Raw genomic sequence first — 115,343 nt, forward strand, 5'->3', positions numbered from 1 at the left:
TCGGCGCCGCCCGAGACTTCGAGGATCGCGCCGAGCATGGTGCCCAGGCCGATGGTGATCGCGACGTGGCCGAGTATGCCGCCCATCCCGCCCTCGACCAGGGAGGTGACATCGGACTTCTGGACCGTACCGAAGAGTTCGGTGACGGAGAGCCCGGCGGCGAGGCCGACGGTGAGGGAGGCGGCGAGCAGCGCGACGAAGGGCTGGAGCCGGAGCTTGATGATCAGGAAGAGGAGGAGGGCGATCCCCAGCGCGGCGACGGTCAGCAGGCCGGGGGTGCCGGGTATGAGGGCGAGCAGGCCACCCCGGTGGGGCGGCTGTGGTGCTGCGGCGAGGAAGACAAAAGACATGCGGTGACTCCGGTGTCAGGCATGGTGCTTCCGAGTGGGGAGGGCCAGTGAGGGGGCCAGTGGGGAGAACCAGTGGGGAGAGCCGCAGCACAGCGGCCGTGACGGCCGTCGCGGTCAGCCGAGGACGGCCAGCGCGTCGATCTCGATGAGCAGGCCCTTGGGCAGGCCGACGTAGACGGTCGTACGGGCCGCCGGGGCCTCCTTGAGGCCCTGCTCCTCGAAGTAGGCGTTGTAGATCTCGTTCATCTCGGCGAAGTGGCCGGTGTCGGTGAGGTAGACGCGCAGCATCAGCACGTCCTCCCAGCTCGCCCCGCCCGCCTCCAGGACGGCCCGGACGTTGGCGAGGGTCTGGAGGGTCTGCTCGCGCAGGGTCGGTCCGGCGGGGGTGGGGGCCCGGCCCTCGACCGCCGGGAGGAAGCCGACCTGGCCCGCGACCTGGAGGATGTTGCCCTTCTTCACGCCGTGCGAGAACTTCGCGGGCGGGGTGGTGTGGGTGGCCGGGGTGATGGCGGTCTTCCGGAGCTCGTCGCTCATGAACTCGTCTCCTTGATCGGGGGGCTTTTGACCGGGGGGTTCTTGATCGGGGGGTTCTTGATCGGGGGATTTCCGGAGTACTCCCGGCTGATGGCGTCGGCGGTGCGGCGTACCAGTGGGAGGAGTCTGAGGAGTTCGTCGGCGCTGACGACGACGTTCGGCGCGGAGACCGACATGGCGGCGATGACGCGGCCGTCCGTACCGCGGATGGGAGCCGCGACGCAGTTGATGGACTCCTCGTGGCCACCGAGGTCGCTGGCCCAGCCCTGTTCGCGCACCGTGGCCAGCTCCTTGAGGAAGGCGTCGGGGCCCGGTGTCGAACGGGGGGTGTACAGGGGGTAGTCGAGCCGCTCGGCGACGGCGCGTCGCTCGGGCTCGGGCAGGTCGGCGAGGAGGAGCTTGGCGACGGCGGCGACCGTGAGGGCTACGGGTTTGCCGACGCGCGAGTACATCCGGACCGGGTAGCGGGACTCGACCTTGTCGAGGTAGAGGACCTCGTTCTCCTCATGGACCGCCAGGTGGACGGTGTGTCCGCACCGCTCGTTGAGTTCGACGAGGTGGGGGTGGGCGATCTCGCGTACGTCGAGATTCTCGACGGCCTGCTGGGCGAGGGCGAAGAGCCGGGCGCCGAGGCGGTAGCGCTGGTCGGGCTGGCGGTGGACGATGCCGTGCTCATGGAGCGTGCGCAGCAGCCGCAGGGCGGTGGACTTGTGGACGCCGAGGCGACGGGCGACCTGTCCGAGGTCGGCGGGCCCCTCGGCGAGCAGCGGCAGGATGCTCAGCGCGCGGTCGACGGTCTGGCTCATGCCCTGGGTACCTCCTGGTTCATGGCCTGATGTATCTCCCGGTCCATGGCCTGATGTACCTCCTGGTCCAAGGCCTGATGTACGTGCTGGTCCAAGGCCTGATGTACCTCCCGGTCCGTGGCCTGCTGCTCTGCGGGCGTCGTGGTCTGTTCCGGCGGGCCGGGGCCGCCGGGGCCGGAGCCGAGATCCGGCCCGCCGGAGCCGAGGTCCGGCCCGCCGGGGCCGAGGTGCAGCCCCCGCCAGGCGATGTCGTCGAGGGCCGCCAGCCGGTCGGCGAGGGCACGGGAGGGCGGGGTGGCGAGGTCGCCGGGGACGGTGAGGGCGGCGGCCGCCCAGAGGTGGCCGTAGCGGATGCGGGTGTGCAGGGGCAGGCCGCGGAGGGTGGCGGAGAGGAAGCCGGCGGCGAACGCGTCACCGGCGCCGACGGCCGCGACGACCTCGGCGCGTGGCGCGGGCTGCGCATGCCTACCGCCACTGTCGTCGTACGCCACCGCGCCCGCCGCCCCACGCTTGACGACCAGCATGCCGGGTTCGGGCAGCGCGGCACGGATCGCGTCGGGACCGCCGCTGACGCCCCAGGCCTCCGCCGCTTCGTCCTCGCCGACGAAGACGAGGTCGGCGCCGCGGGCGAGGTCGAGCAGCACGCGGGCGTCGTCTTGGGGGTCGCGCCACAGCCCGGGACGGTAGTTGACGTCGTACGAGACGAGGGGCCGTCGGAGGCGGTCGGGGTGATGACGGCAATCGAAGTGACGGTGGCAATCGACGTGACGCTTCGTCAGCTCCCGCATCAGGGTGCGGCAGTCCTCGGACAGCGCAGCGGTGATCCCCGACAGATGCAGCACCTTGCCCGACCGGATCGCCGCCAGGTCCATAGTGGTGACGGACATGGCGGAAGCGGCGGATCCGGCGCGGTAGTAGGCGACTTCGTGGGCCTCGGTGCCGCGGTCGCCGGCGGTGCGGAAGTAGACGCCGGTGGGGCGGTGCGGGTCGCGCCGGACGTGGGAGACGTCGACTCCGCTCGTGGCGATGGCGGCGACGAGGTGGTCGCCGAAGCCGTCGGTGCCGACGCGGGAGATCCAGCGGGCGGTGTGGCCGGCGCGGGCGAGAGCGCAGGCGACGTTGGACTCGGCGCCGCCGATGGCGCGGTGGAACGACGGCACGTCGGCGAGGCGCCCGGGGCGGCTCGGCAGGAAGGTGACCATGGATTCGCCGAGGCAGACGACGTCGATGTCAGGCGCATGCGGGTCACCGGCACTGTCAGGCGCATGCGAATCACCGGCGCTGTCAGGGGCATGCGGGTCACCGGCGTTCGAAGGCCTGGTCACCGGCGTTCGACCTCCTTCTCGACCCCGCTTCTCGACCTCGCCCTTGACCCCGTCTTGCGGCCGTCTTGACCCCGCCTTGGGCAACGGTTCTCATCATTGACCGAGCAATGGCTCGGATGTTAGACAGCTGTCAGCGATATGCGCAATGGGCGTTGCAGAGCATGCAACACGGTCTGTGAGGAGGCCAGATGGTCGGGGAGCGGCTCGCGCAGGGGCTCAGGGAACTCGCGGACGAAACGGTCGACCACCGCTTCAAGGGTCTCCCCCCGGACGCCGACGGGCTCACCCTCGGCGAGCTGGCCGCCGAGCGCCGCAACCTCTTCGACGGCGGCTTCACCACCCCCGTCCTGGCGCTCTCCGCCGAGTCGGTCGAGCACAACCTGGCCCTGATGGAGACCTACGCCACCCGGCACGGCCTCGCCTTCGCCCCGCACGGCAAGACCTGTATGGCCCCCCAGCTCTTCGCCCGCCAGCTGGAGCACGGTGCCTGGGGCATCACCGCCGCGGTCCCCCACCAGGTCCGCGTCTACCGCAGCTACGGCATCCAGCGGATCTTCCTGGCCAATCAGGTCGTGGACGCGGCCGCGCTGCGCTGGCTCGCCGCCGAGCTGGACGCCGACCCCGGCTTCCACCTCATCTGTTACGTCGACTCGCTGCGCGGTATCGAGCTGATGGACCGGGCACTGCGGGAGGCCGGCGCGACCCGCCCGGTAGATGTGGTCGTCGAGCTGGGCGCCGGCGAGGGCGCCCGTACCGGCGTCCGTACGGAGAGCGAGTGCCTGGAACTGGCCTCTGCCATCGCGGGGGTGGACACCCTGCGCCTGGTGGGCGTCGCGGGCTACGAGGGCGAGGTGCCCGAGCCCACCACGGAGCGGGTGACCGCCTGGGTGCGCCGACTGGTCGCGCTGGCCGTGGAGTTCGACCGGGCGGGCCGGTTCGCCGACCTCGACCAGATCATCGTCAGCGCGGGCGGCAGCGCCTGGTTCGATGCCGTCGCCGACGTATTCGCCGAGATCCCCGAACTGTCCGCCCCGGTCCTCAAGCTGCTGCGCTCGGGCGCCTATGTGTCGCACGACAGCGGCCACTACCGGCGCCTGACGCCGTTCAACCGCGTCCCGGACGAGGGCGCCCTGGAGCCCGCCTTCCGGCTGTGGGCGCAGGTGATCTCCCGCCCCACACCCGAGCAGGCGTTCCTCAACGCGGGCAAGCGCGACGCGGCCCACGACCTGGATCTGCCGCAGGCCCAGGTCATCCGGTCCGGCCGGGACGGCACCGAGCGGCCGGCGCACGGCGTCACCGTCACCAAACTGTCCGACCAGCACGCCTGGGTCAGCACGGAGCGCTCCGGCGATCTGGAGGTCGGCGACTGGGTGGCCCTGGGGCTGTCGCACCCCTGCACCTCGTTCGACAAGTGGCAGCTCATCCCGCTTGTCGAACGGGACGGCACGGTCACGGAGTTCATCCGCACGTTCTTCTAGACGGCTGGACGGTTGGAGAGCCGGACAGTCGGAGAGCCGGACGGTTGGAGAGCTGGACGGCCAGAGGGCCAGAGGGCCGGACGGCTGAAAGGCGGCCATCGAAAACATGGAAGACCTCGTCATCCGTGATGCGGACGTCGTGGACGGTACCGGCGCGCCGTCCTACCGCGCCGATGTGGTCGTCGACGGCGGCCGGATCGTCGCGATCGTCAAGGAGGCCGCGGCGGCCGGCTGCCAACGGCCGCGGGCGCGCCGGGAGCTGGACGCCGACGGCCTCGTCCTCTCCCCCGGCTTCATCGATATGCACGCGCACAGCGACCTCGCGCTGCTCCGCGACCCCGCGCACGAGGCCAAGGCCGCCCAGGGCGTGACCCTCGAAGTCATCGGCCAGGACGGCCTGTCGTACGCCCCGGTCGACGACCGCACGCTGGCCGAGGTCCGCGCCCAGATCACCGGCTGGAACGGCGGAGGCCCGGAGGACACCACCGTCGACTTCGGCTGGCGCACCGTCGGCGAGTACCTCGACCGCCTCGACCACGGCTTCGACGGCCAGGGCATCGCCGTCAACGCCGCCTACCTCGTCCCGCAGGGCACCGTCCGGATGCTCGCCGTCGGCTGGGACGACCGCGAAGCCGCCCCCGACGAGCTGGCCCGCATGAAACGCCTGGTGGCGGAGGGCCTGGAACAGGGCGCGGTCGGCCTCTCCTCCGGGCTGACCTACACCCCCGGCATGTACGCGTCCGACGCCGAACTGACCGAACTCTGCCGGGTGGTGGCGTCGTACGGCGGCTACTACTGCCCGCACCACCGCTCCTACGGGGCGGGCGCCCTCGCGGCGTACGAGGAGATGATCGCCCTCACCCGCGAGGCCGGCTGTGCGCTGCATCTCGCGCACGCCACCATGAACTTCGGCGTCAACAAGGGCCGCGCACCCGAGCTGCTGTCCCTCCTGGACGGTGCGCTGGACGCCGGCGCGGACCTCTCCTTCGACACCTACCCGTACACCCCCGGCTGTACGACGCTGGTCGCGCTGCTGCCGAGCTGGGCGGGCGAGGGCGGCCCCGAGGCGGTCCTGGCCCGTCTGCGGGACGACGCGACGGCCGAGCGCATCCGCCACGCCCTGGAGACCGAGGGCTCCGACGGCTGCCATGGCGTCCCCGTCGACTGGGACACCATCGAGATCTCCGGCGTCGCGGCCCCTGCCCCGGACCCTGACCCGGGCCCGGGCCTGGCCGGCCACGTGGGTCGGACGATCGCGCAGAGCGCCGCCGTACGCGGCGAGCGCCCCTGGGAGACCGCCCGCCGCCTGCTGATCGACGACCGCCTCGGTCCGACGATCCTGCACCACGTCGGCCATGAGGAGAACGTCCGCCGGATCATGCGCCATCGGGTGCACATGGGCGGCAGTGACGGCATCCTCCAGGGCGACAAACCGCACCCCCGCGCCTACGGGACCTTCCCCGAGTACCTCGGCAAGTACGTCCGCGAACTCGGCGTGCTCTCCCTGGAGGAGTGCGTCGCCCATCTCACCGGCCGTCCGGCCGCCCGGCTCCGCCTCCCCGACCGCGGCCTGGTGCGCGAGGGCTACCGCGCCGACCTGGTCCTCTTCGCCCCCCGGACGGTCGGCGCCGGCGCGACGTTCACCGCTCCCCGCACCCTCCCGTCCGGCATTCCGTACGTCCTGATCGACGGCCGCTTCGTCATCGATCACGGCCGCCGTACGGACGTCCTGGCAGGGCGGTCGGTACGGCGCACGGTGCGGGGCCCGGGCCAGGACCTGCGTCGGGCGTGAGGAAGCCCACGCCGTCCGTCGGCCGGCGAGACGTAAAACACCGGGCGGCCGCCGAAATGCGCCCGTAAGGTGGCGGATATGCAGGTGATCCAGTCAACGAAGCTCGCCAACGTCTGCTACGAGATCCGTGGCCCGGTGCTCGAGGAGGCGATGCGGCTGGAGGCTGCCGGTCACCGCATCCTCAAGCTCAACACCGGCAACCCGGCGGCGTTCGGCTTCGAGTGCCCGCCCGAGATCCTCGAGGACATCCTCCGCACCGTCGGGACGGCGCACGGCTACGGGGACGCCAAGGGCCTGCTCTCGGCCCGTCGCGCGGTGATGCAGCACTACCAGACCCAGGGCATCGAGCTCTCCGTCGAGGACATCTACCTGGGCAACGGTGTCTCCGAGCTGATCCAGATGTCGATGCAGGCGCTGCTGGACGACGGCGACGAGGTGCTGGTGCCGGCCCCGGACTACCCGCTGTGGACGGCGGCGGTCTCGCTGGCCGGCGGTACGGCCGTGCACTACCGCTGCGACGAGCAGGCGGACTGGATGCCGGACCTGGCCGACATCGAGCAGAAGATCACCGACCGCACCAAGGCCGTCGTCGTCATCAACCCCAACAACCCCACGGGCGCCGTCTACGACGACGAGCTGCTGCGCAACATCGCGGAGATCGCCCGCCGGCACAACCTGATCGTCTGCGCCGACGAGATCTACGACAAGATCCTCTACGACGGCGTCACCCACACCCCGTTCGCCTCGCTCGCCCCCGACCTGCTGACGCTGACCTTCAACGGACTGTCCAAGGCGTACCGGGTCGCCGGCTACCGCAGCGGCTGGCTGGCGGTCTGCGGCCCGAAGGCGCACGCCTCCTCGTACATCGAGGGGCTGACGATCCTCGCCAATATGCGGCTGTGCGCCAATATGCCCGCCCAGCACGCGGTCGCCGCGGCCCTCGGCGGCCGGCAGTCGATCAATGACCTGGTGCTGCCCGGCGGCCGGCTGCTGGAGCAGCGGGACACGGCGTACGAGCTGCTGACGCAGATCCCCGGCGTCAGCTGCGTCAAGCCCAAGGGCGCGCTGTACGCGTTCCCGCGGCTGGACCCCTCGGTCTACAAGATCAAGGACGACCGGCAGATGGTGCTGGACCTGCTGCGCGCCGAGAAGATCATGATCGTGCACGGCACCGGCTTCAACTGGCCGGAGCCGGACCACTTCCGGCTGGTCACCCTGCCCGGCAAGGACGACCTGGCGGAGGCGGTCACGCGCATCGGCACCTTCCTGGACGGATACGGGCAGTACTGAGCCTCGCCGGTTACGGCCGGTACTGAGCCCTCGGCGGTTACGGACAACTACGGACAACACTGCACCCTCGGCGGTTACGGGCAGTGCCGAGCCGTCACGAGTTCTCTACGGATCACAACTTTAGACATTGTCTAAGCTAGGATGGTCTCCTGGACGTCTTCAGGAGGTCAGGAGGCCATCCCATGTACGAACCGATCCGCACCAAGTCGGTCCACACCATGGCCGCCGCCCCGGGGATCCCGCACCGCTCCCGCGAGGAGGAGCTGGACATCCGGCTCGCCGGACAGCTGACCGCTCTGCTCACCGTCACCGACGAGCTGCACGCGCTCGCCACCCGCGCGGACGGCCCGGAGACCCGCGAGCTGGACGGCCCCGCCCTGGCCGGCGCCGCCGACCGGCTCGCCGAGCAGGTCGCACGGCTCAGCGGCGGCCACTACCCGCTGCGCGCCGAGCCCACCGACGGCGGCGCCCCGTCCCGCGTCCCGGCGCTCCAGCAGCGCGCCCGCACCCTCGCCGGGAACGCCCTGTCGGTCGCCACCTCCCGCGGCGACACCGCGGTGATGACCCTGACCGCGGAGCGGATGGCGGCGCACGCCGGGCCGGCCACCGGCCGCGCGTGGGGCCGGGACCTCGCCTCGACCTGAGCTTCACTCCACCGGCCCAATCCAGTCCGCGGGCCCCGCACCCGTCGTACCGGATGCGGGGCCCGCAGCGTGTGGGCGTGGGCGTGGGCGTCAGCCCAGGCGCTGCACCAGCGCGCGGTACTCGTCCCACAGCTCCTTGGGTGTGTGATCACCGAAGGTGTTGAGGTGCTCGGGGACGAGCGCGGCCTCCTCGCGCCAGACGTCCTTGTCGACCGTGAGCAGGAAGTCCAGGTCGGTGTCGGCCAGTTCGAGGCCCTCGGTGTCCAGGGCCTCCTTCGTCGGCAGCACGCCGATCGGGGTCTCGACGCCCTCGGCCCGGCCGTCGAGGCGGTCGACGATCCACTTCAGGACGCGGCTGTTCTCACCGAAGCCCGGCCACACGAACCGGCCCTTGTCGTCCTTCCGGAACCAGTTGACGTAGTAGATCTTCGGCAGCTTGGACTGGTCCTTGTCCTTGGCCACCTCGATCCAGTGGCCCATGTAGTCGCCCATGTTGTAGCCGCAGAACGGCAGCATGGCGAACGGGTCGCGGCGCAGCTCACCGACCTTGCCCTCGGCGGCGGCGGTCTTCTCGCTCGCCACGTTGGCGCCGAGGAAGACGCCGTGGTTCCAGCCGAAGGACTCGGTGACCAGCGGAACGGCGCTCGCCCGCCGCCCACCGAACAGGATCGCCGAGATCGGCACGCCCTTCGGGTCCTCCCATTCGGGCGCGATGATCGGGCACTGCGAAGCGGGCACGGTGAAGCGGGCGTTGGGGTGGGCGGCCGGGGTCTCGGAGCCGGGCGTCCAGTCGTTGCCCTTCCAGTCCGTCAGGTGGGCCGGGGTCTCCTCCGTCATGCCCTCCCACCAGATGTCGTTGTCATCGGTGAGGGCGACGTTCGTGAAGACCGAATTGCCCCACAGCGTCTTCATCGCGTTGGCGTTGGTGTGCTCGCCGGTGCCGGGCGCGACGCCGAAGAAGCCGGCCTCGGGGTTGATCGCGTACAGGCGGCCGTCCTCGCCGAAGCGCATCCAGGCGATGTCGTCGCCGATCGTCTCGACCGTCCAGCCGGAGACCGTGGGCTCCAGCATGGCGAGGTTGGTCTTGCCGCAGGCCGACGGGAAGGCGGCGGCGACGTACTTGGACTCACCGGTGGGCGGCGTGAGCTTGAGGATCAGCATGTGCTCGGCCAGCCAGCCCTCGTCACGCGCCATGACGGAGGCGATGCGCAGGGCGTAGCACTTCTTGCCGAGCAGGGCGTTGCCGCCGTAGCCCGAGCCGTACGACCAGATCTCACGGGTTTCGGGGAAGTGCGAGATGTACTTGGTCCGGCTGCAGGGCCAGGGGACGTCCGCCTGGCCGGGCTCCAGCGGGGCGCCGACGGAGTGGACGGCCTTCACGAAGAAGCCGTCCTCGCCCAGCTCGTCGAGGACCGCCTGGCCCATCCGCGTCATCGTCCGCATCGAGACCGCGACGTACGCGGAGTCGGTGATCTCCACGCCCAGCGCGGAGAGCTTGGAGCCCAGCGGCCCCATGCAGAACGGGACGACGTACATCGTCCGGCCGCGCATCGAGCCGCGGAACAGCCCCTTCTCGCCCTGGAAGACCTCCCGCATCTCCCCGGGGGCCATCCAGTGGTTCGTCGGCCCCGCGTCCTCCTCCTTCTCGGAGCAGATGAAGGTGCGGTCCTCGACGCGGGCCACATCGCTGGGGTCGGAGGCGGCGTAGTACGAGTTGGGGCGCTTGATCGGGTCGAGCTTCCGGAACGTTCCCTTCCCGACGAGCTCCTCGCACAGACGCTGGTACTCCGCCTCCGAGCCGTCACACCAGACGACCCGGTCGGGCTGGGTGATCGCTGCGATCTCGTCCACCCAGGTGATGAGTCCCTGGTGACGAGTCGGGATGGGGGCGCCCCCCGCACGGTGGGGGTCCCCCCGGTCGAGCGGAGCCGAGACTGGGGGACCGTCGGAGTGCTTGGGGGAGGGAGCCGCGTTGTCGCGCGCCACGATCGCTCCTAGATGAGGGTGTGGACGGACCCGTTCCCGTTTCACCGGGAAGATCCGCGTTTATGGAGTGTCTCTGCCCCTTGGGGGCTGCGACCCGGATGCTTCGTGACCGCTCATCCGGTGCCGACTGCACTCATTTGATCATCCGACCGCTGGAGGGTTCTGTCCAGAGGGCGTTTTCGTGACCGCCGCCACTTCTGGGGGAATCCGTAACCTACGGTTGCGTAGGTAGCATTGCGCCATGTCTTCCGCGCCCGACGCCGCCGAGAGCCGCTCCTCCTCCGTGCCGCCCGCGATGGCGGCGGTCGCCGCCGCTGCCGCGCCCCTCAAGCCGAAACTGCGGGGCTGGCTGCATGCCGGAATGTTCCCCGCCGTCCTGCTGTCCGGCGTCCTCCTCACGGCCCTCGCCGACAGCACCCGCGGCCGCCTGGCCTGCGCGATCTACACCCTGACCGCCTGCCTGCTCTTCGGCGTCAGCGCCCTCTACCACCGGGGCAATTGGAGTCCGCGGATGGACGGCGTCCTGCGCCGCCTCGACCACGCCAACATCTTCCTGATCATCGCCGGTACGTATACCCCGGTAACCGTGCTGCTGATCCCCGGATCACGCGGCCAGGTCCTGCTCTGGGCGATCTGGGCGGCCGCACTGGCCGGTATCGCCTTCCGCGTCTTCTGGGTCGGCGCACCGCGCTGGCTCTACACGCCCTGCTACATCGCCATGGGCTGGGCCGCCGTCTTCTTCCTCCCCGACTTCCTGCGCACCGGCGGCATCGCCGTTCTCGTCCTGGTCGTCGTCGGCGGCCTGCTCTACAGCGCCGGCGGCGTGATCTACGGCATCAAGCGCCCCAACCCGTCCCCCCGGTGGTTCGGCTTCCACGAGGTCTTCCACTCGCTCACGCTCGCCGCCTTCGTTGTCCACTACGTGGGCATCTCGCTGGTGGCTTATACGCACGCGTGAGGCCGTGACCCGGCCGAGGTTGTGGATGTGGACGTGGATGTGGCCGGTGGCTCCTCCGCGCACCTGAGGACACCGGGACACCGGGGGCGGGCGGGCGCCGGGTCACCTTCCGTGGCCGGACATGACCCAACGTACAGGCGGAGGGGGCTCACCTGCCGAGAGTGGGCCCGGACTCTGAGGGCAGCCCCCGGACGCGGAGAGCAGGCCCGGACACGGAGAGCAGGCCCGGACACGGAGAGCAGGCCCCGGAGGAGCTACTCCCTCACGCCCTGAGCTACTCCCTCACGCCCTGAGCCACTCCCTCACGCCCTGAGCCGCTCCGCCAGCTCCTCCGCGTCCGTCGTCGGCCGCTCGCAGGTGAAGCGGCGGCAGACGTACGCGGCCGGTGCGCCGTCGACCAGGGGGCGGTCCTTGAGAAGCGGCACCTCGGCGGCGTCGTCGGACCCGGGGGCGCCCAGCGCGACGACCGCTCCCGGAGCGGTCCCCAGCAGGGCGGCACGATGCAGCGCCCGGGTGGCCGGGTCGGTCTGCGGGCCGACGACCGCGATCTCCCGCGGCCCGTCCAGCGCCGCCTCGGCGACGGCGAGCCCCCAGCCGATGAAGCGCGGGGCCCGGCCGGCGAGCGCGGTGACGATGCCCAGGGCCCGCTCCGCGGCACCGCGGTGCAGATCACTGCCGGTCAGGGCGGCGTACGACAGGAGGGCGCCGGCCGCCGCGGTCCAGCCGGACGGCGTCGCGTTGTCGGTCGGGTCCTGGGGGCGGCGGATCAGCGTCTCGGCGTCGGCGGCGGTGTCGTAGAGCGCGCCGTCCTCGGCGGTGAACTGGAGCAGCACGGTGTCCAGGAAGAAGCCCGCGAACTCCACCCAGACGCCCTCGCCGGTCACCGAGGCGAGGGCCAGGAAGCCCTCGGCGACATTGGCGTAATCCTCCAGGACACCGGAGTTGGCGCCGGGCGCGCCGTCGCGAGAGGTGCGGTGGAGCCGGGCCTGCCAGTCCATGTGGACGCGGACCAGCAGGTCGGCGGCGTCGGTGGCGGCCTGGATCAGGTCCGGGCGGTCGAAGTACGCGCCGGTCTCGGCGAGCGCGGCGATGGCCAGTCCGTTCCAGGAGGCGACGATCTTGTCGTCCCGGCCGGGGCGCGGCCGCCGGCCACGCGCCGCCAGCAGCCGCTCCTTGACGGAGACCAGCCGCTCGGCGTCCACCAGCATGTCGGCGTCGGGAAGTTGGAGCACGGAGGACCCCCCGCCGCGGACGCCGTCGATGTCACCCTCGAAGGTGCCCTCCTCGGTGACGCCGAAGTACGTGGCGGCGAACTCGGCGTCCTTCTCCCCCAGTACGGCGCGCAGCTGCTCCGGCGTCCATACGTAGTAGGCGCCCTCGGCGTGCCTCCCGGTGCCGTCGTCACTGTCCGCATCCAGCGCGGAGGCGAAACCGCCCTGGTCGGTGCGGAGTTCGCGGACCATGAAGTCAGCCGTCTCGACGGCGATCCGGCGGGCGAGGTCCGAACCGGTGGCGCGCCACAGATGTGCATAGGTCCGGCACAGCAGGGCGTTGTCGTAGAGCATCTTCTCGAAGTGCGGCACGGTCCAGGTGGCGTCCACCGCGTAACGCGCGAACCCGCCGCCGAGCTGGTCGTAGATGCCGCCGCGGGCCATCGCCGCACAGGTCGCCTGGACCATTTCCAGGGCCCCGGCGGAGCCGGTGCGGGCGTGGTGGCGGAGCAGGAACTCCAGCGCCATGGACGGCGGGAATTTGGGCGCGCCGCCGAATCCGCCGTGCACCGCGTCGAATTCGCGGGTCAGGCCCATCAGGGCGGTGTGCAGTACGTCGGGGTCCGGCGGGCGCCGGTCGGCGGGCAGCGATGCGGTCAGCGAGCGCCCGGCCAGGTCGGCGACGATCCGGCCGGCGACCTCTCCGACCTCGTCGCGACGGTCGGCCCAGGCGCTCCGGACACCTTCCAGCACCTGCCCGAAGGACGGCATGCCGTGGCGGGGCTCGGGCGGGAAGTACGTACCGAAGTAGAAAGGCTCGGCGTCGGGCGTGAGAAAGACGGTCATGGGCCATCCGCCCTGGCCAGTGGCGGCCTGCACGGCCTCCATATACACGGCGTCGACGTCGGGCCGCTCCTCGCGGTCGACCTTGACCGCCACAAAGTGCTCGTTCAGCAGCTCGGCGGTGGCCGGATCCTCGAAACTCTCGCCGGCCATGACATGGCACCAATGGCACGCAGCGTAACCGACCGACAACAGCACAGGTACGTCACGCCGCTTCGCCTCCGCGAACGCCTCCTCTCCCCATGGCCACCAGTCCACAGGGTTGTCGGCGTGCTGGAGCAGATACGGCGACTGGGAGTCGGCCAGGTGATTCATACCGGCATCGTCGCACGATCCGGACCGCCCAGCCCAGCTTGTCGGGGTCGCGCCAGGGAGTAAGGCGCGGACGTTGTCCGGCAGCGTCGGCAGCTCCGCGCGTTCGTCGGCCTGTAGCCCACCACCGTCAGGTCGCTCTGGAGATGCTGAGGCCCGAACCTCCGGACAGCCCCAGCGCCTTCATGGCACGTACGCTACGAGGCCGCGCTCACATCACGCTGGTGGACGAGTCCCAGGTCGGCGAGCGTGTGGAGCGTGGTGCGAGCGTCGGGTTCGACCCCGCGTCCGCCTTCAGGACGGGCTCGAACTGCGGGGAGTCCCGGCACTGTCCGGCGGTGATGGCGATCGGCAGGGGCTTCTGGCTCTGTTCGACGGCAAGTGCCGTTTGGTGGTCAGGCCGCCGTGCGAGCGCCCGAGTCCGTTGTCGTCCGGCTCGGTGGCGATGCCGCCGGGCGGCTCCTTTTGCAGGTCCCCCATTTCCGCGCCCCGGCGGCATGCTGGTGGGCCTGTCAGACGGTGGAGTCGATGTTTCCGGCCGGTCGCCCGCCGCAAGGCCGCGGCGGCTGCCGTGCCTTCGCGCCGGGGGCCGCCTGGTGGAGAGCCGCTGTGAGGCAGCGCCGGCAGCGGTCGCCGGGCGCGTCGTACAGGGCGGCCTGGTTTGCGAAACGTGGGTACGCGGCGGTGGGAGTGATGACCACCCGCCGGGCGACGGCACGGAGCGTGACTGCCTCCGGGCCGCCGTCTCGGGCGGGTTCGATCCCTGCGCCGAGTAGTGCGTGGCGCAGATTGCCGTGGTGGTGGCCGGCTTTCGGGCGGCAGCCGTGGTGCTCACCGCCGCCGGTTTCAGCTCGCCCGCGGGTCGTTCGGCTGTCTCATCGGCCGGCTCCTGTGGGCAGCGGGGCTTGCTGCGGCTCGGGATGGGGCTCCTGTTCGGCGGGCGACCGCGGTGGGGCGGACTTGCGCGGCAGCAGTACGGCGACGACCAGGGCTCCCGCGCCCAGGATCACCGCACCGATCAGGCTCGTGTGGGACACCGCGTCGGAGAACGCGGAGCCGACCGCGTCGGCCATCTGGGTCGAGCCGTTGGCGAGTTCCGCCGCCTGCTCCTTGAGCTTGGCGGCTTCCATGGGTGAGGCGTGTGCGGCCTGCTCGGTCAGCTGCCGCGCCTTCTCCGCGAAGGATTGCGCCACTGCGTCGCCCGCGGCGACCGAGTCCTTCGCTGCTTCCAGCGCCTCGCGGGGCGCCATGCTTCCCTGGGGCGCGTTGGTGAGGTTTGCCGCGTACGAGGATGCGAGCGCCGAGCCGAGCACGGCGATGCCGAGCGACCCTCCGAGTTCGAGCGAGGTGTCGTTGACGGCGCCGCCGACGCCGAGTTCCGACTCCGGGAAAGCACCCATGATCGTGTCTGTGCAGGGCGAGACGGTGAGGCCCAGGGACAGGCCGAGCAGGGCGAGCGCGGGCACGAAGTCCGGGTACGTGGAACCTCCGTCGATCCTGATGAGCAGCGCCAGGGACGCTGTCCCGCCCACCATGCCCACCATGACCATGACGCGCGCCCCGAAGCGGGGCGTCAGTGCGCCAGTGGCCGCGGCGCCCAGGAAGACCCCGAGTGCGAGCGGCAGCATGCGGATGCCGGTCTCCAGCGGGTCGTAGTCCAGGACGAATTGGAAGTGCTGCGTGAGGTAGTAGAAGACGCCGAACACGGCGAGGAAGAAGACCGCGATCGCAAGGTTCGCGCCGGCGAATGCTCGCTGGGCGAACTTCCGCACGTCGAGGATCGGCCGCGGGTGGCGCAGCTCCCACCAGACGAACAGGAGCAGGCCGATCGCGGCGATGGCCGCGGCGGTGAACGCCGACTTGCCCCAGCCGAAGTGGGGACCGTCGATGATCATGTAGATCAGTGCGCCGGACCAGATCACCGAGAGCAGGCCGCCGAAGTAGTCGATCCGGCCCTGGTCGCCGGCCTTGGACGGCGGCACCAGGACGAACGCTGCCACGATCGTGACCGCGCACACCGGGACGTTGATCAGGAACGTGGACTCCCAGCCGTTGTCCTTCAGGAGTACACCGGCGATCAGCGGTCCGGCGGCGATGGCGAGGCCCGAGGTGGCGGCCCAGATGGTGATGGCCTTGGCCCGCTCCTCGCGCGGGAACGTCGCCGCGAGCAGCGAGAGCGTCGCGGGCATGATCATTGCGGCGCCGAAGCCCATGACTGCGCGGACGATGATGATGTGGACGGAGGTACTCGCGAAGGCGCCTGCGACGCCGCCCGCGGCCATGATGAACAGCCCGAGCACGAGAGAGCCCCGGCGGCTGTACTTGTCGCCGATCGCGCCGAGCAGCAGCATGAGCGCGGCGTACGGGACGGTGTAGGCGTCGATGACCCACTGGAGGTCGGAGCTGGACAGGTCGAGATCGCGAGTCATGTCCGGTGCGGCCACCGTCAAGGCGGTGTTCGCCATGACCGCGATCATCAGGCTCAGGCAGAGCACCAGCAGCGCCCACCAGCGGCGGGCATACGGTCGGCTCATCCGTTCGACCGGTTCATTGACGACTAACAACATGTGAGCCCCCCTTCGTTCGTCTTGGTTCCGGCTCTGCGACTGGCAGGTGGCAAGGGCAGAGACGACGCAGCAAGTTGCACGCAGGTGTGCAATGTAGCCGTACTTGCACACGCCTGTACAACCACGCAGGACAAGGCTGTGCAAAATGGGGGCCATGAACCCACACGCGTCGAGCCTCAGAGCCCGCGCCAACCGACGACACATCCTCGACGTCGCCCTCACCGAACTGCTCCGCACGCCGGACGCGTCGATGAATCAGATCGCCCGCGCGGCGGGCGTCGTACGGCGCACCGTCTACGGGCACTTCCCCAGCCGCGACGCGCTGATCGCCGCGATCGTTGACGAGGCCATCGAGGCGGTGGAGCAGGCCCACGCCGTGGGCCGCGAGGGGGTGGCGGACCCGGCCGAGGCACTCGCCCGCTCACTCCTCGCCGTCTCGGAGGTCGTCGACGGCTACCGCCTACTGCTCGCCCTCGCACAGCAGAGCGTCACGATGAAGGGGATCCGCGACCGCCTCGGCGCCGTCCACGAGGCCGGCACCCAGCTCATCCGACGCGCCCTGGAAGACGGGACGTTCACCTCGCCCCTGCCACCGGAGGGGCTGCGCTACGTCCTGGAGGGGGTGCTGTTCTCGGTGATGGAGGCCACCAACAACGGGCACGTGCGGCCCCAGGAGGCGGGCCGGGCCACCACGGTCACCTTCCTGACCGCGGCGGGCATGCCCCATGACCGCGCCACCGAGCTGGTGGACGAGATCCTGGCCCGGTGACGCCCCAGAGCCCGGCCCCCGTGCTGCCGCTCAGCCGGTACCGAAGAGAATCCGTACGAAGTACTGGGTGTCGAAGAACTCGCGCATGGCCTTGATACGCCCCCCTTCGACCGTGAACACCGAGACCACGTTCGCCTCATAGGGCGTACCGTCCTTGGCCGCCGAACGGGCCACACAGTCGAGCACCACCGTGTCGCCCTCCGATATCAGGTTGTTCACGTCAAGCGCGTACGGCACATCGGGCGAAAACAAGTCCATCAGGGGAAGCATGAACTTGTTGAAGATCTGGTCATGGCCCACCCAGTTGCCGGCGAGCTGGTGATTTCCAGGAATACGGAACTCGGCATCTTCCCAAATGGTGGCGGTTATGCCTTCCGCGTCCCGCGCGTCAATTGCCTTGAGGTATGCCTCAACGACACTCTTCGCGTCAGGGTGTGACATGGCTGCTCCCGGAGTGTGAGTGACAGTTAGTCGTTTTGCGCGTCTCGCAGAATACATGCGTAGGCACGTCCAGCGTCTGGGGGCGGCAGCCCTCATACGTGCGAAAGGAAGACCGGGTTGCAATGCAATGACCATGGAGAGGCCAGTTAGCAGGGATTACCGTGGCACACATCGCGCGCCCACTGTCTGTCCATCACAGGCTCATCGTGCGGTCACAGCTCGCCCATCGCGTGGTCTACGGGCGCCCCGCCCTGACCGGGTTCACCGCGGCCGCCACTTGGTGGCCCCACCCCCCGTGCAGAGTCCGGATAGTCGAGCAACTACGCGAACAACGCGACCACCTTGATTCAGCGTTGCGTGGAGGGTGACGCGTGATAGGCAGTCGATCAGCCTCTGATCTGCAAGGCTCCGGGACCCGCCGGCCCCGGTCGCCGATCGGTGGCCACTCCGGCTCGATTGCCGCTCTTGCGGAGTGTTGAATTCCGCACTATCCGGCAACCCATGCACGCACCTATTAAACTTGTTTCAGGGCCTCACTGCCGTTACGGTCATCCCGAAGGTCATCTACGACGCCCATCGACCGAGCACACGGGCTGTCGCCAGGAAAAATAGCTGCATTTTCCAACGATCTCAAACAAACGGGGAGTACTGATGTGGTTTCGCATGCTTGGTCCCTTGGAGGTTCTCGAAGCCGGACGCCCGATCGCCCTGGGTGGCACCAAGCAACGAGCCACTCTGGCCTACTTGCTTCTGAATGCCAATCGCGTGGTCCCCACCTCGGAACTCCTGAATGCATTATGGGTCGATGGAAACGCTCCGACATCGGCGCGTAAAATCCTGCAGAACTCCGTCTGGGGATTGCGCCGGGCATTCTCGGCCCAGCACGCCGATCGCTGGTCCGAAGTCCTGGTGACGAAAACACCTGGATACATGATCCGGGTCGACCTCGAACAGGTCGACCTCCATCTGTTCCACCAGCGGGTCAACGAGGGGCGCACCGCCCTGGAGACGGACTCCCCGGCAAAGGCGGCGAGGATCCTCAAGGGGGCGCTGGACCTGTGGCAGGGCCAAGCCCTCACCGACCTCGTGGAGGCCGGAATATCCTGGCCCCAGCTCACTGCCGCGGAGAACACACGGCTCGACACGATCGAGGACTACTTTGAGGCCGAACTCCAGTGCGGGCACCACCAGTCGATGCTCCGCGCACTGGAGTCGACGGTCGAGTCCGAACCCCTGCGCGAGCGCATGTGCGGCCAGCTCATGCTGGCACTCTACCGCTGCGGCCGCCAAGCGGATGCCCTGAAGGTATACAGCCGTCTGCGGGCCTCGCTCATCGACAACCTGGGCCTGGAGCCCCGGCGCGAGCTCCAGTCGCTGCAGCAGGCCATCCTGAACCACAGCACGGAACTGTCCCTGTCCGGACCCCCCATGTCCGCCGAACGCGTCGAGCGCGTCCGCGCCGACGGGTCGCCGGTCGCTGACCGGGAACCGGAGGAGCCGCGGGCGGACTACTCCGACCTGGTCGAGCAGGAGGCCGAGGCACCACTACCCCTTCACGCCGCGGGCCCTCCGCAGGGGGCGTCCCCGTCGGCCTCGCCGACCGGGCAGCGCCGTACCGTGAGCGTGCTCCTCTTCAAGTCGGACTTCGGGCTCGCACCGGGCGCCTTCCCGTTGAGCGGGACCGAAGACCTGCACGACGACATAGCCGACCGTGTCCGCGGCCTCATCACGGCGTTCGACGGCACGGTCATCAGCTCGATCGGCTCCACCCACCTGGCGGTGTTCGGCGCCCTGGACTCGGACGGCAACCACGCTCGGTCCGCGGTGCGCGCCGCCACGGCGATCCGGGACGAGCTCCATGCGAAGGACGCCGTGGTCCCGCTGTCGCGACCAGCCCAGGGATGGTACGCGCCGACTCTCCACGCCGCGGTGGCGACTGGGGAGGCGCGCCTGCGGTACCTCGGGACCGGGGAGACCATGGCGGTCTGGTCCGCCGACGGAGAACCGCTTGAGGAGAGCCGGTTCCTGCTGCGCAATGCCGGGCCCGGCGAGATCCTGGTATGCGGAACCACGCGTCAGCTGACGGCGTCCGCCGTGTCCTACGAAAGGGCGGGCGACACCGTGCATGCCTGGAAGGCCACGGAGGACCGCGCCCGCTTCCGCACGTCCAAGTCGGCCGGCCCCGTCAGCAGGGAGGTCGAACTCGACGTGCTGCGCGGCCTGTGGCATCGGGTGCGCTATCACGGCATGCCCCATGTCGTCACGATCCTCGGCGGCCCCAACACCGGCAAGAGCCAGCTGCTCAAGGACTTCGAGCGCCGCATCCTGGACGAGGCGATCCCGACGCGGTTCCTCTCGTACTCCGCGCCCTGCCAGTCACAGGGTCGGTTATGGGGCGCACGGAGGTCCTTGCGGACCCGGCCGGGTCCCCTGTTCACCCCGCAGGGGGCGGGGGCGGAAGCCCGCATGGCCGAGCTGTCGGGCCTGCTGGACCCGCAAGGCTCCTCCGGCGGCTCCGAGGATCCGCGTCCGGTCGTGGTAGCCATCGACGACCTGCACCTGAGCGACGGCACGTTCCTCGACTATGTAGGCAACCTATGCAGTCGCACGGCCAGCGGCCCGGTGCTCGTCGTCACGACGGCACGCCGGGAGCTCTTCCGCAGGCGGCCGGGCTGGGGCGGGGGGATGTCGCTCGTCACGTCCCTGTCCATCGACCCTCCAGCCCTGTGCCTCAGCAGCGACCTGAGGACTGTCCATTAGCGTCGTCACACACGGCTGTCCCTGTCCGGCACACCTTGGACGGCCGACTCCGGGGGCGCGGCCGCGCCCCCGGAGTCAGTGGTGGAGTCCGCGTTTGCCGGGCGTCCAGAACGGCTTGACCTTCACCTGCGTACGGGGCCAGGAGCGCTCGTTCACCAGATGATTGCGGACCGCCTGCCCGGTCCGCGCCTCACCTGCGACGTAGGCGACTCCGGGCTCGTCGGGAAGGTCCATCGCCGACAGGGCCTTCAGGAGGACGGATGAGGAGACCGCCGATGCACCGTGCCGGTGCACGCGTGTCATGGGGTGGTCCCCGGGGACCGGGACCACGTTGTCCGCCGTCTCACTCTCCAGTAGTCCGTACACCCGGGCGTCGGGCCCGAGCGCCCTGATCATGGGGCCGAAGGCAGCGGCGGCGGTCTCGTCGCCGACGAACAGGTGGTAGGGAGTGTCGGGCTGGAGGTCGAAGTCGCCCAAGGGACCCCAGAAGGAGATCTGTTCGCCCTCCTTCACGTCGCGGACCCACGTGAGACCGATGCCGTCTCCCTCGTAGAGGTGTGCCCGGATCTCGAACTCACCGCTCGCTTCCGAGTGGTCCCAGACCGAGTACGTGCGCAGCGTTTCGCTCGGACGCAGGATGCCGTAGAGCGACAGCGGGTCGTTGATCTGGATTCTGACGTGCCGTCCGGGCGGGATCGGCACCCCGGCCAGGGCATCGCAGGCGATCTTGACGCGCTTCATCGTGGGCGTCACCGATCCTGTCTCGGTGACCAGCCCTTCCCTTCTCTGCTTGGCGAATAAGTGCTCCAGAGGGTTGAGGGACGGGCGCCTGGCCGACTTGGCCGAACTCCCTGACATGTCGGGCTCCTTCCAGTGGTCGGATACCGCAAGGGGGATCCAGTGGGCGGTGAGGCGCGCAGCCGTACGGGGGAACGGACTGCGCGCCGGCTCTAGGGGTTTCGCCGTGAAACGGGGGTCCGGGTCAGCGCCGCCGCGCTTCCTGCAGGAGCCCCTCTCTCACGGCGTCACCGGCAACCGCCTTGTCCAGTACGCCGATCAGCCGGTCGATCTGCGCGTCCCTGGTGGAAAGCGCCCTGGAGACGCCCCAGACGCCTCCCGCGACAAGGACCGCGGCCGTCGCCGCAACCCGCCAGTCCTCAAAGCCCTTCAGCATCGCGATCCCCTGCGCCTTGACCATGGACAGCACGAGTCCCACTCAGTAATATTCTAGATCCTGACTTAACTTACTGGCTATAACAAACCATAGACTAGCTATCATGTCAATGGCTACGAATGGGAGGACGAACCAATGAGTCAGCAAACGTCGAGTCCCCGGGTGGAACGGCGCCGGCAGGCCACCTTGCTGGAGATCCGTACGACAGCCCGCCGACTCCTGCGCAAGCACGGCCCAACCGGTGTGACGGTCAACGCCGTTGCCCGCGAGATGGGCATGAGCGGCCCGGCCGTCTACCGCTACTACGCCAGCCACGACGCACTGGTCGAAGCAGTCATCGCGGACTTCTACCAGGAGCTGGCCACGACGATGCTGGCGGCGCGGGACGCCTGCTCACCCGAACACCCCGGCAGGCGGCTGCTGTCGACGTGTCGGGCGATGCGCACCTGGGCCATCGACCACCCCAGCGAGTTCAGCTGGATGTTCGCCAGCCCCGTGATGTCGACGGTCAGGCAGGACGAGGAATCGCCCCGGCAGAGGGCCGGGCAGCAGTTCGAGAAAGTCTTCCTCGACCAGCTCGTGGACGTCTGGGAGCGGTCCCCTTATCCGGTGCCGAGTTTCGACGACCTCTCACCCTCGATCCAGCGGCAGATGACCGACTACTCGGCCCGGACGAACAGCACGCTCCCGCCCGAGGCGCTGCACCTGTTCATGTCGAGCTGGATCAAACTCTACGGCCTGCTGTGCATGGAGGTCCTCCACCAGCTCGACTTCGCTTACAGCGACCTCGAGCCGGTCTTCGAGGAGAATCTGCACGAGCTGTGCACCATGCACAACCTGACCTACGAGCCGGCCCCCTCCAGGTGACGCCCGAGCCCCGCCCGGCCCCGCGGTCACACCCCCACCCGCCGGGCCGGTGACAGGTCAGTAGGAGAGCAGCGCCCTTCTCACCACCCTCGCGACCTGCTGGACCTGGTCCTGGAAGTAGAAGTGCCCCCCGGGGAACGTGTGTACCTCCGCAGGGGCCGAGGTCAGCCCCTGCCACAGGGCCGCCTCCTCCGGTGAGACGAGCGGGTCCGCCTCGCCGGTCAGCACTGTGACCGGGCAGTCCAGCGAGGCACCGGGAACCATGCTGTACGTCGCCAGCGCCCGGTAGTCGGACCGCACCGCCGGCATGATCATCGCGACCATCTCGGGGTCGTCCAGGATGTCCCCGCCGACGCCTCCCAGCCGGTGCAGTTCGGCCAACAGCTCCGCGTCTCCGGACAGTTGATCGCCGGGGCGCCGTCCCGCCGACGGAGCCGCACGGCCGGAGGCGAACAGCCGCGTGAGATCCTTCGGTGACTGCTCCTCGCGCAGCGCCAAGGCCGCTTCGAAGGCCACGAGTGCGCCCATGCTGTGACCGAAGAACGCGCACGGACGCCCGTCCCAGAAGGTCGCGCACACCTCCTCCTTGACTGCCTCGGCCATCCGGCGGATCTCCTCAACCGGCGCCTCCCTGCGGCGGTCCTGGCGCCCCGGGTACTGCACCCCCAGCACCTCCACGTCCGGCGCCAGCGCCCGTGCGAGCCCCGTGAAGAAACTGACGGCGCCGCCCGCATGCGGAAAGCACACCAGCCGGACGTCCCCCGACCCAGTCACCGCCATCCGCCGTATCCAGCGACTGCTGCTCATGCCCGATGCCCTCTTCCCTTGGTGCTGTACAGCCTTCATGACGTTCCATCACGAGTTGCTGCCCGCGTGCCGGGCGGGGGGAAGTAGCCCGCCCGCACGAAGAAATCGATGTACTTCCCGAACAGCTCCTCCGTCACCGACGGGCACGTCACGCCGCTGTCTGCCAGCGCGGCCTCCGTATCCGCCGTGTCGATCCCCGGGGAGGCGTCCGCACCGTCCAGCACCATCGTTTCGAACGCTTCGAACAGTGGCAGCATGGCGTTCTCCCGGTCGGCTCTGACGAGGCCGCTCCAGGTATCGCGGTCCAGCTCGTCGAGGGCGTAGCCGTGCCCGCGCAGGTACTCCACGCAGTCGGCGAAGGTGAGGCCGTGCTGGTTGTACAGGTGAAAGACGCATCCGCTCGCCTCCCGCTGGCCCGACAGGCTGACGATCGCGGCGCTGACGAAGTCGACGGGGACGAAGTGCACCTCCCCGCCCAGGCCCTCGGGGACCGCACCGGCTTGGAGCAAGCCCTTGAGACTCAGCCACACGAAGTCACTGGTCTGACAGGCGCCCCGCTCCTGGTCGCCGGAGATGACGTCCACCCGGTGGATCGTCGCGGGCAGCCCCCGGTCGACGGCCAGGCTCACGATGCGCTCCGCCACCCACTTGCTCTGCACGTAGCCGGTGGGCTGGAGCTCCGGCGCGGCCGTCGGCGAGCCCGGAGTGCGCGGCACGCCGTCCGCCGCGCCGCCCCCGAAGACGCCCGTCGTCGACACGTAGTGGACCGGCACCGTGCGGTGGCGGGCTGCCAGCCGCAGCACCTCGACGGTTCCCCCGACGTTGGGGGCCTTCAAGTCCGGGTACGGATAGAGCCAGTTCACGGCTGCTCCGGCGTGGTACACGACATCCACCCGCTGGGCCAGGTCGTCGAACTGCTCCTCGCCCAGACCCAGCAGCGGCTGGGCCAGGTCGCCGACGACCACGGACAGGCGTGCGGGATCGACCTCGTCCCAGACCTCGTACCACTCCAGGCTCGCCCTGAGCCGCTTGAGCGCCGCCTCCTCGTCCCCGGCGCGCACAAGGCAGTGCACCTGGGCCCGGCCCGTGCGCATCAGGTCGCGCAGCAGGAACGCGCCGAGGAATCCGGTGGCCCCGGTCAGGAGGACCTCGCCCGGGTCCTGCGCCGCGTGCACCACCTGAGCGGCGGGGCATATGTCCTCGGGCAGGACGACCTCCGCCGCGAAGTCCACCCCGTGCCGGGAGCCGGAGACCTCGTGGCTCAGCGTCTCCCGCAGCGCGTCCCGCAAGAACTCGGCAAGCTCTCCGGGGGTGGGGCGGTCGAAGATCAGGGTGGCCGGCATCCGGCAGCCGGTCGCGGCAGCCAGCCGGTTGCGCAGCTCGACCGAGGTGAGAGAGTCAAACCCCAGTTCGGGGAAGCGCTGGTCGCGCTGAATGCCGTCGGCGCTCGTACGTCCCAGCACCGCGGCTGTCTCGGCGAGGACCAGCTCCAGCACGACCGCGATCTGCTCATCGTCACCGAGCCCGGTGAGCCGGCCGGTCAGCTCCTTGAGTCCGCTGTCACTGTTCTGCGCCTTGCGGCGCAACGGCGCGCGCAGCAGCCCCCGCATGACGAGCGGCGCCTGGTCGGGCTGCTCGCCCAGCACACTCACGTCCAGCGGGGTCCCGACGAGCGCCGGTGTCCCCATCCGCATGGCGGTGTCCAGCATCGCCGTGCCGTGGTCCTGCGCGAGGGGGCGGAAGCCACCCCGGGCTATGCGGTTGAGGTCCGCCTCGTCCAGGTGCCCCGTCATGCCGGTCTCCTGCGTCCACACACCCCAGGCCACGGAGGTCGCGGGCAGCCGCTGCGCCGCTCGGTGCTCCGCCAGCGCGTCGAGGAAGACGTTCGCCGCCGCATAGGTGGACTGGCCCGCACCGCCGATGACACCAGCGATCGAGGAGAACAGCACGAACGCCGTCAGGTCGGCGTCCCGGGTCAGTTCGTGCAGATGCCATGCGCTGTCGGCCTTGGGGCGCAACACCGTCTCCAGTCTCTCGGCCGTCTGGTCCTGGACCAGGCCGTCGTCCAGCACGCCGGCCGTGTGCACGACCCCCGTCAGCGGGCGTCCGGCAGGCACATCGGCCAGCACCTTCGCCAGCGCTTCACGGTCGGCGGTGTCGCATGCGACGACCTCCACTTCCTCGGCCCCCAACGCAAGGAGCTCGCACCGCAGTTGTTGAGCACCCGGCGCTTGCGGGCCCCGGCGGCTGACGAGCAGGAGGCGAGGCACTGCATGCTCGGTCACAAGATGCCGGGCGAAGAGGGCACCCAGAGAACCGGTGCCCCCGGTCACGAGGACCGTGCCCGCACGGCTCCACGACTGCCGCGTCCCCTGCTCGCCGCGATCCTCGCGGACAGCGGGGGTGCGGGGGTGGGATGCGTCCTGCTCGTACCGAGCGACACGGCGCATGCGGGGAGCGTAGAGGCGGCCCTCGCGCACCGCGATCTGCGATTCACCCGATGCGACGGCGCGCGCCAGCGCCGCGCCGGAACACGGGTCATCGTCGAGGTCGACCAGCACAGTCCTGCCCGGAGCCTCCGACTGCACCGAGCGCAGCAGGCCCCACAGCGCACCCGCTCCGGGGGCCCGTACGCCTTCCCCGAGCGCGCTCATCGCGCCCCGCGTGGCTACCACCAGCCTCGTGCCGGCCAGCTCGTCCGCCGCTGTCCACTGCTTCACCACCTCCAGCGCCTCGGAAGTCACCGCCCGTACGAGCGCGGGGTATTCGGGGCCGGACGGCGTCTTCAGCTGCTCCGTGAAGTCGAGGAGCACGGCATCCAGCGGGGCGTCCGCGGCGACGACAGCGGGAACGCCGCCGAACCGACGGGCGCCGGTCACGATGTCCTCACCTCCGCCGTCGCCGAGCAGCCCCCAGCGGAGGGTCGGTTCGGCGGCAGGAACCGTACGCACGGGGTTCCAGTGCACGCGGAACAGCGCATCGTAGTCCCGCTTGGCTCCCCTCTCCAGCTCCTCGCGAGTCAGTTCGCCCCGCTCCACGCCCTCGGCGCTCAGGACGACCTGGCCGGAGAGGTCGGCAGCCAGTAGGGACACGTTCTCGCCGTCCCGCCTGAGCCATACACGCAGGGCGGCGGCGCCGGTCGCATACAAGCGGACTCGTCGCCACACGAGTGCCCTGCCCGTTGCGCCGGTCGGGTCGACCGCGCCGTTCGGAGTGGTCGTATCGGACACAGCGGTGCCGGTGGCGGCTGCAGGTTCGGCCGCACCGGCAAGGAGGGCGGGCTGTACGGCCAGGTCCAGGAGAGCGGGGTGCAGCCCGTAGTGCGCGACGGTCGTGTGGAACTGTTCAGGCAGAGCGACCTGCGCGCACACCGTGTCCCCCGAGAGCCACGCCTCCGTGCTCCCGCTGCCGTACGCGTCCTCAAGCGGCACCGCCACCGCATCGGCCGGGAGCCACTCACCAGACACCGGCTCCTCGTTCGTGGCGGCCACTCCCAGCCTGCCGCAGGCATGCGTCGTCCATACGGTGTCCACAGCGTCCGTGCGAGCCGAGACGACGACCGCACGCTGCTCGTCCTCATTGGGGGCGCCGACCCTCACCTGTATCTGGAGCGCGCCTTCCTCCGGCAGCACGAGGGGGGTGGTCAGGGACAGTTCTTCCAGCTGATCGCAGCCGACTTCGTCGCCGGCGCGGATCGCCAGCTCGACGAAGACCGAGCTGGGCACCACGGCCGTGCCATGCACGGTGTGGTCGCTGATCCAGGGATGAGTGCGCCGTGAGAGCCGCCCGGTGAGCAGGACCTCGTCTCGTCCCGCAACCCCGACGGTCATGCCGAGCAGGCCGTGCGCGGCCGTCGTGGCGCCGAGGTCCTCAGCCTCTGTCGGCAGAACCTGGTCGTGCACCCAGTAGCGTTGGCGTTGGAAGGGGTAGGTGGGGAGAGCGACCCGGCGGGCGCCGGGGAGTACCTTCTCCCAGTCGATATGGACGCCACGCGCGTGGAGCCTGCCCAGGAGCAGGGCCAGGGCGGTGGGCTCGTCCTGGCCTTGGCGCAGGACCGGAGCGACGACGCCCGGGGCACCTTCCACGCCGGAGGCGACGAGGGCGCTGAGGACTCCGTCCGGGCCGATCTCCACGAAGTCCGTCACACCCTCCCTCTCCAGGGTGCGTAGGGCGTCGTGGAAGCGGACCGTGTCCCGCAATTGTCCGACCCAGTACTCCGGTGACATCAACTCACCGGGACCGACCAGTGAGCCCGTGACCGTGGAGACAAGAGGAATGACCGGGTCCTTCAGCTCCAGACCGGCCACCACACCACGGAACTCCTCCAGCACCCCGTCCATATGCGGCGAGTGGAAAGCATGGCTCACCCGCAGCCGCGACGTACGCCAACCCCGCTCCCGCCACCGGGCCACCAACCCATCCAGCACCTCGACGTCACCCGAGACCACGACCGCCTCCGGACCGTTCACCGCAGCGACACCCACACCCTCCAGGCCCGTCAAGTCCTCGACAACCTGCCGCTCCGACGCAGCAACCGCAACCATCGCACCATCGCCACGAGCCGCACCCATCAACCGACCCCGCGCCACCACCAGCACCGCCGCATCCTCCAGCGACAACACCCCAGCGACATGAGCCGCGGCAATCTCACCGACCGAATGCCCCACCACGAAATCCGGCCGCACCCCCCAACCCTCCAACAGCCGGAAGAGCGCCACCTCCACCGCGAACAAAGCCGGCTGCGTGAACTCCGTACGATCCAACAAACCCGCAGCCCCACCCCCCTCAACAGCAAACATCACCTCACGCAACGGACGCGGCAGCAGACCGTCCAACTGCCCGCACACCTCACCCAACACCTCCCCGAACACCGCAACCCGCTCCGCCAGTTCACGCCCCATCCCCAACCGCTGCGCACCCTGACCCGAGAACACGAACCCCATACGCCCCACACCGGAGCGCTCCTGCACCACCACACCCGGATCCGGCACACCCGCGGCCAGTGCTTTCAGGCCCGCGAGTAGTTCGTCCCGGTCCCGGCCCGCGACCACCGCACCCGACTCCAGCACCGCACGCCCCGACACCAGCGACCACGCCACATCCGCCACACCCACGTGCTTGTCACGCTCGACACGCTCCGCCAGGCGCCCCGCCTGCGCACATACCGCCTGAACCGAACGCCCCGACAACACCCACGGCATCACCCCTGGCACCGGCACGGACTCCGGTGCCGGCTCCAGCTCTGGCGCCGATTCCAGCACCACGTGCGCGTTCGTCCCGCCCAAGCCGAACGACGACACCGCGCAACGACGCGCCCCGCCCGCGACCGTCGGCCACGGCCGCCCCTTCACAAGAAGCTCCACGGAACCGGCGGTCCAGTCGACGTGCGGGGTCGGCTCATCCACGTGCAGGGTGCGGGGCATCACACCGTGCCGCATCGCCTCCACCATCTTGATCACACCACCCACACCGGCCGCAGCAACGCTGTGGCCGATATTCGACTTGAGCGAGCCCAGATACAGGGGCCTGTCCTTCTCCCGGCCCTGGCCATAGGTCGCCAGCAGCGCCTGCGCCTCGATCGGATCACCCAGCCGGGTACCGGTGCCGTGCGCCTCCACCAGGTCGATCTCACCCGCCGCCAGACCCGCGTCCGCCAACGCCTCACGGATCACCCGCTCCTGCGACGGACCGTTCGGAGCGGTCAGACCGTTCGACGCACCATCCTGATTCACCGCCGAACCCCGCAACACCCCCAACACCTCATGCCCCAGACGCCGCGCATCCGACAAACGCTCCAGCAACAGCAGGCCCACACCCTCCGACCAACTGGTGCCGTCGGCAGCCGCGGCGAAGGACTTGCACCGGCCATCCGCAGCAAGACCCCGCTGCCGGGCAAAGTCGACCAGCCCGCCGGTGTCACAGCTGATCGTCACTCCGCCTGCCATGGCCATCGCCGATTCGCCCGAGCGCAACGACCGCATCGCCAGGTGCACGGCGACGAGCGAGGAGGAACAGGCCGTATCAAGGGCCACCGCAGGACCTTCGAATCCGTACGTATACGCCACCCGGCCCGCGGCAACACTGCTGAGTTTGCCGGTCATGAGGTAGCCCTCAACCTCTTCGGGGGCCCCGAGCCCGAGGTAGCTCTCCTCCACAAGGCCGACGAAGACGCCGGTCCTGCTCCCCCTCAGCGTGGTGACGTCCAGGCCCGCGTGCTCGAACAGTTCCCAGGACGTCTCCAGCAGCACCCGCTGTTGCGGGTCCATCGCCAGAGCCTCACGCGGGGAGATCCCGAAGAAGCCCGCATCGAACCACGCCGCATCATCGAGGAAGCCGGCCTGCGTCGCGTAAGACTTCTGCTTCACCTTCTCGATGTCCCAGCCCCGGTCCTCGGGCATGTCCGTGATCGCGTCGCCGCCCCGATCGACCAGGTCCCACAACCCCGCAGGGTCCGTCACGCCCCCTGGGTAGCGGCAGGCCATCCCCACGATCGCGATCGGCTCCCGCGCCTTCTCCTCCACCTCACGCAACCGCCTCTGCGTCTCCTGGAGGTCGGCTGTCACTCGCTTGAGGTAGGTGACCAGCTTTTCTTCATTGGACATGGCAAGAGTCCCTTTCATGGAAGTACGGAGGAATGGGGCAGCGGGGTCGCGCGGTGGGCGTCGTCCGGTCAGTCCGTGGGGCGGCCCAGTTCCGTGTCGATGAGGGTGAAGAGCTCATCCACGGAGGCGGACTCGATCCGGTCCTTCTCCTTCGGCTCCGCACAGTTCTCCTCACCTGTGGTCCCCACGGAAATCTCCAGCCTCGATGCCATGGCCCACAGCCGCCGTTGGATCGCCTGCCGGTCCTGTGCGTCGTCCAGCACCGAGGAAAGAAGCGCCTCGACGCGATCCAGCTCCCCGATCAGCTGCGTCGTCGTGTCGGCCTTCTCCGGTGCGACCCGGTCAAGCAGGTAGTCGGCGACACCCGCCGGAGTGGGGTGGTCGAAGACCAGAGTCGCCGGAAGACGAAACCCGCCGACCGCCGACAGGCGATTGCGTAGTTGGACAGCGGTCATCGAGTCGAAACCGATCTCCTGGAACGCACGGTCGGCCGCGACGGCTCCGGAGTCGGACCGGCCGAGTACAGCAGCAGCCTCACGCTGTACGAGGTCGAGAACGTACTTCCTCCGCTCCTCCTCGCTCATGCCGGTCAGTGCGGCCCGCAGATCGGCAGGCTCGCCCTGCGCGATACGCCTGCCCTGCGCTCTCACCAGGTCGCGCAGCGCGGAAGGAACCATGTCGTATGCCCGCAACGCCACCATGTCCACGGCACCCGCCGTCACTACGGGCGAGATTCCAGCGGGCTTCCCTCCAAGAGCACGGTCGAACAGCTCCCGTCCCCGTGCCGTGGTGACGGGAATGAACAGGTCGCTCCCGAGCCGCTGGTTCGAGCCGCCCGCGCCGGTGCCACCTGTCTCCTGCGGCGATTCGGTGGCATCCCAGGCAGCTCCCCAGGCCAGGGCGAGGGCAGGCAGACCCTGCGCCGCTCGGTGGCGGGCAAGGCCATGGAGATACGCATCGGCGGCAGCCGAGTTGGCACGGCCGATGCCGCCGAAGGCGCCCATCGCAGAGGAGAAGAGGACGAAGGCCGACAGGTCGAGGTCACGGGTCAGCTCGTGCAGATTCCACGCCCCGTCCACCTTCGGCCGCAGCACCCGCTCCAACTGCCCCGCACCCATCTCCGCCAGCACACCGTCCTCAGCCACGTCCACCGCATGCACCACACCCGACAACGGACGATCCACCGGAACCTCCGCCAACACCCCGGCCAGTGCCTCACGGTGCGTAACATCGCACGCGACGATCTCCACCTCGGCGCCCGCGGCGACCAACTCACTACGCAATCGATCAGCACCGGGCGCATCAGGACCCTGACGACTCACCAACAACAGCCGCGACACCCCATGCTCAGCAGCCAAATGCCGGGCGAAGAGCGCGCCCAGGAAGCCCGTACCGCCCGTGACGAGCACCGTTCCTTCGGGGTCCCACTCTCTCCGGCTCATCGCCGTGACGCCGACATCCGCGAGGTGGCGCAGCCGGGGGACCCAGATACCGCCGCCACGGACCACCAGTTCCCGTTCGCCGGCCGATATCGCCGACGCCAGCTCGGCCAGCGGCGGTTCGTCGGGGTCGGTGTCGGCATCGGCCAGCACAAGCCGGTCCAGGCCCTCCGCCTGAGCGGCGCGCAGCAGCCCGAGCACCGCCGCGCACTCCATATCGGTCGGTTCGCCCTCCGCGACGGCTACCGCGTTCCGGGTGAGGACGACGATGCGCATGTCCCCCAACTCCTCTGCGGCCAGGAGCTCATGGACCAGAGCGAGCGACCTGCGCGTGCCCTCGTACACGTCACCGGTCGGCTCCCACGGCACCAGCAGCGCGCCGACGGACTCACCGTCCGACGCAGCGCGCGTGACCGCCGCCACGTCGGCGAACCCGGTCGCCCCGTTGAGCCCGTCGCCGAGGACTCCCCACCGCAGCGCGGCAGACGTGACGGCGGCACCGTGGCGCACCCACTCGACGGAGGAGAGTTCCCGCTGCCCGTCGGGCCGGTCCGCGTCCGCCGCGACGAGCTCCTCCACGAGAATGTCGCGGTACGTGACGGACTCGACGCTGAGTACGGGCTGACCGCTCAAGTCGAGGAGTTCGAGCGCGACGCTGTTCTCCTCTTCGGAAGTCGCCCGGACACGTACGGCTTCGGCACCGACCGCGTGCAGCCGTATGCCACGCCATACGGTCGGCGCTGCCTGCTCGCCCCTGCCCTCCGCCACCGGGGGCGACGCGAGCACCGCCGCCACCAACGCGGGGTGCAGACCGTAGCGCCCCGCCTCCGCCGACCACTCTTCCGGGAGCCGGACGTCCACGGAGCCTGACTCGCCGCCACCTGCCACGGACGGCGCCGTTCCGGAGACATCGCCGGGCTCTTCCTGCCCGCCTCGCGAGAGAAACCCCTCGGCGCACACCGACCATGCTGCGCCACCGAGAGGGCAGGCGTGGATGGTGATCCGGCGTCGGCCCGACACGTCGGGAGCGCCGAGATATGTCTGAATCCGCAGCTCGCCCCGTTCCGGCAGCACTACCGGTGCGGGGAAGGTGAGTTCGTCCACTTGAGCGCAGTCGACCTCGTCGCCGGCGCGGATCGCCAGCTCGACGAAGACCGAGCTGGGCACCACGGGGAAGCCGTGGATGGTGTGGTCGCTGATCCAGGGGTGGGTGCGCTGCGAGAGATGTCCGGTGAGGACGACCTCGTCTCCGTCGGCCAGCGGCAGCACCGCGCCGAGCATGGGGTGCTGGATGCTCTCCAGCCCCAACCCGGCCGGGTCCGCGGATGCTGCCCCACTGCCCTCCAGCCAGTAGCGCTGGCGTTGAAAGGCATAGGTGGGAAGACCGACCCGCCGGGCACCGGGCAGCACCTTGGCCCAGTCGACGGTGATGCCACGAGCGTGGAGCCTGCCCAGCAGGGAAGCGAGCGCGCTGCACTCGTTCTGGCTACGGCGCAGGGCGGGGGCGACGATGCCGGGTTCTCTCTCGACACCGGAGGCGACCAGCGCGCTGAGCACCCCGTCGGGGCCGACCTCGACGAAGTCGCTCACGCCCTCCTTCTCCAGGGTTGCTACGGCATCGTGGAAGCGCACCGTGCCGCGCAGTTGGCGCACCCAGTAATCGGGGGAGGTGAGCTCGCCCGGCTCGGCCACCACACCGGTGACCGTGGAGACCAGCGGAATGACCGGATCCTGGAAGGCCAGCCCAGCCGCCACCTTGTGAAACTCCTCCAACACCCCATCCATATGCGGAGAGTGGAAGGCGTGGCTCACCCGTAGCCGCGAGGTGCGCCAGCCGCGCTCCCGCCACCGGGCCTCCAGCCCGTCGAGTACGTCGGCATCGCCGGAGACGACCGTTGCCTCGGGACCGTTCAGGGCAGCGATCCCCACGCCTTCCAGGCCCGTCAGGTCCTCGGTGACCAGCTTCTCCCCCACGCCGACGGCCACCATCGCCCCGTCGTCTCGAGCCGCACCCATCAGACGGCCCCGCGCAGCCACCAGCACCGCCGCATCCTCCAGCGACAACACCCCAGCGACGTGGGCCGCGGCGATCTCACCGACCGAATGCCCCGCAACGAAATCCGGCCGTACACCCCAACCCTCCAACAGCCGGAAGAGCGCCACCTCCACCGCGAACAAAGCCGGCTGCGTGAACTCCGTACGGTCCAACAGCCCCGCCGCCTCACTCCCCTCCTCCGCAAACAACACCTCACGCAACGGACGCGACAACAACCCATCCAAACGCCCACACACCTCATCCAGCACCACCGCGAACTCAGGCACCCGCTCCCACAGCTCACGGCCCATCCCCAACCGCTGCGCCCCCTGACCCGAGAACACAAAGCCGAGCCGTCCCGTAGGAACGCGCTCCTGGACCACGACACCCGCATCCGGAGCACCCGAGGCCAACGACCGCAAACCCCGCACCAGCTCGTCCCGGTCCCGGCCCGCAACCACCGCACCGGACTCCAGCACCGCCCGGCTCGAAACCAGAGACCACGCCACATCCGTCGCAGCCAGATCCCCGCCACTCTCGACGCGCTCCAGCAACCGGCCCGCCTGGGCGCGCACCGCCTCCGCCGAACGCCCCGACAACACCCACGGCACCACAGCCGCCCCCGCAGCGGACACCGACACCGCCGACACCTGCTCCGGCGCGGCCTCCAGCACCACATGCGCGTTCGTCCCACCGAGGCCGAATGACGACACGGCAGCACGGGCGGGTCGGTCGCCGGTGTGCGGCCAGGGCCGTTCCTCGGCGAGGAGTTCCAGGGAGCCGTCGTTCCAGTCGACGTGCGGGGTGGGTTCATCGATGTGGAGGGTGCGAGGCAGCACGCCGCGCCGCATCGCCTCCACCATCTTGATCACGCCACCCACACCCGCAGCCGCCTGGGTATGGCCCACATTCGACTTCAGCGACCCCAGATACAGCGGCCTGCTCTTCTCCCTGCCCCGCCCGTACGTCGCCAGCAGCGCCTGCGCCTCGATCGGGTCACCCAACCGCGTGCCCGTGCCGTGCGCCTCCACCGCATCGACATCACCCGCGGCCAGACCGGCGTCCGCCAACGCCTCACGGATCACGCGCTCCTGCGACGGCCCGTTCGGTGCGGTCAGGCCGTTCGACGCACCGTCCTGGTTCACCGCCGAGCCCCGCAGCAGCGCCAGCACCTCGTGTCCGAGACGCCGCGCGTCCGACAAACGCTCCAGCAGCAGCATTCCGGCGCCCTCGGCCCACGACGTGCCGTCCGCAGCCGCAGCGAACGGCTTGCACCGGCCGTCGACGGAGAGGGCGCGTTGCCGCGAGAACTCCATGAACGACACAGGAGTGCACAGCACGGTGACACCGCCCGCGAAAGCGAGATCGCACTCGCCCCGGCGCAGTGCCGTAGCCGCTGAGTGCATGGCGACGAGCGACGAGGAGCACGCCGTATCGAGGGACACGGCGGGTCCCTCGAACCCGAACGTATACGCCACCCGGCCGACGCCGATGCTGCCGGAGGTGCCTCCCGCGACGTAGCCCTGAACCTCGACCGGTATCTGTTCCAGGACATTGGCGGCGAAGCCCTGGTACATCTGGCCGACGAACACGCCGGTACGGCTGCCTCGCAGGGTGGCCGGCACTATGCCCGCGTCCTCCATCGCCTCCCAGGTGGTCTCCAGCATCAGCCGCTGCTGGGGGTCCGTGGCCAGGGCTTCGCGGGGGGACATGCCGAAGAAGTCGGGGTCGAAGCCGCTCACGTCACCGAGGAAGCCGCCTTCCCGTACATACGAGGTGCCCATATGTTCCGGATCGGGGTCATACACGTCCTCGCGCCAGCCACGGTCCTGCGGGAACGGCGAGATCGCGTCGACGCCCTGGTCGACCAAGTTCCACAGCCCCGCACGGTCCGTCACACCGCCCGGGTAGCGGCAGGCCATCCCCACGATCGCGATCGGCTCCCGCGCCTTCTCCTCCACCTCACGCAGCCGCCCACGCGCTTCCCGCGCATCCGCTATCGCGCGCTTGAGGTACTCCCGGAGTTCCTTCTCATCAGCCATCAGAATTCAACCCTTAAGGTCCATACGTGCAGGTGAAGCGAGGGTGTAGCCGGGGTGGCCCCGGCAAGGGGGCCGCCCTCTCGGCGCAGATGAAGGCCACGGGCGCCGGGGACAGACGGCCGTCTCGTTCAGGTCGGCCGACCGTCCACCCGCGCGGGGCTACTCGCCCCTGTCGACCAGGGCGAAGAGCTCCTCGTCGCTGGCGGAATCCAGGTCCTCGTCCAGCCCGCCCCCGGACAACTCCATAAGCCGCTGCAGCCGTTCGGTGATCTGCTGCCGCATCGCGACGTCCTCACCCACACCCCGGATACGCTCCTCCAGCCCCTCCAGGGTCGTGAGCAGGGTGTCGGGGGTGACGTCCGGGGCGAGTGTGTACTGCGTGGTGAGTTGCCCGTTGAGGAATCCGGCCAGCGCGCCGACCGAGGGATAGTCGAAGACGACCGTGTTCGCCAACCGTAGCCCGCACAGGCTGTTCAGCCGGTTTCGCAGCTCCACGGCGCTCAGCGAGTCGAAGCCCATTTCCTGGAACGCACGGTCCGCATCGATCGCGCGCGGATCGTCATGGCCCAGAATCCCGGCCACGGCCCCCTGGACCAGGCTGATCAGAGCCCGCTCCCGCTCCCCCGATGACAGACCCGCCAGCCGCGCGCTCAACGACTCGGGCCCAGAAGCGTCCTGACGTTCGGCCGTCGTGCGCTTCCGTGCGGTGGGTACCAGGCCCTCCAGGAGCGCCGGCACGTTGTCGCCCTGCGTGCGGAGTGCGCCTGTGTCCACGCCCGTCAACGCCACCACGGGCTCACCGGAGACCTGTGCCGCGTCGAAGAGGCCCATCGCCTCCTGCGTGGGCAGTGCCCGTAGACCCATACGTACCAGTCGCCGACGGTCGATCTCGCTCAACTCACCACTGATACCGCTGGACTCCTCCCACAGCCCCCACGCCAACGAAAGGCCGGGAAGCCCGGCAGCCCGCCGCCATGTCGCAAGTGCGTCCAGGAACGCGTTACCCGCCGCGTAGTTGGCCTGTCCGGCCGTCCCGAACAGACCTGCCAGCGACGAGTACAGAACAAACGCTGACAGGTCGAGGTCGCGGGTCAGCTCGTGCAGGTTCCACGCGCCATCGACCTTGGGCCGCAGCACCCGCTCCAGCTGGCCCGCGTCCATCTCGGCCAGCACGCCGTCCTCAGCCACGCCGGCCGTGTGCACGACACCCGACAACGGACGATCAGCAGGAACCCCCGCCAACACCTGCGCTAGCGCCTCACGGTCAGCCGCATCACATGCCGTGAGCGTGACGCGGGCCCCGAGCCCGGCCAGTTCCTCGCACAGCTCGGCCGCGCCAGGCGCATCCGCGCCTCGCCGACTCAGCAACAGCAGATCGCGCACGCCGTGCTCGCTCACCAAGTGCCGGGCCGCGATCCCACCGAGAGTGCCCGTCGCCCCCGTAACCAGGACAGTCCCACGACCCCAATCCGGACGCCCCACACCCGCACCGGCCTCACCACGAGCCACATGGCCCAGGCGCGGCGTCAGCAACTGGCCGCCACGCACCGCAACCTGCGACTCCCCCGAACCCACAACCGCCCGCAACACATCGCCCACATCAGCCGACATCGAGCTACTCTCCAGATCCACCAGAACGATCTGGCCCGGGAACTCCGTCTGCGCCGAACGCAACAACCCCCACACCGACGCACCGGCTAGATCAACCGCCCCCTCGCACCTCGCCACGGCCAGCGCGCCTCGCGTCACCACCACCAACCGCGACCCCTCGAACCGCCCCTCCCCCAGCCACTCCTGCACCCGCCCCAAAACCTCAGCCACCACACCACGCACCTCACCAGCAACATCCGGGGAGTCAGGCGTCTGGCCTGGTATGCGGCGGGACGTGACCGGTGCGACGACCACGGCGGGCGCGGACGCGCCGTCCTGGTCCAGCGCGGAAACGAGCGCGGCAAGGTCGGCATACGCACGTCCGCCGGCCGGCGTTCCCGCAAGAAGGCCCTCAGCGTCCCCCAGGACGGCCCAGGTGCCGGCCGGCTGGTCGGCCGTTCCGGGCTTCACAGCTTCCCACTTCATGAGGAACTGGCTGTCGCCGCGTGTGCCGCCCGCCTCCGACAGGGCTTCCTTCGATACCGGTCGCAGTGCCAGCGAATCCACCGACGCGACCAGCGCGCCGGTCTCGTCGACGGCGGTCAGCGAGACCTCCGAGCCGGCGGCTCCGGGGTCCGGCAGTGAGAGCCGGACGCGCAACAAGGACGAGGTGGCTCCGTACACGTTCACACCGGACCAGGCGAACGGCAGCTGCGACTGGTCGCCTTCCGTGACGATCCCGGGCAGCAGCGCATGTAGCGCCGCGTCCAGCAGCGCGGGGTGCACCCCGTACTGCGGCGCATCCGCGCGGCACGCTTCCGGAAGCACGATCTCGGCGAATGCCTCGCCATCGCCCCGCCACGCCCGGCGCATCCCCTGGAAGGCCGGACCGTACGCGTAGCCCTGCTCGATCAGCCTCTCGTAGGCACCGTCGAGCGGTATCTCCGTGGCACCTTCGGGCGGCCACACCGTAAGACCGGCCGCTGCGGATGCGTCGGCTCCGGCCTCTCTCGTCGCGAGGGTTCCTTCCGCGTGCACGTTCCAGGTGCGGTCCGGCTCGCCGTCCGCGTCGGCGGACCGGGAGGAGATGCTGATCTGGCGACGGCCCGCTTCGTCGGGGGTGCCCACGCGTATCGACACCTGGAGCCCGCCGTGTTCCGGCAGCACCATCGGCGCGGTGAGGTGCAGTTCCTCCACCCGGTCGCAGCCGACCTCGTCGCCGGCACGGGCCGCGAGTTCGAGGAGCCCCGTTCCCGGCACGAGAACCGTGCCGTGGATGGTGTGGTCGGTGATCCAGGGGTGAGTGCGTCGCGAGAGGTGTCCGGTGAGGACGACCTCGTCCCCGTCGGCCAGGGGCAGCGCAGCACCGAGCATGGGGTGCCGGACGTTCTCCAGGCCCAGCGAAGCCGGGTCTGCGGGCGCGGCGGTCTCCTCCAACCAGTAGCGCTTGCGCTGGAAGGCGTAGGTGGGAAGACCGACCCGTCGGGCACCGGGCAGCACCTTGGCCCAGTCGACGGCGATGCCACGAGCGTGGAGCCTGCCCAGGAGCGAGGCGAGCGCAGCGCACTCGTCCTGGCCACGACGTAGAACCGGCGCCACCACACCCGGATCGCCCACCACCCCGGCGGCGACCAGGGCGCTGAGCACCCCGTCGGGGCCGACCTCGACGAAGTCGGTCACCCCTTCCTTCTCCAGGGTCCGCACGGCGTCGTGGAAGCGCACCGTCCCGCGCAACTGCCCCACCCAGTAGTCGGGAGAGGTCAACTCGCCCCGCTCGGCCACCAAACCGGTGACCGTGGAGACCAGCGAGATTGACGGCTCCCGCAGCTCCAGTCCGGCCACGACCTCGCGAAACTCCTCCAACGCCCCATCCATGTGCGGGGAGTGGAAGGCGTGGCTCACTCGCAGCCGCGAGGTGCGCCAGCCGCGCTCCCGCCACCGAGCCTCCAGCTCATCCAGTACGTCAGTGTCGCCGGAGACGACCGTCGCCTCGGGCCCGTTGAGCGCGGCGATCCCCACACCGTCCAGACCGGCCAGGTCCTCGGTGACCAGCTTCTCCCCCACGCCGACGGCCACCATCGCCCCGTCGTCTCGAGCCGCACCCATCAGACGACCCCGCGCAGCCACCAGCACCGCCGCATCCTCCAGCGACAACACCCCAGCGACGTGGGCCGCGGCGATCTCACCGACCGAATGCCCCGCAACGAAATCCGGCCGTACACCCCAACCCTCCAACAGCCGGAAGAGCGCCACCTCCACCGCGAACAAGGCAGGCTGCGTGAACTCCGTACGATCCAACAGCCCCGCCGCCTCACTCCCCTCCTCCGCAAACAACACCTCACGCAACGGACGCGACAACAACCCATCCAAACGCCCACACACCTCATCCAGCACGGCGCCGAACTCCGGTACAGCGGTGGCCAGTTCACAACCCATGCCGAGTCTCTGCGCGCCCTGACCCGAGAACACGAACCCCAGCCGCCCCACACGGGTGCGCTCCTGGACCACCACGCCCGCATCCGGAGCGCCCGAGGCCAACGACCTCAGACCGCGTATCAGCTCATCGCGGTCGCGACCCGCGACCACTGCGCCGCACTCCAGGACCGCCCGCGACGACACCAGGGACCACGCCACATCCGCCGCGGCCACGTCCCCGCCGCTCTCGACGTGCCCCAGCAGACGGCCCGCCTGCGCGCACACCGCGTCCACCGAGCGCCCCGAGAGCACCCACGGCGCCACGGCCAACCCCGCACCAGAGACCGGTTCCGGGGCGGGGGCCTGGGCTTGCTGTCCGGTCTGCTCGGGGGCGGCTTCCAGTACCACGTGGGCGTTCGTCCCGCCGAGACCGAACGAGGAGACAGCGCAACGGCGCGCCTCTCCCTCAGCCACGGTCCATGAACGGTCCTCCGTCAGCAGCCGCATCTCACCCCCGCCCCAGTCGACGTGGGGGGTGGGCTCGTCGACGTGGAGGGTGCGGGGCAGCACTCCGTGCCGCATCGCCTCCACCATCTTGATCACGCCACCCACACCCGCAGCCGCCTGGCTGTGGCCGATGTTCGACTTCAGCGACCCCAGGTACAGCGGCCTGTCCTTGTCCCGGCCCTGTCCATAGGTGGACAGGAGGGCCTGGGCTTCGATGGGGTCGCCGAGCCGGGTTCCCGTGCCGTGTGCCTCGACAGCGTCGATGTCACCGGCGGCCAGTCCGGCGTCCGCGAGCGCGTCGCGGATGACCCGTTCCTGCGAGGGGCCGTTCGGCGCGGTCAGACCGTTCGACGCACCGTCCTGGTTCACCGCCGAACCCCGCAGCAGCCCCAGCACCTCGTGTCCGAGACGCCGCGCGTCCGACAGACGCTCCAGCAGCAGCATTCCGGCACCCTCGGCCCAGCCGGTGCCATCGGCGGCCGCGGCGAAGGACTTGCACCGGCCGTCAGCGGCGAGGCCCCGCTGACGCGAGAACTCCACGAACGCGACGGGGGTGGACAGCACGGTGACGCCGCCCGCGAAGGCGAGGTTGCACTCGCCCCGGCGCAGCGCCGTCGCGGCCATGTGCATCGCGACGAGCGACGAGGAGCACGCCGTGTCCACGGACACCGTCGGTCCTTCGAACCCGAAGGTGTACGCCACCCGACCTGCGGCGATGCTGCCCATGCTGTTGCTGACGAGGTTGCCCTCGTAGCCCTCCTTGGGGAGGTGGGGCCGGGCGCCGTAGTCGTGGTACATCTGGCCGACGAACACGCCGGTACGGCTGCCCCGCAGACTGGCCGGCACTATGCCCGCGTCCTCCATCGCCTCCCAGGTGGTCTCCAACAGGAGCCGCTGCTGCGGGTCCGCCACCGTGGCCTCGCGGGGGGACATGCCGAAGAAATCGGGGTCGAAACCGCTCACGTCGTCAAGGAAGCCGCCCTCATCCACGTACGACTTGCCCACGCGGTCCGGGTCCGGGTCGTAGAGGTCCTCGCGCCAGCCACGGTCCTGCGGGAACGGCGAGATCGCGTCGACGCCCTGGTCGACCAGGTTCCACAGCCCCGCACGGTCCGTCACACCGCCCGGGTAGCGGCAGGCCATCCCCACGATCGCGATCGGCTCCCGCGCCTTCTCCTCCACCTCACGCAGCCGCCCACGCGCTTCCCGCGCATCCGCTATCGCACGCTTGAGGTACTCCCGGAGTTCCTTCTCATCAGCCATCGGAATCCAACCCTTCAAAGTCCATGTGTGAGGTGAAGCGGGGTCTGGGCAGGCGGTGGCCCAACCGGGACGGTCGGCCCGTCCGCCCTTGCGGGGCTACTCGGCCCTGTCGACCATTGCGAAGAGCTCTTCGTCGCTGGCGGAATCGAGGTCCTCGTCCAGCCCGGCCCCGGACAGCTCCAGGAGCCGCTGCAGCCGTTCGGTGATCTGCCACCGCATCGCGGCGTCCTCCCCGACACCACGGATGTGCTCCTCCAGCCCGTCCAGGAGTAGAAGCGCGTTGTCCGGCGCGGGCTTCTGTCGCGTGGTCTGGGTGATCTGGCTGATCCGGTCGGTCAGTTGCCCGTCGAGGTATCCGGCGAGCGCGCCGACCGAGGGGTAGTCGAAGACCACCGTGTTCGCCAACCGCAGCCCGCACAGCGCATTCACACGATTCCGCAGCTCCACCGCGCTCAGGGAGTCGAAGCCCAACTCCTGGAAGACTCGGTCGGCTTCGATCTCCTGCGGATCCTCGTGGCCGAGGATCTCGGCCACCGCTCCCCGTACCAGATCCACCACAGCCCGCTCCCGCTCGGTCCCGGAAAGGCCCGCCAACTGCGCAAGGAGCGGGGATGCCGCCCCGCCGTGCGGAGCCGTGTGCAGTGCGCCGGGCGTGGTGTCGGGTGTAGGGGTGTGTTGGTCGGCGAGCTGCTGGTCGAGGTGTCCGGCGAGCGCGCCGACCGAGGGGTAGTCGAAGACCACCGTGTTCGCCAACCGCAGCCCGCACAGCGCGTTCATACGATTCCGCAGCTCCACCGCGCTCAGGGAGTCGAAGCCCAACTCCTGGAACGCACGGTCGGCTTCGATCTCCTGCGGATCCTCGTGGCCGAGGATCCCAGCCGCCGCCGCCCGTACCAGATCCACCAGGAACCGCTCCCTCTCGTCGCCGGAAAGGCCGGCCAGCCGAGCGCCGAGCGACTCCGACTCCCCAGTAGCTTCGCCACCGGCCGGAGACCGGCGCTGCCGTGCCGCGGGCACCAGTCCGCGCAGCAGCGCAGGCACGTCCCCGCCCCGCGCACGCAACGCACCCGTGTCCACGCCCGTCAATGCCACCACCGGCTCGTCCGAGACCAGCGCCGCATCGAACAGCCCCATCGCCTCCGACGACGACAACGCCCGCAGGCCCATCCGGCCCAGCCGCCGACGATCCACCTCGCTCAGCTCACCGCTGATACCACTGGATTCCTCCCACAACCCCCATGCCAGCGACACGCCCGGCAACCCCTCAGCCCGCCGCTGCACCACGAGCCCGTCCAAGAACGCGTTCCCCGCCGCATAGTTCGCCTGACCCGCTGTCCCGAACAAGCCCGCCATCGACGAGTACAGAACAAACACAGAGAGGTCGAGGTCGCGGGTCAGCTCATGCAGGTTCCACGCCCCGTCCACCTTCGGCCGCAGCACCCGCTCCAACTGCCCCGCACTCATCTCGGACAACACGCCGTCCTCGACCACACCGGCTGTGTGCACCACACCGATCAGCGGACGATCCGCAGGCACCTGCGCCAACACCTCCGCCAGCGCCCCACGATCAGCCACATCACACGCTGCCACCGTCACACGCGCTCCGAGCTCCTCCAGCTCCCCACGCAGCTCCGACGCTCCGGCCGCGGCCCCACCGCTCCGGCTCACCAACAGCAAGTGCGACACCCCGTGTTCCCGCACCAGGTGCCGGGCGAGAATCCCGCCCAAAGTGCCCATCGCCCCTGTCACCAGAACCGTCCCAGTACCCCACGGCGGAGCCGAAGGCCCATGGGAACGTGCCAGACGTGCCAACCTCGGTGTCAACAAGGCTCCCCCACGCACAGCGACCTGCGAAGCCCCCGAACCCACAGCGGCCCGCAGCGCCTCCGCCACATCACCCGACGGCCCGACCCCGGCCGAGCCCTCCTCCATATCCACCAGAACAATCCGCCCCGGATACTCCGACTGCGCCGAACGCAACAACCCCCACACCGACGCACCTGCCAGATCCACCACCCCCTCCCCCTTCACCACGCCCAACGCACCCCGCGTCACCACCACCAACCGCGAACCCTCGAACCGCCCCTCCCCCAACCACTCACGCACCCGCTCCAAAACCCCGCCCACCACACCACGCACCCCACCAGCAACATCCGCTCCAGTGCTGTGCGGTACCTGGAGGACGCTGGTGCCGGCGGCCTCGGGCAAGCGGTCAGTGATGTACAGCAGCTCCTCGGGCTCCGCACCGGGCTCCGGAGCCGTGATCGGCTGCCACTCCAACACGTGCAGGGCGGAGTCCAGTCCGTCCAACTGGCCGGTGAACTGTTGCCTGGGCACCGGGCGCATCGTCATGGCCCGGGCTTCGCCTACGGGCAAGCCGTGCTGGTCGGCGAGCGCGATGGCGGTGCTGTCGCGGCCGGGTATCAGTCGTACGCGCAGGCGCGTGACAGCGTCGCGGTTCCAGAAGGCGGCACCCTGCCAGTCGAACGGCAGCCGAAGGAGTTCCTCGGCCTCGTCCCCCACGGACGTCCTGACCACGAGGGGCTGGATCGCGGCATCCAGCAACGCCGGATGTACGGCGAACTCGGCTGCCCTGTCGTGCAGGTGGCCGGGCAGCTCGACCTCGGCGTACAGCTCGTCTCCCCGCTGCCAGAGCCCGCTGAGCCCCTGGAACGCGGGGCCGTATTCGTAGCCGAGCTTGGCCAGGCGGGCGTAGGTGCCCTCCAGCGGGATCTCGGTGGCGTGCTGCGGCGGCCAGCTGCGCAGGGGCTCGAAGGTGTCTGGCGCTGGGAGGACAGCCGTCGGGGCGAGGCTGCCGCTCGTGTGCCGGGCCCACGTGGCGCTGTCCTCGGCGTCGGCCGGTTGTGCGTGGATGGAGAACGCCCGGCTGCCGTCCTGGTCAGGTGCCTGGACGATGATCTGGACCCGGACGGCCTCGCCCTTGAGCAGGCGCAGGGGCGCTTCCAACGTCAGCTGTTCCACCTGAGCCGCCCCGGTATGAGCGGCGGCCGCCGCGGCGAGTTCGAGGAACGCGGTCGCCGGAAGGATGACGTTGCCGTCGATCGTGTGGTCGACGAGCCAAGGGTGGGAATCCGAGGTGAGGCAGCCGCTGAAGACCGTCTCATCGCGGCCTGCGAGATCAACGACCGTGTCGAGCAGCGGGTGCTGAGACGTGTCGGGCCCGGCGGCGTGTCCGGCCGTCCGCCTTACGGAGGGCAGCCAGTAGCGGCTGTGCCGGAAGGCATAGGTGGGCAGGTCGACGCAGGACGCTCCGGGGAAGAAGGCGGCCAGGTCGACGTGCGCGCCACGGACATGGGCCTGTGCGAGGCCCGCGCAGAGCGCGTCGGTCTCAGGATGCCGAGCACGCAGCAGGGGCACGGCGGTCAGGGGGCCTTCGTCCTGCCGGTTCCGGATCATCCCGGTGAGTGCGGCGTCGGGACCGACTTCGAGGCAGAGGGTGACGCCTTCGTCCTCCAGGGTGCGTAGGGCGTCGTGGAAGCGGACCGTGTCCCGCAATTGTCCGACCCAGTACTCCGGTGACATCAACTCACCGGGACCGACCAGTGAGCCCGTGACCGTGGAGACAAGAGGAATGACCGGGTCCTTCAGCTCCAGACCGGCCACCACACCACGGAACTCCTCCAGCACCCCGTCCATATGCGGCGAGTGGAAAGCATGGCTCACCCGCAGCCGCGACGTACGCCGACCCCGCTCCCGCCACCGGGCCACCAACCCATCCAGCACCTCGACGTCACCCGAGACCACGACCGCCTCCGGACCGTTCACCGCAGCGACACCCACACCCTCCAGGCCCGCCAAGTCCTCGACAACCTGCCGCTCCGACGCAGCAACCGCGACCATCGCACCATCGCCACGAGCCGCACCCATCAACCGACCCCGCGCCACCACCAGCACCGCCGCATCCTCCAGCGACAACACCCCAGCGACATGAGCCGCGGCAATCTCACCGACCGAATGCCCCACCACGAAATCCGGCCGCACCCCCCAACCCTCCAACACCCGGAAGAGCGCCACCTCCACCGCGAACAAAGCCGGCTGCGTGAACTCCGTACGATCCAACAAACCCGCAGCCCCACCCCCCTCAACAGCAAACATCACCTCACGCAACGGACGCGGCAGCAGACCGTCCAACTGCCCGCACACCTCACCCAACACCTCCCCGAACACCCCAACCCGCTCAGCCAGTTCACGCCCCATCCCCAACCGCTGCGCACCCTGACCCGAGAACACGAACGCGGTGCTGACAGGCCCGGGCGCGTGGCCGGTGATCACGTCGGAGTGGGTGGTGCCATCGGCCAGGGCCTCCAGTCGTGCCAGAAAGTCGGCCGTGTTCCGGCCCAGGGCGACGGCCCGGTGCTCGAATGCGCTCCGGGTGGTGGCGAGCGAGTAGCCGATGTCGGCAGGAGACGGACCGGGGCGGGCGGCGCGGTCGAGCAGCCGCCGGGCTTGTGCGCGCAGACCGTCGGCCGTGCGGGCGGACAGTGCCCAGGGGAGGGGCATCCGCGCGCTGTCGGTCTCGTCCGCCGGTGCCGCCTCGGTCGTGTCGGGCTCGTCGGACCTCTTGGTGGACGGATGTGCGGCGCTCTTGGCCTCCTCCAGGATCACGTGGGCGTTGGTGCCGCTGATGCCAAAGGAGGAGACGGCGGCGCGGGCGGGTCGGTCACCAGTGCGCAGCCAGTCCCGTTCCTCGGTGAGGAGCTCCATGGAACCGGCGGTCCAGTCGACATGCGGGGTCGGCTCATCCACGTGCAGGGTGCGGGGCATCACACCGTGCCGCATCGCCTCCACCATCTTGATCACACCACCCACACCGGCCGCGGCCTGACTGTGGCCGATATTCGACTTGAGCGAGCCCAGATACAGGGGCCTGTCCTTCTCCCGGCCCTGGCCATAGGTCGCCAGCAGCGCCTGCGCCTCGATCGGATCACCCAGCCGGGTACCGGTGCCGTGCGCCTCCACCAGGTCGATCTCACCCGCCGCCAGACCCGCGTCCGCCAACGCCTCACGAATCACCCGCTCCTGCGACGGACCGTTCGGAGCGGTCAGACCGTTCGACGCACCATCCTGATTCACCGCCGAACCCCGCAACACCCCCAACACCTCATGCCCCAGACGCCGCGCATCCGACAAACGCTCGACGAGGAGCATTCCCGCCCCCTCGGCCCAACTGGTGCCGTCCGCGGCCGCCGCGAACGACTTGCACCGCCCGTCCTCGGCGAGACCCCGCTGCCGCGAGAACTCCACGAACATGCCGGGCGTCGCCATGACGGTCACGCCGCCGACCAGCGCCAGGCTGGACTCGTGCGTGCGCAGGGAGCGCATGGCGGTGTGCAGTGCCACGAGCGACGAGGAGCAGGCCGTGTCCACGGTGACGGCGGGTCCGGTCAGTCCGAGCTGGTAGGAGATGCGTCCGGAGATGACGCTGGCCGTGCTGCCGGTGAGTACGTGCCCTTCGATCTCCTGCGGGGCCTCGTGCATGCGGGGGCCGTAGTCGGGGGCCATAGCGCCGATGAACACGCCGGTGGGAGTTCCGTGGAGGACGCGCGGATCGAGCCTCGCCCGTTCGATGGCCTCCCAGGCGGTCTCCAGCATCAGCCGCTGTTGCGGGTCCATGGCCAGCGCGTCACGGGGCGAGATCCCGAAGAACGCGGCGTCGAAGTCGCCCACGTCGTGGAGGAATCCGCCGGCGTGCGTGTAGCTGCGCCCGGAGCGTTCCGGGTCCGGGTTGTAGAGGTCCCCGTCCCAGCCGCGGTCCGTGGGGAAGGAGGAGATGGCGTCGCGGCCCTCGGCCACGAGCTGCCACAGGTCCTCCGGGGATGTCACTCCCCCGGGATAGCGGCAAGCCATGCCGATGATGGCGATCGGCTCGTCCTTCCGGACGCGGCGGGGGGCCGGAGTAGAGGCTGTGGCCGAGCCCGCCGGTGCGTGGCTCCGCTTCCTGCTGACTCCGTTGCGCAGGTCCTCCAGGTGGCCCGCCACCGCTTCGGGGGTGGGGTGGTCGTACAGCAGGGTGGCGGGCAGATGCAGGCCGGTCGCCTCGGCGAGGCGGTTGCGCACCGCGAGGGCGGCCTGGGAGTCGAAGCCGAGGTCCTTGAACGACACGCTTTTCTCGGCGAGGCCGAGCCGCTCGTCGTCCAGGACGGCGGTGGCGTGGGCGAGGACGAGCCGTACCAGTTCCTTGCCGTCCCGCTGTGCGCCGGCCGAGGGGGCAGTGTCCGGGGCGGCGTCGGGGCGCGGTGCCTGCGCCCCGTGCCGGCCTCGCGGGAAGGCGTAGGAGGGCAGGTCGACGCGGAGCGCGCCGCTGCCGTCGAAGGTGTGCCGCCAGTTGACGGCCACTCCCTGTACGTAGGCCTCGGCCATGGAGGCCGTCAGCCTGCGCCAGGCGGGCTCGCCGTCCCGCAGGGACCCGATGACGGCGCACGACCTGTCCAGGTCCGCCGCGGCCCGCATCAGTTCGCCGGTGAGCATCGGATGATGGGAGATCTCCACGAAGACGGCGCCGCCGTCGTCCAGTACCGCGCGGGCGGCTTCCTGGAGGCCGTCGCCGGACACCAGGTGGCAGGGTACGGAGCCGTCGTCGGGCGACAGGTGCACCGGGTGCCAGGACGCGGAGGTGACCGCGCGCGCGGCGGCGCGCAACGAGAGGGCTCCCGCGATGCAGGCGGCGGCTTCGGCCCCGCCGGTCTTCGCCACGATCCGGTAGGGAGCCGCGCCGTAGGAGCGCCACACTTCGGCGAGCGACACCGCGTGTGCGAAGCGCACGGCCCGTGCGACGTCGGGGCGGGTGGCCACCGAGGGGCCGCCAGTGCCCCGGACCGCGTCCATGAGGCTCCAGTCGGTGAACTCGGCCATCGCGTCGGCGCATTCGGTCATGCGTGCCGCGAAGACCGGGCAGGCGTCCCACAGTTCGGCAACGGACTCCGCCAGTCGGGAACTGTCGGTGCTGTCCGAGGAGTCGGGGAAGACGAAGACGGTCCGCGCGCTGTCCGGCCCGCCGACAGGTCCAGCGAAGGTGAGTCCGTCGGCGATGTCCCGCAGCGAGGCCAGCAGTTCCTCGCGGCTGCTGCCGAGGGCGACGGCGCGGTGGGAGAAGACGGTGCGTCCGGTCGCCAGGGACCAGCCGATGTCCTCCGGGCGCACGGCCGGGTCGTCCTTGACCCGGGCGAGCAGCGCGGCGGCCTGGCGGCGCAGGGCCGCGGGGGTAGGGCCGGACAGTGGCCAGGGGATCACGGCGGGTGTGCTGCGGTCCGTGGTCGCAGCCTGGTCGGGTGCCGGAGCCTCCTCGACGATGAGGCCGATGGCCCGGCCGTCGCCGAGGGAGCCGGCGCCAACGGCCGTCGGACGGTCCGCATCATTGCGACGGGGCGCCAGTTCGGCGTGGCGCAGGCCCAGCAGCGCCTTGAGGAGGTCGGTGACACAGGCCCTGGTGTCGTCAAAGCTCCCCGCGCTGCCGGCGATCACACCATGGATGCGGTCGCCGTCAGCCAAGGCGAGGCTCAGGGGCTTGAGCACGACGACTCCGACGCCTTCGCCGCCGACGCCGTCAGGTGCGCAGGCGTCGTAGCCGGTGTGGGGCCCGCCGTCCGGTGACGGGAGCATGAGCGCCCCGGCCACGAGTGCGGTGGTGGTCTCGCCGCTGCGCAGGCTCTCACCGGCCCGGTCGAGGGCGGTCGACGAGGCGGGGAGGACCGGGTCAACGGTCAGGCTCGGGCCGGAGAGGCCCAGGGTGCGGGAGATCCGGTCCGCGGTCACATCCTGGGGCGCGTCGATGAACACCCCCGTCGGGGTGGTGCGCAGGGTGGCCGGGACGATGGCGGCGTCCTCCAGCGCTTCCCAGGCGAGCTCGAGCAGCAGCCGCTGATGCGGGCCGAGGGCCTCGGCCTCGCTCCGGGAGAGCCCGAAGATCTCCCCGTCGAACAGGTCAGGTCCGCCGGTACCATCGGCGTCCTCGCCCTTCTCAGGGCCCGCCGGAGAGGTGTCGCCGCTCACGAGGCGCCGGAAAGCCGTGAGGTCAGTCGCGTTCGGCGCCCAGCACGACATACCGACGACCGCGATTTTTCCAACCCGAAGTTCGCCGTCAGACGGTTCTTTAAACACCAATTTCTCCCACGGGATGAGGCTCTCCGAATAACTTTCTCCGCACCGACAGAGACCCTAATCAGGCGCAACCACATGCCGGTAATCATGTGTTCTGCCGCAGGTGAGAGCGCCCCATTACCGGGCGATGCCCGCGCTCGGCGGGGCTGCCCTCCTACCGATCGCGCACGTCAGGCGGGGTTGGCGCCCGATGAACGGAGGATGTGAAGCGTGCGTTATTTTCTACTCGCGCTTCAATAAGTAAGCGCGGGCAGAATGCATTCGACCCCGTCAAGTGAACTTCCCGTACCGGAAGGCGCGCGAGAAGAACATGGAATTCTCTGTACTGGGCCCTCTGCGCATGGCCGACAACGGACGGCCCTATACGCCAACCGCGCCGAAGCCACGTCAGCTGCTGGCCCTGATGCTCCTCAACGCGAACCAGGTAGTGTCCAACAGCACGTGCATTGAAGAGCTGTGGGAGGACTCCCCACCGAGCAGTGCGTTGTCCACGCTCCGCTCCTACGTCCTGCAGCTGCGCCACAGCCTGGGGAAGATGCCGCGGATCGGCGGCTTGATGACCGCCCGCCACGTGCTGGAGACGCGGCACGGCGGCTATCTGTTCGCCGTGGACGGCGACGCGCTGGACGTCGACCGGTTCACCGCGCTGGTCGGCGAGGGGCGCAGGGCACTCCACCAGGACGACGCGCTGGCTTCGTCGCGCTTCACCGAGGCGCTGCGGATCTGGCAGGGCACCGCGCTCTCCGACGTCCAGCAGGGTCCGGTGCTCCGCGCCCGTCTCGTGGGTCTCGAAGAGGAGCGCAGGAGCGTGCACGAGCAGCGGATCGACGCAGATCTGCGGCTGGGCAGGCACCAGGAACTGCTGGGCGAGCTGAGCCGGCTGACCGCCGAGTACCCGACGCACGAGAGCTTGCACGCCCGGTTCATGGTCGCGCTGTACCGCGCGGGTCGTCCCACACAGGCGCTCGATGTGCTGCAGCGGTTCCGCACGGTGCTCCGCGACGAGCTGGGCATGGAGCCGTCGTCGAGGATCCGCGGGCTGCACCAGGCGATCCTGCGCGGTGGCCCGGCCGTCGACATGCCGGGGCACGGGACCGCGTCGTCCACTGCCGGCGTCGAGGATCCGTACGTCTCTCGGACGCCGGCCGGTCCGCCGGGGCGGCCGACCGGCGCACTGCTGTCCGCGGGGCGGGCCACCGGGCTGTCTACGGGTTGTCCCACGAGGGGGTCCGTCGGATCTCCACCACGGCGCACGACCAGGTGAAACCGGCTCCGATGCCTGCCAGGAGGCAGCGCTGTCCCGGCTTGGCACTGCCCGACTCCGCGAGGTAGGCGAGGCCCGCGAACTGGTCGCCGGCGCCGAGATGTCCGACGGTCCTGCCCCAAGCCCAGGTGGTCACGTCCCGGTCGAGGTTCCACGGCCGCAGGAATGTCTGCGTGAGCCGACGCCGTCCGAAGTGCGGCAGCACGAACCAGTCGATGTCGGAGAGGTCACATCCGGCCTCGCTGAGCGCCCGCTTGAGCACCTCCGACTGGCCGGCCGTCACGCGGGCGACGCTGTAGGAGACGCCCACCTTGTCGATGAACGCCTGCTTGGTCGCCTCCAGGTCCATGGGCTGGCGGACCTCAAACGGCTCCGCCCCGAACGGGTCGTCGCCACGGTGCATCTCCTCCAGCTCCGGCTCGGAGACGGTGCACAGGCTGCGGAGCTGGGCGAAGCCGGGCCGGCGGGAGAGGACGAGCGCCGTGCCCGCGTCGCCGTACACGGTGCCGGGATCGCTGTGCCAGCGGTCGAAGCCTGGCGTGCAGAAACGGTCACCGGTGGTGAGCAAGGCCGAGCTGGTGCGCAGGCCGCTGCTGTTGAGCATGCCGGCCGCCAGTTCCATGGCCGCCATACCGCCGTTGGAGAGCTGACGCACCTCGATGGCAGGGCAGCGGTTGCCGACCGCTTCGCGCTGAATGTAGGAGACGGGGGCCCACAGGTCGTGGCCCTGGTAGTAGACGTCGGCGTGCAGGATCAGTTCGACGTCCAGGGGTACGGTCCCAGAGCGCCGCAGTGCCGTGCGTGCGGCCTCGGCGGCCATCTCCGGGCCTGTCGCGCCGTCCGAAACGGCGATCGACGCCAGGTCCGTGCGCCGTGCGAGCCGCTCGTCCAAATCACCACGTTCCACGGCATCCGCGACCGCGACCCGCCGGGGTATGTGGACGCCGACTCCGGTGATGTACAAGTCCTCGAACCTCATCAGCCCTGTCTCCCTTCTGTTCCCGAAGTCTCTAGGACCCAAAATCCAACGTCCGTCGGTCCACGGTGTGGTGACCGTGGACCGACGGACATGTTCGGATTTCGCGCGCTAAGCCGAGGAGGCGGATCGCGCCGTGTCGGCCGTAGAATTCATAGTGGCAGCCGAACATGGGATCGAGATGGAGGACAGATGGAGAATACGGCCCATCTTCCGGTAATTCGGCGGTAATCGACGCGAGTGCCGCGCGGGTGCTCAGGCGGTGGACGGCCGGGGTTAGCTTACTCCAATGGAACCTCAAGACCTGGAGATTCTCCGGACGTTTGTCAAGAACGAACTCGGCGGCGACAACACACAGTTGGACTCCATTTCGGAGAAACCTCTGCCACTGTATGAGGCTTTCCGTGCGACGGGGCTGGCCAACTGGTGGCTGCCCGCGGAGTTGGGAGGCCGGGGGGTCACCCTCGAGGACGGCGTCGAGATCGTCAACGAGATCGCGTACGGCGACGCCGGCGTGGCGTTCACGTTGTTCGTGTCCATCCTCGGCAGCAGCGTGGTGCAGCTGTACGGATCGGATGAGCTCAAGGACCGGTATCTGAAGCGCATGGCGGCCGGCGGCACGTTCAGCGCCGCGCTGGGAAGCGAACGCGACGCGGGAAGCGAGCTCAACAGGATCGGTACGGTTGCCGCGCGCGCCGGGAGCGATCTCGTGCTCACCGGTGAGAAGTTCTTCGCGACGAACGCCGACTTCGCCGACTTCCTGCTGGTCATCGCCAAGACCGCCGACGATCCGGACGACTACCTCGCAATTGTGGTCCCACGGGACGCGCCGGGAGTCAACATCATCAAGCGCTGGGACATCAACGGGCTGCGTGCCTCGCACACGTATCAGGTTTCGCTGGACAACTGCCGGGTGCCCGCCACCAACCAGCTGTCCGGCTCCGGGCTGCGGCTCCTGGAGACGGGGCTCAACGCCAGCCGGACGCTCATCGCGGCGACCGCGATCGGGGTCGCCAGGCGGATACGTGATCACTGCATGGACTACGCCAGGGAGAAGCACTTCCGCGGCGGCTACCTGCTGGAGAGCCCGGTCTTCGCGCAGAAGCTGGGGCAGATGGAAATGCAGATCGACGTCATGAAGAGCCACTGCCTGAAAGCCGCTCGCGAATACGACGAGATCATGACAGGGTCCGATGCCGCGAAGGTGTTCTCCAGAAAAGGAACGTTGAAGTCGGCGCTGACCGCGAAGATGTTCTGCGGCCAGGCAGGCTGGGACATCGCGAGTACCGGTTCCGAGATGTTCGGAGGACTCGGATACACGAGCGAGCTACCCATCGGGAAGCTGCTCAGGGACATGCGTTACGTCTCGATCGTCGAGGGCGGCGACGATGTTCTGCGCGAGTTGCTGTTCAGCCGCTACGTGATACCCGTTTCGCGTCGCTCGTGAAATCGGTCCGCCCGGTCCCCGGCTGCTCCGCCGGGGACCGGGGCCGGTTCTTGCCTCGGCCCTCAGAGGACCTTCTCCATGCCGCCGTCGATGAGGTAGTCCGCCCCCGTGATGTACGAGGCGGCGGACGAGCCGAGGAAGACGATCAGATTGGCGACCTCCTGCGCCGTGCCCCATCGCCCGGACGTGATGTGCGCCATCCCGGGGATCTCCCGCTCGAACTCTTCGAACGTCTCCATCCCCCATTCCTTGCTCAGCCGGGGTCCGTACTCGTCCCACAACGGCGTCGTGATCAGCCCGGGGGAGACCGAGTTCACCCGGATGCCCCGCGTACCGAGGTCGTCCGCCAGCCCCTTGGACCACGCCCGCAGGGCCGCCTTCGACGACGAGTAGAAGTACGGGCCCTGGCTCGGCCAGCGGCCGACGCTGGAGGCCACGTTCACCACGGCCTCCCGGAGCTGTGGCACCAGCGCCCGGGTCACCCGCACCGCCGAGTTCAGGTTGAGGTCGAAGCCGCGCTGCCAGACCTCGTCGGTAAGCCCGTCCAGGCCCGTGATCGGCATGCCCGCCAGCCCGCCGACCGCGTTGACCAGGAGGTCGACCCCTTCCGGGAACTCCTCGGACGCCCGCTGAGCCAGCAGCCGGGCACCCTCTTCTGTCGTCAGGTCGCCCTCGAAGGTCAGGGCGCCGCTCTCCTTGAGCTCCTTGGACACCTCCACATCCGCGCCCAGGACGCGCGCGCCCTCCGCCAGGCACGTGCGGACCACCGCGGCTCCGATGCCGCGGCCTGCCGCGGTGACCACAACCGACTTTCCTGCATATCCCAGATCCACGGCTCAATCTCCCTTATCAGTTTCTGAATTGCGGACTGTTCCGGAGCCGGTACGTGCCGGTTGACCGGACAGCGTTGCGAGTACGCGCTCTTGGACTGCGGGATCCATGAGCACGGTCGGTGGATCGAGCAGACCGAAGACCCTCAGGCAGCTGAGGGCCAGGGACCCGTCCCAGGTGGCCGCGATCTGCGTACGGCCCACGAGTTCCAGCGCCTGCAGCGTCTCCGGCGTCCGCTCGCCCGGAACTCCGGGGAAGCTGAGATCGCTGAGGAGCGTCATGCCCCAGACCGGGTCAACGACCTGCTCGGCGAGGCGCTGGAAGAACGCGCCCGCATCCGGCCCTTCCCCGTCCTCCCGCAGGTGTTCGCGGAGCGCCACGACCTGCATCGCGGCGAACGTCATCCCCTGCCCGTAACGGGGGTTGAGGCTGCACACGGCGTCGCCGAGCACCAGCAGCCCGCGGGGGAAGGAGCCCATCCGCTCGTAGCGGCGTCGCAGGCTGGCCGGGAACCGGTAGCGCCGCGCCTCGGTCAACGGCTCGGCGACCTCCAGGATCTCGTGGATGTCCGGAGCCGCCAAGGACTTGGCGAAGGTGTTGAAGCCCTCGACATCGGTCGGCGGATGATCCCCGAGCACGCCGTAGAGCGTCACCACGGCGCGGTCGCCCTCCACCTGCTGACACGACCCCCCGCGCGGAGAGTCCGGGGAGGCGACGATGTTGATGCAGACGTCTCCGGCGAAGGCGTCGGCGGGCGCCCGTACGAAGCGGGTGGCGTACCCGACATCGACCTTGAGCCGCTCCTCCTCGACCCGTCCGTGGCCGTGCTGCTCCAGCCACACGGGGGTGCGGGAGCCCCGGCCCGTGGTGTCCACGACGAGGTCGGCCGAGAGCTTCTCGGCCCCGTCGGGCCCCAAGAACACCCCGTCGACGACGCTCCCGTTCCCGGAGAAGGACAGGCCGGCGACGTCGCGTCCGCCGAGCAGTGTCACCCGCGGGAGCGCTTCGGCGCGGGCCCGCAGACGGCGCTCCCTGAATGGGCGGGAACTCACCACGGTGGTCAGCCCGGATGTGCCCTTGACCAGGGGGCGGCCGCCCACGATCCAGCGGACGTCCCCGGCGATGTCCCCAGCGTGGGCGCCGCCGGCGACCATCTCTTCGCCGATACCGGGGAAGAGCTCCTCCGCGATCTGGCAGCCGCGGGCCAGGAAGTCGTGCGCGTGTCCGCTCTGCGGAACCCCGCGCCGGTGCTCGGTGGCGGGATCGTCCCGCTCCACGACGGTCACCCGATCGTAGACGTCAGCCAGCACCCGGGCCGCGAAGAGACCGGCTGGCCCGGCCCCCAGAACGACCGCGTGGCCTTCTGCGCGAGATTTCATGGCGAGCCGCTCCTCGTAGTCGACGCACGGCCTTCCGAGTTTTCATGTAACTGTCGGAAGAACGCGGCCCAAAGTAACCCCACGCCGCTCACAGCACGCCCATCGCGTGAGCACAAGCGGCTGCACGCGCGGGATTACCGACGTATGACCGACCGCTGTTTCCCCGCCCACCGACTTTCCCTAGGCTCACGCAAGAGTGGTGGCACAGCGGGAGACGGGAGATCAGCCGCCTTCCCCACACCGGAGGAGAGGTCATGGAATCGGCACCTGTGGAAACCGAGCTCACCGAACCGTACTTGACTGCCGTGCTGTCGAGTTCGGGTCTTGGTGTCGAATACGTGAGAGCCGAACGAAACACGCTGTTCTACATCGACGCTGACGGTAAGGAAACTCCGGTCACCGACTACTGCGGTGGCTACGCGTCCCTGATCCTGGGCCACAACAATGCGGAGATCACGGCCCATGCGAAGTCGGTTCTGGACTCCGGGGCGCCGGTGTACACCCAGTTCTCACGCCACCCCGAGGCCAACCGGCTCGCGGTGAAGCTCAACGAGATCGTTGCGCGCGAGACCGGTGCCACCGAACCCTACTTCGCGCACTTCGCCAGCACGGGTGCCGAGGCGATCGAAACAGCCGTCAAGCACGCGGAGTTCGACCGGGTTCTGAAGGTATCGGCGCTGATGGCCGAGATCGAGGAGCACATCGGGCAGGCACGGATCTCGGTGCGGGAAGGCCGCCTCACGGTGGCGGACTCCGCCTACCGAAAGGCCGCCGGTTCGCCTCCCGAGGCCGCCGCGGGATCGCCGCAGGACGGTTTCGAGCACCTTGTCGACGTCGTCGCCCGCCGCAACGCCGAGGTGGCGGCGCACCCGCCGGTGCTGCTGGCGCTGGAGGGCTCGTTTCACGGGAAGCTGATGGGCAGCGTACAGCTCACCCACAACAGTGGGTTCCGGTCAGCGTTCGGCGGGCTGGGCGCTCAGGCGCGTTTCCTTCCCCTCGACCAGCCCGACGTGCTCGCGAAGAGCGTGGACGAGATACGGGCACAGGCGCGCGTCCTGGACGTGGTGGTCGCGGACGGGGTCGCCGACGTCGTGGAGCGCGACTTCCCCGTCTTCTGCGCCTTCCTGGTGGAGCCAATCCAGGGCGAGGGCGGTATCCGCGTCCTGGACCGGGCCGCCGCGGCGCACATTCAGCGCGTGTCCGCGGAGGCGGACTGCCCGCTGCTGATCGACGAAATCCAGACGGGCCTGGGCCGTACCGGTGCCTTCTTGGCCAGTTCACTGGTGGGGATGCGCGGTGACTACTACGTCCTGTCCAAGAGCCTGGGCGGCGGCATCGCCAAAAGCTCGGTCGTCCTGGTGCACCAGGGGCGCTACCGTCAGGAGTTCGAGCTGGTCCACAGCTCGACCTTCGCCAAGGACGGCTTCTCTACCGCCATCGCCCTCAAGGTGCTGGAGATGCTGGAGTCGGAGGACGGCGCCGCGTACCGGGAGGTCGTAGAACGTGGCGAGATGCTGCGCGCAGCACTCGACCGCGTGCGCGCCGACAATCCGGACATCGTCAAGGAAACGCGTGGCAAGGGTCTATTGCAAGGGTTGGAGTTCCATGACCAGTCCCGGTCCGGCTCCACGGTGATCAGCTCCGCCGCCGCGGGCGGGATTCTGGGATACGTCGCCGCCGGCTTCCTGCTGCGGGCGCACAGCATCCGGGTGCTGCCGACAGCCAGTGCCCCGAACACACTGCGGTTCGCCCCCTCCCTGTACCTGACCGAGGAGGAGACCGGCTGCCTGGAAGCAGGGCTGCGTGACCTTTGCGCCCTGCTGCGCGACCAGGATGAGCAGCGTCTGACGGGCTGACGACACAGGGCAACGCCTCCGCCCCTGCCGTCCCTGACACGCCGCCCGGGTTCTCCGTACCGGGCGGCGTGCCGCTGTGTGCACGGGGCTGATGAACGGGGCCTACAGCTCCTCTTGGTCACCCTCCATCGACGACGCCAAGCCTTCCATCGCGCCTCTCGCGCGGCGGCCTCCTGCGCTCGGACAGGGCACAGCGCCGTACGGATCTGCCTGCCTTGCGGCTGAGTGATGCACGCGGAGCCGTTGATGCCCTTCGTGGTCTGGGCTGGCACGTGGACAACGCGCTCTTCGACGGCGATCCTGCAACCCCGGTTTCCTTCACCGTCCCCGACTTGGCACACGAGACAGACCATCCTCTGCCCTTCGGGAAGAACGCGCGCTCGCGCGTGTTCGGATGGCCCACGCGAGCCCGGTCCGCCAAGCCGGTCGAGAAGCGCCCTCCCACCGAAGAGGAGAAGGCAGCGCAGCCGCCGAAGGCCGAGGACAGCGCCGTACCCGCTTCAACTCCGCAGTTCCAGTTCAGCGTTGACGTATGGACACAGGGGAAGGGCAAGGCTGCGCCCGCTCTGCTGCGGCACGTGGAGGCCGTCGAACACTGTGCTCGACGCGCTCTCCCTCAGGAGCGGGTTGCGGAGGCGTTCATGGCTCCCGCACGCCCCCAGTTCTTCTCCAAGAACACGAAGGCCGCCACCGTGGCCAGGTCGACGACGGCGAGTTCGGCGGCGATGCCACCGTACGGCAGCAGATGCGCGGTGTCGCAGGGGTAGCCGAGGCGGACGAGCGCGGCAACGGAGGCGAGCCCAGCTGCTCCAGCAGCGCGTCCACCGAGCGGCGTGCGGTCCTGGTCGCTTCGTCGCCCTCGGCGGGCCCCGGCTCGTGCGGCAGCGCCCGGGCGGCCGCCCCGAGCCGCATGTGGTGGTCCGGCGCCGTGTCCTCCGCGGCGACGATCACCTCCGCGCGACGGCCACCGGCGCCTTGCCGATCTGGATCACCACCCGCACCAGGTTCGGTCGGCACAGGTGCCCCACCATCGAACACTAGTGCTATCCAGCCACGGGTGGCGACGTTACCCAAGAGGAGAGCGGGAGCGCGGCATGGGGACGGCGCTGATAGCGGGACGGGTCACGACGGCGGCCGAGGGGGACACGGTGGGGCCGGGCCGCGCACCTGCACGGTCGTCCAATACGGGGAGTCGCGCGAGAAGCTGCTCGCCTACGCCTCGGCCCCACACCGGCAGCACCGCCGCCGCGCCGTGCCGCGGTGTGGTCCCGGCTCGCTGACCGCTTGGGTCAGCGAGCCGCCGGGCCGGTCGGCCGGCCGTTGCCAGGGGGCCGGCCGTGGACCGCCACCCGGTCCTCGGGGACTGCCGGACCGACGGACCGCCGCGTCGGGCCCGGCCGGTCCTCGCCCTCAGCTGGTCTTCGGCTTGGCTGCCGTCGTGGAGGCGGCCGCGCCGCCGGTGCCCGGCGTGCCCTCCTCCGGCTGCTCCTCGAAGTCCACCTGCTTCATGTGCTTGTTCATGGACTTCATCAGCAGCCACACGGCACCGCCGATGACCGCGAAGACGATGAAGCCCAGGACGCCGGGGGTCACCTTGTCCTTGTCGAAGCTGTCGGCAAGGGTGACGAAGTGCGTCAGGGCGAGGGTGCTGGTCGCGCTCATCATGGGCTCAATTGTTGCGGATGCCCGCGAAGAGGTCGTCCTCGGGGAGGGAAGTGTCGACGAGCGACTTGGCGAGCTCGTACTCCTCCGTCGGCCAGACCTCGCGCTGGATGTCCATCGGCACCCGGAACCAGCCGCCGTCCGGGTCGATCTGGGTGGCGTGGGCGATCAGCGCCTTGTCCCGGATCTCGAAGAACTCGTCGCAGGGAACGTACGTGGTCAGCGTGCGCTCGCGCTGCTCGAACTGCTTCCAGCGCTCCAGCCACTCGCCGTACGGCGATTCCATGCCGCGCGCCAGCAGCGCCTCGTGCAGGGCGATGGTGCGCGGCTTGTTGAAGCCCTGGTTGTAGTAGAGCTTCAGGGGCTGCCAGGGCTCGCCGGCCTCCGGGTACTTCTCCGGGTCGCCGGCCGCTTCGAAGGCCACCATCGTGATCTTGTGAGTCATGATGTGGTCCGGGTGCGGGTAGCCGCCGTTCTCGTCGTAGGTCGTGATGACCTGCGGCTTGAACTCCCGGATCAGCCTGACCAGCCGCCCGGCCGCCTCCTCGACGTCCTCCAGCGCGAAGCAGCCCTCGGGCAGCGGCGGCAGCGGGTCGCCCTCGGGCAGCCCGGAGTCGACGAAGCCCAGCCACTCCTGCTTGACGCCGAGGATCTCCCGGGCCTCGTCCATCTCCTTCTTGCGTACCTCGTGAATGTGCTCCTCGATGTACGGATCCCCCTGGAGCTTGGGGTTGAGGATGGAGCCCCGCTCCCCACCGGTGCAGGTGGCGACCAGCACGTCCACCCCCTCGAACACGTACTTGGCCATGGTGGCCGCACCCTTGCTCGACTCGTCGTCGGGGTGGGCATGGACCGCCATCAAACGCAGCTGCTCAGTCAAGACTCGATCCTCAGTTAAGGGCCGGAGAAGATGCCTCCTATAGTGACCGAAGCGAAGGGCGCTGTATTCCCTGAGCCGGAACCCCGGGATTCCTGACTCAGGTCCACCAGGCCCGCGCTTCGGATCCCCTTCCGATCCGCTTCCGATCCGCTTCCGATCCGCTTCACAGGCTGAGGTCCGCCTCGGCCCCCGGGCCCGGCTCAGGGACCCGGGTTCCGGTTCTCGGGTTCGGTGCAGGTCCCGAACTCCGACGCAGGTCCCGTACCAGGAGGATGCAGCATGACCGCCGCGCGCGAAGGGCTCCCCGATGGACGCTACGGCCGCTCCGCGGACCAGCGCGCGGACCGCAAGCTCAAGATCATCGGCGCCGTGCTGGGCGTCGCGCTGCTCGGCGTGGTCGGCTGGTCGGGCTTCTCCTACATCACGGGGCAGGACCTCAGCGGCCGGGTGATCACCTGGGACGCGGTGTCCGATCATGCGGTCACGGTCCACCTCGAGGTCGTCAAGGGCATGGACGACACGGGCGTATGCACCCTCCGCTCCCAAGCCGATGACGGCTCCGAGGTCGGCCGCAAGGACGTCACCGTCGACCAGCGCACCGACCAGGTCGACACCAAGATCACCATACGCACCACAAAGCGGGCCACCAACGCGATCCTGGTCGGCTGCACCCCCACCAGCCGCCACTAGAACCACCTCCCGCTCCAGGCAGGCTCTCCCCAGGACTCGGGACCGCGCCGCCTCGCCCCGGGAACGCCCGTGCCGTCGCCCCGGGAACGCCCGTGCCGTCGAGCCCCCATCCCCGGGGAATGCCCCCGGGGAATACCGCCGCCCCCCGCCTCGTTGTGGCCCTGCAAGGGGGGCTCGCATCCCCTACGGGATCCGTTCGACTGCCCCCTAGGGGTACGGTCGCGCCGTACGCGACACGGCCCGCGCCCCGTGCGCAACCGCGCGGCGCCACCGTTCACTCACGGGGTGTGTCGTGACCGCGTCTGAGCAGCGAGGATGCAACGCCGCGCGAACACTGTGAATTTCCTCTTCCCCGTTTTGTGCCGGAATTGTTAGGCTCGTTGTTTCGCCCACCCGTGAAGGCGCAAACCTTCCTGGTAGGGCGTTTGATTTATCCCCAGTACCGACGAGGAGCACCTGTGACCCAGACCAGCGACAACGTCACCTGGCTGACCCAGGAGGCGTATAACCAGCTCAAGGCCGAGCTGGAGCACCTGTCTGGTCCCGCACGCGCCGAGATCACTGAGAAGATCGCGGCGGCCCGCGAGGAAGGTGACCTGAAGGAGAACGCCGGGTACCACGCGGCCAAGGAAGAGCAGGGCAAGCAGGAGGCCCGCGTCCGCCAGCTGAAGCAGCTGCTGGAGACCGCGAAGGTCGGCGAGGCCCCGGCCGCCAATGGCGTGGTAGCTCCCGGCATGGTCGTCACCATCGCGTTCGACGGGGACCCGGACGACACACTTGAGTTCCTGCTGGCATCGCGGGAGTACGCGAGCTCGAACATCGAGACCTACTCGCCGCAATCGCCGCTGGGCACCGGAGTGAACGGCAAGAAGATCGGCGCCGACGCGGAGTACGAGCTCCCCAACGGCAAGAAGGCGAGCGTGAAGATCCTCGACGCCAAGCCTTACAGCGGCTAGTCCTGCCGCCCGCGGACAGCACAGCGGCCCGGAGCGTCACGCTCCGGGCCGCTGTGCTGTGCTGTGCCGCTGTGCTGTGCCGCCGTGCCGTGGTGCACGAACCCCCGTGCCGACGGTGTCGTACGTGCCACCCCGTACAGGCGGTGTCGTACGTACCGCCGTGCGGCCGGGGTGGTCTCAGACCGTTGCCGAGTGGTACTTGCGCACGGCCAGCGTGCGGAAGACGGCGATGATCAGGATGGACCAGAGCACGGAGGCCAGTACCGGGTGTTGCATCGGCCAGGCTTCTGGCACTGGATAGCCCTCCGGGATGTTCCCGAAGAGTTCCCGGGCCGCCTGCACGGTGGCACTGAAGGGGTTCCACTCGGCGATGTGCCGCAGCACCGTTGGCATGTTGTCCGAGGGCACGAACGCGTTGGAGATGAAGGTCAGCGGGAAGAGCCAGATCAGCCCGCCGGACGTGGCCGCCTCTGGCGTACGCACCGTGAGACCGATCAGCGCGCCGATCCAGGAGAAGGCGTAGCCCAGCAGGAGCAGCAGCGCGAACCCGGCGAGCACCCCCGCGATGTTCTCGTGGGTGCGCCAGCCCACCAGCAGCGCGACGACCGCCAGGACAACCATGGTCAGTGCAGTCTGCACCAGGTCCGCGAGCGTGCGCCCGGTCAGTACGGCGCCACGTGCCATGGGCAGGGAGCGGAACCGGTCGATGAGGCCCTTGTGCATATCGTCGGCGATGCCCGCGCCCGCTCCGGCCGTGGCGAACGTGACGGTCTGCGCGAAGATGCCAGCCATCAGGAACTCCCGATAGGCGTCGGGGCTGAGGCCCGCGCCCGGGACGTTGATCGAGCCGCCGAACACGTAGCTGAACAGCACCACGAACATGATCGGCTGGATGAGCCCGAACACCAAGACCTCTGGAATCCGGACCATGCGAGTTACGTTCCGCCGGGCGATGACCAGGGAGTCCCTGATCGACTGGCCGACTGCGCCCGTCGGCTGGGGTGCCGTGTGCTGTCCGGTATCGACGGCGCTCACTTCTCCCACCGTGGTCACTTCACGCCCTCCTTCTGGCGTCCGTCACCGGACCGGCCACCCTCGCGGCCGGCGCCCTTCGCGGCGCTCTTCGAGGCGCCCTTCGCGGCACCGCTCGCGCTGCCCGCACCGCCGCCGTCACCCGTATCGCTGCCGTCGCCTGTATCGCCCCCGCCGCCCGTATCGCTCCCGCCGCTCTCCTCGTGCTCCTCGGCGGACTCGGCCGCGTGCCCGGTCAGCGAGATGAAGACGTCGTCCAGGGTCGGGCGGCGCAGTCCGATGTCATCTATCCCCACGCCCCGGGCGTCCAGCTCGCGGATGACCTCGGCGAGCAGCTTCGCGCCGCCGGTGACCGGGATCGTGAGCTTGCGGAGCTGCCGTTCGATCGTGCCCTCGCCCTTGCCGAAGCCGCGCAGGACCTCGTCGGCGATGCCGAGGTGCTCGGGGGCGTGTACGACAACCTCGACGCGCTCGCCGCCGGTGCGTGCCTTGAGCTGGTCGGACGTGCCGCGGGCGATGACCTTGCCGTGGTCGACGACGCAGATGTCGTGCGCGAGCCGGTCGGCCTCTTCCAGGTACTGGGTGGTCAGCAGCAGCGTCGTACCGCCCGCGACCAGTTCCTGGATGACGTCCCACAGCGCCTGGCGGTTGCGCGGGTCCAGGCCGGTGGTCGGCTCGTCCATGAACATCACGGGCGGGCTGACGACCAGCGCGGCCGCGAGGTCGAGCCTGCGGCGCATACCGCCGGAGTAGGTCTTCGCGGTGCGGTCGGCGGCCTCGCTCAGATTGAAGCGCTCCAGCAGCTCGGCGGCCCGGCGCTTCGCGTCGCGGCCACTCATCTGGTAGAGCTGACCGACCATCACCAGGTTCTCACGTCCGGTCAAGTACTCGTCCACGGCGGCGAATTGACCGGAGAGACCGATCGAACGGCGCACCTTGTCAGGGTGGGCGAGGACATCGATCCCGGCGACCTGCGCCTTGCCCTGGTCGGGCTGGAGGAGAGTCGTCAGGACTCGCACGGTGGTGGTCTTGCCGGCACCATTGGGGCCGAGCAGTCCGAGGACGGTTCCTTCGGGAACGTCGAGGTCGACGCCGTCCAGTGCCCTCACGTCGCCGAAGGTCTTCACCAGACCTTCGGCGTAAATGGCGCCTGGCATATGGGTACTCCCATGGCTCGGATAGGTTCCAGATCGAATATTACGGTTAGCGGCATACTCCGGGCATACGGCTTGTGTGCACATTCCGCGCAACTTTCACACCCACACCCCCGCACCCACGGCCACCCGTGCGACACGCACGGCCCAATGCCCAGCACCCGCAGCCGCGATACTACACCCAGACGCGATACATCGCGATACAAATTTCGATTCCTGTGCGAGCGCGAGTGAGGGGGGAGAGGGAGACGGGAGGGCGCGGGCACGGCGCGGGCACGGAGCCGAACCCTCGCTCGTCGTCACTCCGCCATGACGTAGCCCGCCTCGTGGAGCGCCTCGCGCACCTCGTCGCAGTGCGCCGGCCCCTTGGTCTCCAGATGCAGCTCGACCTCGACCTCGGTCAGACCGAGCCGCGGGTCCGTCCGTACATGTCCGATGTCGACGACGTTGGCGTCGACCACCGTCAGCACCCCGAGCAGCCCCTCCAGCGCCCCCGGCCGGTCCGTCAGCCGCAGCCGCAGCGACAGATAGCGGCCCCCGGCGGCCATCCCGAACCGCAGGATCCGCTGCATCAGCAGCGGGTCGACGTTACCGCCGGACAGCACCGCGACCACCGGCCCCTCGAAGGACTTCGGGTCGGCGAGCAGTGCCGCCACCGGGCTCGCCCCGGCCGGCTCCACCACGAGCTTCGCCCGCTCCAGACACAGCAGCAGCGCGCTGGAGAGCTGGTCCTCGGAGACCGTACGGATCTCGTCCACCAGCCGCTGGACGATCCCGAAGGGAACATCGCCGGGCCGCCCGACCTTGATGCCGTCCGCCATCGTCGACAGCCCCTCGATGGCCACCGGATGCCCGGCCGCCAACGACGGCGGATAGCAGGCCGCGCCCGCCGCCTGCACCCCGATGACCTTCACGTCCGGCCGCAGCGCCTTGACCGCGACCGCGATCCCCGCCACGAGTCCGCCCCCGCCGACCCCGACGACGATGGTGCGCACCTCCGGGCACTGTTCGAGGATCTCCAGGCCGACCGTGCCCTGGCCGGCGATGATGTCGCGGTGGTCGAAGGGGTGGATGAAGACCGCGCCGGTCTCCCGCGCGTACTCCTGGGCGGCGGCCAGCGTCTCGTCCACGACGTGTCCCTGCAGGCGCACCTCGGCGCCGTATTCGCGCGTCGCGGCGACCTTCGGCAACGGGGCACCGGACGGCATGAACACCGTCGAGCGCACTCCGAGCAGGGACGCCGCCAGCGCCACACCCTGGGCGTGGTTGCCGGCGCTCGCCGCCACGACACCGGCGGCCCGCTCCTCCGCGGAGAGCCCGGCGATCCGTACGTAGGCACCGCGGATCTTGAACGAGCCGGTGCGCTGGAGGTTTTCGCACTTGAGGTGCACGGGGGCGCCGACCAGCCCCGACAGGTGACGACTGCCCTCCAGCACGGTGGCGCGGGACACGCCGGAGAGCATCTTGTGCGCCTCACGCACGGCGTCGACCGTGATCGCACCGGCCATGTCGTTCATGTCGTTCACACCGGTCATGTCGTTCATCTTGCTCGTCCCGCTCATCTCGTTCAGCCCGCTCATTCCGTTCGTCCCGATCTCCCCCTCGGTGGCGGAGTGGCCGGCTAGCGGGCCGTCTGCGGGGCGGGCGGTGGAGGCGACGGTGTCATGCGGCGTACGCAGCGTATGAGCGTGAGCGGCCATATCGCCAGTCTCGCAGTTCGCCCGGTGGCGGGCCTGCCCGCCCACGGCCTTCGGGAGCGCGGCGGGGCCCCGGTGGGGACCCGGTGGGGATGCGATGGGGACGCGATGGGGACGCGATGGGGACACAGTAGGGACGAGGTGGGGAGGCAGTAGGGAAGCGGTGGGAACCGCTCACCCGGGAGAACCGGGCAGTCTCCTGGGGTTACGGGGCGTTGTCGGATTGGCCGGTGCAGGTACGCTCCGCGCCACGGCCGCGTACGCTGTCCCCCAATCCGTACGCATCCCATGAAGCGAGCACCCGGCCATGCCCACCTCTTCGGACATGACGACCCACACCGACCCCGCTCTTCTCGACGCGCTGCAGCACCAAGTCGCCGTCTTCGCCCGCCGCGCGGAACAGAGCCGGCTCGGCGGCGTCGGGCAGGCGCGCAACTCCATGGACCGCGCCGCCTATCTGCTCCTCAATCGCCTGGATCAGGAAGGGCCGATGGGCGTCAAGGCCCTGGCCGCCGGTATGGGCATCGACTCGTCCACCGTCACTCGGCAGGTCGCCCCGCTGGTCGACTCCGGGCTGGTCAGCCGGACCACCCACCCCGAGGACGGCCGGGCGGTCGTGCTCCAGCTGTCCGAGCGCGGCCACACCCGGCTGGACGAGGTACGGGCTTCGCGCCGGGCGCTGATGGCGATGGTGACGGAGGGGTGGTCCGAGGAGGACCGCGAGGCCTTCACCACCCTCCTGACCCGCTTCAACTCCTCCCTCCACCGCGTCGTGGGCGCCGAGGGGTAGCCGTCCTGAGGGGCAGCCGTCCTGAGGGGGGAGCTGTCCTGGGGCAGCCATCCTGGGGGGGGGAGCTGCCCTGGGGGCAGCCGTACCGACGGGTGGATGCCCTGACGGGTGGATGCCCTGAGCGCTGCCACGCTCACCGCTGACCCCATATCCCGAAATATCCCGAACCGCCCCGCCCGCCGGGGAGTTGAGGGAGTTGTCCGCATACGGTCCACCTCACCCCTCACCGCCCCTCCCCCTGAGGGGCGGTGAGGGCTCCGAGGCGGCCCCAGAAGGGACCCAGGACGGAGACCACGCACCCGGCCGGAAGCAAGCGACTTCGCGGCCGTCGGCGCCCGTCAGCCCAGCGCCTGCCCGAGATCGGCCAGCAGGTCGTCCACGGACTCGATGCCGACCGACAGGCGTACGAGGTCACCGGGGACCTCCAGCGCGGAACCGGCCACCGAGGCGTGGGTCATCCGCCCCGGGTGCTCGATCAGCGACTCCACGCCCCCGAGCGACTCACCGAGGGTGAACAGCCGCGCCCGGTTGCAGACCTCGACCGCCGCCTGCTCGCCGCCCGCGACCTGGAACGACACCATGCCGCCGAAGGACCGCATCTGCTTGGCGGCGATCTCGTGACCGGGGTGCCCGGACAGTCCGGGGTAGTAGACGCGGGTGACCTTCTTGTGGGAGGTCAGCAGCTCCGCGACGCGCGCCGCGTTGGCGCTGTGCCGGTCCATCCGTACGGCCAGCGTCTTGATGCCGCGCATCACGAGCCAGGCGTCGAAGGGGCCGGCGATCGCACCCATCGCGTTCTGGTGGTAGGCGAGTTCCTCGCCGAGGGTGTCGTCGTTGACGACCAGGGCGCCGCCGACCACATCCGAGTGACCGCCCATGTACTTGGTGGTGGAGTAGACGACCACGTCCGCGCCGAGCGAGAGCGGCTGCTGGAGGTAGGGGCTGGCGAAGGTGTTGTCGACGACGAGCTTGGCGCCGGCGTCCCGTGCGACCCCGGACAGCGCCGCGATGTCGCTGATGCCGAGCAGCGGGTTGCTGGGCGTCTCCACCCAGATCACCTTCGTACGGGGCCGCAGGGCGTCACGTACGGCCTGCGGGTCGGAGGTGTCGGCCACCGACCACTCCACGCCCCACCGCTGGACAACCTTCGCGAAGAGGCGGAACGTACCGCCGTAGGCATCATTGGGGATGACGACGTGGTCGCCGGGGGACAGCAGGGTCCGCAGCAGGCAGTCCTCGGCGGCCAGGCCGGAGGCGAAGGCGAGGCCGCGGCGGCCGCCGTCGAGGGCGGCGAGGTTCTCCTCCAGGGCGGTACGGGTCGGGTTGGCGCTCCGGCTGTACTCGTAGCCGCCGCGCAGCCCGCCCACCCCGTCCTGCTTGTAGGTGGACACCTGGTAGATGGGCGGCACCACCGCGCCGGTGGTCTCGTCGGGCTCCTGGCCCGCATGGATGGCAAGGGTCTCGAATTGCTGGTGATGTGCCTGATCACGCTGATCGCTCATGTCTGCCGAGGGTAGTCGCCCGCACGGCCGGCCCACCTGGAAGTTCCCGGTTCGCTTGAACCTTCACCGGATACGTCCCGGAACTTTCTGGTTCGCTCGGGAGTGGATACAAGTGGAGACAACGGGGTGCGTACGGTGCGTACGAACGCCGGAGACAACGGATGCGTACGAACGCCGCCCCGCCCCGCTCCGTCCCCACAGCTGCCACACCCGCATCCCCACCACTACAGCCACCCGTCACAGGCCCCCGACGCAGCCACCCGCCAGGCCACCACAGCCAACCGACACAGACACCACAGCCAACCCCGATACAGGCACCACAGCCAACCGTTACAGGCACAGCCAACCGTTACAGGCAACAGGACACCTCACATGGACGCACTGCTGGTTCTTCTCGCCGCGCTCGCGCTCGGCGGCCTCGTCTTCCTCCCCTGGATGCGACGCCGACAGGCCGCCCAGCAGACCCGGCAGGGCCTGACCGCGGCCTCCGACCCGCTGGCGGGCTACGGCTTCGTCCCGCTGGAGGAGCTCGACGTACGGCTGCCCGGCCCCGACCCGGAGCTGGACGAGGCACTGGCCGAGATCCGGCGGACGCGCGACTGGCGCCCCGCGGCCGAGCTGCTGAAGTCCACCGGCGACGACTGGGAGCGCCGCTGGCAGCGGGTCCAGACGCTGGCCGGGGCTGCCGCGTTCGAGCTGGCCGCGGCCGGCACGGAGCAGGACGGCGGCGGGTTCCGCACCGGCGGCATCTGGCTGCGCACCTGGCGCACGGAGGCCCCCAAGGACCCGGGCGGCGCCCAGACGCACGCCCAGTTCCTCGTCGTCCAGGCGCTGCGCGACCCGGGCTCGGAGGACTTCCGCATGATCCTCGAGGAGGCCCGTACGGTCTGCCGGGAGGCCGCGCTGCTGGCACCCGGCAGCCCGATCCCGTACCTCACCGAGCTGGCGGTGGCCCGGGGGCTGGGAGCCCGCGCGGCCGACTACGAGGAGCTGTGGTCCACGATCGTCCAGCGCGCGCCGCACCACATGGGCGCCCACCTCGCCGCCCTCCCCTACTGGTCGCAGAAGTGGCACGGTTCACGGGAGCAGGCCGAGGCGTTCGCCGGGCGCGCGGCCGCCGAGGCGCCCTCCGGGTCCCTCCTCCCGGCGCTCCCCCTCTTCGCGGTGTACGAGCACCTCCCCGAGGCGAACATGGTCCGCAGCCTCTACCAGAGCGCGGTCGTCGAGCGCGCCATCGAGGGCGCCCACTTCGCGCTCCGCGAGGCCCCCGCCGACCACCCCATGGCGCCGCACGTCCGGCATCTGCTCGTGTGGTTCCTGGTACGCGCCGAGCGCTACGCCGAGGCGCTGGAGCAGCTCCGCCACGTCGACGGCCATGTGGGCGCCGTCCCGTGGTCATACGGGCCCAGCCCCGCCGCCGAGTACGCCGCCTACCGCGCCCAGGCGGTCGCCGGCTGGGAACAGCTCGGCGGCACCTCGGCCGGCCTGCCCCCCGAGAAGCCGTAGCACCCGGCGGGGTACGGCGCCCCCGCCTGAGGACGTCCCCGGGAATGCCACCCCTGCCCCCAGCGTTGGCCCCACCACAGCCTCACCACTCCCTACGCCCCTTCTTCTCCCTTACACCCCTTCCTACCCCTTACGCCCCTTCTTCCTCTTCCTCTTCCTCTTCCTCTTCCTCTTCCTCTTCCTCTTCCTCTTCCTCTTCCTCTTCCTCTTCCTCTTCCTCTTCCTCTTCCTGGAGCCTGATCCTGATGCCGTTCTCCCGCTTCACGACGCACCTCCCGACTCCCGAGGAAGCGCTCAAGGGCCGCCCCGAGCCCGGCTTCTCGGTTCCCGATCGGCACACTGTCCTCGGCAACCCGCTGCTCGGCCCGTACCCGGACGGCCTGGAGATCGCCGACTTCGGCCTGGGCTGCTTCTGGGGCGCCGAGCGGAAGTTCTGGCAGACCGAGGGCGTGTGGACCACCCTCGTCGGCTACCAGGGCGGGCACACCCCGAACCCCACCTACGAAGAGGTCTGCAGCGGCCACACCGGCCACACCGAGGCCGTCCGCGTCGTCTACGACCCGTCGGTCGTCCCGTACACGTCTCTCCTGAAGCTCTTCTGGGAGTCCCACGACCCCACCCAGGGCTTCCGCCAGGGCAACGACGTGGGCACCCAGTACCGCTCCGCGATCTACACCCACTCCCCCGCCCAGCAACAGGCCGCCGAGGCCTCACGCGACGCCTACCGCACCGTCCTTCACCAGTCCGGCCACCCCGACATCACCACCGAAATCCTCCCCGCCGACGCCACCCGCCCCTTCTACCCGGCCGAGGCGTACCACCAGCAGTACCTCGACAAGAACCCGGCGGGCTACTGCGGTCTGGGCGGGACGGGCGTCTCCTGCCCCGTCGGCGTGGTCAAGATCGACGACTGACGTCACCACGTGGGCTTCAGAACCTACGCACGCAGGGTGCGCGATGAGCAGTTGCCACTCGCCCGACGACACACGGCCCTGAGGTGTGCCGTCGGGCACTACTGCCCACTCGGCTTCAACGCCACCTGGGCATACCTGGCTGCGACGGCACGCCCCTCCCCCGACCTCCGCAGAGACCCAGCGGCCCTGCTGCGCGCACTGGAGGCGTTGGAAGAAAGCCGAACCATCCGGCTGAACGAGCTCGCTGCCATCACCGCCCGACGCCACACGGAAAAAGCAGCTGGCCGACGAGCCCCACGCCCCACCGACACAACGCAGTTGCGGGGGCCTCGGTGGCCAAGCCAAACGGTGCCCTCTCGCCTGGGACTCGTTGCCGCCGTAGCCAACCGCCACACGGAGTTCCGGCGCCTCCCCTTCCCGGACGAGACGCTGTACCGCGACAGCGAAGCACCGCAACTGACCGACCTGCAATCCCGCCTCGACGCCTGCGCCACCGCATATCTCACGAACCTCGGTCACATAGCAGCCCCGACACGAGACTTCCTCGCCGAGACCATCCACGAAATCGAGCGGCTTGTCCGTCCGAGCTACACGGCCCTCAACAGCTACCTGCTCGTGTGGCTGCGCTTCGCACGCCTCGTTGCATACGCCGCAGCAGCCACTTCTGACCATTGAGCATCGCCACCAGCAGTACCTCTCGCGCAACATGACCGCTACTGCGGTCTGGTCGGGACGGACCTCAAGCCAGATAAAGTCGGCCGAGCTGTCGGCCAATTGAGGCCGATGCCCCGGGTCCGCCGGCCGCGATACGGATCCCTCGGCCGGGCGCTGTGCGGCCCGGGAGCGGTTCGTACAGTGGTGGGCAACGACCGGAGAGCCCAGGTTCGGGCGGCCGGAAAGCGCAGGCAGAGCACGGAGAGCCGAGGCCCCATGGCATCCCAGAACCGATCATCCCGCTTCTCCCGGGGGACCTCGTTCTCAGCCTGCTCGGTGTCCTCGTAGTGGAGACGGGATCGCGACCTGCCGCATCCTGCTCGCCGGCGGCTGCGCCACCTCGCCCGCCGCGCGCTTGATCCACTCGGTCCACGCACCCCAGCCGACGCCCGCCTCGAACGCATCGCCTGCTTCGTCGACTTCGTCGACTTCGTCTACGTCAGCCGCTGCCACGCGGTGCGCCGTACCAACGCCAGTCCGTCCGGCGGGGGCGATCGGGCGTTTCGAGGCGGCCGGTAGCCCACAGCAGGGTCGACCACGGAGTATCTGTCAGGGGTACGTCGGGGAAGAGACGTGCAAGAGCTCGCGCGCTCAAGTCCTGCGGGGGCTCGCACACGCGGTGCACGCCCTGAGCAATGTCATGGGTGTGGACGAGGGTTTCGACAATGCCCATCGCCGCGAATCCCGCCGGGTCGGAGGCGCCGAAGACATGCGGGGCCAGGGCAGTAGGAGCTGCGGTGTCGACGGCGGCTGCGAGCAGTCCACCACAAGCCGCCACTACGGTCAGGAGTCCCTCGGGTCCTGCCTCCTCGTCGCCGAAGACGACATTGGCCGGCCCGTGGGGTCGATCACGGGAGACGCGTAGTGGCACGCGTGGCACGTCCATCGGCTGCGCGAGACCGAACCGCAGTGCGTAGGTGAGCAGATCGTCCGCGAGGTGTTCCAGGGTCTCCCAGCATGTCCACTCCAGGCTGCCGGCCCTGTCCTGCCATCGGACCGCGGGGACGCCGGTGAGGGTATCGACACAGTGGGCGACGGCTCGGCGCACATGGCTTCCGCTCACCAGCGCTTGCGGTTCGACGGACGGTGGCATGCGGGAAGCCTACAAGGCCGGGCCAGCAACGCCCCACGATCCCGGCTCACGGCTGGGCCGGCGCAAGTCGTGGGCGCGGATGGCTCGTTGACCGGTTCGGCGCTGCCATTCCTCACCGAACGGGGGCCGGCGCCGGCAATACCTTTCCGACACCGAAAAACGAAAGAGGTTGAACGAGACGTCTCGTCTCGTTTAGCGTGAGGGCATGACGACCCAAAGGCACGGCAAGCGCGCCCATATCGCCATGTTCTCCATCGCCGCCTACGGGCACGTGAACCCGAGCCTCGAAGTGATCCGGGAGCTCGTCGCCCGGGGACACCGCGTCACGTACGCGATTCCTCCCCGCCTGAGGGAGGAGATCGCCGAGACCGGTGCCGAGCCGGTCCCGTACCGCACGACGCTGCCGTCGCCCGACAGCGACCCATCGGCGTGGGGGACCACACTCCTCGACAACGTCGAGCCGTTCCTGGACGACGCAATCCAGGCGCTGCCGCAACTCGTCGAGGCGTATCAAGGAGACCAGCCAGACCTCGTGTTGCATGACATCACCTCGTATCCGGCGCGCGTCCTTGCTCACCGCTGGGGCGTGCCCGCGATCTCCCTCTCGCCGAATCTCGTCGCGTGGGAGGGGTACGAGGAGGAGGTCGCCGAGCCGATGTGGGCGGAGGCCGGGGCGACCGAGCGCGGCAGGACGTACTACGAGAAGTTCACCAACTGGCTTGCGGAGAACGGGATCACGCAGCACCCCGACCCGTTCGTCGGTCGCCCCGCCCGATCGATCGTGCTCATCCCCAAGGCGCTTCAGCCGCACGCCGACCGGGTCGACGAAAACGTCCACTTCTTTGTCGGTGCCTGCCAGGGCGACCGCACGGCGCAGGGCGACTGGGAGCGGCCCGCGGACGCCGAGCGTGTACTGCTCGTCTCGCTCGGCTCGTCCTTCACGAAGCAGTCCGGTTTCTACCGCGAGTGCATCAAGGCATTCGGCGGCCTGCCGGGCTGGCACGTCGTGCTCCAGGTAGGAAAGCATGTCACCGCCGACGAGCTCGGCGAGATCCCAGGGAACGTCGAGGTGCACCATTGGGTACCGCAGTTGGCGATCCTGAAGAAGGCTGACGCCTTCATCACACACGCCGGCGCAGGAGGCAGCCAGGAGGGCCTGGCCACCACCACACCCATGGTGGCTGTCCCGCAGGCCGTCGATCAGTTCGGCAACGCGGACATGCTCCAGGGACTCGGCGTGGCCCGCCACCTCCCGATGGACCAGGCGGACGCCGTCACCCTCCGCGCGGCGGTGCTCGCGCTCGTCGCCGACCCGGAAGTGGGACGCCGCCTCACGGCCATCCAGCAGGAGATGGCCGCCGAGGGCGGCACCCGGCGAGCGGCCGACCTCATCGAGGCCGAATTGCCCGCTGAGTAAGGGCACCAGCAGTACCTCGACAAGAACCCGGCGGGCTACTGCGGTCTGGGCGGGACGGGCGTCTCCTGCCCTGTGGGGGTCGCCAAGGCCGAGTAGGGGTGGCCAAGGCCGATAACTGAGCCTGTCTTAGAAGAACGACTTCAGGCCGGGGGCTGAAACGCGGTTGAGCATTTCCCGCTTTCAGCCCCCGGCAGTTTACGATTCCTTCCCGGAGGGACGGAATCGCGCGAAGAGAGCGATCACCAGGCCGACGGCCACTGCCCCTGCGACCACGGTAACCGGGCCGCCCTTGTCATCGAGGAAGCGAGGCAGACTGACGCTGATGATGACCGCGAGTACTACCGGCATCGTCAGCTTTGCAGGCAAGGTGGGGGCACCTCGCCTGAGCGTATATATTCCGCCAGCCGCGGCGAGAATTGCTCCTACCGTGGACACCGCTCCGCTCTGCATGTCGCCTGCTGACGCAGCTGAACCAGTTCGAGAAGCTGCGGGTGGTAATGGCCCCTGCGGCGGGTATCTCATTGCCATCCACACTCGTGAGGTTCAGCGTGGCCTCGTCGCCGTGCACTGCTCACTTCCCGGAAAAGACGTGCTTGCCACCCTTGACGGTGGTCGGAGCGACGTCCAGATCCTTTCCGCCGGCATCCTGTACGGCAAGCTCTCCCTTGGAGTTGACCGTTCGCGGTACCGGTCACAGTACCCAGGATGAGGCCAGACAGGGTCAGTACATTCGCTCACAACGCCGCTTAAAGGCTTCTTAAAAAGCATGCCATGCAGGGGGCGGCGTAAATTGCCCAGCCCTGGTCGCCTTGGAGGCGAATAAATGCATATTAGGCATAGGCGCCGCGGTGATGGCCGGGGCGGTTATGGCCGGGTCGCGCGGAAGCGGAAGCGGTTCTTGGTGAGGGTGAGGGTGGTGGCGGCGGGGTCGAAGCCGGCTGTGCGCAGTCGGGCGGGGAGGGTTTCGGGCGGGACCGGAACGTAGGTGTCGCCCAGGTGCATCAGGCGGAAGGCACGGCTTGCGCGGCCGTCGCAGCCTGCGAAGACACCGCCCGGGCGCAGCACCCGGTACGCCTCGGCGAAGAGCCGGTCCTGCAGCTGCGGCGACGGCACGTGATGCAGCATCGTGAAGCAGACGACGGCGTCGAAACCGGCGTCCGGGAGCGGCATCGCGGCGCCGTCGCCGTGCAGCACCTCGATCCGGTCGCCGTGTCGGGCATACGTGGCCCGCAGTCGCCGTGCCGCGTACTCGTCGACCTCGAGGAGGGTCAGCCGGCCGCCGACGCGACGCTCCAGTACCCGCGTCGTGGCGCCGTACCCGGGACCGATCTCCAGGGTTTCGGCGCCCAGTTGGACGCCTTCCAGGGCCCATGGCAGCAGGTCCTTCTCCACCGCACGGGCCCACAGGCGGGAGTTGCACACCCACTGGTGATAACGATTCATGGAGGGCATGGGGCGAGCGTAGGAAGCAGTGTGCGGTGACCACCAGGCGACAAGGGGACATGTTGTATCGCCAAACGGACAGACGCGGGGCGGACAGTCGCGGGGCGGACAGACGCGGGGCGGAAGGCGGAGGGGAAAGCGGGGCGGAAGGCCGTAGGGCGGGCGTGGAGGAGCACGTGGCGCCGGGCGGGGCGGTCGCCGGGGCGGCTGTGGCCGTGGGGAGCTTCGCGATGGCCGGCGGGCAGTGGTTCCAGCGCCATCGTCACGTACACCATCAACTGACCTGGGCGAGAAAGGGGGTTCTGGCCGTCCGGGCGGCCGGCAACACCTGGGTGCTGCCCCCCTCGATGGCGCTGTGGATACCGGCGGACACTCCGCATGCCACCGGCGCCGCGGGGCCGGCGCTCTTCCGGAGCTTGTACTACCTGCCGGAGCGCTGCCCGGTCGGCTGGCCGGCGCCCACCGTCGTCGGTGTCTCCCCGCTGCTGCGCGAGCTGATCTCGTACCTGGCGGACGAGACCCTGGAACCGGCCGCCCGCGAACGGGCCGAGGCCGTCGTCCTGGACCAGTTGCGCCCGGTGTCGGTGGCCACGGTGCAAGCACCGATGCCCCACGACCCACGGGCGCGCCGGGTCGCGGAGGCGCTGCGCGCCGATCCGGCGGACGGGCGGACGCTGGCCGAGTGGGGCGCCCGGGTGGGTGCGAGCGGCCGGACCCTGGCCCGGGCGTTCGTGGCCGACACCGGTATGCCGTACGGGCAGTGGCGCACCCGGGTCCGTTTGCAGGCCGCGATGCCGTTGCTGGCGGCCGGCGCCACGGTCGCGGCGGTCGCGGCGCGGGTGGGCTACGCCTCCCCGAGCGCCTTCGTCGCGGCCTTCCGACGGGCTGTGGGGGTGCCACCGGGGGCGTACTTCGGGCCGGTGGAGCCGTGAACGGTCCGCTGCGGCGCCCGGCCTTCCAGCTTTCCGGCCTCCCGGGAGGCTGCGAGGCCGGGAGGCCGGAAGGCCGGGCGAGCGTGACGGTCAGGTCAGCGCAGGGCGCTGCCCGCCACCCACTGCGACCAGTCCATGTTCCAGCCGTTCAGGCCATTGTCCGGCTTGACGGTGCGATCGGGGGAGTTGATCACCTCGACCACATCGCCGGTCTGCGAGTGGTCGAAGAACCAGGCGCCATCGGTCGTGGGGTCATCGGCGCCCTTCACGTCCTTCAGGCCGATGCAGCCGTGGCTGGTGTTGGCGTGGCCGAAGACTCCCTTGCTCCAGTAGTTGCCGTGGATGAAGGTGCCAGAGGCCGACAGGCGCTGGGCGTGCGGGACGTCGGGGATGTCGTATTCGCCCTTGCCGTTCTTCTTCTTGAAGCCGACCGTCGAACCGTCCATCCGCGTCTGCTGGAACCGCTCGGAGATGACCATCTTGCCGTTGTAGGTCGGGTTCTCGGTGCCGCCTGCCGAGATCGGGATGGTCTTGACGACCTCCCCGTCGCGCATCACGGTCATCCGGTGCGTCTTGACGTCGACGGTGCTGACCTGTGCGTGGCCGATATGGAAGCGGACGGTCTTGTTCTGCATGCCGGTGACACCCGGCGACGCCTGGACGCCGTCCAGGCCGAGCGCCATGGTGACCTCGGAGTTCGCCTGCCAGTAGCCCCGGGGGCGGAAGTCCAACCGGGTGTCGCTGAACCAGTGGCCGACGACCCGCTGGTTGCTGCTGGCTGAGACCTTGATCGCGGACTCGACGGCGGCCTTGTTCTTGACCGGCTTGTCGAAGTTGATCGACACCGGCATGCCGACGCCGACCGTCGAACCGTCCTCGGGCGTGAAGTTCCCGAGGAAGAGGTAGGGCGGGGTGGCAGTGGTGAAGCGGGAGTTCTCCACCGCCTCGCGCTCCTGGGAGTCGACCGCGTGCGCGGTGAGCTCGTACGTCGTCATGTACCGAAGGGCCCGGTCGGGCGTCCAGGAGGTGCCGTCGGCGGAGAGCGTGCCGCGGACCTTCTGCCCGGTCGCGACAGCGGTCATGGTGACGTCGGTGAGCCGGCCTTCGCTGACGGTGACCTTGGTGGCACGGTCGACACCCACGTTGGTGGCGCCGCCCTTCGGCGCGATGGTGATCTTGGCGTCCGACGTCCCCGTTGCGTCCTTGGCGTCCTTGGCGACCGCCTCGTCCACCTGCCGGGTGTTCTCGTGCCGCGTACCGCCCGCACCGCCGTCGTCACCGGCGCTGCCCTTGGCGGCCGCATAGCCGGTGCCGGACGCTGCCAGCGCGAGCACGCTCCCGAGCAGCGCGACGGCGGCTATGCGGTCCTTGCGGCGCTTGCTGTCCGTCATCACACGCATCTCCATTGCTACCGATTTCGCAGAAAATCCCCGAGCGAGCTGCCAACAGAACGCAGGCGTATCTGGACGCAGGCATTCCGGCCGACTCCCAGTGAACGCCTTTCCCGTGCCACTCGTTCCGTTCCTCCGAAAAGTGTGGGATAGGACACTTAGGTTCGTATTAGTGCACTTAGGTCACTTATGCCCCTCTTCTACGCCCTCCTCCTCTACGCCCTCCTCCTCTACGCCCCCTCTTCACGTGCGCTTCCGCCCCCCGTCGATCCGTCGATCGCACGTAGGTGGCCCCCGTGCGACAGATAACGAGCCGTACGGGGACCACAGCAGTGGGTGACCAGGCCAGGGGGGGCAGGGGGGTGGCCAGGGGGTGATCCGGGGTGATGGGTGAGCTGCGGGGCGGGCGGTGGGTACCGGTCAGCCCTCGGCGGCCGCGTCGTCGGCGAGCTCCCACTCCGTCGCGTCCCATTCGGCGTCGGGGTCGTAGTCGGTCAGCCCTTCGCTGCTCCACGACGCCTGGGCGAGTTCGGTGCCCGGTACGGCGGAGACCAGGTCGAACGGGTCGATCAGATGGGCCAGCGCCTCCGCCGGGTCCTCCGTGACGGCTTCCTGGGACCGTCTGCGCTCGTCGTCGGGCAGGGAGGGGTCGTCGTCGATGCGGTCGAGGGCGGCGCGGGTCAGCCGGTCCGCGTCGGTGACCTCCATGACCAGTTCGACATGAAGCCGCACAAAACGTGATGTCTCACCATTGCTCATAGCACGGAGGTTAGGACTGGATGGGGCCTGACTTCCCCGCGACCCGCGGCAGTTACTAACATCTGCGCTCAACAGCCAATTCGTCGAACCCACAAGGGGGATCGCTTCCGTGACCGCGCGACGACCACTCCTGACCGCCGCGACGGCGGGATCGGTGCTGTTCGCCTTGTGGTTCGTACCATCCGCCAATGCGATCGTGGGAATTGACGGCGCGAAAGATTCAGACGGTTCCGGCTTGAGGAAGGACGGTTCCGGCCTGAGGACGGACTCCGCGCCGGGCACACCGAAACTGGACGGCGGGCCGGGCCCGACGGGCCGCACGGGCGGCGGTGGTGCGGGGAGCGGCTCCTCCCCTGGCTCCGGCTCCACCGCCCCGCGGCGCTTCCTCGCCGACACCGGCGGCCCGGACACCACCCCGTATCTGGTCGGCGGTGCCGCCTGTCTCGTGCTCGGCGCCGGGCTGGTCGGCTACTCCGTACGCCGTACGCGCGGCGAGACGCACTGAAGGTCCCTGAAAATCACTGAAGGTCCCTAAATCACTGAAGGTCCCTAAATCGCTGAAGGTCCCTGAAGCGTCAAGGCGCTGAAGATCCCTGAAGCGTCAAGGCCCCGGATCTCGTGTGGATTCCGGGGCCCTGCACCGCACCGCGCTCGCTCCCTACGTCAGCTCCCCGGTGACCGCCTCCACAGCCGCCACCAGCTTGCCGTCCCGCACGAACGCGTACGCGCCCTCCAGGTCCGGCGCCAGGAAGCGGTCCTCGCCCGGGCCCTGTATGCCCTCGGCGCGCACCGCCTCCAGCACCGCGCGGGTGGCCGGGGCCGGGGTGAGGCCGTCGCGCATCTCGATGGCGCGGGTCGCCGCGTACAGCTCGACGGCGAGGATCCGGGTGAGGTTGTCGACGGCGGTGCGCAGCTTGCGGGCCGCGGACCAGCCCATCGAGACGTGGTCCTCCTGCATGGCGGAGGACGGGATGGAGTCCACCGACGCGGGCCCGGCCAGCCGCTTCAGCTCGCTGACCAGCGCGGCCTGGGTGTACTGGGCGATCATCAGACCGGAGTCGACACCGGGGTCGCCGGCCAGGAACGCGGGCAGGCCGTGGGAGCGGTTCTTGTCGAGCAGGCGGTCGGTGCGGCGTTCGGCGATGGAACCGAGGTCGGCCGCGGCGATGGCGAGGAAGTCCAGGACGTAGGCGACCGGGGCGCCGTGGAAGTTGCCGTTGGACTCGACCCGGCCGTCCGGGAGGACGACAGGGTTGTCGACGGCCGACGCCAGCTCGCGGTCGGCGACCAGGCGGGCGTGGTCGAGGGTGTCCCGGCCGGCGCCGGCGACCTGCGGGGCGCAGCGGATGGAGTAGGCGTCCTGGACGCGCGGGGCGTCGTCCTGGTGGTGACCGGTGAAGCCCGAACCGGCCAGTACCTTCAGCATGTTGGCGGCCGAGGCGGCCTGCCCGGGGTGCGGGCGGATGGCGTGGAGCTCGGGTGCCAGGACCTTGTCGGTGCCGAGCAGGGCCTCCAGGGAGAGGGCCGCGGTGATGTCCGCCGAGGTGAACAGCCGGGCCAGGTCGGCGCAGGCCATCACGAGCATGCCGAGCATGCCGTCGGTGCCGTTGAGGAGGGCGAGGCCTTCCTTCTCGCGCAGTTCGACGGGCGCGATGCCGTGTGCGGCGAGCAGTTCGGCGGCCGGCCGGACGACGCCGTCGGGGCCCTCCGCCTCGCCCTCTCCCATCAGCGTCAGCGCGCAGTGCGAGAGCGGTGCGAGGTCGCCGGAGCAGCCGAGGGAGCCGTATTCGTGGACGACCGGGGTGATCCCGGCGTTGAGTATGGCGGCCATCGTCTCGGCGACCAGCGGGCGGACGCCGGTGTGCCCGGAGGCGAGCGTCTTCAGCCGCAGGAACATCAGCGCGCGGACGACCTCGCGCTCGACGCGTGGGCCCATACCGGCCGCGTGCGAACGCACGATGTTGCGCTGGAGCCGGCCGCGCAGTTCAGGACTGATGTGGCGGACGGCCAGCGCACCGAAGCCGGTGGAGACGCCGTAGACGGGGTCGGGCTTGGCGGCGAGTTCGTCGATGAAGGCGCGGGAGGCGGCGAGGGCCGCGAGGGCCTCCTCGGACAGCTCGATCCGGGCCGCGCCGCGGGCCACCGCGACGACGTCCTGTGCGGTCGTGCCGGACGTTCCCAGCACCACAGTGTGCATATCCATATTCAGGCACCCTAGAGACTGAATCGCCGAATGTGTAGGTGCTTCACCTCCGGAAGCGCGGCCGTTGCCGTATGTGCGGGAGCTTCACCTCCGGAAGCGCCGCCGTTGCCGGATGTGCAGGGGCTTCACCTCCGGAAGCGCCGCCGTTCGGGACCCACCCGCCGGTCCGGGGCGTCCGCGAGCCGTACGACAGGGTCATCCTCGCCGCCGTGCCGGCCGGCCACCACCGGCTCGGCCGAGCCCGCCGCCTTGGCCTTGTACTGGGCGGCGTCCGCGAGCCGGAAGAGCCGGCGGGCGCTGCGTACCGGACCAATCGGGTGACCGGTCGAGGCGACCCCCACCGCGACCCCCTCCCCGAGGTCCAGCTCCCCGGCCCGGTCACACAGCTCTTCGGCCACCTTGACCACCTCGTCGGCCGACGGGCCCACCGCGAGCAGACAGAACTCGTCACCGCCGAGCCGGGCGGCGAGCGCACCGGGCAGCATCGCACCGCACAGCGACAGCAGCGAGCCGAACCGTTCCAGCAGCCGGTCCCCGACCGCATGGCCGCGCGAGTCGTTCACCCGCTTCAGACCGTTCAGATCGCACACCACCAGGCTCACCACCGCCTCGTCGGCGCGGTGCTGCTCCAGCGCCTCGTCCAGCCGCATATCGACCGCGCGGCGGTTGGCGAGCCCGGTCAGGGCGTCGGTGAACGCCAGCCGACGGGCCTCCGCCAGCCGCTCGGTCTGCGCGATACCGGCGGCCGTGACGGCGGCGAGGACGCTCGCGAACTCGGCGTCCGCCCGGTCGAAGAGCGGCTCGCCGGTACGCCGGGCGACATACAGCTCGCCCCACGCCCGGCCGTGCAGCAGAATCGGCGCGACCACACAGCAGGCCCGGCCGCGGCGGCGCAGCGCGGCCACCCGCTGCCGGTTGTACGGGCCGCCGCCGCGCACCGCTCCCGGCGCTCCGGACGGGAGGCTCCCCGGGCCGGCGTCCGGGGGAGGGTCCCCCTCAGCCGTCTCCACCCAGGCGCTGGGCTCGCCGCCACCGGCCCACTGCTCGTGCAGGAAGCCGACGATCTCCGGAAACTCATGGACCGGGTAGCTCTCGTCCGCCGGGAACTCCTCCTCGTCATCGGCGAGTTCGCCGACGTTGACCAGCACCCGCAGCTTGCCCAGTTCGCGCTCCCATTTCGAGATCGCCGCGAAGGAACCGCCCAGGGCCTGGCGCACACCCTGCGCCGCGGCGTGCGCCGATTCGTGCGGGGTGTGCGCGGCCGCCATCGACTGCGCCAGTTCCACTACGGCCCGCAGCCTCGCATCACCCTCGCCCGTCACCGGATCCTCACATTCCGTCACCGCGAGCCGTCACTATGAGCACGCTCTGTAGTACAGCGTAGGAATGTTTAACCCCTTTCGCCCCTTTCGGCGTGGGATTGACACCTGGGCGTTATCTGCGCCCTCCATGTCATCCGCCACGTCATCCGCGTCACGGCTGGTGAGTACGGATCCGTCCGCGAGGGCGACGGGACGACTACGTTACGTGACCGGCTCTACGAGGCCACCTCACTCAGGGCCACCCCGAGGCCGCCCCGAGGCCGCCCCACAGCCCGGCCGGAGGTCGCCCCAGAGCCCGGCCAGAGGCCACCCGGGGTCCGGCCAGAGGCCGCCCGGGGCCCCGGTTCTCACTCGCCGGGCCACTCCGGGTCCCGCTTCTCGTTGAACGCCGCGACGCCCTCCGCGCGGTCGCCGGAAAAGGCCACACTGCGCCAGGCGCCGTCCTCCAGCTCCAGACCGGCCCGCAGATCGAGGCCGTGCCCCAGCCGCATCGCGCGCTTGGCGGCGCGCAGTCCGACCGGCGAATTACGGGCGATCCCGGTCGCCAGCTCCAGCGCTTCGGCCCGGTCCTGCCCGTCCGCGACCAGCCGGTCGACCAGGCCCAGCGCCACGGCTTCGGCCGCCGGCACCCGACGCGCGGTGAAGATGAGCTCGGCGGCCCGCGCCGCGCCCACCCGACGGGGCAGCAGCTGGGTGCCCCCGCCACCGGGGATCACTCCCACCGACACCTCCGGCAGGCCGACCACCGCGGTCTCGTCGGCGACGATCAGATCGCAGGCCAGCGCCAGCTCGAAGCCGCCACCGAGCGCGAAGCCGTGCACCGCGGCGATGGTCGGCATCGGCAGCTCCAGTACGCCGGTGTAGGCGGCGCGGGTGTGCGGGCGCTGGCGCAGCAGATCCGCGTCCGTGAAGGAGTTGCGCTCCTTGAGGTCGGCGCCCACGCAGAACGCCCGCTCATGGGTGGAGGTGAGCACCACCGCCCGCACGGAACGGTCCGCGGCCAGCTCGGCGCAGGCCGCGGACAGGGCGTCAGCCATCGCCGTGGAGACCGCGTTCATGGCCTTGGGGCGGTCCATGACCAGCTCCGCGACAAAGCCGTGGCGCTCGATACCGACCCATTCGTCCGTGCCGAACCGCTGCATTGAGCCCTCCCTGATGTCCCTGGATGTCCCTGTCCACTGCCCTTGTCAACGCAGTCCACTGGGCCACTGGCCACTGCCCATTGCCCTTGTTAACGAACGTTGACCTGCCTGACGGGGATCATGTCAGGTCGACGCCCGCGGCGACAGGACGGGAACGGGACGGGAACGGGGACAGGAACGGGACGGGAACGGGGTGGGAGCGGTCAGTCCCGCCGGGTCAGCAGCCACGGCTCCACGACTCCGAGGCCACGCACCGGCCGCTGCCACATCGGCTGCAGCGCAAAGCGGTAAGGCGGCGGCTCGGCACCGATGCCCTCCTCGGCGGCCTTCTGCGCGGCCGCCGCGTCCGCCTCGGAGACCGGGGCGTCACCGGTCCGGCCCAGCTCCTCCGCGAACGCCTCGTCCACCAGCACGGTGTCCTTGGGCGCTATCGACGTCAGCCGACTGGCCAGATTGACGGTCGTACCGAAGACGTCGCCCATGCGGGTCGCGACCGTGCCGAACGCGATGCCGACCCGCAGCTCCGGCATCGTCTCGTCATGGGCCAGTGTCTCGATCAGCCGCAGCCCGATCTCGGCGGCGATACCGGCGTCGTCCGCGGAGAAGAGGACCTCGTCGCCGAGGGTCTTGATGAGCCGGCCGCCATGCGCGGCCACCAGGTCGGCGGCGGTGGTCTCGAACGCCTCGACCAGCTCGCCCAGTTCCTCCTCCTCCAGGCGACGGGTCAGACGGGTGAAGCCCACGAGGTCGGCGAAACCGACGGCGAGCCGGCGGTCGACCATCTCGGCATCGTCCTGGGCCTGTACGACCCGGCCGGTGGCGGCGGCGAGCTGGCGCCGCCAGACGTACACGAGGAACTCCTCGAGCTCGGGCAGGAGCAGCTCGACCAGCGGATAGGTGATCTCCGTACGGGTCAGACCGGAATCCTGGGGCTCGGTCAGCCCCTCCAGGAAGGAGTCGATCTGCCAGTCGGCGAGGCGGGCGGTGGTCTGGCCCGTGGACCGGGCGACCTGCACGGCCATCGCCTCGCTGAGCAGCCCGGCCTCGACCAGACCGGCGAGCCGGCGCAGCGCCAGCACATCGGCCTCGGTGAGCGCCTTGACCTGGCCGATGTCGGCGAACCCCATGGCCCGCCAGAAGCGCGCCGCGAGGTCCATCGACACACCGGCGCTGCGGGCCGCCTGGAACGGCGTATAGCGGCGGTCGGAACCGAGGATGAGCTGTTCGAGGCGGATCGCGATGCTGTCGTCGCCCTCGTCGACGCCGGGATCGGCGGCCTCCTCCGGGTCGCCGCCCGCAGGACCGTCGCGTACGGCCTCGTCGCCGGCCTCCTCCGGATCGCCCGCAGGGGCGTCACGTACTGCTTCGCCACCGGCCGCTGCCGGGTCGCCCCCGGGGGCGTCGTGTACGGCCTCGTCCTCGGTGTCCACGTCGCGCGGGCCGGCGCCCGAGTCGTCGGCGGTCACCGGCCGCTCCCTGTCCGATCCCTGCGCACTGCCCTTCCGATCACTTCTCGCCGGTCGTCCGCTCCCTGACGGACCGCCTCAACGATACGGCAGGTGTGCTCTGGCTCACTCTCATATATCGGCCCTGACCACGGAAGAGATGTGAACGCTTCCCCTAGGGAGCGGTCGAACGGATCCCGTAAGGGTCGCAAGCGCCCCCTGCGGGGCCACAACCAGCGGGGGCCAGGCGGTATTCCAGCGACTCGCCCCGCTCGGCACACTCGGCCTGCTCCCCGTGCTCGGCACACTCGGCCCGCTCCCCGTGCTCGCCCCGCTCGGCCCACTCGCCCTGCTCGGCCCACTCGGCCCGCTCACCCTGGTCGTCCTACTCGCCCTGGGCGCCCCGCTTGGCCCGCTCGGGCCGCTCGCCCCGCCTGGTTCGCTCGCCCTGACGGGGACCCGCTCGCCCTGATCGGGGACATGGGGAACATGGTCGGGGACATGGGGGACATGGTCGAGGCCACCACGCGTCAGCACCCAGGGCTCACAAGGGGCGTCCCCTGGCACCCGGAGCGCACGAAAGACGGCCCCCGGCGCTCGGAGCTCAGCAAAAGCTCAGCCTCGGCACCCCGGGGCCCATCCCCCAGCACCCGGGGCTCAGGAGGAGCAATCCTGGCGCCCGGGGCTCACACGGGGAGACTCGCCGGCACCGGGGAGCACAAGGGAGCGCCCCCTCTCGCCCACGGCGCGCGACGAACAGACCGCCAGACGGCCAGACCGCCAGACCACCTACGCCCGGAGCACATGGCATGCCGCCCGCACCCGGCGCACACAACAGGGCCCCGCCCCCGGCGCACACAACAGCGCCCCACGCCTGGAGCGCACGGCAGGGCCCCACGGCCCCGCACCCCACGAGGCCTCGCACCTCAAGCCCTCACACCCCACGAAGCCTCACACCTCAAGGCCCCACACCCCACGACGCCCCACACCCCACGACGCCTCACACGCCACGAGGCCTCCCACGCCAAGGCCTCACACCCCACACCCCATCGCCCCACCCCCGGAGCACACGGCCGACTCCCTCACGGATCGGTGCCCCGCGCCGGGCGGAGATGGATGATGTCGCCCGCTCCCACAGGCTCCTGTACGCCGTCCGCAGTGGCCACGACGAGGCGGCCGCCACCGTCGATGGCCACGGCCTCCCCGACGATCTGCCGGTCCCCGGGGAGTTCGGCGCGTACCGAGCGGCCCAGGGTCGCGCAGCCCGCCGCGTAGGTCTCCTGAAGTCCGCCGGCGGCGGGGTCGCCGTCGGCCGTCTGCCACTCGCCGTACCAGTGCTCCAGGGAGCGCAGGACGGCGCGCAGCAGCGGATCGCGGTCGGTGGTGACGGCACCGGCCAGGGCCAGCGAGCCTGCGGTGGGGACGGGGAGTTCGGCGGCGGTCAGGCTGACGTTCAGCCCGATGCCGATGACCACACCGTCGCCGGCGCGTTCCGCGAGGATGCCACCGGTCTTGCGTTCCTCGCCCCCGACCGTGACCAGGACGTCGTTGGGCCACTTGAGCGCGGTGTCGACACCCGCCGTACGGGACAGCGCGGTGGCGGTGGCGACGCCGGCCAGCAGCGGGAGCCAGCCCCAGCGCTCCTGGGGGACGCGTGGTGTGAGGTAGACGGAGAAGAAGAGGCCCGAGCGCGGGGGCGCCGACCAGGTCCGGTCGAGGCGGCCCCGGCCGGCGGACTGTTCCTCGGCCACCAGGACGGCGCCCTCGGGCTCGCCCTTGGCCGCCCGGTCCGCCAGATCGGTGTTGGTGGAGCCGGTGACGGGAACGACATCGACGGCGCTCCACAGGCTCCCGGGGCGCACCAGGGCCCGGCGGAGCGCGGTGACGTTCAGCGGAGGGCGGCCCAGATCGCTCCAGCGACCGGCTTCTTTGTCCCGGTTTCCCGGCGGTTGAGGCGTCATGGGGCCAGCCTAGGTGTGGTCAACGACGCAGTGCCGCTGAGCAGCCCCGCCGATACGCTACGAAGCGGTAGCCAAACCGCATGACTCGCAGCACCCGAAGTACCGGAAGTACCCGCAGCACCAGCAGCACCCGAAGTACCCGCAGCACCCCTAGTACTCCCCTAGCACTCGCACCACCCGTCATGCCCGTACGGCGCTCCCCCGCGCCCCTACGCACCCGACTACGGCAGCACGAGCCCGTACCACCCCCAGTCAGTACGCGCAGTCCAGGACGAGCAGGAGCCGCATCCCGATGTCCGAGCCGGAAGCAACCGCTTTGAACAATTCAGGCAGCCACACCACCGCGGGCAAACTGGCCGATCTGCAGCGACGGGTCGAGGAGGCCACGCATGCCGGTTCCGCCCGCGCCGTGGAAAAGCAGCACGCCAAGGGCAAACTGACGGCGCGTGAGCGCATCGATCTGCTGCTGGACGAGGGTTCGTTCGTCGAGCTGGACGAATTCGCCCGGCACCGGTCGACCAGCTTCGGAATGGAGCGCAGCCGCCCTTACGGCGACGGCGTGGTGACGGGCTACGGCACCGTCGACGGACGCCCGGTGGCGGTCTTCTCGCAGGACTTCACGGTCTTCGGCGGCGCGCTCGGCGGTGTCTTCGGCGAGAAGATCGTCAAGGTGATGGACTTCGCGCTGAAGACCGGCTGCCCGGTCGTCGGCATCAACGACTCCGGCGGCGCGCGCATCCAGGAGGGCGTGGTCTCCCTGGGCATGTACGGCGAGATCTTCCGCCGCAACACCCATGCCTCGGGTGTGATCCCGCAGATCAGCCTGATCGTCGGCCCGTGCGCGGGCGGCGCGGTCTACTCCCCCGCCATCACCGACTTCACGGTCATGGTCGACCAGACCTCGCACATGTTCATCACCGGTCCGGATGTCATCAAGACCGTCACGGGTGAGGACGTCGGCTTCGAGGAGCTGGGCGGGGCGCGCACCCACAACACCACCTCGGGCGTGGCGCACCACATGTCGGGCGACGAGAAGGACGCCATCGAGTACGTCAAGGGCCTGCTGTCCTACCTGCCGTCCAACAACCTCTCCGAGCCGCCCGTCTTCCCCGAGGAGGCGGACCTGACGACCTCGGACCACGACCGCGAGCTGGACGCCCTGGTCCCGGACTCGGCCAACCAGCCGTACGACATGCTCACGGTGATCGAGCACGTCCTGGACGACGGCGAATTCCTGGAGACCCAGGCGCTGTTCGCGCCGAACATCGTCACCGGCTTCGGGCGGGTCGAGGGCCATTCGGTCGGCGTGGTCGCCAACCAGCCGATGCAGTTCGCCGGCACCCTGGACATCAAGGCCAGCGAGAAGGCCGCCCGTTTCGTGCGGACCTGCGACGCATACAACATCCCCGTACTGACCTTCGTGGACGTCCCCGGTTTCCTCCCTGGCACGGACCAGGAGTACGACGGGATCATCCGCCGCGGCGCCAAGCTGATCTACGCATACGCGGAGGCCACGGTCCCGCTGATCACCGTGATCACGCGGAAGGCGTTCGGCGGCGCGTACGACGTCATGGGCTCCAAGCACCTCGGCGCGGACCTGAACCTGGCCTGGCCGACGGCGCAGATCGCGGTGATGGGCGCGCAGGGCGCGGTGAACATCCTGCACCGCCGCACCCTGGCCGAGATCGAGGACCCGGCCGGGCAGGACGCGCGGCGCCAGGAGCTGATCCAGGAGTACGAGGACGCCCTGCTGAACCCGTACGTGGCGGCCGAGCGCGGCTACATCGACGCGGTGATCATGCCGTCCGAGACACGCCGGCACATCGTCCGGGGGCTGCGCGCGCTGCGCACCAAGCGGGAGGCCCTGCCGCCGAAGAAGCACGGCAACATTCCGCTCTAAGGGGTCCGAGGGATCCGTCCAAGGGGTCCGAGGGATCCGTGAGATCCGAAAGATCCGTGGGGTCCGACGGTTCAGCGAAGGAGGCCTTCTCGATGATCAAGGTTGTACGGGGCAACCCCACACCGGAGGAGCTGGCCGCCGCACTGGCGGTGGTTCAGGCCCGGGCGGCAGCGGTGAACGCCGTCGCCCCGGGGAGCCCGGACCACGGCGGCGAGTGGTCGGATCCGGCAGCCACGATCCCGGCCCGGGCGCGGCTGCCGCACCCGGGGCCGCGGGCCTGGCGGACCAGCTTCTGGCCGCGCTGACCCGGCCGGCCATCCCGCCGCATCAGGCCGGCCGCGCCCGCCCGCTCAGAGCGGCCATGACCGCCGGATCTGACCGGCCATGCCCGCCGAGCCAGATCGGTGCATGATGCACTGACTAGTCCTTCGGACCGCGGCGCCTGAGTACGCGTACTCAGGCGCCGCGGTGTGTACCGGGCACAGGATCGATACATGCTGTGGTCCGATCCGCCCGATGAGCCGCCTGAGGAGCTGCGCGACGTGCAGGCCAAGCTCCGCCGGGTGGGCATCGTGCTGGCGGTGGCCGCGGTAGTGCTGATGCTCCTGCTCGCCGCGAGGTGGCCCGCCCCGGGCGACAGGGCGCCGGGGTACTGCACCGAGGCCACCGCTGAGGCCACCCGGACCGGACGAGGTGACGCTCACAGTTCTCCGCCCTCTTGCAACCAGAGCCGCCGTATACGCATCTTTCACTCTTGAAGAGCGCAATTCGGGCGTCGGGCCGCGGGGCCGGCGCTGCCGATGGGGAGTGGGAGAACATGAACAGGCCGCTGAGGCATATAGCCGTCTTCTGCGGGGTGCTGGTGCTGGCCCTGCTGGTGCGGGCGACCTGGGTCCAGTTCGTCCAGGCCGACGAGCTCGCCAATGACTCCAACAACCGCCGCGTCAAGATCGAGGCGTTCTCCTATCCGCGCGGCAACATCATCGTCGACGGCCAGCCCGTCACCGGCTCCACGACCACCTCCGGCGACTTCAAGTACAAGCGGACGTACAAGGATGGCGCGATGTACGCGCCGATCACCGGCTTCGCCTCCCAGGGCATCGGCGTCTCCTTCCTGGAGGCGAACTACAACAAGCTGCTCAGCGGCAAGGACGACCGCCTCGCGCTCAACCGCGCCAAGGACATCCTCACCGGCGAGAAGCCGCGCGGCGGCGACATCCTCACCACCATCAACGGCAAGGCCCAGAAGGCCGCCTACAAGGCCCTGACCGACCTCAAGGCCAAGGGCGCCGTGGTCGCTCTCGACCCCCGCAACGGCAATGTCCTCGCGATGGCCTCGACCCCGTCGTACGACCCGTCCGCCTTCGCCGCCATGGGCGACGCCTCCAAGTTCGCCGAGCTCGACAAGGACAAGAGCAAGCCGCTGAGCAACCGCGCCCTGCGCGAGACCTACCCGCCCGGCTCCACCTTCAAGATCCTCACCGCCGCCGCGGCCCTGGAACACGGCGTGATCAGCGACATCAACGCCAAGACCGACGCCCCCGCCCCGTACCAGCTGCCGCTGAGCACCATGAAGGTCGGCAACGACGTGAAGGGCGCCCCCTGCGCGAACGCGTCCCTCAAGACCGGCATGCAGTGGTCCTGCAACAACGTCTTCCTCGACACCGCGCTCAAGGTCGGCAAGGACAAGATGCGCGAGACAGCCGAGAAGTTCGGCTTCAACTCGGAGATCTACGACAAGGACCTCGGGGACCTGAAGGCCAGCAAGAGCCTCTACCCGGAGAAGCTCGACAAGCCGCAGACCGCGATGACCGGTATGGGACAGGGCAGCCTGACCAGCACCCCGATGCAGATGGCGATGGTCACCGCCGCCCTCGCCAACGACGGCAAGCTGATGATGCCGCACGTCGTCGACGAGCTCCGCGGCCCGGACCTCTCCACCATCCAGAAGTTCGAGCCGAAGCAGATGTCCCAGGCCGTCTCCGCCGACACCGCGAAGAAGGTGCAGGAGATGATGGAGTACACGGTCAACGAGGGCACCGCCTCCAAGGCCAAGATCGACGGCGTGACCGTCGGCGGCAAGACCGGTACGGCCCAGCACGGCGTCGACGTCAACGACGAGCGCCCCTACGCCTGGTTCGTCTCCTACGCCAAGCAGGCCGACGGCACCTCCCCCATCGCGGTCGCGGTCTTCGTCGACCCCAAGGACATGGACATCGACCGCGACGAGATCGCCGGCGGCAAGCTGGGCGGCCCGATCGCGAAGGCGGTCATGGAAGCGGTCCTGAAGAAGTAAGAAGCGGTCCTGAAGAAGTAACCGGACAGCAGGAGTGGTCGGACAACCACGGAGTGGTCGGACAACCACGTGCAGTACGCAGGCTGCGGCCGGGGCGCCCACCAGGCACTCCGGCCGCAGCCGTAGTACGGCCTCTCCTACGATGGCGAACATGACCGAACAGTCCCAGTCCCCGTCCCCCGCCCTCTCCTCGCCCTCCCCCGGCCCGCGCCGCCTCGTCCTCGCCTCCGCGTCCCCGGCGCGGCTGGGCCTGCTGCGCCAGGCCGGGCTCTCCCCCGAGGTGATCGTCAGCGGAGTGGACGAGGACGGGCCCACCGCCGACACCCCCGGTGCGCTCGCCCGCGTCCTGGCCGAGGAGAAGGCCGCCGCGGTCGCCGCCCGCCCGGAGGCCGCCGACGCCCTGGTCATCGGCTGCGACTCGGTCCTGGAGCTGGACGGCCGGGCGCTCGGCAAGCCCGCCGACGCCGAGGACGCCACCGCCCGCTGGAAGTCCATGCGCGGCCGCTCCGGCATCCTCCAGACCGGCCACTGCGTCATCGACACCGCCACCGGCCGCCAGGTCTCGGCCACCGCGGCCACCACGGTCCGCTTCGGTGAGCCCACCGACGCCGAGATCGCCGCCTACGTCGCCAGCGGCGAACCCCTCCATGTCGCGGGCGCCTTCACCCTCGACGGCCGCTCCGCCCCCTTCATCGACGGCATCGACGGCGACCCCGGCAACGTCATCGGCCTGTCCCTGCCGCTGCTCCGCCGCCTCCTCGCCGACCTGGACGTCGCCCTCACCGATCTGTGGGCCTGACCCTGGCACGATGCCGGGGGACGACCACTGGAGAACGACCACCAGCGCTCGACGGGACAAGGGCCGAAGCGGCACCCCGATTCACCCGCGATTCACCCGCGGTCCGTAAAGATCCGTAAAGATCCGTAAGCCTGTAAAGCAGTTGGCGTGCGGCCGTAGGCTCCGCCTATGGCAACCGTCGCAGAACTGATCAGCTACCCCGTCAAAGGCTGTGCCGGCACCCCGGTGCCGGAGGCGGAGCTCACCCGGGCCGGTCTGGCGCACGACCGCACCTTCATGGTCGTCGGAGCGGACGGCGTCTTCCGCAGCCAGCGCACCGACCCCGCCCTGGCGCTGATACGCCCCGATGTCGACCCCGGCGGAACGCACCTCACCCTGTCCGTCCTCGCCACACCCGGTCTGCCCGCACACAGACCGTCCGCACACGGACTGTCCGCACCCGGACCGTCCGCACCCGGTCTGTCCGCAGCCGGTATCGAGCCCCTGACGTGCGAGATCACATACGGCTCCGGGACCGCCGCCAGGGCCGACGTCGAGATGTTCGGCACGCCGTACCGCGCCGTCGACCAGGGAGAGGCCGCGGCCGGCTGGCTCTCCGAGGTGCTCGGCGCGCCCAGCCGGCTGGTCCGCGTACCGCCGGAGCACGACCGCGTCACCGACGGCCTGACCCCCGGTACCTCCGGCTTCGCCGACAGCAGCCCGGTCCACGCCATCTCCCTGGCCTCGCTCGACGACCTCAACTCCCGTATCGCCGCCGCCGGAAGGGCGCCGCTGCCGATGAGCCGGTTCCGGCCCAACATCGTGGTGGACGGCTGGGAGGAGCCCCAGACGGAGGACCGCGCCCGGCGGATCACGGTCGGCGGCTGCGAACTGGGCTTCGCCAAGCTCGCCATCCGCTGTGCCGTCACGCTGGTCGACCAGCTGACGGGCACCAAGGCCGGGCCCGAGCCGCTGCGCACCCTCGCCTCCTACCGCCGGGTGCCCGAGGGCGGTGTCGCCTTCGGCTCGAAGTTCTCCGTTCTGGAGCCGGGAAAACTGGCGGTGGGCGACGCATTCAACGTCACGGCGTGGGGAACCGATTGATCCGATACGACCCGATCAGCCAGATCGGCCGGATCAGTCCTGCCCGCCTCACGAGGAGTGCGTAGATGCCCAAGATCCTGCTCATCGCCGGCGACGCCACCGAAGACCTGGAGTTCTTCTACCCGTACCAACGTCTGCTGGAGGAGGGCTACGAGGTCCGGATCGCGGCTCCGTCACGCAAGAAGCTGCAGTTCGTCGTCCATGACTTCGTCGACAACTTCGACACCTACATCGAACGCGAGGGCCACTCCTGGCCGTCCGACCTCGCACTGTCCGAGGTCGACCCGGCCGAGTACGCCGCGCTGGTCCTCCCGGGCGGCCGGGCGCCCGAGTACCTCCGCACCAACGCCGACTTCCGGCGCGTCGTGACCCACTTCTTCGACGCCGACAAGCCCGTCGCCCACATCTGCCACGCGGCCATCACCCTCGCCCCCCTCGGCGTTCTCAAGGGCCGCCGCACCGCCGCGTATCCGGCCTGCGCGCCGGACGTGGAGATGGGCGGCGGCACCTTCGTCGACGGCTCGGCGGTGGTGGACGGCAAGGTCGTGTCCGCCCGCGCGTGGAACGACCACCCGGAGTGGATGCGGGCGTTCATCGACGTCCTGCGGAAGTACGCGCCCGTGAAGGGCTGAGGCGAACGCCCGTGAAGGGCCGAGGAGGAAGCCCGTGAAGGGCTGAGGAGGAAGCCCGGCCGGTCAGACGGCGCCCGGCGCCGCCGGCCGCGGACCGCGCGGACTGTCCGCTCCGTGCGGACTATCCGATCCGCACGGTCCGTACGGTCCGTCCGATCCGTACGGTCCGTCCGGCCCCTGCCGGGAGCTGTCACCGGCCGGGTTCCCGCCGCTCCCGTCACTCCCGCCGCTCCCGTCGCCCCCGCCGTCGTGTGCGGCCCCGTGCGCGCGTCCCTCCCCGTACGCCACCAGGGTGAGCACGATCATCCCCAGCACGACCATCATCGCCAGGAACGCGACCCAGCCGACCAGGCCGACGGAGAACGCGCCCAGCAGGCCGTGCACCACCGCCGCACTGATCAGCACGATCTTGGCGAAGCCGCCGGGGGCGCGGTCGCGCACGGCGGTGCGGATCAGGATGACGGCGCAGCACAGGAGGTAGAGGCCGAAGAGGCCGCCGGCCACCCACGAACCGGTGGACATCGCGCGGGGCTGCAGACCGGCCAGCGACATCTGCTGCTTGTCCACGACGATGCTCAGGATCCAGTTGAGCAGCACGATCCCGCACGCCTCCAGGATCAGTACCACCGCCGCGGCCAAGGCCACCGGTCGTCGCGCCACCACCGTCCACCCCACTTCCGCTGCTACCCCCGGTACGAAGGCATGCCGCACGCTACTCACGGGTAAGGGGTGGGGCAAGGGTTCTGCACGGGTCGGCACGGAGGGGAACGGGTCAGCGCGGAGAGGACGGGCCACGGCACGCCGATGGGCCGAACCACCCGCAAAGATTCCTTCGCCCATTCGTAGGGATTCCACAAAGAATTGACGATCCGCAGGACACTCGATGTTCGAGACCTAGGCCACACCGGGTCCCGCGCCGGACCCCCGGAATCCGGGCCTACCCTGGGACACCAGGGGGCCCAGGCCCTCTACCGGCGCCCCCAGCACGCTCCGTGTGGGAAAGGTCACCCCAGGGAACGGGTCGGCATGCGGTGTCGCCAGTCCCTAAAATCGCCGCATCTCTATTGTTGCGGCGAAGCGCCAAGGAAGGACCCATCGTGCGCAAGGTGCTCATCGCCAACCGTGGCGAAATCGCTGTTCGCGTTGCCCGTGCATGCCGGGACGCGGGAATCGGCAGCGTGGCCGTCTACGCCGACCCCGACCGGGACGCGCTGCATGTACGCGCGGCGGACGAGGCGTACGCGTTGGGCGGTGACACCCCTGCCACCAGCTACCTGGACATCTCCAAGGTCCTGGCCGCCGCCGCCGATTCGGGCGCGGACGCCATCCACCCCGGCTACGGCTTCCTCTCCGAGAACGCCGAATTCGCCCAGGCCGTCCTCGACGCCGGGCTGACCTGGATCGGCCCGCCCCCGCAGGCCATCCGCGATCTGGGTGACAAGGTCGCCGCCCGGCACATCGCCCAGCGGGCCGGTGCGCCGCTGGTCGCCGGCACCCCCGACCCGGTCTCCGGCGCGGAGGAGGTCGTCGCCTTCGCCAAGGAGCACGGCCTGCCCATCGCGATCAAGGCGGCCTTCGGCGGCGGCGGCCGCGGCCTGAAGGTCGCCCGGACCCTGGACGAGGTCCCCGAGCTGTACGACTCGGCCGTCCGTGAGGCGGTCGCCGCCTTCGGCCGCGGCGAGTGCTTCGTCGAGCGCTACCTGGACCGTCCCCGGCACGTCGAGACCCAGTGCCTGGCCGACAAGCACGGCAACGTCGTCGTCGTGTCCACGCGTGACTGCTCCCTGCAGCGTCGCCACCAGAAGCTGGTGGAGGAGGCCCCGGCCCCGTTCCTGACGGACGAGCAGAACGCCGAGCTGTACCGCGCTTCCAAGGCCATCCTCAAGGAGGCCGGCTACGAGGGCGCCGGCACCTGCGAATTCCTCGTCGGCCAGGACGGCACCATCTCCTTCCTGGAGGTCAACACCCGCCTCCAGGTCGAGCACCCGGTCACCGAAGAGGTCACCGGCATCGACCTCGTCCGCGAGATGTTCCGCATCGCCGACGGCGAGGAGCTCGGCTACGACGACCCCGCCGTCCGCGGCCACTCCTTCGAGTTCCGCATCAACGGCGAGGACCCGGGCCGCAACTTCCTCCCGGCCCCCGGCACGGTCACCACGTTCACCCCGCCCACCGGCCCCGGCGTCCGCCTCGACGCGGGCGTGGAGTCCGGCTCGGTCATCGGCCCCGCCTGGGACTCCCTCCTGGCCAAGCTGATCGTCACCGGCGCCAGCCGCGAGCAGGCCCTCCAGCGCGCCGCCCGCGCCCTCGCCGAGTTCACCGTCGAGGGCATGGCCACCGCCATTCCGTTCCACCGCGTGGTCGTCAAGGACCCGGCGTTCGCCCCCGAACTCACCGGATCCGACGAGCCGTTCACGGTCCACACCCGCTGGATCGAGACCGAGTTCGTCAACGAGATCCCGGCGTTCGCCGCGCCCACCGACCAGGAGGCCGAGGCGGACGTCCGTGAGACGGTCGTCGTCGAGGTCGGCGGCAAGCGCCTCGAAGTCTCCCTCCCCTCCTCGCTCGGTATGCCGCTGGCCCGTGCCGCGGTCGCCGGTGGTGCCAAGCCCAAGCGCAAGGCCGCCAAGAAGAGCTCCAGCGCGGCCTCCGGCGATACGCTCGCCTCCCCGATGCAGGGCACCGTCGTCAAGGTCGCCGTCGAGGAAGGCCAGCAGGTCACCGAGGGCGAGCTGGTGGTCGTCCTGGAGGCCATGAAGATGGAACAGCCCATCAACGCCCATCGCACCGGCACCATCAAGGGCCTGGCCGCCGAGGTCGGCGCCGCACTCACCTCCGGCGCCGCCATCTGCGAGATCAAGGACTGAGCGCAGAGCGCTGCACACCCGAGGGGCACCTGGCGGTCATCCGCCCGCCAGGTGCCCCTGGCGCATGCCGGATCAGGACTTCCCCACCACGTCCTCCGGGAACGTCAGCCGCTTGTCCATCCACTGGAGCGCGGCGGGCAGTTCACGCCGCCAGGTGGCGAAGTTGTGGCTGCCGTGGTCGAGGACGATCGCGTCCGCCTTCATCGGTGGTGTGACCGCGGCGAGGAAGGCCTGGGCGGCGGGGTAGTTCTTCTCACCGCTACGGCTGGTGCCCACCAGGACGTTCACCCGTGGGGCGGGCAGGTTCCGCAGCCGCCACATCAGGTCGTGCTCCTGGCGGCGCCGCGCCCGGTCCCGGCCGTCACCGAAGAGGTCGCCGGTCGTCGGATCGTTGCTGACCTTGTAGTCGGGGGAGAGCGCGGCCGCCGTGGTGTACGTACGGTCGTGCCGCATGGCCAGCTGGAGGGCGCAGCTGCCGCCCGACGAATAGCCCAGCACGCCCCAGCCTCCGGGGTCGTGGCCGACGCGGTAGTGCGATCTGAGGGCGTCGGGCAGATCGCGGGCGAAGAAGGTCTCGGCCTGCGGGCCGCCGGGCACATCGACGCACTGGGTGTCGCGGGGCGGTGCGATGGTGGGCCGCAGCATCACGATCACGGTCGGCTGCATCCGGCCGGACCGGATCATTCCGCCCGCGGTCTGCGGCAGCCGCAGGTGCTGGCCCAGCAGGAAGCTGCCGCCCGGGTAGCCGCTGAGCGCGACGATCACGGGAAAGCGCTGCCGGGCGTACTGCGACTGGAAGTACTGCGGCGGCAGATAGACGTACGCCGGGTCCACGGCCCGGGTCCGCTTGCCGACGATCCGCACCGACTCGACCTTGCCGGTCTGCTCCGGCGGGCCCTTCGGCAGACCGTGCACCTTGTCCAGGCCGTCCGGGCCCGAGGGCTGGACAAGGCCCTTCGACGGGTCCCCGGCGGGTCCGGCCGCTCCCCCCTCACCCCACTTCTCGACCGCGCCCGGTGCGTCGTCGTAGAGGCCGAGCAGCTCGCGCCAGGAGCCGTAGAACTGGAAGTTGGCGTTCACCGCCAGGCCGAGCGCCGCCACGAGGGCCAGCTGGGTCACCACGATCGCCCCGAGCCGCCCCACCATCGCCCGCAGCCCGCGGCCCGCGAACCGCGGCCACAGCCACAGCGTGAGCCCTACGCACACCACGGCAACCGCGACCATGACGAACAACAGCGACCGACTGGTCAGCCCCATGACATTTCCCTCGGCACTCTGCGCCGCGCTCCACCCCTCCGCTCCCTCCACCCCCTCCACTCCCACCGCTCCCACCGCTCCTCCGGCGGGATCACGGCTGGTCACGGCTGGATCGCGGGCCGGCTCGCACGACGTTTCCCAGACCCTCCGGAAGCCCCCGGAAGACCTCATTGCGCCAGGTTTGATGCCCCAGCCCGCCCCCGCGTTGCGGCACCGGGAAGGTGTTCGCCTGCACGACGTCCGCGATACGCCACCACGTCACCCGAAGGACGCCAACCGCCCAGGGCGGCCACCCCACGCCCCGCCACCGGACCCGCCCACCGGCCCCGCCGGCCCCGGATCCGCCAGGCCCCGGCCCTGCTCACGATCCCCTCACCGCCCGAGCGGAATCCAGCGGGAACGGCCGGGCGACGGGGTGCGTCCCGCCAGGTGAACAGTGAGGTGTGAGCACCCCGCCCGGGCGTACCTCACACCGGCACCGAGTGGCGGCCACACAACAGGCATCGAGGTAGTTGACCATGGAACTCAGCTCGCTGACGGGCGTCCGCCAGGCCATCACCGTCATCCTCCCCGTGCGGCTCCCGGCCCTGCCCCCGTGGGACGTAGGGCCCTTGCCGTTCGAGCTCGGCAGCCGTCACGCCGATACGTCCACCCGGCAGACGTACTTCACCCCGGCGGCGGCCCGCGCCCTGTACGGAACGGCGGAACGCCCCTGCCGCTGGCACCGCTTCGCGGACCTGACGCACGGCCCGCTGCACCTGCACGGCCTGGAGCTGCTGCGTACCGCGACCGACCGCTCCCGGGAACACGCACTGGCGGTTCTGCACCTGACGGCCGAGGGCCCGACACTGCTGGAGACCCTCCGGGCCATCGGTCACCGGCCCCACGCGGCCACAGACCCCCTGAGCGGCCCACTGGCTCCGGACACCCTCCTAGACGGCATCGCGGAACTCAGGACGGCCGAAGCCCCGTTCGCCATCGCCCGCCCGTACACCGTCGCCTTCCTCACCCCCGCGGCCGGCCACCCGGCCGCCCTGCGCCAGGACGGCGGCCGGCTCCCCGAGACGGCCGATCGATGGCTGTGGCAACTGGCCTCCCGCTCGACGGAAGCCGACTTTCCCGCCGCGCCCGAGCACCTGACGTCCCAGCAGGAGTACACCGTCCGGATATCCGCCGACTGGAGCGCCCTCGTGCTCCGCCACGGGGCTGCCTTCCTCGGGCACCGCCCGGACCAGGGCGACGGCGACTTCTTCAACTTCGCCGCCGTGCACCACCGCACCATCTACCTCGACGCCCTGCTGCTCGGAACCATCCAGCGCGACCACATCGACGAACTCACCGACGCGCTCTCCGATGTCTTCGACAAGCCGAACATCGGTCCGCGGGTCGCCGCACTGGAACAACGGATCGCGGCCTTCCGGAGCACCTACTGGCGGCAGCACCTGACCGCCCACGGCCCGGCCAACGAACTTCTCCTCGCCTACCAAGGGCAGTACCGCCTCGCGGACCGTTTCGCGGAGATCCTCGCCGAGGCGGCCGACTACGCCCGCCTCGTCCAGACCCAGGACAGCCAGCAGATCGCCGGCGCGCTCGGCGTCCTCACCATCCTCGGCCTCCCCCTGGGCACCGCCCTGAGCATCCTCCAGGTGCTCGACGACCACGACCCCGGCCATCTCTTCCTCGCCCTCGGAGCGGCCGCCCTCTCCACCGGCGTGGCCTTCACCACCCGCTACGGCCGCCTGGTCCTGGACTCCCTGCGCGACCGCGTGCGCAACAGCTCCGGCCGATGAACCGTGGCCCCCTCTCGCGGACGCTCCCTCCCGCGCCAAACCGGGTTCAATGACTGCTAGTTGACGACTACACACCTTGGTACGATGAGTTAAAAACTGCCGAAGAGGACACGGACGAGCGTGACGGTCAACGAGGGCGAGTCACTCCGGCTTTACAAGAAGGCTTTACGGTATGCCGAGTCGGACCCGGAGGTCTTTCTCAGCACAGCGAGGAGAGCGGCGGAGTCGATCCTCTTGGATATCGCTATGCAGGAAGCCGTTGGCTCCAAGCCGACGCTTGAGTCCCTGTTGACCGTGCTGGTCGCCAAGGGGCTGGTGCCGCCCAAGGTCGTCCTGGCGGTCCGGACCATCCAGAACTACGGAAACTACGGCAGCCACGCCCAGAAGATCTCGGACGAGGAGATCTCCAGCGAGGACGTACGCCCCTGCCTCAACGCCCTCACGCAGTTGGCGGTCTGGTACGGGCGCACCAGCAAGGCCCTGGCCGAGGACGCGGCGCGACAAGGGCTGACGTCCGTTCAGCACACCACGAGCACCACACGCCTCGCCGATTCCTCACTGATCGTGATCAAGGCCCTGCTGCTGGGCTGCGGCTTCGATCAGCTGCTGACGCAGCACAACCACCGGCTGGTACAGGTCCAGCTCCCCTGGTCGGACCACCTGGTCAGGGACGTGTCGCGACGACTGCTCGACCTGGCGATCTACAACGAGCAGCGGGTGCGACGCCTGCTCGCGGAGGACGACATCCGGGCGCAGGTGGTCCCCCTCGGGCGGGTGGGCTACTCGATGGGCGGGCGCAATTTCTATCTGCTCGCCGCGCGCGGCGGACGCTGGGGAGACGTAACCGCCGCGGAATTCCTGGCAAATCCGTCCGGAGCACAGATCGCCGTACCGAAACTCAGCGATATGTTCGACAACATTCTGGCGGCGTTCTCGACCGACGAAGCAGGCCTGCGGGAAATGGGCGTCAGCATTCTGGACGTACCGCACCACCTCGGCCTGGAACTCTTCCACCTGAACCGAGATGTGCTGGCCGTCGGCGGGCAGAACCTGCGTATGCACGCGCGCGACAACGACGCCTATTTCGAGCTGCTCAACTCCGAAATGCTTCCGGCCCGGGCCCAGGCAAAGCTGCGTTCGGCGGCCGCCAACGTCCTTGTCGCCAACCGCTCCTGGCTCACCGAGACGGGGGCCGATCCCACCGAGCTGCACCGCGAGCTGATGCGCACCTTCCATGACCTGGGTTCGGAGCGGACCCGCTTCGAGGAACTCGTACGGGATCTGGTCGCCCACGCCTCCTTCCCTCACGAAACCGACCTCGCGGGCAGAGAACGCCTGGTACGCCATGTGCTGTTCGAGAGCTACCGGCTGGGGGAACCGTGCTAGGGCCGACACAGGCTCCAGGGCACGACCGGCCGACCGCTCCCGGCGGTGACGCCCGGGCCAAGCGGGTGCTCGTCGTCGGCGGCACCAATTTCGACATCATCGTCCAGACGGAACGGCTGCCGGAGGAGCACGAGAAGCTCCGGGGCGGTGCCTGCTCCGCGCTGCCCGGCGGCTCCGCGGCCAACACCGCGCTGGGCCTGGTGCGGCAGGGCTGCGCGGTCCGGCTGGTGTCCGCAGTGGGCGACGACACCCTGGGGCGGGTGTGCCTCGACGACCTCCGGGCGGGCGGCGTGGACACCTCGCTGGTCCGCACGGACACCGCCGCCCGGACCGGCATGGCGATCGTCTTCTCCTCGGCCACCGGCAAGCGGATGATGACGTTCGCGGGCGCGGACCGGGACGCCGCCATCGCGGCGGTCACGGAGGAGGCGGTGTGCGACGTGGACCATGTGCATGTCGTCGGCGAGCCCACGCCACCGCTCACACGGGTGGTGGCCCTCGCCCGGCAACACGGCCGTTCGGTGTCGGTGGAGTGGAACGGCCGGGACATGAGCGCGGTGGCCAGAGGTTCGGCCGCGCTGAATCTGATGAACGCGGACGAGGCCCGACGGCTGCCCGGGGCGTCGCCGCACGACACGGCGGTCACCGCGCAGCGGTACGCCGAGTCGCTCGCGGGCGAGGTCATCGTGACGCTGGGGCCCGACGGGGCCCTGTGGGCGTCACCCGGCCGCCGGCCGGTGCACGTACCCGTCCGTCCGGTCCAGCCCCTGGACCGTACCGGTGGCGGCGACGCCTTCAACGCCGGTGTCGTCGCGGGGTGGTTGAGTGGTGACCCGACGGAGGAGTGCCTGCGCCGGGGCCTCGAATCGGCGTTGCATGTGATCACGAAGATAGGAGCTCACCCGTGACCAGATGGCTTGGCATCGCACTGCTTCCCAGTGCGGACCACCAGCGGGCCGCGATCCGGTTGCAGGAGAAGATCGGCGGCGGGCACCAGCTGCGCCCCACCTTGACGAAGGACGGAAACCTTCCCCATGTGACCGTGTTCCAGGGGCCGTTCACCGACGCACTCGACCCGGAAGCGGAGCTGGCGAAGGTCGCCGGCTCCGTGGCACTGCCGGGCGAGGTCCAGCTGGCCGCCACCGGCATCGTCTATCAGCCCACCGGCTGGGTCTTCCTCTCCCTGGAGCGGCCGCCCCTGCTGGAAGGACTGCAGCAGGCCGCCCTGCACATCCTGGACGCCTACCTCGCCCGTGAGGCATTCGACACGGCCAAGGACACCTCGCGGTTCTCGGACAGCGAGCGCGCCAGCTTCGCACGGTACGGCTACCGCTACACCGGCGACGCCTACGCCCCGCACATCACGCTGGGCCGCGCCGAGGAGCACATCGCCCAGGACCTGGTACGCACGGCGTCCGAACGCGTCTCCGTACAGCCGGAGTGGACGTTCGACAGGCTCAGTTTCTACGTGATGGGTGAGCACGGCGCCCACGCCGAGACCCTGGCGGAGCGGACCCTGGACCTGCCATGAGCGACGCTCCCACGCTGCTGTCGGTGGCGGAGGAGGCCGTCGGTGCCGGGACCGCGTGGCTGGACCGTGCCGGACGGGAACGGTCCCAGCGGCAGCGGCGGTTCAAACCGTCGGGCGAGGAGGTCACCCCCGCGGACGTCGAGATCGAGCGGGTGATCACCGACGTGCTGCGGAGGCGTTCTCCCGGCATTCCGGTCATCGGCGAGGAATCCGCCGGCGAAGGAGCTGAGCGAGGGCCCGGGGAAGGGGAAGCAGCTGAGGAAGGGGCCGGGAAAGGGCCCGGGGAAGCGGCCGAGGAAGCAGCCGGGGAAGCAGCGGAGAAAACGTCACTGCCGCCCCGGTGCTGGCTGCTGGACCCCATCGACGGCACCATGAACTTCGCACGCGGCGCCCCCTTCTACGCCGTCTCGCTGGCATACGTGGAGGACGGACGCCCCCGGCTGGGAGTCATCGATGCCCCCGCCCTCCGCCGTCGCTGGCGTACGGGATCTCCGGGCGGCGGGCAGCACCCCACAGCCGGTGCCGGAGCGGTGCGCGAAGCGGTCATCGGCGTCACGGGTACCGGCTCCGGTGATCCCCGGCTGGTCGGCCGACGCCTCTCCGCGCTGCACGGCACGGCGTACCGGATCAGGATGCAAGGTGCCATGAGCCTGGACCTGGTGGGAGTGGCGGAGGGCTGGCTGGACGCCTGCGTCTGTCTCGGCCCCAAACCCTGGGACGTGGCTGCCGGAATGGCGCTCGTCCGAGAACAGGGCAAGGCAGTACTGGGCGAGAGCGGCCGCGACTTCGCCTTCGATTCCCCGGTCCTCGTGGCAGGCGATCCGACGGTGACACGGGATGTGCTCGCCCTGTGGCAGGCGATCCGGCTGTGACACGGGGTGTGCTCGCCCTGTGGCAGGCGCACGCCGACGACCGCTGACGCGGCCACCGACGCAGGCGGAAGGGCACCTCCGCCCCTGCGCACGGCTCCGGCGACCCTTCTCGCAGGCGCGGCCGCGGTCGGCTGCGCTCGGCCGCGGTAATCGTTGCGCACCGCACGAAACGCCACGGGAGCGGGCAATGGCATCCTGGAGCCACCGGCCGCAACCGGCCGGGTCGAGGGAGGACGGCGATGGCGACCGACACGGCAGGGCAGCGGCGGACGCCGCGGGAGCCGGTGGCGACCGCACCGGCGCGGACGCGGGACGCGCGCCCCATGCGAGCCGATGCGCGCCGCAACTACGAACGGCTGCTGACCGAGGCCCGCACCGCCTTCACCGAGCACGGCACGGACACCTCGCTGGAGGACATCGCACGCCGCGCCGGCGTCGGCATCGGCACCCTCTACCGGCACTTCCCCCATCGCACCGCCCTCATGGGCGCGGTCTTCCAGAGCGAGGTGGACGCCCTGCTCGCCTACGCCAAGGAGCTGGCCGACGCCCCGCAGCCGTGCGCCGCCCTGGTCGACTGGCTACGCGCGATCATCGCCCACGCCAGCACCTACCGCGGGCTGTCCCGCGCACTGATGACCGCGTCGGCCGACGAGAGTTCGGGGATGGCACGGTGCAGTGTGCCGATGCGGGAGGCCGGCGGCGCACTGCTGGCCCGCGCCCAGCAGGCCGGAGCGGTACGCCCCGATGTGAACATCAACGACCTGATGCAGCTGACCAACGGCATCGCGCTGGCAGTCGAGGAGTCCCCGGACGATCCGAAGCTCGCCGATCGGTTGCTCACGCTCACGCTGAGCGGGCTGAAGGCGGGGATCCGCTAGGACTGCACGCGTTGCGGTGGCAGTGCCGTAGCAGTGCGGTGGCAGTGCGGAAGCAGCGTGGTGGCAGTGCGGCACCAGGGGCCGGCCCTGCCCACCAGGACCTGGCCATGCCCCCGGCGGATCCCCGCCCCCGCCGTTCGCCCGGCGGACCGCTCAGCGCCGCCGGGGCGCCAGGTCGGCTACCCGGCCGCCCGTGTCGGACAGCGAGCCGGCCGAGCGGAGCTGTGGCGCACCGCCCCCACCGCCCGGCCCGTGGCTGCGCCGCTGGCCCGGCAGCGGTACGTCCCGTCGCGGGCCCCGGCGGTCGCTCGCACCGCCCTCCGGGCCCGCCTGTCCCGCCCCGTGACCGGCAGCGCCCGAGCCGCTGGCGACGGCGATCTGGACGCCCTGGTCGGCCAGCGCCTGGAGTTCCGTGGCCGCCCGGTCGTCGTGGCCCGGCGGTTCGTCCGTGACGAGGCGGGTGATCACATCCGTGGGGACGGTCTGGAACATCGTGTCGGAGCCGAGCTTGGTGTGGTCGGCGAGCACCACCACCTCCCCCGCCGCCTGGACGAGTGCCCGGTCCACGCTGGCGGAGAGCATGTTGGAGGTGGACAGACCGCGTTCGGCGGTCAGTCCGCTGCCCGACAGGAAGGCGCGGGAGACCCGCAGCCCCTGGAGGGACTGCTCGGCACCGCTGCCGACCAGCGCGTAGTTGGAGCCGCGCAGCGTACCGCCGGTCATCACCACCTCGACACGGTTGGCGTGCGCCAACGCCTGGGCAACCAGCAGGGAGTTGGTGACGACGGTGAGTCCGGGGACACGGGCAAGCCGGCGGGCCAGCTCCTGGGTGGTCGTTCCGGCGCCGACGACAATGGCCTCGCCCTCGTTGACAAAACCGGCCGCGAGATCGGCAATGGCCGTTTTCTCCGCGGTCGCTAGATGGGATTTCTGCGGGAATCCGGATTCGCGGGTGAAGCCTCCTGGCAGGACCGCTCCGCCGTGCCGGCGGTCGAGCAGCCCCTCGGCCTCCAGCGCCCGCACGTCGCGCCGTACGGTAACTTCGGAGGTCTGGACGACGCGGGCGAGCTCCCGGAGCGATACCGCCCCGTTGGCGCGCACCATTTCAAGGATCAATTGGCGACGTTCTGCAGCGAACACGAAACTGACAGTAACGCCAACGACCGTCTGTTTTCAGCAGGTTGCACCAATTAACGGAAGCTGTTCACGCGGCGGACCGTGACGTGGTATGCGACGCGCATATGTCGTACATCCGTCGAACTCCCGGCCGACACCGCCCGCTTGCGCCCTGGTCAGCCCCCCTGCGGGAACCGAGGAACGCGAACCGCCGCGATGCCCCGACCACCAAACGCGGACATACCCACGCAGGACCGTTTCATCCCAAGCGCTCAGGCCAGGCACAAACGTTCCCCGGCTCGCACCCCGACACCCCGGCTGCCGACCACGGCAGCGCGCCCCCTAAGCGGTCACAGCGGGTCACCAAGCGATGCGGCGAGATGATAATCTTCCGAATTCGATTGGTTCTGATCAGCGCGACGTCAGAGAGGTTCACGTGTCGCTACCGGGGACTTTCCGAGTCGACGTCGAAGAGCTGAGCCGCATATCGGGCAGGCTCGACGAAAGCGTCGAGGGTATGAGCACCGTCAGCCGCAGGCTGGACCAGGCGTCCGCCGGCCAGTTGGGCCACGGCTCACTCGACGCGGCCTGTGCGGACTTCCAGGAGAAGTGGAAGTACGGCATGGCCCAGATCAGCAAGCTCGCCAGCTCCATACGGGGCTCCGTCGACGCTACGGCCGAGGCGTACCGCACCTGCGACGCGGGCATTCAGCAGGCCTTCTCCCGCACGCCCGCACCATCTGACGCTCACGGTGGGACAACGGCGTCCGCGGGCCGGGCATCCGCCTTCGGGTAACAGCTCGGAGGCGAGGGCGCGACCACGCCTGAAGGGCACCGACGGCACCGACAGCACCGACAGCACCGACAGCACCGACGAACACAACCAAGGGGGCATGAGCAGAAGTGGCTGGCGGGACGATTCCTCCGGACGCCGCAGGCTTCCCCGGGCTGGGTTTCGACCCCGCCCCGGGCCAGCCGGCGGCGATCCGATCCCTGGTCGACACCGTCTTCGACGGACACCGGAAGCTGCAGTCGGTATGGCAGACCCTCAACTCCCTCACGCACAGCGGCGAGGAGTGGAGCGGGGTGGCCGCGGATGCCTTCTCCGCACGGGTGCAGGACCTCCCGAAGCTGGTCGACGCCGCGACGGGCAGCTTCTACGACTGCGCCTTCCAGCTCAACGAATGGTCCGGGAACCTCGACACCATGCGGTCGCAGGCACAGGATCTCGAACGGCAGGCCGTCGCCAAGCGTGCGCGCGTACGTAGCGCGGAGGAGAATCCGGACCTGCGACTCGCCGGCCAGACCTTCGACACGGACGCCGAGCTCGAGCGCGCCCAGCAGCGTCTCAACACGGCCGTTCACGACCTGGACGCGGCACGGGACGCGCTCAAGTCCGTGATCGAGCAAGCCTGCCGGCTCCAGCACCAGCACGACGAACTCGCCGAGAAGACCGCGACCGCGATCCGTCGCGCGGCGGAGGGCGCACCGGATGAACCGGGCCTTCTGGACAAACTGGCGGGCGCCGTCCAGTCGTTGGCCGAGGCCCACGCCATGCTCGCCAACGAGGTCTGGGACTGGGTCAAGGATCACTCGAAGAACATCGCCGCGGTGGGCGACGTCCTGGCGGCGGCCAGTACCGCAGTGGGCGTGGCCGGGTTCGGCCTGGTGGTGGCCGGCGCCGGCATCGCCACGGTGTTCCCGCCGGCGGGCGCCGCAGTGGCCGCAGTCGGAGAGGGCCTGGAGACGGTTTCCGGTGGGCTCGCGCTCGGCGCGCTGGCATTTCACGGTGTGGCGAGGCTGGCCGGGAACAAGGACGTGACAAACCGTACGCTCATCGAGGACACCCTGGGCACGCTGTCCTTCGCCACAGGTGGCGCCTCACACCTGGCCAGCGGCAGAACCCTCAGAATGATCGAGAACGCCGGCCGCCTGATGGGCCGTGGTTCGGCGGGCTCCGGTGCCGAGGGGATGAGCGAGAACCCGAGCGCTCTGGGGAATTTCGTCCCCAAGGACACCCGGCAGGCCATCGAGGCGGCCGTCATTCCCGGTGGCGCGCTCTTCGTCGGACTGGAGAACGCGTGGCAGTCCGGATACGACTCATGATTCGCCCGCTCATGACACACCCGCTCACGACACGCCCGCTCATAAATCGCCCGCTTCGCGCGACGGCCGTTCACCTGGCTGACGGGACGAGCACGCCATGAGCACGGCGCCGGAGCCGTGGGCCTTGGTGACCATGCTGGACGGTCGGCCCGAAGTCCACTTCACGTTCCCGTTGAAATCCCTCGCGGGCCGTACCGCCGGCGTACGCCCGCCGTACCTGATCTGGCTGGCCCGCCAGTACGGATACGCCTTGTCGACTGCTACCGCGATCGCGGCCGGGTTCGTGTCCGTCACCTTGGTACGCGATGACTCGGACGCGGCACGGCAACGGGCCGCGCGCACCCGAGCGAACCATCCCGGAGCCGGCCACGGCGGCCCCCTCCCCGGCCTGGTCTTCGCGCCACCGGCTCCGGGCATCCCCACCCCCGGGCTCGTACCGAGGGCAGAGCTCACCGCGGAACTGAAGGTCTGGGAACGGGCGGTCCTGCGCGAGTGTTACGGACCGTGGTCACCGCATGTCATGTCGGCCGGCGTTCTGGCGTCGGCGGCGCTGGTCTGGTTCGTCATCCTGCTCTCCACCGGCTCGGAGAAGGCCGGGCAGTTGGTGTTCGCGGGCGTCGCCGCCGTGTTTCTGTCCGCCGCCTCCGCGGTCGGCCTGGCCGGCGACCGGATTCACGCGGCACGTATCCACGCGGCGGGATACCGCAAAGTCCCCGATGGACGGGGAGAGCAGCGGTACGTACATCGCGATGAGCTGCTGCCTCCCGGGTACTTCCCCGGCCACTGAGCGGTACGCAGCAGGACCACGGCGAAGACAGCCGAATGCCGACGAAGACCGACGCACACGAACGCGCAAGAGGAAAGGGCAAGGCCCATGGTCGCAGCGGGATGCCCCGTCGAATTCTCCGTACCACCCGACTTCGAGGAGTTGGAGATCGGAGCCACCGACGACCGTATCCGCGACATCGTGCAGGAACGGCTGGCCGGCCAGCACATGCCGGACGGGGTCGCCGAAGCGCTGCTCATGTCCTATGAGCACGCGGCGCACGCCCTGCACACCGCCGGCGCCTTCTACGCCGGAACCTGCCTGGGGCTGATCGACGGGGACCCGTCGTCCGCCTCCCTCGTCCTTGCCGCCACGCCCATGGACGGACGGGACAGCAGAACCGTGGCCAGCGGCATCGTGCAGATATCGACGGCGCGCCACGGAGAGAAGTGCGCCGCACAGGTCTGGGAGCTGCCGTGCGGACCGGCGGCGGTGGTCGCACAGCCGCAGCTCGCCGTGTTCGTACCGGGCGAGTACGCGGAATCCGGAACGGACGAAGCGACCTTCGTGGCGCAGGCACAGGCGTGGATACCCGTGCCGCGCCACCGCACCATGGTGACCGCCACATTGAGCACGCCCAGCACCGATCACTGGGACCACTACTGCGAGGTCTTCACCGCGCTGCTGCGCAGCCTCCGGTTCGGGGACGACGAGCAGACCGCCGACCGAGGCACTCCCGCCGCCCCGCCATCGCCATCATCTCCGCCTCCGTCTCCGCCCACGGGCGCAGAGGTGCCGGGGAACCCGTTCGGCTGACCGTTCAATCCGGCCGTCCGAGCTGACCGTTCGAGCTGACCGGGCGGGCCGTCCGGCGCCCGGCCCGCATCTACTCCCCGGCCGCTCCCCAGCCGCTCCCCAGCTACTCCCCGGCCGTCTTACGGCTGTGGAGCTGCCGGGCGACCTCGGCGATCGAGCCGGACAGGGACGGGTAGACCGTGAAGGCGCTGGCGATCTGTTCGACGGTCAGATTGTTGTCGACCGCGATCGAGATGGGGTGGATCAGCTCGCTGGCGCGCGGGGAAACGACCACACCGCCGACCACGATGCCCGTGCCGGGGCGGCAGAACAGCTTCACGAAACCGTCGCGAATGCCCTGCATCTTGGCGCGCGGGTTGCGCAGCAGCGGGAGCTTGACGACGCGGGCGTCGATCTTGCCGGCGTCGACGTCGGCCTGGGAGTAGCCGACGGTGGCGATCTCCGGGTCGGTGAAGACGTTCGCGGAGACCGTCTTGAGGTTGAGCGGGGTGACCGCGTGACCGAGGAAGTGGTACATCGCGATCCGTCCCTGCATCGCGGCGACCGACGCCAGGGCGAGCACACCGGTGCAGTCGCCGGCCGCGTACACGCCCGGGGCGGTCGTACGGGAGACCCGGTCCGTCCAGATGTGGCCGGAGTCCGTCAGCCTGACACCGGCCGACTCCAGGCCGACGCCCTCGGTGTTGGGGATCGAGCCGACCGCCATCAGGCAGTGCGTACCGGAGATCGTCCGGCCGTCGGCGAGGGTCACCTCGACGCGGTCGCCGACGCGCTTGGCGGACTGGGCCCGGGACCGTGCCATGACGTTCATGCCGCGGCGGCGGAAGACGTCCTCCAGGACCGCGGCGGCGTCCGGGTCCTCGCCCGGAAGCACCCGGTCACGGGAGGAGACGAGGGTGACGCGGGAGCCGAGCGCCTGGTAGGCGCCGGCGAACTCGGCACCGGTGACACCGGAACCGACCACGATGAGCTCCTCGGGCAGCTCGTCGAGGTCGTAGACCTGCGTCCAGTTCAGGATCCGCTCGCCGTCCGGGAGGGCGTCCGGGATCTCGCGGGGGTGGGCGCCGGTGGCGATCAGCACCGCGTCCGCGATCAGGCTCTGGGACGTGCCGTCGGCGGCGGTGACCGTGACCTTCCGGGAACCGTCCGGCGCCTGGCCCGGCTCCAGCCGGCCGCGGCCGCGCATCACCCGGCCGCCGGCGCGGGTCACGGAGGCGGTGATGTCATGCGACTGGGCGAGCGCGAGGCGCTTGACCCGCCGGTTGACCTTGCCCAGGTCGACGCCCACGACGCGCGCGGGGCGCTCCTTGTGAGGCGTGTCGTCCTCGACGATGATGCCGAGTTCTTCGTACGACGAATCGAAGGTGGTCATCACCTCGGCCGTCGCGATCAGAGTCTTCGACGGCACGCAGTCGGTGAGCACCGACGCCCCGCCCAGACCGTCGCAGTCGACGACGGTCACCTCCGCGCCGAGAGAGGCGGCCACCAGGGCCGCTTCGTATCCGCCGGGTCCGCCACCGATGATCACGATCCGAGTCACGTCCTCCATTGTCCCGCACGCCGGTGACAGGTCTCGCCCGGGGGCGGATGTGCCGTCCGCGTACGACCCGCCCCGCCCCTGTACGGACCTGCGGTACCACGAGCCCGACGGGCTTCCTCCCGTACCCTCGGAACCATGTCGCTCTACGCCGCATACGCCGGCAACCTCGACGCGCGGCTGATGTCCCGCCGCGCACCGCACTCCCCGCTGCGCGGCACCGGCTGGCTCAACGGCTGGCGGCTCACCTTCGGCGGCGAGCAGATGGGCTGGGAAGGCGCCCTGGCGACGGTCGTCGAGGACCCGGACTCCCAGCTCTTCGTCGCGCTCTACGACATCGCCCCGATGGACGAGGAGTCCATGGACCGCTGGGAGGGCGTCGGCATGGACATCTACCGGCGGATGCGGGTACGGGTCGACACCCTCGACGGCGACGAAACGGCCTGGATCTACGTCCTCAACGGCTACGAAGGCGGGCTGCCGTCCGCCCGCTACCTGGGCGAGATCGCCGACGCGGCGGAGTCCGCGGGGGCACCACACGATTACGTGATGGAGCTGCGGAAGAGGCCTTGCTGACAGTGCCTGGCCCTAGACTCAAGCGGTATCGATGCACGAAGGGAAGTGTGGGATGCCCACGACGTACCAGGTGTACTTCACCGAGCAGGCCGCCGCGGCCCGCGACCGTCTCGACGACCCGCAGCGCGCAGCGTTCGACAAGGGCATCTCCGTGCTGGCCCGTGACCCGTTCCTCGACGTGTCCCGCGCCATAAGCTCCACCGGAGACGACCGTACGGTCCGCCTCACCCAGAACATCCTGGTGGAGTACAGCATCACCATGGGCCGCCTGCTGGTCTTCATCGTCGAGGTCTTCAACGACAAGGACATCGTCATCTCCGACCTTGACGGTTGATCTTGCCAGGTCTCGCCAGCCTCACGGCCTCACGGCCTCACTTGTCGGAAACGACAAAGCAACGATCCCCACGCCGTGAGGTCTGTCATCTACGCGCGTAGGCGAACAACGGCTACCCTCGTCCGCGTGAACGCATCTGTTACCCCGGACATCGCGCGCGACCCGCAGGGCGCCGCCGCCGACGCCGCTGCCCGCCTGCGCGAGCTGACCGGCGCCGAGACCCACGACGTCGCCCTGGTGATGGGCTCCGGCTGGGCCCCGGCCGCCGAGGCCCTGGGCGCGCCCGAGCACGAATTCCCCGTCACCGAGCTGCCCGGCTTCCCGCCGCCGGCCGTCGCCGGCCACGGCGGCAAGATCCGCTCCTACCGCGTGGGCGAGAAGCGCGCCCTGGTCTTCCTGGGCCGTACCCACTACTACGAGGGCCGTGGCGTCGCCGCGGTCGCGCACGGCGTCCGTACCGCCGTCGCCGCGGGCTGCAAGACCGTCGTACTCACCAACGGGTGCGGCGGTCTGCGCGAGGGCATGCGCCCCGGCCAGCCGGTCCTGATCAGCGACCACCTGAACCTGACCGCCACCTCCCCGATCCCCGGCGCGAACTTCGTCGACCTCACCGACCTGTACTCGCCGCGCCTGCGCGCGCTGTGCAAGGAGGTCGACGCGAGCCTGGAGGAGGGCGTCTACGCCCAGCTCCCCGGCCCGCACTACGAGACCCCGGCCGAGATCAGGATGCTCCGCACGCTGGGCGCCGACCTGGTCGGTATGTCCACCGTCCTCGAGGCCATCGCGGCACGCGAGGCCGGCGCCGAGGTGCTCGGCCTCTCGCTGGTGACGAACCTCGCCGCCGGTATGACGGGCGAGCCGCTCAACCACGAAGAGGTGCTGCAGGCCGGCCGTGACTCCGCGGTCGCCATGGGCCAGCTGCTCGGCCAGGTCCTCAACAAGATCTAGATCAAAATCAAGATCTCGATCTGGATCTGGATCTGGATCTGGATCTGGATCAGGTCAGGACGCGCCGCCGGGCCACCGGGCCATCGGGCCACCGGGGCCGGCGGGACCGGCGGCGCGCGACGCACCCCACACACAGCACTGCACTGCACTGCACCCGATACACAGCGCAACACTGCACCCGATAGGCAGCGCAGCACTCGCAGCACCCATAGGGCAGCACCCACAGGCAGGAGCAATCACGTGGCTACCGATCCCTCGGAGCTGATCAACCGGGCCCAGTCCTGGCTGGCCGAGGACCCCGACCCGGAGACCCGGGACGAGCTGTCCGGGCTCATCGCCGCCCAGGACACCGACGAACTGGCCGTCCGGTTCGCCGGCACCCTCCAGTTCGGTACCGCCGGCCTGCGCGGTGAGCTGGGCGCGGGCCCGATGCGGATGAACCGCTCGGTCGTCATCCGGGCCGCGGCCGGCCTCGCCGCGTACCTCAAGGCGAAGGGCCAGGGCTCCGGCCTGGTCGTGATCGGTTACGACGCGCGCTACAAGAGCGCCGACTTCGCACGGGACACCGCGGCCGTGATGGTCGGCGCGGGCCTGCGCGCCGCGCTGCTGCCCCGCCCGCTGCCCACGCCCGTACTCGCCTTCGCCATACGGCACCTGGGCGCGGTGGCCGGCGTCGAGGTGACCGCGAGCCACAACCCGCCGCGCGACAACGGCTACAAGGTCTACCTCGGCGACGGCTCACAGATCGTGCCGCCCGCCGACGACGAGATCGCCACCGAGATCGCCGCCGTACGCTCCCTCGCGGACGTACCGCGCCCGGAGTCCGGCTGGGAAACCCTCGGCGACGACGTCCTGGACGCGTACCTGGCCCGCACGGACGCCGTCCTCACCCCCGGCTCCCCCCGCGGCCTGAACGTCGTCTACACGCCGATGCACGGCGTCGGCCGGGACACCCTCCTCGCCGCCTTCGCCCGCGCCGGATTCCCGGCCCCCACGGTCGTCGCGGAGCAGGCCGAGCCGGACCCGGACTTCCCGACGGTCGCCTTCCCCAACCCGGAGGAGCCGGGCGCGATGGACCTCGCGTTCGCCACGGCCCGCGCCCAGGGCGACGGCGAGGTCGACATCGACATCGTCATCGCCAACGACCCCGACGCGGACCGCTGTGCCGTCGCCGTCCCGGCGCCCGGTACGCCGGAAGGCTGGCGGATGCTGCGCGGCGACGAGGTCGGCGCCCTGCTCGCCGCCCACCTGGTCCGCAAGGGGGCGACCGGCACGTTCGCCACCACGATCGTCTCCTCCCAGCTCATGTCCCGCATCGCCGCCTCCGCCACCCTCCCGTACGAGGAGACGCTGACCGGCTTCAAGTGGCTGGCCCGGGCGGACGGCCTGCGGTACGCCTACGAGGAGGCGCTCGGCTACTGCGTCGACCCGGAGGGCGTCCGCGACAAGGACGGCATCACCGCCGCCCTGCTGATCACCGAGCTGGCGGCAGAGCTCAAGCGGGACGGCCGTACGCTCGCCGACCTCCTGGACGACCTCGCGGTGGAGCACGGTCTGCACGCGACCGACCAGCTCTCGGTCCGCGTCGAGGACCTCTCCCTGATCGCGGACGCCATGCGCAGGCTCCGCGAACAGCCGCCGACCACGCTGGCCGGCCTGTCCGTGACCCGCGCCGACGACCTGAGCCAGGGCACGGAGTCGCTCCCGCCCACCGACGGACTCCGCTACTACCTCTCCGGCTCCCCCGAGGCTGGCATCGAGGCGGCCCGCGTCGTGGTCCGCCCCTCCGGCACGGAGCCCAAGCTCAAGTGCTACCTGGAGGTCGTGGTGCCGGTGGAGTCGGCGGACGTCCTCCCGGAGGCCCGGGGAAGGGCAGCGGGAACGCTCGCCGCGATCAAGGGCGACCTGTCGGCGGCGGCCGGGATCTGACGTACTTGACGTACTGACGTACGCAAGCGAGCGTGACGTCGGGCTCCGCGACCTGGTTTCGAGACCTGGTCGTGGTCGTGGAGCCCGACGCGTCGTCCTGCCGAAGCGAGTGCCATCGCCCCGCCGGAGCGGTTGCCATCGCCCCCGCCAGAGCGAGTGCCGTCGCCCCCGCCGGAGCGAGTGCCGTCGCCCCGCTTCCCCCCGGGCAGAGGCCCAGAATCCCCAGCGCCTACGGTGAGCTCATGCAGCATTTCGAGGTCGTGACAGCCGTCGCCGCCCCTCCGGACCAGGTGTTCGCGGTATGCCTGGACGTGGAGTCGCATACCCGCTCCATGTCCGATTCGTCGGAGCGAGCCGTTGACGGCAAGACCCGGGGCGAGCTGGCGCTCGGCGACACGGTGACCTTCCAGGCCCGCCACCTCGGCCTGACCTGGCGGCTCAAGGCCCGCATCACCTCCTACGACCGCCCCCGAAGTTTCGTGGACGAGCAGGAGTCCGGCCCCTTCAAGCTATGGCGTCACGCCCACCACTTCGAGCCGGACGGCGCCGGCGGCACCATCATGAGAGACGTCGTCGATTTCGCCTCACCGCTGGGACCGGTCGGACGCCTCGTCGACAGACTCCTCCTGAGCCGCTACATGCCCCACCTCATCAGAGTCCGCAACGCCTACCTGGCCAGCACTTTCGCCTGAGTGAGCCACCACTGCCGCCCACTCACACAACAGCGCCCCCACCTCCGGCTACGCCGGTCGTGGGGGCGCCTTCGTCATTGGTCGCTCAGACAGGGAACTTCACGCCCTTGACGGCGGCGACGAACGCGGACCAGGACGACGCCGGGAAGGTCAGGGCGGCGCCGTGCGGGTCCTTGGAGTCACGGACGGGAACGACATCGGTGGCCATCGCATGTGCCGGGGCCCACTCGACGCAGGAACCACCGTTGTTGCTGTAGGAGGATTTGACCCACTGCAGGGTCTCGGGCTCAGTCATCACGGCGCACCTCTTCGTAACTGGTGGATCATCTCTACAGACGCTGTCTGCGACAGAGAAACAGCCTGTAGTTGATGGTAGGCCCTCACCAGCGGCAGCACGGAAGTGAGTGCCCGGTCCAAGTGTCCTTGAGTCTGTGACTCGACATAGGAGACCACGGACCGGTCTTGCAACGTCAGCAAGTTCACCAACCGATCGAGGGTGCGGTCCTCGCCGATGGCGTAGGGGGCGACCTGGAGCATGGTGTTTGGTTGCGCCGCGAACTCCACCAGGCGCTCCAGCTGTTCGTTCATCACGGTCGCGCCGCCGATAGGGCGACGGATACAGCTTTCGTCCAGTACCGCGATCACCAAAGGCGGGTCACGACGTACCAGGGCGTTCTGGCGCTTTATGAGGAACGAGACTCGTTCATCGGCCTGTTCACTTGTAAGAACTCCCCGTTTGACGGCGCTATCGGCTAGTGCATGTGCATACGCCGGCGTCTGCAGCAGGCCAGGAATCAAGCCCGATTCAAAGAGCCGGATCTCTGCCGCGCGAGCCTCGTAGCCCACGTACTCCGGGAAGCCTTCCAACAGACTGCCGTTGCGGATCTCCCCCCACGCGCGTTCGAACGACTCTGCGGTCCCGACGAACCCGAAGGCAACGTCTAGGCTCCGCGAAAATGCGAGAGTTGGCGGCTTGCGGCCGGTTTCGACTGCCGAAATATGCCGACCCGAGTAGCCCACCCGCTCAGCCAACTCGTCCTGCTTCCATCCGCGCGCCTCACGCGCGCTGCGCACACGCGCTCCGAAAGCCGCCCGGGGTGAAGCGTCCGGGTTCAACTCCTTCAGGTTTACCAACGTGCCCTCCGTCCCTGGAACGTTGAAGACGGCCCGACTCTAGGCCACGCTGAGGCCTCCCGGTAGCGGAATCGCTACAGAGAGGAGCGGCCATGCAACCCGCAAGCCCTGAACGCCAGCGCGCGATGCCCCCGCCCGTGCACCTGGGTGCGCCGGAACCCGCAGCGAAGCCCCCGGCAGAGTGTGACGTGTGCCGATCGCTCGTGCACGAACGGCAGTTGGCCGAGGCGCGCGGGGACCGGCACAAGGTCTCCGACCTCAACACCGAACTCAACAACCACCCGCACCCGAAGGGAGTTCAGCGGTGATCGCTCCTTGGGTGCCCGGTCCGGGCGTGCTGGTCAAGGACACGCAGCGCGGTCTGCTCGGTGAGGCCGTGGGGTGGAACGCCGGAACGGTCACACTGGCCCCGCTGGGCGGCGGAGAGCCGTGGGAGACCGACACGTACAGCGTCCCGAACGAGCTGGACCGACTTCGCGCCCGCGTAGCCAGCCGGAGGCGTCGGTGAGCAGCTTCCAGGAGAAGCCCATCGAGTTGCCGTGGCCGTACAGTTCCCGGGACCTCGACCCGGAGCCTGTAGAAGGCTGTGAACGGTGTGCAGCGTTGGCTGCGGAGCGCTCCAAGCATCGTGACCAGGCGCAGTTCGGGCTGGCCGTAATCGCCGGCATCAAGATCGCGGAGCACCAGCGATTCGGCTCCCACAACGACACCCCCGAGGCCCCCGAAGGGTCGGCGGGGGCCGGGACGTCGTTTGCCCCCTTGACGACTCCCCTCAATGAGGGGACGGTCGTGCAATCAGGCGCAATGGGTTCGAC

The 115,343-nt window shown here is 69.9% G+C and carries 83 protein-coding genes and 4 pseudogenes (1 of these 87 running past the window's edge); 47 read left to right on the top strand and 40 right to left on the bottom strand.

All coding sequences use genetic code 11. The features are described 5' to 3' along the window. The 4 genes from ACFY12_RS03445 to ACFY12_RS03460 form a co-directional block, all read right to left on the bottom strand. Positions 1 to 350: the beginning of a GntP family permease gene (locus ACFY12_RS03445; RefSeq protein WP_390714003.1), read on the bottom strand. 1,138 nt of this gene lie to the left of the window's left edge; only the first 350 of its 1,488 coding nucleotides appear in the window; its start codon is at positions 348 to 350; its stop codon lies beyond the left edge, outside the window. A 114-nt stretch (positions 351 to 464) separates the two neighbouring features. Then, complete coding sequence (locus tag ACFY12_RS03450; RefSeq protein ID WP_390714004.1) at positions 465 to 884, bottom strand: RidA family protein; 420 nt, start codon at positions 882 to 884, stop codon at positions 465 to 467. Next, positions 881 to 1,690 (bottom strand): IclR family transcriptional regulator, encoded by an 810-nt coding sequence (locus ACFY12_RS03455; protein WP_390714005.1) that lies wholly within the window; start codon positions 1,688 to 1,690, stop codon positions 881 to 883. Before ACFY12_RS03455 ends, ACFY12_RS03450 begins: the two co-directional genes overlap by 4 nt. After that, complete coding sequence (locus ACFY12_RS03460; RefSeq protein ID WP_390714366.1) at positions 1,687 to 2,892, bottom strand: sugar kinase; 1,206 nt, start codon at positions 2,890 to 2,892, stop codon at positions 1,687 to 1,689. Before ACFY12_RS03460 ends, ACFY12_RS03455 begins: the two co-directional genes overlap by 4 nt. 311 nt (positions 2,893 to 3,203) lie before the next feature. Between ACFY12_RS03460 and ACFY12_RS03465 the strand changes: the two genes are divergently transcribed. The 4 genes from ACFY12_RS03465 (at position 3,204) to ACFY12_RS03480 (ending at position 8,219) form a co-directional block, all read left to right on the top strand. Then, the gene (locus ACFY12_RS03465; RefSeq protein ID WP_390714006.1) at positions 3,204 to 4,493 is read left to right on the top strand and encodes an amino acid deaminase; all 1,290 of its coding nucleotides are present in this window, start codon (positions 3,204 to 3,206) and stop codon (positions 4,491 to 4,493) included. A 106-nt stretch (positions 4,494 to 4,599) separates the two neighbouring features. Continuing rightward, positions 4,600 to 6,285 carry an amidohydrolase family protein gene (locus ACFY12_RS03470; protein WP_390714007.1) on the top strand — a complete coding sequence of 562 codons (1,686 nt, stop codon included), beginning with the start codon at positions 4,600 to 4,602 and terminating at the stop codon, positions 6,283 to 6,285. Between the two features lie 78 nt (positions 6,286 to 6,363). Continuing rightward, positions 6,364 to 7,575 carry a pyridoxal phosphate-dependent aminotransferase gene (locus ACFY12_RS03475; protein ID WP_390714008.1) on the top strand — a complete coding sequence of 404 codons (1,212 nt, stop codon included), beginning with the start codon at positions 6,364 to 6,366 and terminating at the stop codon, positions 7,573 to 7,575. Between the two features lie 182 nt (positions 7,576 to 7,757). After that, a complete protein-coding gene (locus ACFY12_RS03480) occupies positions 7,758 to 8,219 on the top strand; it encodes a hypothetical protein (RefSeq protein ID WP_390714009.1) in 462 nt (153 codons plus the stop codon). Positions 8,220 to 8,309: 90 nt separating this feature from the next. Here ACFY12_RS03480 and ACFY12_RS03485 read toward each other — a convergent pair whose 3' ends face one another. After that, positions 8,310 to 10,103 (bottom strand): phosphoenolpyruvate carboxykinase (GTP), encoded by a 1,794-nt coding sequence (locus ACFY12_RS03485; protein ID WP_390714367.1) that lies wholly within the window; start codon positions 10,101 to 10,103, stop codon positions 8,310 to 8,312. A 343-nt stretch (positions 10,104 to 10,446) separates the two neighbouring features. On the opposite strand from ACFY12_RS03485, the gene ACFY12_RS03490 reads away from it, so the two are divergent. Next, positions 10,447 to 11,163: a hemolysin III family protein gene (locus ACFY12_RS03490; RefSeq protein ID WP_390714010.1), complete on the top strand. Its 717-nt coding sequence runs from the start codon at positions 10,447 to 10,449 to the stop codon at positions 11,161 to 11,163. A 302-nt stretch (positions 11,164 to 11,465) separates the two neighbouring features. Here the strand turns inward: ACFY12_RS03490 and ACFY12_RS03495 are convergent, their stop codons facing one another. Then, positions 11,466 to 13,532 (bottom strand): thioredoxin domain-containing protein, encoded by a 2,067-nt coding sequence (locus tag ACFY12_RS03495; RefSeq protein WP_390714011.1) that lies wholly within the window; start codon positions 13,530 to 13,532, stop codon positions 11,466 to 11,468. Between the two features lie 872 nt (positions 13,533 to 14,404). Then, positions 14,405 to 16,096, bottom strand: coding sequence for an MFS transporter (locus tag ACFY12_RS03500; RefSeq protein ID WP_390714012.1), 1,692 nt, complete (start codon positions 16,094 to 16,096; stop codon positions 14,405 to 14,407). Between the two features lie 154 nt (positions 16,097 to 16,250). On the opposite strand from ACFY12_RS03500, the gene ACFY12_RS03505 reads away from it, so the two are divergent. Then, a complete protein-coding gene (locus ACFY12_RS03505) occupies positions 16,251 to 16,865 on the top strand; it encodes a TetR/AcrR family transcriptional regulator (protein WP_390714013.1) in 615 nt (204 codons plus the stop codon). Between the two features lie 30 nt (positions 16,866 to 16,895). Here the strand turns inward: ACFY12_RS03505 and ACFY12_RS03510 are convergent, their stop codons facing one another. Next, positions 16,896 to 17,306, bottom strand: a complete 411-nt coding sequence (locus tag ACFY12_RS03510) for a nuclear transport factor 2 family protein (RefSeq protein WP_390714014.1) — start codon at positions 17,304 to 17,306, stop codon at positions 16,896 to 16,898. A 930-nt stretch (positions 17,307 to 18,236) separates the two neighbouring features. Between ACFY12_RS03510 and ACFY12_RS03515 the strand changes: the two genes are divergently transcribed. Beyond that, positions 18,237 to 20,066 carry a BTAD domain-containing putative transcriptional regulator gene (locus tag ACFY12_RS03515; RefSeq protein WP_390714015.1) on the top strand — a complete coding sequence of 610 codons (1,830 nt, stop codon included), beginning with the start codon at positions 18,237 to 18,239 and terminating at the stop codon, positions 20,064 to 20,066. Between the two features lie 75 nt (positions 20,067 to 20,141). Here the strand turns inward: ACFY12_RS03515 and ACFY12_RS03520 are convergent, their stop codons facing one another. Together ACFY12_RS03520 and ACFY12_RS03525 are read right to left on the bottom strand one after the other, a co-directional pair. After that, the gene (locus ACFY12_RS03520) at positions 20,142 to 20,924 is read right to left on the bottom strand and encodes a siderophore-interacting protein (protein WP_390714016.1); all 783 of its coding nucleotides are present in this window, start codon (positions 20,922 to 20,924) and stop codon (positions 20,142 to 20,144) included. A gap of 124 nt (positions 20,925 to 21,048) precedes the next feature. Further along, positions 21,049 to 21,282 carry a hypothetical protein gene (locus tag ACFY12_RS03525; RefSeq protein ID WP_390714017.1) on the bottom strand — a complete coding sequence of 78 codons (234 nt, stop codon included), beginning with the start codon at positions 21,280 to 21,282 and terminating at the stop codon, positions 21,049 to 21,051. Positions 21,283 to 21,375: 93 nt separating this feature from the next. Between ACFY12_RS03525 and ACFY12_RS03530 the strand changes: the two genes are divergently transcribed. Continuing rightward, positions 21,376 to 22,107: a TetR/AcrR family transcriptional regulator gene (locus ACFY12_RS03530; RefSeq protein WP_390714018.1), complete on the top strand. Its 732-nt coding sequence runs from the start codon at positions 21,376 to 21,378 to the stop codon at positions 22,105 to 22,107. A 57-nt stretch (positions 22,108 to 22,164) separates the two neighbouring features. Here ACFY12_RS03530 and ACFY12_RS03535 read toward each other — a convergent pair whose 3' ends face one another. The 5 genes and pseudogenes from ACFY12_RS03535 to ACFY12_RS03555 all read right to left on the bottom strand — a co-directional run bounded on the left by ACFY12_RS03535 (position 22,165) and on the right by ACFY12_RS03555 (position 48,925). Then, positions 22,165 to 22,914, bottom strand: a complete 750-nt coding sequence (locus ACFY12_RS03535; RefSeq protein ID WP_390714019.1) for a thioesterase II family protein — start codon at positions 22,912 to 22,914, stop codon at positions 22,165 to 22,167. 35 nt (positions 22,915 to 22,949) lie between these two features. Continuing rightward, positions 22,950 to 29,516 (bottom strand): type I polyketide synthase, encoded by a 6,567-nt coding sequence (locus tag ACFY12_RS03540; protein WP_390714020.1) that lies wholly within the window; start codon positions 29,514 to 29,516, stop codon positions 22,950 to 22,952. A 68-nt stretch (positions 29,517 to 29,584) separates the two neighbouring features. Further along, positions 29,585 to 34,993, bottom strand: a pseudogene (locus tag ACFY12_RS03545) (beta-ketoacyl synthase N-terminal-like domain-containing protein); the annotation flags it as partial. A gap of 198 nt (positions 34,994 to 35,191) precedes the next feature. Further along, a pseudogene (locus ACFY12_RS03550) lies at positions 35,192 to 40,789 on the bottom strand (type I polyketide synthase); the annotation flags it as partial. A gap of 114 nt (positions 40,790 to 40,903) precedes the next feature. Continuing rightward, positions 40,904 to 48,925, bottom strand: a complete 8,022-nt coding sequence (locus ACFY12_RS03555; protein WP_390714021.1) for an SDR family NAD(P)-dependent oxidoreductase — start codon at positions 48,923 to 48,925, stop codon at positions 40,904 to 40,906. 310 nt (positions 48,926 to 49,235) lie between these two features. On the opposite strand from ACFY12_RS03555, the gene ACFY12_RS03560 reads away from it, so the two are divergent. Beyond that, complete coding sequence (locus ACFY12_RS03560; protein ID WP_390714022.1) at positions 49,236 to 50,189, top strand: BTAD domain-containing putative transcriptional regulator; 954 nt, start codon at positions 49,236 to 49,238, stop codon at positions 50,187 to 50,189. On the opposite strand, the gene ACFY12_RS03565 is transcribed toward ACFY12_RS03560, so the two are convergent. Beyond that, positions 50,131 to 51,168, bottom strand: a complete 1,038-nt coding sequence (locus ACFY12_RS03565) for a ketoacyl-ACP synthase III family protein (protein ID WP_390714023.1) — start codon at positions 51,166 to 51,168, stop codon at positions 50,131 to 50,133. The genes ACFY12_RS03560 and ACFY12_RS03565 overlap by 59 nt on opposite strands. Positions 51,169 to 51,454: 286 nt before the next feature. Here ACFY12_RS03565 and ACFY12_RS03570 point away from each other — a divergent pair, with 286 nt between their 5' ends. Next, positions 51,455 to 52,612, top strand: coding sequence for an acyl-CoA dehydrogenase family protein (locus ACFY12_RS03570; RefSeq protein ID WP_390714024.1), 1,158 nt, complete (start codon positions 51,455 to 51,457; stop codon positions 52,610 to 52,612). Positions 52,613 to 52,674: 62 nt separating this feature from the next. Here the strand turns inward: ACFY12_RS03570 and ACFY12_RS03575 are convergent, their stop codons facing one another. Both ACFY12_RS03575 and ACFY12_RS03580 read right to left on the bottom strand, forming a co-directional pair. Further along, entirely contained in the window at positions 52,675 to 53,445 is a 771-nt protein-coding gene (locus ACFY12_RS03575) for an SDR family NAD(P)-dependent oxidoreductase (protein WP_390714025.1), read from the bottom strand. A 3-nt stretch (positions 53,446 to 53,448) separates the two neighbouring features. After that, on the bottom strand, positions 53,449 to 54,822 hold the full coding sequence (locus tag ACFY12_RS03580) for an FAD-dependent oxidoreductase (RefSeq protein WP_390714026.1): 1,374 nt from the start codon (positions 54,820 to 54,822) through the stop codon (positions 53,449 to 53,451). A gap of 254 nt (positions 54,823 to 55,076) precedes the next feature. On the opposite strand from ACFY12_RS03580, the gene ACFY12_RS03585 reads away from it, so the two are divergent. Both ACFY12_RS03585 and ACFY12_RS03590 read left to right on the top strand, forming a co-directional pair. Then, positions 55,077 to 56,678, top strand: coding sequence for an aminotransferase class III-fold pyridoxal phosphate-dependent enzyme (locus tag ACFY12_RS03585; RefSeq protein ID WP_390714027.1), 1,602 nt, complete (start codon positions 55,077 to 55,079; stop codon positions 56,676 to 56,678). A gap of 332 nt (positions 56,679 to 57,010) precedes the next feature. After that, positions 57,011 to 57,445: a hypothetical protein gene (locus ACFY12_RS03590; protein WP_390714028.1), complete on the top strand. Its 435-nt coding sequence runs from the start codon at positions 57,011 to 57,013 to the stop codon at positions 57,443 to 57,445. Between the two features lie 643 nt (positions 57,446 to 58,088). Here the strand turns inward: ACFY12_RS03590 and ACFY12_RS03595 are convergent. Further along, positions 58,089 to 58,343, bottom strand: a complete 255-nt coding sequence (locus ACFY12_RS03595; protein ID WP_390714029.1) for a hypothetical protein — start codon at positions 58,341 to 58,343, stop codon at positions 58,089 to 58,091. A gap of 4 nt (positions 58,344 to 58,347) precedes the next feature. Then, positions 58,348 to 59,220, bottom strand: coding sequence for a mycothiol conjugate amidase Mca (mca, locus tag ACFY12_RS03600; protein WP_390714030.1), 873 nt, complete (start codon positions 59,218 to 59,220; stop codon positions 58,348 to 58,350). 279 nt (positions 59,221 to 59,499) lie between these two features. Here mca and ACFY12_RS03605 point away from each other — a divergent pair, with 279 nt between their 5' ends. Together ACFY12_RS03605 and greA are read left to right on the top strand one after the other, a co-directional pair. Next, the gene (locus ACFY12_RS03605) at positions 59,500 to 59,910 is read left to right on the top strand and encodes a DUF4307 domain-containing protein (protein ID WP_390714031.1); all 411 of its coding nucleotides are present in this window, start codon (positions 59,500 to 59,502) and stop codon (positions 59,908 to 59,910) included. A 458-nt stretch (positions 59,911 to 60,368) separates the two neighbouring features. Then, positions 60,369 to 60,866: a transcription elongation factor GreA gene (greA, locus tag ACFY12_RS03610; protein ID WP_390714032.1), complete on the top strand. Its 498-nt coding sequence runs from the start codon at positions 60,369 to 60,371 to the stop codon at positions 60,864 to 60,866. 177 nt (positions 60,867 to 61,043) lie between these two features. On the opposite strand, the gene ACFY12_RS03615 is transcribed toward greA, so the two are convergent. From ACFY12_RS03615 to ilvA, 3 genes are all read right to left on the bottom strand, one after another. Beyond that, a complete protein-coding gene (locus ACFY12_RS03615) occupies positions 61,044 to 61,901 on the bottom strand; it encodes an ABC transporter permease (RefSeq protein WP_390714368.1) in 858 nt (285 codons plus the stop codon). 14 nt (positions 61,902 to 61,915) lie between these two features. Beyond that, positions 61,916 to 63,055, bottom strand: coding sequence for an ATP-binding cassette domain-containing protein (locus ACFY12_RS03620; RefSeq protein ID WP_390714033.1), 1,140 nt, complete (start codon positions 63,053 to 63,055; stop codon positions 61,916 to 61,918). 296 nt (positions 63,056 to 63,351) lie between these two features. After that, positions 63,352 to 64,587, bottom strand: coding sequence for a threonine ammonia-lyase (gene ilvA, locus ACFY12_RS03625; protein ID WP_390714369.1), 1,236 nt, complete (start codon positions 64,585 to 64,587; stop codon positions 63,352 to 63,354). 469 nt (positions 64,588 to 65,056) lie between these two features. Between ilvA and ACFY12_RS03630 the strand changes: the two genes are divergently transcribed. After that, positions 65,057 to 65,539, top strand: coding sequence for a MarR family winged helix-turn-helix transcriptional regulator (locus ACFY12_RS03630; RefSeq protein WP_390714034.1), 483 nt, complete (start codon positions 65,057 to 65,059; stop codon positions 65,537 to 65,539). A 338-nt stretch (positions 65,540 to 65,877) separates the two neighbouring features. Here ACFY12_RS03630 and ACFY12_RS03635 read toward each other — a convergent pair whose 3' ends face one another. Then, positions 65,878 to 67,041, bottom strand: a complete 1,164-nt coding sequence (locus ACFY12_RS03635) for a cystathionine gamma-synthase (RefSeq protein ID WP_390714035.1) — start codon at positions 67,039 to 67,041, stop codon at positions 65,878 to 65,880. A 372-nt stretch (positions 67,042 to 67,413) separates the two neighbouring features. On the opposite strand from ACFY12_RS03635, the gene ACFY12_RS03640 reads away from it, so the two are divergent. After that, complete coding sequence (locus tag ACFY12_RS03640; protein WP_390714036.1) at positions 67,414 to 68,547, top strand: hypothetical protein; 1,134 nt, start codon at positions 67,414 to 67,416, stop codon at positions 68,545 to 68,547. A gap of 130 nt (positions 68,548 to 68,677) precedes the next feature. On the opposite strand, the gene ACFY12_RS03645 is transcribed toward ACFY12_RS03640, so the two are convergent. Next, on the bottom strand, positions 68,678 to 68,812 hold the full coding sequence (locus ACFY12_RS03645) for a hypothetical protein (RefSeq protein ID WP_390714037.1): 135 nt from the start codon (positions 68,810 to 68,812) through the stop codon (positions 68,678 to 68,680). Between ACFY12_RS03645 and msrA the strand changes: the two genes are divergently transcribed. Further along, positions 68,793 to 69,461 carry a peptide-methionine (S)-S-oxide reductase MsrA gene (gene msrA, locus ACFY12_RS03650; protein ID WP_390714038.1) on the top strand — a complete coding sequence of 223 codons (669 nt, stop codon included), beginning with the start codon at positions 68,793 to 68,795 and terminating at the stop codon, positions 69,459 to 69,461. The two genes, ACFY12_RS03645 and msrA, sit on opposite strands and share 20 nt — an antisense overlap. A 348-nt stretch (positions 69,462 to 69,809) precedes the next feature. Continuing rightward, complete coding sequence (locus tag ACFY12_RS03655; RefSeq protein ID WP_390714039.1) at positions 69,810 to 70,136, top strand: hypothetical protein; 327 nt, start codon at positions 69,810 to 69,812, stop codon at positions 70,134 to 70,136. Between the two features lie 478 nt (positions 70,137 to 70,614). Here ACFY12_RS03655 and ACFY12_RS03660 read toward each other — a convergent pair whose 3' ends face one another. Then, on the bottom strand, positions 70,615 to 71,268 hold the full coding sequence (locus tag ACFY12_RS03660) for a hypothetical protein (protein WP_390714040.1): 654 nt from the start codon (positions 71,266 to 71,268) through the stop codon (positions 70,615 to 70,617). A 205-nt stretch (positions 71,269 to 71,473) separates the two neighbouring features. On the opposite strand from ACFY12_RS03660, the gene mgt reads away from it, so the two are divergent. Together mgt and ACFY12_RS03670 are read left to right on the top strand one after the other, a co-directional pair. Continuing rightward, positions 71,474 to 72,685 (top strand): macrolide-inactivating glycosyltransferase, encoded by a 1,212-nt coding sequence (mgt, locus tag ACFY12_RS03665; protein WP_390714041.1) that lies wholly within the window; start codon positions 71,474 to 71,476, stop codon positions 72,683 to 72,685. A 3-nt stretch (positions 72,686 to 72,688) separates the two neighbouring features. Continuing rightward, positions 72,689 to 72,781, top strand: a pseudogene (locus ACFY12_RS03670) (peptide-methionine (S)-S-oxide reductase); the annotation flags it as partial. A gap of 768 nt (positions 72,782 to 73,549) precedes the next feature. Here the strand turns inward: ACFY12_RS03670 and ACFY12_RS03675 are convergent. Further along, on the bottom strand, positions 73,550 to 74,137 hold the full coding sequence (locus tag ACFY12_RS03675; protein WP_390714042.1) for a class I SAM-dependent methyltransferase: 588 nt from the start codon (positions 74,135 to 74,137) through the stop codon (positions 73,550 to 73,552). A gap of 221 nt (positions 74,138 to 74,358) precedes the next feature. Here ACFY12_RS03675 and ACFY12_RS03680 point away from each other — a divergent pair, with 221 nt between their 5' ends. After that, a complete protein-coding gene (locus ACFY12_RS03680; RefSeq protein ID WP_390714370.1) occupies positions 74,359 to 75,060 on the top strand; it encodes an AraC family transcriptional regulator in 702 nt (233 codons plus the stop codon). A gap of 95 nt (positions 75,061 to 75,155) precedes the next feature. On the opposite strand, the gene ACFY12_RS03685 is transcribed toward ACFY12_RS03680, so the two are convergent. Together ACFY12_RS03685 and ACFY12_RS03690 are read right to left on the bottom strand one after the other, a co-directional pair. Continuing rightward, the gene (locus ACFY12_RS03685; protein WP_390714043.1) at positions 75,156 to 76,451 is read right to left on the bottom strand and encodes an Ig-like domain-containing protein; all 1,296 of its coding nucleotides are present in this window, start codon (positions 76,449 to 76,451) and stop codon (positions 75,156 to 75,158) included. 420 nt (positions 76,452 to 76,871) lie between these two features. After that, positions 76,872 to 77,210, bottom strand: coding sequence for a hypothetical protein (locus ACFY12_RS03690; protein ID WP_390714044.1), 339 nt, complete (start codon positions 77,208 to 77,210; stop codon positions 76,872 to 76,874). A 109-nt stretch (positions 77,211 to 77,319) separates the two neighbouring features. Between ACFY12_RS03690 and ACFY12_RS03695 the strand changes: the two genes are divergently transcribed. Beyond that, positions 77,320 to 77,715, top strand: coding sequence for an LAETG motif-containing sortase-dependent surface protein (locus ACFY12_RS03695; RefSeq protein ID WP_390714045.1), 396 nt, complete (start codon positions 77,320 to 77,322; stop codon positions 77,713 to 77,715). A gap of 153 nt (positions 77,716 to 77,868) precedes the next feature. Here the strand turns inward: ACFY12_RS03695 and hutH are convergent, their stop codons facing one another. The 4 genes from hutH to ACFY12_RS03715 form a co-directional block, all read right to left on the bottom strand. Next, complete coding sequence (gene hutH / locus ACFY12_RS03700; RefSeq protein WP_390714046.1) at positions 77,869 to 79,413, bottom strand: histidine ammonia-lyase; 1,545 nt, start codon at positions 79,411 to 79,413, stop codon at positions 77,869 to 77,871. A gap of 125 nt (positions 79,414 to 79,538) precedes the next feature. Next, complete coding sequence (locus ACFY12_RS03705) at positions 79,539 to 80,681, bottom strand: diguanylate cyclase domain-containing protein (RefSeq protein WP_390714371.1); 1,143 nt, start codon at positions 80,679 to 80,681, stop codon at positions 79,539 to 79,541. 401 nt (positions 80,682 to 81,082) lie between these two features. Then, positions 81,083 to 81,877 carry an enoyl-CoA hydratase/isomerase family protein gene (locus ACFY12_RS03710; protein ID WP_390714047.1) on the bottom strand — a complete coding sequence of 265 codons (795 nt, stop codon included), beginning with the start codon at positions 81,875 to 81,877 and terminating at the stop codon, positions 81,083 to 81,085. A gap of 203 nt (positions 81,878 to 82,080) precedes the next feature. Next, positions 82,081 to 83,343, bottom strand: coding sequence for an adenylate/guanylate cyclase domain-containing protein (locus ACFY12_RS03715; RefSeq protein ID WP_390714048.1), 1,263 nt, complete (start codon positions 83,341 to 83,343; stop codon positions 82,081 to 82,083). Positions 83,344 to 83,617: 274 nt separating this feature from the next. Here ACFY12_RS03715 and ACFY12_RS03720 point away from each other — a divergent pair, with 274 nt between their 5' ends. Further along, entirely contained in the window at positions 83,618 to 83,794 is a 177-nt protein-coding gene (locus tag ACFY12_RS03720) for a hypothetical protein (protein ID WP_390714049.1), read from the top strand. 610 nt (positions 83,795 to 84,404) lie between these two features. On the opposite strand, the gene ACFY12_RS03725 is transcribed toward ACFY12_RS03720, so the two are convergent. Next, positions 84,405 to 85,283: a biotin--[acetyl-CoA-carboxylase] ligase gene (locus ACFY12_RS03725; protein ID WP_390714050.1), complete on the bottom strand. Its 879-nt coding sequence runs from the start codon at positions 85,281 to 85,283 to the stop codon at positions 84,405 to 84,407. Between the two features lie 292 nt (positions 85,284 to 85,575). Between ACFY12_RS03725 and ACFY12_RS03730 the strand changes: the two genes are divergently transcribed. From ACFY12_RS03730 to ACFY12_RS03760, 7 genes and pseudogenes are all read left to right on the top strand, one after another. After that, positions 85,576 to 87,183: an acyl-CoA carboxylase subunit beta gene (locus ACFY12_RS03730; protein ID WP_390714051.1), complete on the top strand. Its 1,608-nt coding sequence runs from the start codon at positions 85,576 to 85,578 to the stop codon at positions 87,181 to 87,183. A gap of 92 nt (positions 87,184 to 87,275) precedes the next feature. Beyond that, positions 87,276 to 87,488 carry an acyl-CoA carboxylase epsilon subunit gene (locus ACFY12_RS03735; protein ID WP_390714052.1) on the top strand — a complete coding sequence of 71 codons (213 nt, stop codon included), beginning with the start codon at positions 87,276 to 87,278 and terminating at the stop codon, positions 87,486 to 87,488. 189 nt (positions 87,489 to 87,677) lie between these two features. Then, positions 87,678 to 87,803: pseudogene (gene mmpB / locus ACFY12_RS03740) on the top strand (morphogenic membrane protein MmpB); the annotation flags it as partial. A 197-nt stretch (positions 87,804 to 88,000) separates the two neighbouring features. Then, complete coding sequence (locus ACFY12_RS03745; RefSeq protein ID WP_390714053.1) at positions 88,001 to 89,479, top strand: peptidoglycan D,D-transpeptidase FtsI family protein; 1,479 nt, start codon at positions 88,001 to 88,003, stop codon at positions 89,477 to 89,479. 151 nt (positions 89,480 to 89,630) lie between these two features. Then, on the top strand, positions 89,631 to 90,278 hold the full coding sequence (locus ACFY12_RS03750) for a Maf family protein (RefSeq protein WP_390714054.1): 648 nt from the start codon (positions 89,631 to 89,633) through the stop codon (positions 90,276 to 90,278). Positions 90,279 to 90,446: 168 nt separating this feature from the next. Then, complete coding sequence (locus ACFY12_RS03755; protein WP_390714055.1) at positions 90,447 to 91,361, top strand: MOSC domain-containing protein; 915 nt, start codon at positions 90,447 to 90,449, stop codon at positions 91,359 to 91,361. A 65-nt stretch (positions 91,362 to 91,426) separates the two neighbouring features. Continuing rightward, complete coding sequence (locus ACFY12_RS03760) at positions 91,427 to 91,993, top strand: DJ-1/PfpI family protein (protein ID WP_390714056.1); 567 nt, start codon at positions 91,427 to 91,429, stop codon at positions 91,991 to 91,993. A 63-nt stretch (positions 91,994 to 92,056) separates the two neighbouring features. On the opposite strand, the gene ACFY12_RS03765 is transcribed toward ACFY12_RS03760, so the two are convergent. Continuing rightward, the gene (locus ACFY12_RS03765; protein WP_390714057.1) at positions 92,057 to 92,653 is read right to left on the bottom strand and encodes a hypothetical protein; all 597 of its coding nucleotides are present in this window, start codon (positions 92,651 to 92,653) and stop codon (positions 92,057 to 92,059) included. A gap of 437 nt (positions 92,654 to 93,090) precedes the next feature. Between ACFY12_RS03765 and ACFY12_RS03770 the strand changes: the two genes are divergently transcribed. Beyond that, positions 93,091 to 94,860 (top strand): acetyl/propionyl/methylcrotonyl-CoA carboxylase subunit alpha, encoded by a 1,770-nt coding sequence (locus ACFY12_RS03770; RefSeq protein WP_390714058.1) that lies wholly within the window; start codon positions 93,091 to 93,093, stop codon positions 94,858 to 94,860. Between the two features lie 72 nt (positions 94,861 to 94,932). Here ACFY12_RS03770 and ACFY12_RS03775 read toward each other — a convergent pair whose 3' ends face one another. Beyond that, positions 94,933 to 96,117, bottom strand: a complete 1,185-nt coding sequence (locus ACFY12_RS03775; protein WP_390714059.1) for an alpha/beta hydrolase — start codon at positions 96,115 to 96,117, stop codon at positions 94,933 to 94,935. 518 nt (positions 96,118 to 96,635) lie between these two features. On the opposite strand from ACFY12_RS03775, the gene ACFY12_RS03780 reads away from it, so the two are divergent. The 6 genes from ACFY12_RS03780 to ACFY12_RS03805 all read left to right on the top strand — a co-directional run bounded on the left by ACFY12_RS03780 (position 96,636) and on the right by ACFY12_RS03805 (position 102,574). Next, entirely contained in the window at positions 96,636 to 97,907 is a 1,272-nt protein-coding gene (locus ACFY12_RS03780; RefSeq protein WP_390714060.1) for a hypothetical protein, read from the top strand. A 120-nt stretch (positions 97,908 to 98,027) separates the two neighbouring features. After that, positions 98,028 to 99,293, top strand: a complete 1,266-nt coding sequence (locus tag ACFY12_RS03785; protein WP_390714061.1) for a DUF4145 domain-containing protein — start codon at positions 98,028 to 98,030, stop codon at positions 99,291 to 99,293. After that, positions 99,287 to 100,201: a carbohydrate kinase family protein gene (locus tag ACFY12_RS03790; protein ID WP_390714062.1), complete on the top strand. Its 915-nt coding sequence runs from the start codon at positions 99,287 to 99,289 to the stop codon at positions 100,199 to 100,201. The genes ACFY12_RS03785 and ACFY12_RS03790 overlap by 7 nt, the downstream gene beginning before the upstream one ends. After that, positions 100,198 to 100,824: a 2'-5' RNA ligase family protein gene (locus ACFY12_RS03795; protein ID WP_390714063.1), complete on the top strand. Its 627-nt coding sequence runs from the start codon at positions 100,198 to 100,200 to the stop codon at positions 100,822 to 100,824. Before ACFY12_RS03790 ends, ACFY12_RS03795 begins: the two co-directional genes overlap by 4 nt. Then, positions 100,821 to 101,696: an inositol monophosphatase family protein gene (locus ACFY12_RS03800; RefSeq protein WP_390714064.1), complete on the top strand. Its 876-nt coding sequence runs from the start codon at positions 100,821 to 100,823 to the stop codon at positions 101,694 to 101,696. The genes ACFY12_RS03795 and ACFY12_RS03800 overlap by 4 nt, the downstream gene beginning before the upstream one ends. Positions 101,697 to 102,019: 323 nt before the next feature. Further along, a complete protein-coding gene (locus ACFY12_RS03805; RefSeq protein ID WP_390714372.1) occupies positions 102,020 to 102,574 on the top strand; it encodes a TetR/AcrR family transcriptional regulator in 555 nt (184 codons plus the stop codon). Between the two features lie 153 nt (positions 102,575 to 102,727). On the opposite strand, the gene ACFY12_RS03810 is transcribed toward ACFY12_RS03805, so the two are convergent. Continuing rightward, positions 102,728 to 103,678 (bottom strand): DeoR/GlpR family DNA-binding transcription regulator, encoded by a 951-nt coding sequence (locus ACFY12_RS03810; RefSeq protein ID WP_390714373.1) that lies wholly within the window; start codon positions 103,676 to 103,678, stop codon positions 102,728 to 102,730. Between the two features lie 529 nt (positions 103,679 to 104,207). On the opposite strand from ACFY12_RS03810, the gene ACFY12_RS03815 reads away from it, so the two are divergent. The 4 genes from ACFY12_RS03815 (at position 104,208) to ACFY12_RS03830 (ending at position 107,378) form a co-directional block, all read left to right on the top strand. Beyond that, positions 104,208 to 104,486, top strand: a complete 279-nt coding sequence (locus ACFY12_RS03815) for a hypothetical protein (RefSeq protein WP_390714065.1) — start codon at positions 104,208 to 104,210, stop codon at positions 104,484 to 104,486. 107 nt (positions 104,487 to 104,593) lie between these two features. After that, positions 104,594 to 105,796: a putative T7SS-secreted protein gene (locus ACFY12_RS03820; RefSeq protein WP_390714066.1), complete on the top strand. Its 1,203-nt coding sequence runs from the start codon at positions 104,594 to 104,596 to the stop codon at positions 105,794 to 105,796. Between the two features lie 97 nt (positions 105,797 to 105,893). Then, the gene (locus ACFY12_RS03825) at positions 105,894 to 106,583 is read left to right on the top strand and encodes a hypothetical protein (RefSeq protein ID WP_390714067.1); all 690 of its coding nucleotides are present in this window, start codon (positions 105,894 to 105,896) and stop codon (positions 106,581 to 106,583) included. Between the two features lie 87 nt (positions 106,584 to 106,670). Further along, positions 106,671 to 107,378: a hypothetical protein gene (locus tag ACFY12_RS03830; RefSeq protein ID WP_390714068.1), complete on the top strand. Its 708-nt coding sequence runs from the start codon at positions 106,671 to 106,673 to the stop codon at positions 107,376 to 107,378. A 103-nt stretch (positions 107,379 to 107,481) separates the two neighbouring features. Here the strand turns inward: ACFY12_RS03830 and ACFY12_RS03835 are convergent, their stop codons facing one another. Further along, positions 107,482 to 108,927 carry an NAD(P)H-quinone dehydrogenase gene (locus ACFY12_RS03835; protein ID WP_390714069.1) on the bottom strand — a complete coding sequence of 482 codons (1,446 nt, stop codon included), beginning with the start codon at positions 108,925 to 108,927 and terminating at the stop codon, positions 107,482 to 107,484. 126 nt (positions 108,928 to 109,053) lie between these two features. Here ACFY12_RS03835 and ACFY12_RS03840 point away from each other — a divergent pair, with 126 nt between their 5' ends. From ACFY12_RS03840 to ACFY12_RS03860, 5 genes are all read left to right on the top strand, one after another. Further along, the gene (locus tag ACFY12_RS03840; RefSeq protein ID WP_390714070.1) at positions 109,054 to 109,491 is read left to right on the top strand and encodes a gamma-glutamylcyclotransferase; all 438 of its coding nucleotides are present in this window, start codon (positions 109,054 to 109,056) and stop codon (positions 109,489 to 109,491) included. Between the two features lie 52 nt (positions 109,492 to 109,543). Then, on the top strand, positions 109,544 to 109,825 hold the full coding sequence (locus ACFY12_RS03845) for a hypothetical protein (protein WP_390714071.1): 282 nt from the start codon (positions 109,544 to 109,546) through the stop codon (positions 109,823 to 109,825). A 126-nt stretch (positions 109,826 to 109,951) separates the two neighbouring features. After that, a complete protein-coding gene (locus tag ACFY12_RS03850) occupies positions 109,952 to 110,773 on the top strand; it encodes a purine-nucleoside phosphorylase (RefSeq protein ID WP_390714072.1) in 822 nt (273 codons plus the stop codon). 240 nt (positions 110,774 to 111,013) lie between these two features. Continuing rightward, complete coding sequence (locus ACFY12_RS03855; protein ID WP_390714073.1) at positions 111,014 to 112,702, top strand: phospho-sugar mutase; 1,689 nt, start codon at positions 111,014 to 111,016, stop codon at positions 112,700 to 112,702. A gap of 242 nt (positions 112,703 to 112,944) precedes the next feature. Then, positions 112,945 to 113,394: an SRPBCC family protein gene (locus ACFY12_RS03860; protein WP_390714074.1), complete on the top strand. Its 450-nt coding sequence runs from the start codon at positions 112,945 to 112,947 to the stop codon at positions 113,392 to 113,394. 85 nt (positions 113,395 to 113,479) lie between these two features. Here ACFY12_RS03860 and ACFY12_RS03865 read toward each other — a convergent pair whose 3' ends face one another. Both ACFY12_RS03865 and ACFY12_RS03870 read right to left on the bottom strand, forming a co-directional pair. Beyond that, a complete protein-coding gene (locus ACFY12_RS03865; RefSeq protein WP_390714075.1) occupies positions 113,480 to 113,692 on the bottom strand; it encodes a DUF397 domain-containing protein in 213 nt (70 codons plus the stop codon). Then, complete coding sequence (locus ACFY12_RS03870) at positions 113,689 to 114,528, bottom strand: Scr1 family TA system antitoxin-like transcriptional regulator (protein WP_390714076.1); 840 nt, start codon at positions 114,526 to 114,528, stop codon at positions 113,689 to 113,691. Before ACFY12_RS03870 ends, ACFY12_RS03865 begins: the two co-directional genes overlap by 4 nt. Before the next feature lie 304 nt (positions 114,529 to 114,832). Here ACFY12_RS03870 and ACFY12_RS03875 point away from each other — a divergent pair, with 304 nt between their 5' ends. Then, positions 114,833 to 115,036, top strand: a complete 204-nt coding sequence (locus ACFY12_RS03875; RefSeq protein ID WP_390714077.1) for a hypothetical protein — start codon at positions 114,833 to 114,835, stop codon at positions 115,034 to 115,036. Positions 115,037 to 115,343: the final 307 nt, after the last annotated feature.

This window comes from Streptomyces sp. NPDC001339 (assembly GCF_042895955.1).
Classification (GTDB): Bacteria; Actinomycetota; Actinomycetes; order Streptomycetales; family Streptomycetaceae; genus Streptomyces.

Coding starts and splice junctions, on each gene's coding strand:
- ACFY12_RS03450 (WP_390714004.1), bottom strand. CDS start 884: ATGAGCGACGAGCTCCGGAAGACCGCCATCACCCCGGCCACCCACACC.
- ACFY12_RS03455 (WP_390714005.1), bottom strand. CDS start 1,690: ATGAGCCAGACCGTCGACCGCGCGCTGAGCATCCTGCCGCTGCTCGCC.
- ACFY12_RS03460 (WP_390714366.1), bottom strand. CDS start 2,892: ATGGTCACCTTCCTGCCGAGCCGCCCCGGGCGCCTCGCCGACGTGCCG.
- ACFY12_RS03465 (WP_390714006.1), top strand. CDS start 3,204: ATGGTCGGGGAGCGGCTCGCGCAGGGGCTCAGGGAACTCGCGGACGAA.
- ACFY12_RS03470 (WP_390714007.1), top strand. CDS start 4,600: ATGGAAGACCTCGTCATCCGTGATGCGGACGTCGTGGACGGTACCGGC.
- ACFY12_RS03475 (WP_390714008.1), top strand. CDS start 6,364: ATGCAGGTGATCCAGTCAACGAAGCTCGCCAACGTCTGCTACGAGATC.
- ACFY12_RS03480 (WP_390714009.1), top strand. CDS start 7,758: ATGTACGAACCGATCCGCACCAAGTCGGTCCACACCATGGCCGCCGCC.
- ACFY12_RS03490 (WP_390714010.1), top strand. CDS start 10,447: ATGTCTTCCGCGCCCGACGCCGCCGAGAGCCGCTCCTCCTCCGTGCCG.
- ACFY12_RS03495 (WP_390714011.1), bottom strand. CDS start 13,532: ATGAATCACCTGGCCGACTCCCAGTCGCCGTATCTGCTCCAGCACGCC.
- ACFY12_RS03500 (WP_390714012.1), bottom strand. CDS start 16,096: ATGTTGTTAGTCGTCAATGAACCGGTCGAACGGATGAGCCGACCGTAT.
- ACFY12_RS03505 (WP_390714013.1), top strand. CDS start 16,251: ATGAACCCACACGCGTCGAGCCTCAGAGCCCGCGCCAACCGACGACAC.
- ACFY12_RS03510 (WP_390714014.1), bottom strand. CDS start 17,306: ATGTCACACCCTGACGCGAAGAGTGTCGTTGAGGCATACCTCAAGGCA.
- ACFY12_RS03515 (WP_390714015.1), top strand. CDS start 18,237: ATGATCCGGGTCGACCTCGAACAGGTCGACCTCCATCTGTTCCACCAG.
- ACFY12_RS03520 (WP_390714016.1), bottom strand. CDS start 20,924: ATGTCAGGGAGTTCGGCCAAGTCGGCCAGGCGCCCGTCCCTCAACCCT.
- ACFY12_RS03530 (WP_390714018.1), top strand. CDS start 21,376: ATGAGTCAGCAAACGTCGAGTCCCCGGGTGGAACGGCGCCGGCAGGCC.
- ACFY12_RS03535 (WP_390714019.1), bottom strand. CDS start 22,914: ATGAGCAGCAGTCGCTGGATACGGCGGATGGCGGTGACTGGGTCGGGG.
- ACFY12_RS03540 (WP_390714020.1), bottom strand. CDS start 29,516: ATGTCCAATGAAGAAAAGCTGGTCACCTACCTCAAGCGAGTGACAGCC.
- ACFY12_RS03560 (WP_390714022.1), top strand. CDS start 49,236: ATGGAATTCTCTGTACTGGGCCCTCTGCGCATGGCCGACAACGGACGG.
- ACFY12_RS03565 (WP_390714023.1), bottom strand. CDS start 51,168: ATGAGGTTCGAGGACTTGTACATCACCGGAGTCGGCGTCCACATACCC.
- ACFY12_RS03570 (WP_390714024.1), top strand. CDS start 51,455: ATGGAACCTCAAGACCTGGAGATTCTCCGGACGTTTGTCAAGAACGAA.
- ACFY12_RS03580 (WP_390714026.1), bottom strand. CDS start 54,822: ATGAAATCTCGCGCAGAAGGCCACGCGGTCGTTCTGGGGGCCGGGCCA.
- ACFY12_RS03585 (WP_390714027.1), top strand. CDS start 55,077: ATGGAATCGGCACCTGTGGAAACCGAGCTCACCGAACCGTACTTGACT.
- ACFY12_RS03595 (WP_390714029.1), bottom strand. CDS start 58,343: ATGATGAGCGCGACCAGCACCCTCGCCCTGACGCACTTCGTCACCCTT.
- ACFY12_RS03605 (WP_390714031.1), top strand. CDS start 59,500: ATGACCGCCGCGCGCGAAGGGCTCCCCGATGGACGCTACGGCCGCTCC.
- ACFY12_RS03620 (WP_390714033.1), bottom strand. CDS start 63,055: ATGCCAGGCGCCATTTACGCCGAAGGTCTGGTGAAGACCTTCGGCGAC.
- ilvA (WP_390714369.1), bottom strand. CDS start 64,587: ATGACCGGTGTGAACGACATGAACGACATGGCCGGTGCGATCACGGTC.
- ACFY12_RS03630 (WP_390714034.1), top strand. CDS start 65,057: ATGCCCACCTCTTCGGACATGACGACCCACACCGACCCCGCTCTTCTC.
- ACFY12_RS03635 (WP_390714035.1), bottom strand. CDS start 67,041: ATGAGCGATCAGCGTGATCAGGCACATCACCAGCAATTCGAGACCCTT.
- ACFY12_RS03640 (WP_390714036.1), top strand. CDS start 67,414: ATGGACGCACTGCTGGTTCTTCTCGCCGCGCTCGCGCTCGGCGGCCTC.
- msrA (WP_390714038.1), top strand. CDS start 68,793: ATGCCGTTCTCCCGCTTCACGACGCACCTCCCGACTCCCGAGGAAGCG.
- ACFY12_RS03660 (WP_390714040.1), bottom strand. CDS start 71,268: ATGCCACCGTCCGTCGAACCGCAAGCGCTGGTGAGCGGAAGCCATGTG.
- mgt (WP_390714041.1), top strand. CDS start 71,474: ATGACGACCCAAAGGCACGGCAAGCGCGCCCATATCGCCATGTTCTCC.
- ACFY12_RS03675 (WP_390714042.1), bottom strand. CDS start 74,137: ATGCCCTCCATGAATCGTTATCACCAGTGGGTGTGCAACTCCCGCCTG.
- ACFY12_RS03680 (WP_390714370.1), top strand. CDS start 74,359: ATGGCCGGCGGGCAGTGGTTCCAGCGCCATCGTCACGTACACCATCAA.
- ACFY12_RS03685 (WP_390714043.1), bottom strand. CDS start 76,451: ATGACGGACAGCAAGCGCCGCAAGGACCGCATAGCCGCCGTCGCGCTG.
- ACFY12_RS03690 (WP_390714044.1), bottom strand. CDS start 77,210: ATGAGCAATGGTGAGACATCACGTTTTGTGCGGCTTCATGTCGAACTG.
- hutH (WP_390714046.1), bottom strand. CDS start 79,413: ATGGATATGCACACTGTGGTGCTGGGAACGTCCGGCACGACCGCACAG.
- ACFY12_RS03705 (WP_390714371.1), bottom strand. CDS start 80,681: ATGGCGGCCGCGCACACCCCGCACGAATCGGCGCACGCCGCGGCGCAG.
- ACFY12_RS03710 (WP_390714047.1), bottom strand. CDS start 81,877: ATGCAGCGGTTCGGCACGGACGAATGGGTCGGTATCGAGCGCCACGGC.
- ACFY12_RS03725 (WP_390714050.1), bottom strand. CDS start 85,283: ATGACGCCTCAACCGCCGGGAAACCGGGACAAAGAAGCCGGTCGCTGG.
- ACFY12_RS03730 (WP_390714051.1), top strand. CDS start 85,576: ATGTCCGAGCCGGAAGCAACCGCTTTGAACAATTCAGGCAGCCACACC.
- ACFY12_RS03735 (WP_390714052.1), top strand. CDS start 87,276: ATGATCAAGGTTGTACGGGGCAACCCCACACCGGAGGAGCTGGCCGCC.
- ACFY12_RS03745 (WP_390714053.1), top strand. CDS start 88,001: ATGAACAGGCCGCTGAGGCATATAGCCGTCTTCTGCGGGGTGCTGGTG.
- ACFY12_RS03750 (WP_390714054.1), top strand. CDS start 89,631: ATGACCGAACAGTCCCAGTCCCCGTCCCCCGCCCTCTCCTCGCCCTCC.
- ACFY12_RS03755 (WP_390714055.1), top strand. CDS start 90,447: ATGGCAACCGTCGCAGAACTGATCAGCTACCCCGTCAAAGGCTGTGCC.
- ACFY12_RS03760 (WP_390714056.1), top strand. CDS start 91,427: ATGCCCAAGATCCTGCTCATCGCCGGCGACGCCACCGAAGACCTGGAG.
- ACFY12_RS03775 (WP_390714059.1), bottom strand. CDS start 96,117: ATGGGGCTGACCAGTCGGTCGCTGTTGTTCGTCATGGTCGCGGTTGCC.
- ACFY12_RS03780 (WP_390714060.1), top strand. CDS start 96,636: ATGGAACTCAGCTCGCTGACGGGCGTCCGCCAGGCCATCACCGTCATC.
- ACFY12_RS03800 (WP_390714064.1), top strand. CDS start 100,821: ATGAGCGACGCTCCCACGCTGCTGTCGGTGGCGGAGGAGGCCGTCGGT.
- ACFY12_RS03805 (WP_390714372.1), top strand. CDS start 102,020: ATGCGAGCCGATGCGCGCCGCAACTACGAACGGCTGCTGACCGAGGCC.
- ACFY12_RS03810 (WP_390714373.1), bottom strand. CDS start 103,678: ATGGTGCGCGCCAACGGGGCGGTATCGCTCCGGGAGCTCGCCCGCGTC.
- ACFY12_RS03815 (WP_390714065.1), top strand. CDS start 104,208: ATGAGCACCGTCAGCCGCAGGCTGGACCAGGCGTCCGCCGGCCAGTTG.
- ACFY12_RS03825 (WP_390714067.1), top strand. CDS start 105,894: ATGAGCACGGCGCCGGAGCCGTGGGCCTTGGTGACCATGCTGGACGGT.
- ACFY12_RS03830 (WP_390714068.1), top strand. CDS start 106,671: ATGGTCGCAGCGGGATGCCCCGTCGAATTCTCCGTACCACCCGACTTC.
- ACFY12_RS03835 (WP_390714069.1), bottom strand. CDS start 108,927: ATGGAGGACGTGACTCGGATCGTGATCATCGGTGGCGGACCCGGCGGA.
- ACFY12_RS03840 (WP_390714070.1), top strand. CDS start 109,054: ATGTCGCTCTACGCCGCATACGCCGGCAACCTCGACGCGCGGCTGATG.
- ACFY12_RS03845 (WP_390714071.1), top strand. CDS start 109,544: ATGCCCACGACGTACCAGGTGTACTTCACCGAGCAGGCCGCCGCGGCC.
- ACFY12_RS03860 (WP_390714074.1), top strand. CDS start 112,945: ATGCAGCATTTCGAGGTCGTGACAGCCGTCGCCGCCCCTCCGGACCAG.